Source organism: Vibrio chagasii (genome assembly GCF_002954585.1).
In the GTDB taxonomy this organism is placed as follows: Bacteria; Pseudomonadota; Gammaproteobacteria; order Enterobacterales; family Vibrionaceae; genus Vibrio; species Vibrio chagasii_A.
This window is the reverse complement of the sequence record NZ_MSCI01000002.1, coordinates 1569258-1684600: the sequence shown is the minus strand read 5'-3', so window position 1 is coordinate 1684600 and position 115343 is coordinate 1569258. Positions and strand designations below refer to the sequence as shown.

Annotated in this window: 102 protein-coding genes and 4 pseudogenes (1 of these 106 only partly in view); 46 read left to right on the top strand and 60 right to left on the bottom strand. The window is 42.2% G+C overall.

The genetic code is table 11. The annotated features are described in order from the left end of the window. Together BTO10_RS15925 and BTO10_RS15920 are read left to right on the top strand one after the other, a co-directional pair. Window positions 1–513, top strand: the 3' portion of a protein-coding gene (locus BTO10_RS15925; protein ID WP_105025197.1) for a YcbK family protein. Its footprint begins 36 nt before the window's first position; the window shows 513 of its 549 coding nt (coding positions 37–549); its start codon lies off the left edge, out of view; it ends in the stop codon at window positions 511–513. A 100-nt stretch (window positions 514–613) separates the two neighbouring features. After that, a complete protein-coding gene (locus BTO10_RS15920) occupies window positions 614–1267 on the top strand; it encodes an MBL fold metallo-hydrolase (protein ID WP_105025196.1) in 654 nt (217 codons plus the stop codon). Between the two features lie 120 nt (window positions 1268–1387). On the opposite strand, the gene BTO10_RS15915 is transcribed toward BTO10_RS15920, so the two are convergent. Further along, entirely contained in the window at window positions 1388–2188 is an 801-nt protein-coding gene (locus tag BTO10_RS15915) for a DUF2982 domain-containing protein (protein ID WP_105025195.1), read from the bottom strand. Window positions 2189–2408: 220 nt separating this feature from the next. Between BTO10_RS15915 and BTO10_RS15910 the strand changes: the two genes are divergently transcribed. The 8 genes from BTO10_RS15910 to BTO10_RS15870 all read left to right on the top strand — a co-directional run bounded on the left by BTO10_RS15910 (window position 2409) and on the right by BTO10_RS15870 (window position 12721). Beyond that, on the top strand, window positions 2409–2801 hold the full coding sequence (locus BTO10_RS15910) for a hypothetical protein (protein WP_004740184.1): 393 nt from the start codon (window positions 2409–2411) through the stop codon (window positions 2799–2801). Window positions 2802–3304: 503 nt separating this feature from the next. After that, window positions 3305–4399 carry a TRAP transporter substrate-binding protein gene (locus BTO10_RS15905; protein WP_004740182.1) on the top strand — a complete coding sequence of 365 codons (1095 nt, stop codon included), beginning with the start codon at window positions 3305–3307 and terminating at the stop codon, window positions 4397–4399. Window positions 4400–4596: 197 nt separating this feature from the next. Continuing rightward, complete coding sequence (locus BTO10_RS15900; protein ID WP_004740180.1) at window positions 4597–5127, top strand: TRAP transporter small permease subunit; 531 nt, start codon at window positions 4597–4599, stop codon at window positions 5125–5127. A 9-nt stretch (window positions 5128–5136) separates the two neighbouring features. Continuing rightward, complete coding sequence (locus BTO10_RS15895; RefSeq protein ID WP_008224281.1) at window positions 5137–6420, top strand: TRAP transporter large permease; 1284 nt, start codon at window positions 5137–5139, stop codon at window positions 6418–6420. A gap of 104 nt (window positions 6421–6524) precedes the next feature. Next, window positions 6525–7880 (top strand): cache domain-containing protein, encoded by a 1356-nt coding sequence (locus BTO10_RS15890; RefSeq protein WP_105025194.1) that lies wholly within the window; start codon window positions 6525–6527, stop codon window positions 7878–7880. After that, window positions 7873–8511, top strand: a complete 639-nt coding sequence (locus BTO10_RS15885; protein WP_105025193.1) for a response regulator transcription factor — start codon at window positions 7873–7875, stop codon at window positions 8509–8511. Before BTO10_RS15890 ends, BTO10_RS15885 begins: the two co-directional genes overlap by 8 nt. Window positions 8512–8920: 409 nt before the next feature. Continuing rightward, window positions 8921–10492 (top strand): BCCT family transporter, encoded by a 1572-nt coding sequence (locus BTO10_RS15880; protein ID WP_105025192.1) that lies wholly within the window; start codon window positions 8921–8923, stop codon window positions 10490–10492. Window positions 10493–10837: 345 nt separating this feature from the next. Continuing rightward, window positions 10838–12721, top strand: a complete 1884-nt coding sequence (locus BTO10_RS15870) for a methyl-accepting chemotaxis protein (protein WP_105025191.1) — start codon at window positions 10838–10840, stop codon at window positions 12719–12721. 84 nt (window positions 12722–12805) lie between these two features. Here BTO10_RS15870 and BTO10_RS15865 read toward each other — a convergent pair whose 3' ends face one another. The 3 genes from BTO10_RS15865 to BTO10_RS15855 form a co-directional block, all read right to left on the bottom strand. Next, the gene (locus BTO10_RS15865) at window positions 12806–14227 is read right to left on the bottom strand and encodes a hypothetical protein (RefSeq protein ID WP_105025190.1); all 1422 of its coding nucleotides are present in this window, start codon (window positions 14225–14227) and stop codon (window positions 12806–12808) included. Between the two features lie 241 nt (window positions 14228–14468). After that, a complete protein-coding gene (locus BTO10_RS15860; protein WP_061032769.1) occupies window positions 14469–15086 on the bottom strand; it encodes a peroxiredoxin in 618 nt (205 codons plus the stop codon). 154 nt (window positions 15087–15240) lie between these two features. Further along, complete coding sequence (locus tag BTO10_RS15855) at window positions 15241–16146, bottom strand: transcriptional regulator (RefSeq protein ID WP_105025189.1); 906 nt, start codon at window positions 16144–16146, stop codon at window positions 15241–15243. 259 nt (window positions 16147–16405) lie between these two features. Here BTO10_RS15855 and BTO10_RS15850 point away from each other — a divergent pair, with 259 nt between their 5' ends. Both BTO10_RS15850 and BTO10_RS15845 read left to right on the top strand, forming a co-directional pair. Then, the gene (locus tag BTO10_RS15850; RefSeq protein ID WP_105025188.1) at window positions 16406–16696 is read left to right on the top strand and encodes a hypothetical protein; all 291 of its coding nucleotides are present in this window, start codon (window positions 16406–16408) and stop codon (window positions 16694–16696) included. Between the two features lie 9 nt (window positions 16697–16705). Then, on the top strand, window positions 16706–17563 hold the full coding sequence (locus BTO10_RS15845; RefSeq protein WP_105025187.1) for an EAL domain-containing protein: 858 nt from the start codon (window positions 16706–16708) through the stop codon (window positions 17561–17563). 328 nt (window positions 17564–17891) lie between these two features. Here BTO10_RS15845 and BTO10_RS23790 read toward each other — a convergent pair whose 3' ends face one another. The 5 genes from BTO10_RS23790 to trxB form a co-directional block, all read right to left on the bottom strand. Beyond that, complete coding sequence (locus tag BTO10_RS23790) at window positions 17892–18116, bottom strand: hypothetical protein (RefSeq protein WP_258098974.1); 225 nt, start codon at window positions 18114–18116, stop codon at window positions 17892–17894. 85 nt (window positions 18117–18201) lie between these two features. After that, the gene (locus tag BTO10_RS15835; RefSeq protein ID WP_105025186.1) at window positions 18202–18777 is read right to left on the bottom strand and encodes a nucleoside 2-deoxyribosyltransferase; all 576 of its coding nucleotides are present in this window, start codon (window positions 18775–18777) and stop codon (window positions 18202–18204) included. A 335-nt stretch (window positions 18778–19112) separates the two neighbouring features. After that, window positions 19113–20834, bottom strand: a complete 1722-nt coding sequence (cydC, locus tag BTO10_RS15830) for a heme ABC transporter ATP-binding protein/permease CydC (RefSeq protein WP_105025185.1) — start codon at window positions 20832–20834, stop codon at window positions 19113–19115. Further along, window positions 20827–22611, bottom strand: a complete 1785-nt coding sequence (gene cydD / locus BTO10_RS15825; RefSeq protein WP_105025184.1) for a heme ABC transporter permease/ATP-binding protein CydD — start codon at window positions 22609–22611, stop codon at window positions 20827–20829. The genes cydC and cydD overlap by 8 nt, the downstream gene beginning before the upstream one ends. Before the next feature lie 161 nt (window positions 22612–22772). Then, a complete protein-coding gene (gene trxB / locus BTO10_RS15820; protein WP_008223323.1) occupies window positions 22773–23732 on the bottom strand; it encodes a thioredoxin-disulfide reductase in 960 nt (319 codons plus the stop codon). Between the two features lie 223 nt (window positions 23733–23955). Between trxB and BTO10_RS15815 the strand changes: the two genes are divergently transcribed. Together BTO10_RS15815 and BTO10_RS15810 are read left to right on the top strand one after the other, a co-directional pair. After that, on the top strand, window positions 23956–24372 hold the full coding sequence (locus tag BTO10_RS15815; RefSeq protein WP_105025183.1) for an SRPBCC family protein: 417 nt from the start codon (window positions 23956–23958) through the stop codon (window positions 24370–24372). 70 nt (window positions 24373–24442) lie between these two features. Next, entirely contained in the window at window positions 24443–24799 is a 357-nt protein-coding gene (locus tag BTO10_RS15810) for a MarR family winged helix-turn-helix transcriptional regulator (protein ID WP_258098966.1), read from the top strand. A 123-nt stretch (window positions 24800–24922) separates the two neighbouring features. On the opposite strand, the gene BTO10_RS15805 is transcribed toward BTO10_RS15810, so the two are convergent. Further along, on the bottom strand, window positions 24923–25852 hold the full coding sequence (locus tag BTO10_RS15805; protein WP_105025182.1) for a LysR family transcriptional regulator: 930 nt from the start codon (window positions 25850–25852) through the stop codon (window positions 24923–24925). Window positions 25853–25905: 53 nt separating this feature from the next. On the opposite strand from BTO10_RS15805, the gene BTO10_RS15800 reads away from it, so the two are divergent. After that, window positions 25906–26496 (top strand): LysE family translocator, encoded by a 591-nt coding sequence (locus BTO10_RS15800; RefSeq protein WP_105025181.1) that lies wholly within the window; start codon window positions 25906–25908, stop codon window positions 26494–26496. A 297-nt stretch (window positions 26497–26793) separates the two neighbouring features. Here BTO10_RS15800 and BTO10_RS15795 read toward each other — a convergent pair whose 3' ends face one another. Continuing rightward, window positions 26794–27312 (bottom strand): GNAT family N-acetyltransferase, encoded by a 519-nt coding sequence (locus BTO10_RS15795; RefSeq protein ID WP_105025180.1) that lies wholly within the window; start codon window positions 27310–27312, stop codon window positions 26794–26796. 365 nt (window positions 27313–27677) lie between these two features. Beyond that, a complete protein-coding gene (locus tag BTO10_RS15790) occupies window positions 27678–28124 on the bottom strand; it encodes a GNAT family N-acetyltransferase (RefSeq protein WP_105025179.1) in 447 nt (148 codons plus the stop codon). A gap of 207 nt (window positions 28125–28331) precedes the next feature. Between BTO10_RS15790 and BTO10_RS15785 the strand changes: the two genes are divergently transcribed. Beyond that, entirely contained in the window at window positions 28332–28598 is a 267-nt protein-coding gene (locus BTO10_RS15785; RefSeq protein WP_105025610.1) for a hypothetical protein, read from the top strand. 323 nt (window positions 28599–28921) lie between these two features. Here BTO10_RS15785 and BTO10_RS15780 read toward each other — a convergent pair whose 3' ends face one another. Next, window positions 28922–29383: an NUDIX hydrolase gene (locus BTO10_RS15780; protein ID WP_105025609.1), complete on the bottom strand. Its 462-nt coding sequence runs from the start codon at window positions 29381–29383 to the stop codon at window positions 28922–28924. A gap of 258 nt (window positions 29384–29641) precedes the next feature. Here BTO10_RS15780 and BTO10_RS15775 point away from each other — a divergent pair, with 258 nt between their 5' ends. Next, window positions 29642–30514, top strand: coding sequence for an alpha/beta fold hydrolase (locus BTO10_RS15775; RefSeq protein ID WP_105025178.1), 873 nt, complete (start codon window positions 29642–29644; stop codon window positions 30512–30514). A gap of 441 nt (window positions 30515–30955) precedes the next feature. On the opposite strand, the gene BTO10_RS15770 is transcribed toward BTO10_RS15775, so the two are convergent. Further along, a complete protein-coding gene (locus tag BTO10_RS15770) occupies window positions 30956–31909 on the bottom strand; it encodes a hypothetical protein (RefSeq protein ID WP_258098957.1) in 954 nt (317 codons plus the stop codon). A 308-nt stretch (window positions 31910–32217) separates the two neighbouring features. Here BTO10_RS15770 and BTO10_RS23360 point away from each other — a divergent pair. Then, window positions 32218–32343, top strand: a pseudogene (locus tag BTO10_RS23360) (alpha/beta fold hydrolase); the annotation flags it as partial. A 263-nt stretch (window positions 32344–32606) separates the two neighbouring features. Here the strand turns inward: BTO10_RS23360 and BTO10_RS15765 are convergent. Beyond that, on the bottom strand, window positions 32607–33542 hold the full coding sequence (locus BTO10_RS15765; RefSeq protein ID WP_105025176.1) for a hypothetical protein: 936 nt from the start codon (window positions 33540–33542) through the stop codon (window positions 32607–32609). A 646-nt stretch (window positions 33543–34188) separates the two neighbouring features. Between BTO10_RS15765 and BTO10_RS23355 the strand changes: the two are divergent. Continuing rightward, window positions 34189–34305, top strand: a pseudogene (locus BTO10_RS23355) (alpha/beta fold hydrolase); the annotation flags it as partial. Window positions 34306–34394: 89 nt separating this feature from the next. On the opposite strand, the gene BTO10_RS15760 reads toward BTO10_RS23355, so the two are convergent. The 3 genes from BTO10_RS15760 to BTO10_RS15750 are packed head-to-tail and all read right to left on the bottom strand — an operon-like array spanning window position 34395 to window position 38063. Beyond that, window positions 34395–35027, bottom strand: a complete 633-nt coding sequence (locus BTO10_RS15760; protein ID WP_105025175.1) for a glutathione S-transferase family protein — start codon at window positions 35025–35027, stop codon at window positions 34395–34397. Window positions 35028–35041: 14 nt separating this feature from the next. Continuing rightward, the gene (locus BTO10_RS15755) at window positions 35042–36244 is read right to left on the bottom strand and encodes a YbfB/YjiJ family MFS transporter (RefSeq protein ID WP_105025174.1); all 1203 of its coding nucleotides are present in this window, start codon (window positions 36242–36244) and stop codon (window positions 35042–35044) included. Next, entirely contained in the window at window positions 36234–38063 is a 1830-nt protein-coding gene (locus tag BTO10_RS15750) for an FAD/NAD(P)-binding protein (protein WP_105025173.1), read from the bottom strand. The genes BTO10_RS15755 and BTO10_RS15750 overlap by 11 nt, the downstream gene beginning before the upstream one ends. 232 nt (window positions 38064–38295) lie before the next feature. Between BTO10_RS15750 and BTO10_RS23785 the strand changes: the two are divergent. Continuing rightward, a pseudogene (locus BTO10_RS23785) lies at window positions 38296–38391 on the top strand (alpha/beta fold hydrolase); the annotation flags it as partial. Window positions 38392–38691: 300 nt separating this feature from the next. Here the strand turns inward: BTO10_RS23785 and BTO10_RS15745 are convergent. Then, window positions 38692–39939, bottom strand: coding sequence for an MFS transporter (locus tag BTO10_RS15745; RefSeq protein ID WP_105025172.1), 1248 nt, complete (start codon window positions 39937–39939; stop codon window positions 38692–38694). A gap of 123 nt (window positions 39940–40062) precedes the next feature. Between BTO10_RS15745 and BTO10_RS15740 the strand changes: the two genes are divergently transcribed. From BTO10_RS15740 to BTO10_RS15705, 8 genes are all read left to right on the top strand, one after another. Next, on the top strand, window positions 40063–40824 hold the full coding sequence (locus BTO10_RS15740; RefSeq protein WP_105025171.1) for a helix-turn-helix domain-containing protein: 762 nt from the start codon (window positions 40063–40065) through the stop codon (window positions 40822–40824). 240 nt (window positions 40825–41064) lie between these two features. Beyond that, window positions 41065–41616, top strand: a complete 552-nt coding sequence (gene idi / locus BTO10_RS15735) for an isopentenyl-diphosphate Delta-isomerase (protein WP_105025170.1) — start codon at window positions 41065–41067, stop codon at window positions 41614–41616. Between the two features lie 494 nt (window positions 41617–42110). After that, complete coding sequence (locus BTO10_RS15730) at window positions 42111–42923, top strand: bacteriorhodopsin-like (RefSeq protein WP_105025169.1); 813 nt, start codon at window positions 42111–42113, stop codon at window positions 42921–42923. A gap of 81 nt (window positions 42924–43004) precedes the next feature. Then, window positions 43005–43877 (top strand): polyprenyl synthetase family protein, encoded by an 873-nt coding sequence (locus tag BTO10_RS15725; RefSeq protein ID WP_105025168.1) that lies wholly within the window; start codon window positions 43005–43007, stop codon window positions 43875–43877. After that, window positions 43858–45465, top strand: coding sequence for a phytoene desaturase family protein (gene crtI / locus BTO10_RS15720; RefSeq protein ID WP_105025167.1), 1608 nt, complete (start codon window positions 43858–43860; stop codon window positions 45463–45465). The genes BTO10_RS15725 and crtI overlap by 20 nt, the downstream gene beginning before the upstream one ends. Before the next feature lie 2 nt (window positions 45466–45467). Beyond that, a complete protein-coding gene (locus tag BTO10_RS15715; RefSeq protein ID WP_105025166.1) occupies window positions 45468–46388 on the top strand; it encodes a phytoene/squalene synthase family protein in 921 nt (306 codons plus the stop codon). Further along, a complete protein-coding gene (locus BTO10_RS15710; protein ID WP_105025165.1) occupies window positions 46369–47604 on the top strand; it encodes a lycopene cyclase family protein in 1236 nt (411 codons plus the stop codon). Before BTO10_RS15715 ends, BTO10_RS15710 begins: the two co-directional genes overlap by 20 nt. Then, entirely contained in the window at window positions 47589–48491 is a 903-nt protein-coding gene (locus BTO10_RS15705; protein ID WP_105025164.1) for a Brp/Blh family beta-carotene 15,15'-dioxygenase, read from the top strand. The genes BTO10_RS15710 and BTO10_RS15705 overlap by 16 nt, the downstream gene beginning before the upstream one ends. Window positions 48492–48824: 333 nt before the next feature. Here the strand turns inward: BTO10_RS15705 and BTO10_RS15700 are convergent, their stop codons facing one another. The 3 genes from BTO10_RS15700 to BTO10_RS15690 form a co-directional block, all read right to left on the bottom strand. Further along, window positions 48825–49466, bottom strand: a complete 642-nt coding sequence (locus BTO10_RS15700; protein ID WP_258098944.1) for a hypothetical protein — start codon at window positions 49464–49466, stop codon at window positions 48825–48827. 888 nt (window positions 49467–50354) lie between these two features. Beyond that, complete coding sequence (locus tag BTO10_RS23520) at window positions 50355–50516, bottom strand: hypothetical protein (protein ID WP_170222476.1); 162 nt, start codon at window positions 50514–50516, stop codon at window positions 50355–50357. Window positions 50517–50783: 267 nt separating this feature from the next. Next, on the bottom strand, window positions 50784–52415 hold the full coding sequence (locus BTO10_RS15690; RefSeq protein ID WP_105025162.1) for a methyl-accepting chemotaxis protein: 1632 nt from the start codon (window positions 52413–52415) through the stop codon (window positions 50784–50786). A gap of 187 nt (window positions 52416–52602) precedes the next feature. On the opposite strand from BTO10_RS15690, the gene BTO10_RS15685 reads away from it, so the two are divergent. Next, window positions 52603–53514, top strand: a complete 912-nt coding sequence (locus BTO10_RS15685; RefSeq protein WP_258098938.1) for a LysR family transcriptional regulator — start codon at window positions 52603–52605, stop codon at window positions 53512–53514. Between the two features lie 428 nt (window positions 53515–53942). On the opposite strand, the gene BTO10_RS15680 is transcribed toward BTO10_RS15685, so the two are convergent. From BTO10_RS15680 to BTO10_RS15670, 3 genes are all read right to left on the bottom strand, one after another. Next, window positions 53943–54200: a hypothetical protein gene (locus BTO10_RS15680; RefSeq protein ID WP_105025161.1), complete on the bottom strand. Its 258-nt coding sequence runs from the start codon at window positions 54198–54200 to the stop codon at window positions 53943–53945. Between the two features lie 229 nt (window positions 54201–54429). Then, window positions 54430–54678, bottom strand: a complete 249-nt coding sequence (locus tag BTO10_RS15675; RefSeq protein WP_004741731.1) for a hypothetical protein — start codon at window positions 54676–54678, stop codon at window positions 54430–54432. 450 nt (window positions 54679–55128) lie between these two features. Next, complete coding sequence (locus tag BTO10_RS15670; RefSeq protein ID WP_105025607.1) at window positions 55129–55986, bottom strand: AraC family transcriptional regulator; 858 nt, start codon at window positions 55984–55986, stop codon at window positions 55129–55131. Between the two features lie 156 nt (window positions 55987–56142). Between BTO10_RS15670 and BTO10_RS15665 the strand changes: the two genes are divergently transcribed. Further along, entirely contained in the window at window positions 56143–56859 is a 717-nt protein-coding gene (locus BTO10_RS15665; protein ID WP_105025160.1) for a sugar isomerase domain-containing protein, read from the top strand. A gap of 231 nt (window positions 56860–57090) precedes the next feature. On the opposite strand, the gene BTO10_RS15660 is transcribed toward BTO10_RS15665, so the two are convergent. From BTO10_RS15660 to BTO10_RS15650, 3 genes are all read right to left on the bottom strand, one after another. Further along, a complete protein-coding gene (locus BTO10_RS15660; RefSeq protein ID WP_004741734.1) occupies window positions 57091–57492 on the bottom strand; it encodes a YunG family protein in 402 nt (133 codons plus the stop codon). Window positions 57493–57735: 243 nt separating this feature from the next. Further along, window positions 57736–59244: a DUF3360 domain-containing protein gene (locus BTO10_RS15655; protein ID WP_105025159.1), complete on the bottom strand. Its 1509-nt coding sequence runs from the start codon at window positions 59242–59244 to the stop codon at window positions 57736–57738. Window positions 59245–59655: 411 nt separating this feature from the next. Continuing rightward, window positions 59656–59943: a YciI family protein gene (locus tag BTO10_RS15650; RefSeq protein WP_004741736.1), complete on the bottom strand. Its 288-nt coding sequence runs from the start codon at window positions 59941–59943 to the stop codon at window positions 59656–59658. 89 nt (window positions 59944–60032) lie between these two features. Between BTO10_RS15650 and BTO10_RS15645 the strand changes: the two genes are divergently transcribed. Then, complete coding sequence (locus tag BTO10_RS15645) at window positions 60033–60365, top strand: winged helix-turn-helix transcriptional regulator (protein ID WP_004741737.1); 333 nt, start codon at window positions 60033–60035, stop codon at window positions 60363–60365. A 168-nt stretch (window positions 60366–60533) separates the two neighbouring features. Here the strand turns inward: BTO10_RS15645 and BTO10_RS15640 are convergent, their stop codons facing one another. After that, window positions 60534–61592 carry an aminotransferase class I/II-fold pyridoxal phosphate-dependent enzyme gene (locus BTO10_RS15640; protein WP_105025158.1) on the bottom strand — a complete coding sequence of 353 codons (1059 nt, stop codon included), beginning with the start codon at window positions 61590–61592 and terminating at the stop codon, window positions 60534–60536. Window positions 61593–62029: 437 nt separating this feature from the next. Here BTO10_RS15640 and BTO10_RS15635 point away from each other — a divergent pair. Continuing rightward, window positions 62030–62557: pseudogene (locus BTO10_RS15635) on the top strand (patatin-like phospholipase family protein); the annotation flags it as partial. Window positions 62558–62561: 4 nt separating this feature from the next. Next, window positions 62562–62894, top strand: coding sequence for a hypothetical protein (locus BTO10_RS15630; RefSeq protein WP_105025157.1), 333 nt, complete (start codon window positions 62562–62564; stop codon window positions 62892–62894). 395 nt (window positions 62895–63289) lie between these two features. Here BTO10_RS15630 and BTO10_RS15625 read toward each other — a convergent pair whose 3' ends face one another. Further along, window positions 63290–64147 (bottom strand): endo alpha-1,4 polygalactosaminidase, encoded by an 858-nt coding sequence (locus BTO10_RS15625; RefSeq protein ID WP_105025156.1) that lies wholly within the window; start codon window positions 64145–64147, stop codon window positions 63290–63292. Between the two features lie 438 nt (window positions 64148–64585). Here BTO10_RS15625 and BTO10_RS15615 point away from each other — a divergent pair, with 438 nt between their 5' ends. Continuing rightward, window positions 64586–65017, top strand: coding sequence for a hypothetical protein (locus tag BTO10_RS15615; RefSeq protein ID WP_100205989.1), 432 nt, complete (start codon window positions 64586–64588; stop codon window positions 65015–65017). 308 nt (window positions 65018–65325) lie between these two features. Beyond that, window positions 65326–65856, top strand: a complete 531-nt coding sequence (locus BTO10_RS15610; RefSeq protein WP_004741743.1) for a hypothetical protein — start codon at window positions 65326–65328, stop codon at window positions 65854–65856. A gap of 122 nt (window positions 65857–65978) precedes the next feature. Here the strand turns inward: BTO10_RS15610 and BTO10_RS15605 are convergent, their stop codons facing one another. Then, window positions 65979–68447, bottom strand: a complete 2469-nt coding sequence (locus BTO10_RS15605; RefSeq protein WP_105025153.1) for a PAS domain-containing hybrid sensor histidine kinase/response regulator — start codon at window positions 68445–68447, stop codon at window positions 65979–65981. 208 nt (window positions 68448–68655) lie between these two features. Between BTO10_RS15605 and BTO10_RS15600 the strand changes: the two genes are divergently transcribed. Then, complete coding sequence (locus BTO10_RS15600) at window positions 68656–69126, top strand: arsenate reductase/protein-tyrosine-phosphatase family protein (protein WP_105025152.1); 471 nt, start codon at window positions 68656–68658, stop codon at window positions 69124–69126. Between the two features lie 33 nt (window positions 69127–69159). On the opposite strand, the gene BTO10_RS15595 is transcribed toward BTO10_RS15600, so the two are convergent. Continuing rightward, window positions 69160–69615: an Lrp/AsnC family transcriptional regulator gene (locus BTO10_RS15595; protein ID WP_032548816.1), complete on the bottom strand. Its 456-nt coding sequence runs from the start codon at window positions 69613–69615 to the stop codon at window positions 69160–69162. A gap of 142 nt (window positions 69616–69757) precedes the next feature. On the opposite strand from BTO10_RS15595, the gene BTO10_RS15590 reads away from it, so the two are divergent. Next, complete coding sequence (locus BTO10_RS15590) at window positions 69758–71569, top strand: PLP-dependent transferase (RefSeq protein ID WP_105025151.1); 1812 nt, start codon at window positions 69758–69760, stop codon at window positions 71567–71569. A gap of 105 nt (window positions 71570–71674) precedes the next feature. Here BTO10_RS15590 and BTO10_RS15585 read toward each other — a convergent pair whose 3' ends face one another. The 5 genes from BTO10_RS15585 to BTO10_RS15565 form a co-directional block, all read right to left on the bottom strand. Then, window positions 71675–72778, bottom strand: coding sequence for a flavin monoamine oxidase family protein (locus BTO10_RS15585; protein ID WP_105025150.1), 1104 nt, complete (start codon window positions 72776–72778; stop codon window positions 71675–71677). A gap of 319 nt (window positions 72779–73097) precedes the next feature. After that, on the bottom strand, window positions 73098–74654 hold the full coding sequence (locus tag BTO10_RS15580) for a M85 family metallopeptidase (RefSeq protein ID WP_105025149.1): 1557 nt from the start codon (window positions 74652–74654) through the stop codon (window positions 73098–73100). A gap of 707 nt (window positions 74655–75361) precedes the next feature. Then, entirely contained in the window at window positions 75362–76456 is a 1095-nt protein-coding gene (locus BTO10_RS15575) for a methyl-accepting chemotaxis protein (RefSeq protein WP_105025148.1), read from the bottom strand. Between the two features lie 699 nt (window positions 76457–77155). Further along, complete coding sequence (locus tag BTO10_RS15570) at window positions 77156–77635, bottom strand: hypothetical protein (protein WP_105025147.1); 480 nt, start codon at window positions 77633–77635, stop codon at window positions 77156–77158. Window positions 77636–77647: 12 nt separating this feature from the next. Then, window positions 77648–79756, bottom strand: coding sequence for an LruC domain-containing protein (locus BTO10_RS15565; RefSeq protein WP_004741754.1), 2109 nt, complete (start codon window positions 79754–79756; stop codon window positions 77648–77650). A 588-nt stretch (window positions 79757–80344) separates the two neighbouring features. Here BTO10_RS15565 and BTO10_RS15560 point away from each other — a divergent pair. After that, window positions 80345–83776, top strand: a complete 3432-nt coding sequence (locus tag BTO10_RS15560) for a dual specificity protein phosphatase family protein (RefSeq protein ID WP_105025146.1) — start codon at window positions 80345–80347, stop codon at window positions 83774–83776. A gap of 152 nt (window positions 83777–83928) precedes the next feature. Here the strand turns inward: BTO10_RS15560 and accD are convergent, their stop codons facing one another. Continuing rightward, complete coding sequence (accD, locus tag BTO10_RS15555) at window positions 83929–84792, bottom strand: acetyl-CoA carboxylase, carboxyltransferase subunit beta (protein WP_105025145.1); 864 nt, start codon at window positions 84790–84792, stop codon at window positions 83929–83931. Between the two features lie 116 nt (window positions 84793–84908). Between accD and BTO10_RS15550 the strand changes: the two genes are divergently transcribed. Both BTO10_RS15550 and rcnR read left to right on the top strand, forming a co-directional pair. Beyond that, window positions 84909–85808 carry a LysR family transcriptional regulator gene (locus BTO10_RS15550; protein WP_105025144.1) on the top strand — a complete coding sequence of 300 codons (900 nt, stop codon included), beginning with the start codon at window positions 84909–84911 and terminating at the stop codon, window positions 85806–85808. A 125-nt stretch (window positions 85809–85933) separates the two neighbouring features. Beyond that, the gene (gene rcnR, locus BTO10_RS15545; protein WP_008223718.1) at window positions 85934–86209 is read left to right on the top strand and encodes a Ni(II)/Co(II)-binding transcriptional repressor RcnR; all 276 of its coding nucleotides are present in this window, start codon (window positions 85934–85936) and stop codon (window positions 86207–86209) included. A gap of 8 nt (window positions 86210–86217) precedes the next feature. On the opposite strand, the gene BTO10_RS15540 is transcribed toward rcnR, so the two are convergent. Together BTO10_RS15540 and BTO10_RS15535 are read right to left on the bottom strand one after the other, a co-directional pair. Next, window positions 86218–86394 carry a DUF1289 domain-containing protein gene (locus tag BTO10_RS15540; RefSeq protein ID WP_105025143.1) on the bottom strand — a complete coding sequence of 59 codons (177 nt, stop codon included), beginning with the start codon at window positions 86392–86394 and terminating at the stop codon, window positions 86218–86220. A gap of 1 nt (window position 86395) precedes the next feature. Beyond that, window positions 86396–86833, bottom strand: a complete 438-nt coding sequence (locus BTO10_RS15535) for a hypothetical protein (RefSeq protein ID WP_008223720.1) — start codon at window positions 86831–86833, stop codon at window positions 86396–86398. A gap of 388 nt (window positions 86834–87221) precedes the next feature. Between BTO10_RS15535 and BTO10_RS15530 the strand changes: the two genes are divergently transcribed. After that, the gene (locus BTO10_RS15530) at window positions 87222–88148 is read left to right on the top strand and encodes a hypothetical protein (protein WP_105025142.1); all 927 of its coding nucleotides are present in this window, start codon (window positions 87222–87224) and stop codon (window positions 88146–88148) included. 29 nt (window positions 88149–88177) lie between these two features. On the opposite strand, the gene BTO10_RS15525 is transcribed toward BTO10_RS15530, so the two are convergent. The 3 genes from BTO10_RS15525 to panB all read right to left on the bottom strand — a co-directional run bounded on the left by BTO10_RS15525 (window position 88178) and on the right by panB (window position 92691). Continuing rightward, on the bottom strand, window positions 88178–88900 hold the full coding sequence (locus BTO10_RS15525) for a metallophosphoesterase family protein (protein WP_105025141.1): 723 nt from the start codon (window positions 88898–88900) through the stop codon (window positions 88178–88180). A gap of 308 nt (window positions 88901–89208) precedes the next feature. Next, window positions 89209–90684: a hypothetical protein gene (locus tag BTO10_RS15515; protein ID WP_105025139.1), complete on the bottom strand. Its 1476-nt coding sequence runs from the start codon at window positions 90682–90684 to the stop codon at window positions 89209–89211. Between the two features lie 1194 nt (window positions 90685–91878). Further along, window positions 91879–92691: a 3-methyl-2-oxobutanoate hydroxymethyltransferase gene (panB, locus tag BTO10_RS15510; protein WP_032554402.1), complete on the bottom strand. Its 813-nt coding sequence runs from the start codon at window positions 92689–92691 to the stop codon at window positions 91879–91881. Between the two features lie 207 nt (window positions 92692–92898). Here panB and BTO10_RS15505 point away from each other — a divergent pair, with 207 nt between their 5' ends. Continuing rightward, complete coding sequence (locus BTO10_RS15505) at window positions 92899–93711, top strand: AraC family transcriptional regulator (RefSeq protein WP_105025138.1); 813 nt, start codon at window positions 92899–92901, stop codon at window positions 93709–93711. Window positions 93712–93773: 62 nt separating this feature from the next. Here BTO10_RS15505 and BTO10_RS15500 read toward each other — a convergent pair whose 3' ends face one another. The 4 genes from BTO10_RS15500 to BTO10_RS15485 all read right to left on the bottom strand — a co-directional run bounded on the left by BTO10_RS15500 (window position 93774) and on the right by BTO10_RS15485 (window position 98578). Then, entirely contained in the window at window positions 93774–95294 is a 1521-nt protein-coding gene (locus BTO10_RS15500) for an EAL domain-containing protein (RefSeq protein ID WP_105025137.1), read from the bottom strand. 578 nt (window positions 95295–95872) lie between these two features. Continuing rightward, window positions 95873–96367 (bottom strand): YcxB family protein, encoded by a 495-nt coding sequence (locus tag BTO10_RS15495; protein WP_105025136.1) that lies wholly within the window; start codon window positions 96365–96367, stop codon window positions 95873–95875. Between the two features lie 288 nt (window positions 96368–96655). Beyond that, window positions 96656–97753, bottom strand: a complete 1098-nt coding sequence (locus BTO10_RS15490; RefSeq protein WP_105025135.1) for a nickel/cobalt transporter — start codon at window positions 97751–97753, stop codon at window positions 96656–96658. A gap of 102 nt (window positions 97754–97855) precedes the next feature. Beyond that, a complete protein-coding gene (locus BTO10_RS15485) occupies window positions 97856–98578 on the bottom strand; it encodes a DUF1007 family protein (protein WP_146106822.1) in 723 nt (240 codons plus the stop codon). 248 nt (window positions 98579–98826) lie between these two features. Between BTO10_RS15485 and BTO10_RS15480 the strand changes: the two genes are divergently transcribed. Together BTO10_RS15480 and BTO10_RS15470 are read left to right on the top strand one after the other, a co-directional pair. Next, window positions 98827–100116 (top strand): sphingomyelin phosphodiesterase, encoded by a 1290-nt coding sequence (locus BTO10_RS15480; protein WP_004741770.1) that lies wholly within the window; start codon window positions 98827–98829, stop codon window positions 100114–100116. 248 nt (window positions 100117–100364) lie between these two features. Continuing rightward, complete coding sequence (locus BTO10_RS15470; protein ID WP_105025133.1) at window positions 100365–101456, top strand: transporter substrate-binding domain-containing protein; 1092 nt, start codon at window positions 100365–100367, stop codon at window positions 101454–101456. Between the two features lie 28 nt (window positions 101457–101484). Here the strand turns inward: BTO10_RS15470 and BTO10_RS15465 are convergent, their stop codons facing one another. The 11 genes from BTO10_RS15465 to BTO10_RS15425 all read right to left on the bottom strand — a co-directional run bounded on the left by BTO10_RS15465 (window position 101485) and on the right by BTO10_RS15425 (window position 110309). Next, a complete protein-coding gene (locus BTO10_RS15465; RefSeq protein ID WP_105025132.1) occupies window positions 101485–101700 on the bottom strand; it encodes a hypothetical protein in 216 nt (71 codons plus the stop codon). 205 nt (window positions 101701–101905) lie between these two features. Then, window positions 101906–103252, bottom strand: a complete 1347-nt coding sequence (locus BTO10_RS15460) for a hypothetical protein (protein WP_105025131.1) — start codon at window positions 103250–103252, stop codon at window positions 101906–101908. Continuing rightward, window positions 103249–103968, bottom strand: a complete 720-nt coding sequence (locus BTO10_RS15455) for a JmjC domain-containing protein (RefSeq protein WP_181143986.1) — start codon at window positions 103966–103968, stop codon at window positions 103249–103251. Before BTO10_RS15455 ends, BTO10_RS15460 begins: the two co-directional genes overlap by 4 nt. Window positions 103969–104042: 74 nt before the next feature. Then, window positions 104043–104888, bottom strand: a complete 846-nt coding sequence (locus BTO10_RS15450; RefSeq protein ID WP_105025129.1) for an aKG-HExxH-type peptide beta-hydroxylase — start codon at window positions 104886–104888, stop codon at window positions 104043–104045. Window positions 104889–104940: 52 nt separating this feature from the next. Then, window positions 104941–105078 (bottom strand): hypothetical protein, encoded by a 138-nt coding sequence (locus BTO10_RS23515; RefSeq protein ID WP_004741776.1) that lies wholly within the window; start codon window positions 105076–105078, stop codon window positions 104941–104943. A 374-nt stretch (window positions 105079–105452) separates the two neighbouring features. Then, entirely contained in the window at window positions 105453–106367 is a 915-nt protein-coding gene (locus BTO10_RS15445) for a VirK/YbjX family protein (RefSeq protein WP_105025128.1), read from the bottom strand. A 272-nt stretch (window positions 106368–106639) separates the two neighbouring features. After that, window positions 106640–106780 (bottom strand): hypothetical protein, encoded by a 141-nt coding sequence (locus BTO10_RS23510; protein WP_164880318.1) that lies wholly within the window; start codon window positions 106778–106780, stop codon window positions 106640–106642. A 39-nt stretch (window positions 106781–106819) separates the two neighbouring features. Continuing rightward, window positions 106820–107095: an HU family DNA-binding protein gene (locus tag BTO10_RS15440; protein WP_004741779.1), complete on the bottom strand. Its 276-nt coding sequence runs from the start codon at window positions 107093–107095 to the stop codon at window positions 106820–106822. A gap of 346 nt (window positions 107096–107441) precedes the next feature. Beyond that, window positions 107442–108140 (bottom strand): VC0807 family protein, encoded by a 699-nt coding sequence (locus BTO10_RS15435; protein WP_004741780.1) that lies wholly within the window; start codon window positions 108138–108140, stop codon window positions 107442–107444. A 155-nt stretch (window positions 108141–108295) separates the two neighbouring features. Next, window positions 108296–109540, bottom strand: a complete 1245-nt coding sequence (locus BTO10_RS15430) for an NADH:flavin oxidoreductase/NADH oxidase family protein (protein WP_105025127.1) — start codon at window positions 109538–109540, stop codon at window positions 108296–108298. A gap of 196 nt (window positions 109541–109736) precedes the next feature. After that, window positions 109737–110309, bottom strand: coding sequence for a YceI family protein (locus tag BTO10_RS15425; RefSeq protein ID WP_105025126.1), 573 nt, complete (start codon window positions 110307–110309; stop codon window positions 109737–109739). Window positions 110310–110584: 275 nt separating this feature from the next. Between BTO10_RS15425 and BTO10_RS15420 the strand changes: the two genes are divergently transcribed. Beyond that, a complete protein-coding gene (locus tag BTO10_RS15420; protein ID WP_105025125.1) occupies window positions 110585–111301 on the top strand; it encodes a DUF1826 domain-containing protein in 717 nt (238 codons plus the stop codon). Between the two features lie 81 nt (window positions 111302–111382). On the opposite strand, the gene BTO10_RS15415 is transcribed toward BTO10_RS15420, so the two are convergent. Continuing rightward, window positions 111383–111742 (bottom strand): VOC family protein, encoded by a 360-nt coding sequence (locus tag BTO10_RS15415; RefSeq protein WP_105025124.1) that lies wholly within the window; start codon window positions 111740–111742, stop codon window positions 111383–111385. 78 nt (window positions 111743–111820) lie between these two features. Continuing rightward, complete coding sequence (locus BTO10_RS15410; protein ID WP_105025123.1) at window positions 111821–112522, bottom strand: helix-turn-helix transcriptional regulator; 702 nt, start codon at window positions 112520–112522, stop codon at window positions 111821–111823. A gap of 315 nt (window positions 112523–112837) precedes the next feature. Between BTO10_RS15410 and BTO10_RS15405 the strand changes: the two genes are divergently transcribed. Then, window positions 112838–114724 carry a methyl-accepting chemotaxis protein gene (locus BTO10_RS15405; RefSeq protein WP_105025122.1) on the top strand — a complete coding sequence of 629 codons (1887 nt, stop codon included), beginning with the start codon at window positions 112838–112840 and terminating at the stop codon, window positions 114722–114724. Window positions 114725–115343 lie beyond the last annotated feature (619 nt).

Genomic DNA, 115343 nt, shown 5'->3' with positions numbered 1-115343 from the left:
ACTTACGCTGGTGGTACTGCTGTTGTTGCCTCACTTACTCCTTCTATTGCCTTTGCTTCATACCCTGATCAACCAAGAACGATTAGCATGAACAACCTCCACACCGGTGAAAGGTTAGAGACCTGTTATTTCGATGGGACTAACTATATTGGTGATGAGATGGCGCGCCTTAGCAAACTATGTCGCGACTTCCGCCGCAATGAGATCCACCCAATGGATAAGAACCTCTTTGATCAGATTACTCAGATCCAAAATATCTTGGGTATTCAAAAAGAAGTTCAGATCATCTCTGGTTACCGTTCACCGGCGACAAACGAAGCGTTACGCTCTAAGTCGAGTGGTGTTGCTAAAAAGAGCTACCACATGCTTGGTAAAGCGATCGATTTCCGTATCGATGGTGTTGATTTGAAAGAGTTGAGAGATGTAGCAAGAAGCCTACAAGCGGGTGGTGTTGGTTACTATGCTCGCAGCAATTTCATTCACATTGATACTGGCCCTGTGCGAACTTGGTAGAGCAAGACTCAATGGGTGAGCAAAGCGGTAGGTACTTGTCAAAGTAGACATCCAATGTCATAGTTTGCCCAAATTTCAGTTTGCCCTCTAAGGTTTGTATATGTCTCTTAAGTATCAAGTTGTACCTGTTACCTCTTTCGCTCAAAACTGCTCGATTGTGTGGTGTGATGAAACCATGGAAGGTATCGTTGTTGATCCAGGTGGTGACATTCAACAGCTAGCTGCAATCATCGAAGAGCTGGGCGTTAAGGTAGTGAACTTGGTGCTGACTCATGGTCACTTAGATCATGTGGGTGGTACGGTGCCACTTTCTGAGATGCTGAAGGTAGAGATTGTTGGCCCACATAAGGCAGATAACTTCTGGCTACAAGGCCTAGAGAATCAAAGCCAAATGTTCGGTTTCCCACTGTGTAAAGCGTTTGAACCAAACACTTGGTTAGAAGAGGGTGACAAAGTAACGTTTGGTAACCAAGTTATCGATGTGATTCATACTCCGGGCCACACACCCGGCCACGTGGTACTGTTTAGCGAGCAAGCTCGTTTAGCGTTTGTTGGTGATGTGTTGTTTAACGGTGCCATTGGTCGTACTGACTTCCCACAAGGCGATTTCAACACGCTTATCACATCGATCAAGACTAAGCTTTGGCCACTAGGCAGTGATGTAACTTTCATCCCTGGCCATGGCCCTGAATCAACATTCGGTCGTGAGCGTGCATCAAACCCATTCGTAGCCGATGAGATGCCTTTGTACTAAGTCTGTCATAGAGCATCAGAACGATTGAAAATGAAGCTTAGCTTTTCTTCTTAAAGCTAAGCTTTTTTTATGGTTCATCGCGGATTAGCGTATAGATTTACTTTCCAAGCCTATTAGGTGTTAATCAGAAACACGCTCGGCAGCGGCTAGGTAGCGCCGAGCCAAACCTACAAACTCCTCCCCACTAATATTTAGGTCATTGGTTGATATAAAAATATCGTAGCCGTGAAAACCTCTTTGATATTTCATTCTGTTAGCGAGCATCGCCTGTAGTCCAGAATAATCTTTAATGACGGCTTTCTCGTTACTTGATGCTTTAGAGGAGTCAGATGCAGCTTGTGTTTGGCTGTCACTAAAATAGCGCTCTTCAGTGTTTTCTGATTCTTTAAATTTACTCAGTTCTACACAGCCAGCTTCAGTACAGCGAGCGTGGTAATGCGAAGAGTCGAGAACCATGTCTTCAAAGCTCGACTCCTTACCCGCTTGTTTGGCTCCCAAGTACAAAAGTGCACGCTGGCTGAGCAGTAGTTCACAGGTGATTTTTGGGCAAATGGAATCCAAGTAGGGTGAGTAATCTTTGACCTTAATACCGATCCAAGGAAGAGGTTGATGCCAGCCATCTTGTTCATAAGTACACAAGCCGATTTTTTGGATATTACTCCATTTTAAAACCCATCCACCTTTATAAAAGTGCTGCTGGAAATGTGTCGGAGTGAGTGTGAACATCACTCGGCTGCGTAGCATTAAATAATAGCCTGTTCCAAGCAACGTAATAATGCAAAAAGCGCCTACGATCAGTAACTTTGGATTATCGCTATAAAGTGCAATGATGAAGCAAATAAAGCCCAAAATAACAGCTAGAATACGGTATGCTCGAGTGAACGAAGGCAAAGAGAAATTAGTGAGATGACGAGTGTCCATAGGCAACACCAAGTTTTCATATTTTTGTCTGGATGGATAACCAGTGTATATGACCCTGAATTGATAAGTCGATGTTTAAATAATAGACGTTAGTAGACAATATCGGTATTTTTCGTCGACTTTCGGCGCTTCACTCTACAAATAGCTCCTGTTTTTTGGTATAAATCGCGCTTCAAATTTTCACCACTGCGAAAAGAGCAGTGAACTGGAGAAATATTCAATGAGACTTGCTCATAAGCGTAAGGTGCAGGCTAAACTGCAGAAACGCACTAAAGCGGCTGTAGTTAAAGCAGTGGCAACGCCGAAAAAAGCGAAGCCTGTCGCAGAGAAAGTTGTAGCAGAAAAAACTGTAGCAGCAAAACCAGCGGTAGAGAAAACAGTAGCAGCAACTAAAGAAGTTGCAGTAGCACTGACTCCTAAGCAACAACAAGTTCTAGATATCGTTGTTAGCAATGCTGAAGGCATTAACCCTAAAGGTATCGGCCTAGCAGCTGGTCAAGAAGACGCGAAAGCAGCTTCATGGGCAACAGGCGCATTGAAAAAACTTCTTGAAGAAAACCTAGTAGCGAAAGAGCAGCTAGCAGGTAACAAGGTTATCTACAAAGCTATCTAATCCCATGGGATGATACTCGCTTCGTTAAGTTTTTAAGCCTCGATTATCGAGGCTTTTTTGTATCTGCAACAAAAGACTCACTCTCATATTCCCTCCAAACTTCTTGTTTGCTTATTCAGGCTAACGTCTGGCTTTGCCTCTCATCAGTAAGCACCAAATTAGGGCGATCCTGAATAAAAATACCGATAATTTCCCCCGAAACTAAAGCGATGAATAGAGCTTCATCACGAAATAGCAAACAATTGTTAATACGGCTTCATTGTAACTACTTAGGTATTTATCAATAAACATTGTTCGTGTGAATAGTCTTGAGTCTTTAAAACTGGCATCGTCCATTTATCTCCTACGTAGTTCTACTTAGTGCTTTGGTCTAATACGTATCTCTGTGCGGAGTATCCGTGCGTGCTCTCCCTGATATCTTGTTGCCTCATCGCGGTGCACTCTTATGTTGAATCATAAAAAATGCTCAAAGAAAGAGTGTTAACCCAACAAAGGACGTGAACATGAGTCTCATTTCTAACTCCCTCACACGAGTTTTTAAAAACGTAGCGGTGACTGCTGCGGCTTGTTTAGCTTTGGTCGCTACTGGTGCAACAGCTGCGGATAAGGTTTACCGTTTAAAACTTGCTGAAACATGGGGACCAAACTTCCCAGTCTTCGGTGACGCTACGAAGAACATGGCGGCGATGGCTGAGAAAATGTCGAATGGTCGACTGCAAATCAGAATTGATTCAGCGAACAAACACAAAGCCCCTCTCGGCGTTTTTGACATGGTTAAGTCTGGTCAATACGACATGGGTCACTCAGGCTCGTACTACTGGAAAGGTAAAGTTCCAAACACTCTTTACTTCACTTCTATGCCTTTCGGTATGACGCCAGCAGAACAATATGCATGGTTTTACCACGGTGGCGGTATGGAGTTGATGGAGCAGGTTTACTCTCCACATAACTTAATGTCTTTCCCAGGTGGTAATACGGATATTCAGATGGGGGGGTGGTTTCAAAAAGAGATCAACAGTGTTGAAGATCTACAAGGTCTGAAAATGCGAATCCCTGGTTTTGCGGGCGAAATCCTAGCAGAGCTTGGCGCTAAACCGACAAACATTGCCCCGGGTGAGCTATACACGTCTCTAGAGCGTCGCACGATTGATGCACTAGAGTGGGTAGGTCCTTCTCTGGATCTACGAATGGGCTTCCACAAAATCGCACCTTACTACTACACAGGTTGGCATGAGCCAGGTTCAGAGCTTCAATTCCTAGTGAACAAACGCACTTGGAACAAGCTTCCTGAAGATCTACAAGAAATCCTGCGTGTTGCAATGCGTACAGCAGCTTACGACATGTACACACAAGCAACGCACGAAAGTGGTAAGAACTGGGTTTCTATGAAGACTGAGTACCCAGATGTACAAGTGAAAGACTTCCCGCCAGAGGTTATGTCTGCAATGAAAGAAGCGAACGATCGCCTACTTGCTGCACATGCTGAGAAAGACGAGCTAGCAAAAGAGATTCAAGCTTCACAAGCTGCTTACCTAGAGCAAGTACGTTCATGGACGGATATTTCACACAGAGCTTACCTAAATAGCCAAGCGAAATAATCGTCCCTTGTTGAACTAAATCTAAATGAACCTAAAGCTTTTCTTATTAAGAATTTAAGAGTGAATAAGCTGAGGGTTCATTTAAAACATAATAATTAAGCAGGATAAACCCTGTATTACGCTCAAGAACCTTTTCTACGTCCTACAGCTTGTTAATTCAGCTGCACGATGTCTTTTCAAATTCCATGGAGTCGGGAATGCGAAGTCTAATTTATATTGAACGCATATTTAATCGTATCGGTGATGCACTGGGATGGCTTTCCAGTATGTTGTTTATTTTACTTATCGCCAACGTCGTGTATGACGTGGTCATGAGATATGCATTCAACGATGTCTCAATTGCCTTTCAAGAGATGGAGTGGCATCTGTTCTCTGCTGTTTTCCTATTAGGTGTGCCATATGCCATCAAAGCGGGTGGTCATGTTCGAGTTGACGTGTTCTACGAGCAACTGAGCTTTAAGGCGCAAGCCATTATTGACCTGCTAGGTACGCTTATATTTCTTCTTCCTTTTTGTTTACTCGTCGCTTGGTTTGGCATCGATGTCGCCAAAGAGAGTTATGAACTGGGTGAGACCTCAGGCGATCCGGGTGGCTTGCCATATCGATGGATCATCAAAGCCATGATCCCGTTGTCGTTCTTCTTGATGGCACTGAGTGGCGTAGGTTTGATCCTGCACTCACTCAACAAGATTTTTAATCCGCACCTTATCCATGCAAATCATAAGTAGAGGCTAAACATGATTGGAATAGTAATGTTTTTTGTAGCCTTGTTTGCACTATTACTTGGCTTCCCAGTTGCGTTTACCTTTGGTGGTATCGCCTTAATTTTTGGTGTGTGGGCAGAAGGCATAGAGATGTTTGCTTTCATGCCATATCGCATTCAATCGATCATGGAAAATACGGTACTGATGGCCGTTCCATTATTCGTTTTCATGGGGCTTGTTCTGCAAAAGACCAAGCTTGCTGAACAGCTACTTGAGTCTATGGGCCGCTTGTTTGGTGGTGTGCGTGGTGGTATCGCGATTTCTACTGTACTAGTAGGTTCGTTACTTGCTGCTTCAACCGGCGTGGTTGGTGCTTCTGTTGTTGCGATGGGCCTTATCTCTTTGCCAGTAATGCTTAAGTACAATTACGACAAAGGCTTAGCCTGCGGTACCATTTGTGCTTCTGGTACCTTAGGTCAAATCATCCCACCATCTATTGTTTTGATTCTACTCGGTGATGTACTTGGTGTACCGGTTGGTGACTTGTTTCAGGCAGCTATCTGGCCGGGTGTGATGCTGGTGGGGGCGTACATTGTTTACATTTTAATATACGCAAAACTGCACCCTGAAGCCGCTCAGCCAATTGAGCGTGACGATTCAATCAGCCGTAAACAAGAAGTGATTGATGCGCTTAAAGCGATTCTTCCGCCGCTCGCGCTAATCATAGTGGTACTGGGTTCTATCTTTGCGGGTGTGGCGACGCCAACAGAGTCAGCTGCATTAGGTGGCGCAGGTGCGATGATACTTGCACTGCTATATGGTCAGTTTAGTTGGTCAATGGTGTATGACGCCTCTAAAGAAACCGTAAAAGTAACAGCGATGGTGTTTGCTATCTTGCTGGGTGCGACCGCTTTCTCAATGGCGTTTACCTACACTGGCGGTGATTATTTGGTAGAAGAGTGGATGCTACAGCTTCCTGGTGAGAAGTGGGGCTTCCTGATCATAACCATGCTAGTGATTTTGATTTTGGGTTTCTTCATCGACTTCGTAGAGATCTGTTTCATTATCGTGCCAATCTTGGCGCCTGTTGCTGAGTTAATGGGCATCAATATGACGTGGTTCGCTATCTTGATTGCAATGAACCTACAAACCTCATTCTTGACGCCACCATTTGGCTTTAGCTTGTTCTACCTAAAAGGCGTGGCACCAAAAGGTGTAACGACCAAAGACATATACCGAGGTGTGATGCCTTTCATTGTGATTCAGATACTCGTACTTGGGTCACTTCTCGCGTTCCCCGCGTTTTATGGAATGTGAGTGATACCAAGAATGTGAACGATATGTTTCAACGGCTATCTATAAATTGCTAAAATAAAACGGCTTATTGATGTTCAATAAGCCGTTTTTAGTGAGGAAAAGGAATGCCTCTAAAAGCCAAGCTGATTCTGTTGACATTACTCCCGTTGCTGCTGGTTACGGCGAGCATTAGTTGGATCTCGTTACACCAGACTAAAACCCTGGGTGACAAAGAGGTCGAGATCTTCAGAGACAGCCTGATCAAATCCCGTGAAAATGCACTTAAGGACACTGTCGATCTCGCTTTCGACGCCATCGAACACATATACAACGATCCCGATATTCAAGAAGCCCAAGCTAAAACGGAAGTTCGAGCCATATTGTCTAAACTTAGATATGGCGCGGATGGCTATTTTTTCGCTTACGATCGTCACGGAACCAATCTTGTTCATCCGATACAGCCGGAATTGATCGGCCAGAATTTACTGCAACTTCAAGATGAAGATGGTGATTTCTTGATTGAAGCCTTATTACGAGAAGCACAAACCGGAGGAGGCTTTCATCAATATTTGTGGCAAAAGCCTTCGACAGGTGAGGTGGTGTCTAAACTGAGCTATGCCGCTTGGTTGGAACGCTGGGATTGGATGATTGGCACGGGCTTGTACATTGAAGATGTGCATCAAGAAGTCGCCTCAATGCAGTCTGCGATCAACAAGAACATTGAAACCACGTTTTTCTCTATTGTGGTGATCTTGAGTGTGACGGTAGCGGTAATCATCGTACTGACTTTAGCCATCAACATGCATGAACATCGTATTGCCGATAACAACCTGAAAGAACTGGCTCATAAGACGGTGATGTTTCAAGAAGACGAGAAGAAGCATCTAGCGCGCGAGCTGCACGATGGTATTAATCAATTATTAGTGTCGAGTCGTTGCCATTTGGAGCTACTTGGTAATAAGTTACAGAGTGAAGAGCTTAAAGCTCACCTCAATAAGTCGCAGCACTCGCTGATGAGAGCCATTGAGGAAGTGAGGCACATCTCGCATCAACTTCGTCCAAGCTCATTGGATGATATTGGCTTGGAAGCCGCGTTGTCGTCTTTGCTTTTAGACTTTCAAGCACACTCGGGTATTGAGGTGGAAACCTTGTTCGCGACTAAACCGGGTAAGTTAAAGTCGGAGGCGGCGACCACCTTGTATCGAGTGGTTCAGGAGTCGTTAACCAACATAGAGAAGCATGCACAAGCGACCAAAGTAACGGTTATCGCGCAGCAAATTGGCAACGTGTTGCAATTGCTAATTCAAGATAACGGTGTTGGGTTTAATACCTATAAGGCGATGGAAAAGCGAGGGATTGGCCTAAGAAACATGCGTGAGCGAGTGGAGTTTATCGGGGGCGACTTTGAACTGATGAGCGAGGTTGGCTTCGGAACGGAAATTACAGTGTTACTGACACTAGAGGGATTAATGAATGAGTGAAGTTATTCGAGTTGTGATTGCTGACGATCACCAAGTGGTACTTGATGGCTTTATGGCGAGATTGGAACTCGAGCCTGATATTAGCGTGATTGGTACCGCGAGCAACGGCTTAGAAGCGGTTGAGATGGTTAAGACCTTACGCCCAGATGTGGTCTTGATGGACATTAGCATGCCTATCATGAACGGTATTGATGCCACCCATCTAATCAAAGAAGAGAACCCGCAAGCTAAGGTGCTGATGCTGACCATGCATAATAACCGTGAATATATCATGAAGGTGATGCAGTCGGGTGCAGTCGGCTATATGTTGAAGGAAATTTCTGCTGAAAAAATGGTTCAAGCCATCAAAACGGTCAATCAAGGTTCGACGTATTTCTGCGAAAAAGTGACTCAAAATTTGTTCACTCAGCCAATTACTCCGACACCATCTGTGAAGAATCCACTGAGTCGACGTGAGGAAGCAGTGCTGAAATTAGTGGCGAAAGGGGAGAGCAGTAAAGAGGTGGCGAAGGCGTTGAATATTAGCTACCGAACTGTCGAAACCCATCGACAAAATATTAAGCATAAGCTCGATATTCATTCTACTGCAGAGCTTGCCAAGTACGCTGTCAATTGTGGGCTTGTGGATTGAGTTTTCCTTTGAAGTAAACAGTCAGCTCAAAGCAAGCCTATTAGTCTAAATGGTGCATAGGTTAAATGATTATGATTGCTTATGTGCCTAAGCTTATTGCTAGGTTTACGAACAGAAAATCAATTGGTTAAACACCAAAATGCTTTGAGCTAAAAGTAATATTAAATAAAAGGCCGACATATTCGGCTTTTTTTTCACCGGTAATTTGAGTATTTATATGAATATTGGGTGAAAACCAAACGAACCGATTCAGGTTTACTGAAAACAACAAGTTAACCTGCTAAACTTCAGACATCCAAGTATTTGAATTAATGTGACAACAGCTTGTACTACTTGGATTGTAGGGTCGAGTTTGTGATTGGGTCACAGGTAAGTAAGGGATATTAGTAGTATTCCGTAGAGAGGGATAATGACTAAAGGTATAGATAAATACAGTATCGACAGTACCGATTACACTGTTGGTCAGGATAACGTCCAAAAATGGGGTTTCGATGTCCACAACCCAGTATTTGGCATTAGTGCAGGTTTGATTGCTCTGTTTTTGATTGGTGTTCTGGTTACGGATACCGCATCTGCAAAGGCAGCACTGGATGGCGTTAAAGGGCAAATCATCAATTCATTCGATTGGCTGTTCATCTGGTCAGGCAATATTTTCGTACTCTTCTGCTTAGGCTTGATCGTGTCTCCGTTTGGTAAAATCCGCCTTGGTGGTGTTGATGCAACAGCAGACTACTCATTCATGTCTTGGTTATCCATGCTATTTGCAGCGGGTATGGGTATCGGCTTGATGTTCTGGAGTGTGGCAGAGCCTGCGGCTTACTACACCGGTTGGTTTGAGACACCACTTGGTGTTGAGCCAAACACACCAGAAGCCGCTAAATTAGCACTAGGCGCAACCATGTATCACTGGGGTCTACACCCTTGGGCGATTTATGGTGTGGTTGCTCTTTCGTTAGCATTCTTCTCATACAACAAGGGACTTCCGCTTTCGATTCGTTCTATCTTCTACCCAATTCTAGGTGATAGAGCATGGGGCTGGGCTGGTCACGTTGTTGATATTCTGGCGGTGCTTGCGACTCTATTTGGTCTGGCGACGTCGCTAGGTCTAGGCGCACAGCAGGCAGCAAGTGGTATTCAACACGTATTTGGCCTTGAAGCTGGCTTGGGCTTACAAGTTGTCGTGATTACAGTGGTAACTTTACTTGCGGTAGTATCGGTACTTCGTGGTATCGATGGCGGTGTAAAAGTTATTAGTAACATCAACATGCTGGTAGCTTTCTTACTGCTTATCTTAGTGGCATTAATTGGTTATGCAGTGACACTAGGCTCTATCCCAACAACCTTAATGGCGTACATCGAGAACATCATTCCACTGAGTAACCCTCACGGTCGTGAAGACCAAGCATGGTTGCACGGTTGGACGGTATTCTACTGGGCTTGGTGGATTTCATGGTCACCATTCGTAGGTATGTTCATCGCACGTGTATCTAAAGGTCGTACAGTTCGTGAGTTCATCACAGCAGTTCTAATTGTTCCAACGACTGTGACAGTGATTTGGATGTCAGTATTTGGTGGTATGGCGATTGATCAAATCGTAAATAACATCGGTACACTTGGCCGTGAAGGCTTAACCGACGTATCACTAGCGATGTTCCAAATGTTCGATGCACTGCCGTTTGGTACGTTGCTGTCAATCATTGCAGTGGTGTTGGTGCTAGTATTCTTCATTACATCGTCTGACTCAGGCTCTCTAGTTATCGATAGCATAACCGCTGGTGGTAAAGTGGATACACCGGTTCCTCAGCGTGTTTTCTGGGCGTTCCTTGAAGGTGCGATTGCAGTAGCGCTGTTGTGGGTTGGTGGTACTGAAGCCGTACAAGCTCTGCAAGCTGGTGCTATCTCGACGGCACTGCCATTCACCATCATTCTATTACTGATGTGTGTGAGCTTGCTAATGGGTATGCGTACAGAAAAACGCTAGCTCATAAATTGTGAATCGACCGTGCTTAAAGTGCGGTCGAAAGATAAATAATACGAAGGCAGGTGAGGAGACTCACCTGCCTTTTTTCTATCTATTTTCAAGCCTATTTCTATCTATTTTCATGACAATTCCTATACATATTCCAGCGTATCGGAGCTGAAATATTTTGTAATAACCATATCGTTAATAGCGCCTTGAATTTGGCGATATGCCAACTAATTGGCATAAGCTAAGGCTATGGTTTACATAAAAATATATTACGGTATTAAATTGTGAAATCGCTCGAATTTAATACTGATATTGGGTAGTATGCGCGGGACTTCCCACCACTCGTGAAACTTTGACATGAAACTAACACTAAAACAGAAGTTAATAGGTGCTAGCCTATCTGCTGTTATAGTTATGGCAACAGCGTTGACCTGGCTATCAGCAAACCAACTATTTGAACAGACTCGTAATGGCGTATACCTACGAGCTGAAAGCGTATCAGAAGCAGCATCTGAAGGTATTAAAAACTGGATTGGTATTCGCACGGATATCGCATCAGCATTTAATGACTTTTCACGAGAAAGCGATGTTGTTCCTTTCCTAAAGCAAGCTCGCGTAGCGGGTGGTTTTGACGATATCTTTTTAGGTACACCAGAAGGTGGCATGTACCGCTCACACCCTGAACGTAACCGTGCTGGTTACGATCCTCGTCAACGTCCTTGGTACCAAGAAGCGAACGCTGCAGGTAAGCAGATCATTACTACCGCTTACCAAGATGCAATCACTAAAGCACTACTCGTAACCATCGCAGAACCCGTTCGTCATAATGGTCAGCTTGTTGGTGTTGTCGGTGCGGACGTACTTATCGACCAATTGGTTAACGACGTAATCAGCCTAGATGTGGGTGACAATGCGCACGCGATGCTAATTGATGCGTCTGACGGCACATTCCTAGCACACCCAGATTCAGCATTAAGCTTGAAGCCAGTAAGCCAGCTTTCTAATGACATTTCTATGCCTATCATCGAGAACGCAGTGCGTACTGGTAGCATCGAGATCATCAAAGAACGTGGCGCTGAGAAGCTGCTTTACTTCACGAAAGTACCAAACACTAACTGGATCTTCGCGGTTCAGATGGACCGAGCGACTGAAGAAGCAAACCACTCAACACTACTTACTCAGCTTATTATGACTGCTGTAGTGATTACGCTTATCGTGATCGTACTGGTGTCTTGGTTGGTGAGCTTCCTATTCCGCGACCTAAACCGAGTTTCAGCTGCACTTGAAGAGATCGCTTCAGGTGAAGGTGACCTTACTCAGCGTCTTGAGCCAAAGAGCGACGACGAAATTGGTCAGCTTGCACAAAACTTCAATCGTTTCGTGGGCAACATGCACACAATGGTGATCAAGCTAAGTGAAGTGTCTGCTGCATTGGGTAACCAAGCGCGCCAAACTGCATCGCAAGCGGAAGAGCGTAGCGCTCGCATCCAGATGCAACAAGACGAAATCAACATGGTTGCAACGGCTGTTAATGAAATGGCAGCGGCGACACAAGAGATCGCGGGTAACGCAGACCACACGGCACAGAATTCATCTGAAGCGGTTGGTGCGTGTGAGCACGGTACTGGTCAGGTAACACAGACTCAAAGCTCAATCCAAAACCTTGCGCAAGAAGTTCAGGTTGCCACTAATGTCATCCTAGAGCTTGAAGAGCACGGTAATAGCATCAACGCTATCTTGTCTAACATTCAAGGCATCGCTGAACAGACAAACCTACTTGCACTTAACGCAGCGATTGAAGCGGCACGTGCAGGTGAGCAAGGTCGTGGCTTTGCGGTTGTTGCTGATGAAGTTCGTGTTCTGAGCCAACGTACACACGGTTCAACACAAGAGATTCAACAGACTATCGAATTGCTACAAGGTACAACAGGCAAAGCGGTTAGCATCATGAATGACAGCCGTACTTTGGCTGAAACCAGTGTTGATGATGCAAACTCAGCGGCTGCAAGCCTAACGCAAATTCATGCTGCTGTTGAACGTATCAGCGATATGGCGACACAGATTGCTTCGGCGGCAGAAGAGCAAGCGTCTGTAACGTCTGAGATTACTCGTAACACTGAGGGAATCCGTGACGTGTCTAACGAGCTAGCAGACGAAGCACACCAAGCGGCAGAGCAAGCAGCTCAGTTGTCTGAACTGTCTCACGAGCTAGAGAGCGAAATCAGTCGCTTCAAACTGTAAGCACTAAAGCGTAAATTTAAAGCCGAATGTTATTATTACATACGGCTTTTTTGTGCCTCTTATTTGGAGGCTTAGGCACTAGAATTAGTTGTTCGGGTAACCTGGGAACTTCGCTTTTAGATTGGCGTGAATAGGGAAGTATTTCTCCATAAACTTCACCATCGCAGGGTCGTTCTTTTGAAGCTCTGTGAATGTCGCGGAACTTAGCTCTTGAGCGCTGTAGCCTTTGTAGTTTACGTCGTAGTAAGCATACAGAGAGTAGGCTAGGTATTCTTGATCGTATGACTCAGCATCTAGGTCAGCTTCAACGATTGTCGAGTCTTTTCCATTTGGAAAGTAAGAGCCCGCAAGAATCGCTTTTTCATTCAGCTCATCGAGTTCTTTTTGCATCACACCCCACTTTGATGAAGGTGATTTTACCGCCAAATTCATCACACCGTAGTCGTGTACAAAGTGAATGATCTCTTCAAACGCAGCGTCTCTTTTTGTCACTAACCCCGGCTTGTTTTCGCCTGCTGTAGTATCTGTCGTTTCAGTCGCGAATAGATCTTGGAAGCGGTAATTCTCATCTAAATATTCACCTGCGTCTCTATTCGGTCCATCAGCCCAGTCTTCATCGTAAAAGAACGCCATCGCAGCTTTGCTGTCGTAGATAGCCTTGGTCACTTCAGCTGGGAAGTTATCAAGGTAGTACTGCATGATCTTCTTAACGTGCGCAACTTTGGCCGTGCCGTCATTCTGTGTTTTGTCTTCGATCAGTAAAGGGATCTTGTAACCATGAGCTTCCACGCAACTGCGTTGCTTGATGCCATTGTTAAGCAAGTCGCCTGTTGTGTCTGAAATAACAGAACAATCACCTGTTGGAACACGAGCGAACGTCTCTGAAGCACTTTGAGCAAAGCTTGGAACAAATTGGATAGCATTACTTAGGGTGTTACCCACGCGTACATAAAGGTTCATCGGTCTCATTTGGTCGATATTAAACTTGTCGCCAGTGCTATCGATGATGAATTGCTTGTTGATGGTTACGGTGTCGGCTTTTTTCCAGAGAATGATGTTCTTGATGTTGTTTTCGACTTTCGCAACAGCAAGTTTTTCTGGTGTTGTAGTTGAGTTGAAGTTTTCGTAGTAAATATTAAAGTTTTCAACGTCATACGTTTTACCAGACGAGTTTGTTGCGGTTACTTTGAACGTAATGTCTGCGTCATTTTGAGTTTTATAGTTGCGCTCAGGGATACCATGAACTTGAGCAAAACTGCCGCTTGATTTTAGATTATTACCGTACTGAGTAATATCAACGTTCACGTTTTTGTCTGCGCCATTTTTAATCGACTTTACGCTGAATTGCAGCGAGAAATTGTTGCCAAGGCTAACCACTGAGTTGGCGCTAGATGCGTCAATGACATTTTTTGAAGCACTGTTATTGTTACCGCCACCGCTTCCGCCGCCACACGCAGTAAGCATTGTTGTAACAACAAGAGTAGGAATAATGAGTTTATTTATCATAGAGAACCAAATTATCTGCAAGCAATAAAGCTCGCATGTTACAAGAAATGGTATTTTCTCTGAGTAAGCTTTTGTAAGTTATGCATTGATATTACTTACAAATGACGCATTAATGATTTGCTCGGGCGATTGGTTTAGACGGTTGGTTTAGACGATGGATTGGCTTGGTGAGATAAGCTAGGGCGGGGAAACCGGGTGGGAGAGTAGTGGGCGACAGAATGGCCCACTACTGAAGTCTGGATTAGAAGTATTTTTTCGCTACTTCAACAGCTTTGTCCAAATCTGGAATCATAGTCAGCTCTGGAACTCGCTGAATATGAACGATTTTGTTGTCTTTATCGACAACGAATGTGCTACGAGCAAGTAAACCAAGCTCGTTGATTTGTGTGCCTGATTCAAAACCAAAAACGTGGTCTTTGGCATCTGAAAGCAAAGTTAGGTTGTCTGTAATACCTTTCTCATTCTTGAATCGATCCAGTGCGAAAGTCGTGTCTGCACTTAGGCCGATGAATTCAATGTTATCTGTCAGTTCAGGGTTTGCTTTTACAAAGTTAGAAAGATCCTGAGCTTGTTGGTTACATACTGGTGTGTCAATCGAAGCCAGTACACTAAAGATACGCACTTTGTCTGTTTTTGCTGTGGTATCGTACGGCTGGTTTTTGTTTGTCATCAATGTTACTGAAGGCAGGTAATCACCAACAGCCAAGCTATTACCGACAAGGTTGAACGTTGTCTCGTAGTATAAAGTCAGCGTATTATCTTTCCCTGTTGGAGCTGTTTCACTGGTTGTTAAGTAGTCCGCAGCACCAGCCGTTGTAGTTAAAATCAGTGCCGCTAGCGTGATTAGCGTTTTTTTCATGTTGAGTCTCTTGAATTATATTAGTTAAGCTCAGTTTCAAGCGCAGCGAACTCTAGCTAAATAAGATGTGGTTTGTTCAAACCAACAGATAATGAAAATCACACCGTTCGATTTTATTATAAAAATATCAACGACTAAGAGAATAAGGCCCTATTTAAAATGAGAGTTTACATAAGCTGAGTATCTTGGATATTTGTAATATTCTAACTTCAGAACTGTCATTTTTTATTTTGAATGAATGCAAGTAGTTAAGGGCTTTATTCTTATAAACTATCGAAAAGTCGGTCTCAAAAACACCTTCGCCATTTTTAGTTACTGTTATATCAATATTCCTAGCTCTACAGTCCTTATATGAGCTTACTCGGATTATTCCCTCCATACTATCAAGGTCTAACATCCCCGTATGATCAACAAGGTTATATGAGATGTTTTCTGTAGACACCAAACGCTGGGTCATATTTTTGTTGATATTATTTGTGTTATAGCAACCTCTAATGAGTGACAAGGAGGAAATAGCCAGCATTAACATGAATAGCTTTTTAAGATAAACCAAAGTTTCGCGAGGTTTATTCGACGGCTCTTGGTTGTCGATTACTTCGACAGGTACTGAAACTTCGCTCATTGCTCCATCCATTGCAGCAGCGGCTACTGTCTCACCCTCCTGGATTTCGGAAGTTATATTGGTTTCAGTTGGTGAATGGCTTTCAGTAGATAGATGGGGTTCTGGTAGCTCTTCATTGGATATTTTCTCAAGCAAATAGCCTGCTTTACTCACCGTGGTGAGCTTTGTATTTTTAATACCAATCGTTTTGAGCGACTTTCTTAACGTACTGATCGTATTGGTTAGAGATTGATCAGAGACAATGGCACCATTCCAGCATTCACTAAAAAGCTCATCTTTACTTACACATCGACCATTGTGGTTATGCAAATAGAGTAAAACACGGAATGGTTTTGGCCTTAATTTGATTAAGGTTTTATTTTCGATATTCATTATCGAACGATCGCTCAGGTTTATATGTAACTCATCATTAATTACAAGTGAATTATCATTAATCATTCTACTTCTTTCTAATTAATTATTTTTATTGTTATCACGCCTAGACCAACTTGTCGTCGATTCTATTTTTTTTCATCGCTTTGGCTATCAAAAATCAAGTTCGTTTGAAAAATGTGTGGAATGTATATTTGGTGTGTTTTTAGTGAATTTTGAATGATGTGGTTTAGATTGGGCGCAAGTACGATAGACGCATAATTCACGGATAGAACATCAACAGATATAGGGATTATTAATAACGTTGTTTGTTTTTGGAGTGAAGATGAAATTCGTATCAAAAGAAAGTGTTACACGTGTTTTAGGCAGCATTGAAAAATATAAACAGGTAGCTTGTGTTGAATCCAAAGGCTTAGATGTCATTAGCTTATTGGTTCGCTTATGCCACCTTCAGAGCAAGAAGATCTCAGAAGACGATCGCCAAGTCTTAGTGGACCACATCAAGGATTTGATATCCGAAGAGCTAGTCTTTGCCCAAAAAATGGAACTGGAAGAAGCTGAAGCGATATTAATGGATTCTGTTAGCCCTCTATGTAATCCAGCACAATCCAAGTGAGGCTAACTGATGCTTGAGTGGAACTCTGAACACCGTCGATACGAGATGTCGGTTCTTGGATTTAAAGTGCACAGTGTCTTTCAGTCGATTAATGAGGCTGACCAAAATGTGTTTGGCTATGAGGCGATATGCCGAGTAGAGATGCAAGGTGCGAAGGTAAACGTTAAACGCTTCTATAAAATTCTTGAGGACTTCGGTGAGAAGTCTGAGTTTAGATTTAAGTTTTTCTTGAACATTATGCACTTGAGAAACTTTCGGAACTCGAGAATCTACGGTCGTGATCTGAAGCTGTTTCTCAATGTTACCCCATGCTTTTTTAAGTACTTTTCATATGGGAACGACTTAAACAGCTTATACCTCCCGCTAATTAAGGAGGAGCAGGTAGACTTAAGTCAAATTGTCGTTGAAATTGTCGAGGACTATTGCCCTCTAGCTGACATAGAGAGCTTACATCGAGGTACTGAATATCTCAGAAACATAGGTATTTCGTTCGCACTGGATGACTTTGGCTCTGGCTGGGCGGGTTATAGCCGAATGGCAGTCGTGAAGCCTGACTACCTCAAAGTGAGGCGTGATATGTTGATTGAATTTGCTATGAGCGGCTCTCAAGACGACAACCTTTTGGAAGAACTGAACACCATTACGACGATACAAGGTATCAAGGTGATTTTTGAGGGGATTGAAAACGTGGATAACTTGCGTGCTGCGGCTCAGTATGGGGCTGATTATTATCAGGGTTACCACATAGATTTCCCTAAATCTTATCCAGTAAACATGCTAGATCAAGGTGTTGTGACGCCAGATGAAAAATTCAGGTTAAACACCTACCTCAATAAGAAAACCAGAATAACGAGTAAAAGCGCTTAACTCACCGAGTGACTGGTACCGCGCTCAAAATAACCAATCTGTCGATTTCCCTTATCTGAACTACTACTCTTCGGTTCACTAACCTCTCGTGTGGGAGGTTAGCTTTTTGGCTAGTGACATCGATATGAGTGAGTTGTATTTGAATTACTTCGGATTGAACGCTGGGGGAGGGCTAACATTATTCTAATAGAGGATTACAGTTCGTTTTCTGAATTTCTTTTTGATTTTGTTTCTGAATTGCTTTCTTGGATTAACTGAATCAATTCGCTTTTGCTGTAGGTGCAATAGGCATGGAGAAACCTCTCAACCTCTTCAATTTCAACTTGGTTCACTCTGCACGATACATATCCTTCCTTCTGATCCACACCAAGCTTGATGTTGTAGAGCTGCTGTTCTCTATCCACAAAAAGACAATGGTACAAACACTAACGTTGGCGTTTTCGTTTGAGTTAATCGAAGACCATAAATCATCAAATGACACTTTGATCGCATCATAGTCTTTACGTTCTGCTACTTCGTCTCTTGTAAGAGACATCATGCAAATCTCGCTCATAGTTTTCCTCTCTATATTTACAAAAAATTCTCCCAGCATTGTGAGGATGCTGGGAGAATCAATGTCATTCAATTTAGATAGCGATTTACGCAGCCTTAGCTTCGTTCTTTAGCTGTTCTAGACAACGGATGAACGCACGTAGGTTACGATACACGTCTGTTTGATCATAAAACACGCCAACATTCTCTAATTCTATCGGGCCTGATACTGCGTTATCTAGCATTAGGTTATCAATTAAACCAAAGTTTTCTAGCGTCATGCCGATGCCATCCACATAGGTTTGCTCATCGACTTGCTTAGCATTTGGCAGTTGGTCTAGGTTTCGTTTTAAGAAAAGATCAGAGTTGTTGCTGTAGGCAAGTACCGTTTTACCTAGCGCTTTACCAAAGCCCATCTCATAGGCTGTACCCACATCGCAGCTCGCGCCTCTGAAAGGTGTCATGTTGGCGATGACGATATCACAGCTCTCAATAAGCTCTTCATTAGCGCGGCCAATTTTTAAGCCATTTTGCTGAGGGCTAGGTTCATTCAACTCTAGAATATTGTCGAGTGGGAAAATACCCTCGAAGCCATAAGCTTCACAAATCTTCTTCTTTTGATCACCGATAGAGACAGCGTCAGTTAGAAATACTTCTGGTCCTGCTAGATAAATGCGTTTCAACGTTTAACTCCTGATTAGCAACAGTGCTCGGGTTTGTGCTGATATTTTTATCTATTGGATTGTTTAAGTAATAACCGAAAGTACACGGTTTGCTAATGTGTGGTTTTAGTGTGTTTTTAGCTTTATGGTTTAAAAAACGACTCTTTAGTGCAGTTTTGCTTAAGCTCATGATTTGAATATCACTTTGAGGCTGTTTTGTGTTCGTTTCAGGCGAGAATATGGCTGAGAGTTGAAGGAGAATGTGACCTGCTTGAGACGCAGAAAAATCGATAGGTAATAAAAAAGCCCGAGCATAAACTCGGGCTTTGGAAGTTTCTTTGTCATCAATGAAGCGACTAGATTGCCTGACGAAGTTGGAAATAGCGTCCTTGTTCGTTCAACAGTGTGTCGTGGGAGCCATGCTCTACAATCTCACCTTGTTCAATCAGAACGATAGAATCCATCGCTTCCAAACCAATCAAACGGTGTGTAATGAAGATAACCGTCTTGCCCTCAAAGTGCTTCTCAAACAGCGCCATGATGCTCTGTTCAGTTTGCTTATCTAAGCCTTCGGTAGGCTCATCTAGAAGCAGGATAGGGGCATCATGAAGAATGGCACGTGCAATACCAACACGGCGCTTCTCACCACCAGACAGTTGACGACCACCGTCACCTAACCAGCTATCAAGACCATCATTCTCAAGCAGCTTTTCTAGGCCAACGTCTTTAAGGATGTTGGCTAGGTGCTCATCGTTGGCATCTGGTTTCGCAATCAACAGGTTGTCGCGTAGGCTGCCATTTAAGATGTCGACACGCTGGCTTACCACACTGATCGATTCACGCAGTTGTGACTCGTTCCATTGTGTTAGCTCAATGCCCGCGATAGAGATATAACCTTTCTTCGGATCCCAGTAGCGAGTTAGCAGCTGAATCAGTGTCGATTTACCAGAACCCGTTTGACCCACAATCGCAACCTTGTTCGTTGCCGGAATCGTTAGGTCGACAGCGTTCAGAACACTGCGCTCTGAGTCAGGGTAGTTGAACGTCACGTTTGAGAACGTAATATCAAGCGACTTGTTGATGTCGAGTTTCTCGTCCGCGAATTGAACTTCAGGTTCTGAAAGAATCACTTCATTCAAGCGACGTGCAGAAGACAGAGTCTGACCTAAATGCTGGAATGCGCCTGCGATTGGCATTAACAGTTCAAAACTTGCCATGGTTGCGAACGCCATTAGCGCAATAAACGGATCAGGTGCATTACCACCCACGCCGTCAGCCGCTAGCCAAAGCATAAGAACCAGTGTCAAACCGTTGAACAGCATCAGCGCTGCTGAAGCCATACCGGTTAGGTTGGCGTTCACAAACTGGTTCGCCATCAGCTTCTGTTGAGTTTCTAGAATCGCATTACGGTAACGCTCTTCGGCACCAAACAGAGTCAGTTCGCTGTAGCCTTCAATCCAATCCAGAGTGGTAACACGCAGCTCCGCTTTGTTTTGAGTAAGCTCGCCACCGTTACGTTTACCCAGCTTGTAGAACAAGACAGGCCAAATCAACAGCATGATAAGCAGGATAGAACCTAAGATCAGGCCTAGCGAGGTATCAAACCACATCAAGAACAGAGTCAGGAAGAAGATACCAAACACACCAACCGTTACGGGGCTTACTAAGCGCAAGTAAACGTGGTCCATGGCGTCGACATCAGCAACCAAGCGGTTGAGTAGGTCAGCGTCACGCAGGTTTGAAATACGACCAGGGATCAGCGGAGCCAGCTTCTTGAAGAAGAAGATACGTAGATCAGTCAGTAGTTTGAATGTCGCATTGTGGCTTACAACACGTTCACCCCAACGACCCGCAGTACGGCTCATAGCCAAACCACGTACACCACCACCCGGTAGCATGTAGTTGAAGGTTTCACGTGCAATCGTTAGGCCAGCAACCGCAGAAGCGGAAATGAACCAACCCGATAGCGTTAACAAGCCAATAGAAGCTGACAGAGTAGCAAAAGCCAGTAGCATGCCTAGCGATAGGCCAAACCAATGCTTTTTATAGAGTTTCAGGTAAGGCAGTAAATCACGCATCTAAATTACCCTTATTGTCTTGTTGAGCTAAGTTCGCGTTTAGCATCTCTTCGAATAAACCACCCGCAGTCGAAAGCTGAGCGTAATGACCTTGTTCCACAAGACCACCATCGCGCATAACCAGAATGTTATCGACCGATTGAAGAGGAGCCAGTTGGTGCGTCACAAGCAGGGCAGTGCGACTTTCGATGTTGCTGTTGATGCCTTTCATCACTAGCTGCTCACTACGAGTATCTAGGCTAGCAGTAGGTTCATCAAGCAACCAGAATTGGCCGTCTTGAATCATTGCACGAGCCAGTGCCAAACGTTGAGATTGACCAACAGATAGGCCACAAGAACGATCAGAAATCATGTAGTCCAAGCCATGCTCATTAACAAACTCACTAGCGAAAGATTGGTCTAGTGCGTTTTGAACCGTTTGGTCGGTGATATCTTGCTTACCTAGAGTGACGTTGTCATGAATTCTGCCGTGAAGCAACAGTGGGTTTTGGCCAACCCAGCTGATAGTCTTACGCCAAGATGCCAAGTCTAAATCACGCAGTTCAATACCATTGATTTTCAAGCTTCCTTCATAAGGCATGAAACCAAGAATGGCATTGATCAAACTTGTCTTACCCGCACCGCTTGGACCAACTAATGCCGTTGATTGGCGAGTATTCAGTGCGAACGAAATAGGGCCAACCAGTTGAACACCTTCAGGGCTCAATACTTTCAGATCTTGAGCTTCAATATTGATGCCTTGAGCTGGGTCTAGCTGAGTGTCACCTGATTTCACCTTTGTGATGTCGGTTTCTAGGAACTCAACAAGACTCTCGGCTGCGCCCACCGCTTGTTGCTTCGCATGGTAGAAAGTACCTAAGTCACGCAGAGGTTGGTAAAACTCTGGCGCCAAGATAAGGATAAACAGACCTGCGAACAGTGTAATGCCAACACCGTAGTGGCCGAAGTTAAGCTCACCGATGTAAGTGAAACCAAAGTAAACTGCCGTCATCGCAATCGAGATAGACGTGAAGAACTCAAGCACAGCAGACGACAAGAAAGCGATCTTCAATACATCCATAGTGCGCGTTCTGAACACTTCAGATGCACCTTTCAATACTTCGGTTTCAGAGCTCGTGCGGTCGAAAAGACGAATGGTTGTCATTGATTGCAAACGATCGTAAAAGTGACCCGAAAGGCGTTGAAGCGCTTTGAAGTTTTTACGGTTTGCGTCTGCGGCTTTCATACCCACCAATGCCATGAACATTGGTACCAGTGGCGCAGTCAGCAAGAAGATAAGGCCGGCAGCCCAGTTTACTGGGAATACCACAACCAAAATAATGAATGGAATCAGTACCGACAAAGACATCTGTGGCAAGTAACGTGAGAAGAAGTCTTGCATGTCTTCAACTTGTTCTAGCAGCAGCGTTGCCCACGTGCCGGCAGGCTTACCTTTGATGTAAGCAGGGCCCAATTCGCGTAGCTTGTCTAGAATGAGCTGCCTAATGTAGACACGGATCTGTTCACCACAGCGATAACCTGCGATTTCACGACCCCATGTACAGCCCGCACGGCCAAAGACCGAGAATGCCAAGCCAGCAAAATGACCCACCAGTTCAGATTTATCGACATTCTCGATGATCAGCTGGTGAAGAATAGAGGCGAGAAGCGCTGCTTGAGCAATTAAAAACACACTTGAAAGTACGCCAAGGCTAATCGCAATCATAAGCCAGCGTTTTGCTAACTTACTTTGTTGCTTAAGCCACTTATTCAAGCTGCGTTGTTTTTTCTTATCCATTATGAAGGCTTAATGATAATTATTATTCGTTGAGGGCGGCTAGTATACAAAAGAAAGCCCAGTGGATATACCACTGGGCTTTAGGGATTTACAACAAAATGTGATGACGCCCTGCATCTACTAAGGCGAGAGCGTTGATAATCAAATCTGCAATCTCAGATTTACTTATCGTTAAGGCCATCTAGGAAGCGTTCAGCATCCAGAGCAGCCATACAACCAGTACCTGCAGAAGTGATCGCTTGGCGGTAGTTGTGGTCCATAACATCACCCGCAGCGAACACGCCTGGGATGCTTGTTTGTGTCGCGTTACCTTCAAGACCAGACTGAACGATGATGTAGTCATCTTTCATATCTACTTGGCCTTTGAAGATTTCAGTGTTCGGTTGGTGACCGATAGCGATGAACGCGCCCATTACGTCGATATCTTCTGTCTTGTCAGACTGAGTATCTTTAATTCGAACGCCTGTTACGCCCATATCGTCGCCAAGAACTTCGTCTAGCGTGCGGTCAGTGTGAAGAACAATGTTGCCGTTCTCTACTTTGTCCATTAAACGCTTAACCAGAATCTTTTCAGCGCGGAACGTGTCACGGCGGTGAATCAGGTGAACTTCAGACGCGATGTTAGATAGGTAAAGTGCTTCTTCCACCGCTGTGTTACCACCACCAACAACCGCTACTTTCTGGTTGCGGTAGAAGAAACCATCACATGTTGCACAAGCAGAAACGCCGCGGCCTTTGAATGCTTCTTCAGACTCTAAACCTAGGTACTTAGCTGATGCACCTGTTGAGATGATCAACGCATCACAAGTGTACTCGCCAGAATCGCCTTTAAGACGGAAAGGGCGGTTTGATAGGTCTACTTCGTTAATGTGGTCGAACAGGATCTCTGTTTCAAAGCGCTCTGCGTGCTCTTTCATGCGATCCATCAGTGCTGGGCCTGTTAAACCTTCTGCATCACCCGGCCAGTTTTCCACTTCTGTTGTGGTTGTAAGCTGACCACCTTGCTGCATACCAGTAACCAAAACTGGGTTTAGGTTTGCACGAGCAGCGTAAACTGCAGCTGTATAGCCAGCAGGGCCAGAACCAAGAATCAATAAATTACAGTGCTTTACGTCGCTCATGAGGACTCCGAAATTGAATTTGTTTTAATTTATAATCGCTTAGGATTGTATGGAAAATATGGAGGCAATAAAAGTGTAAACAAGGGCTGAAGTGTAATTAATCGTTATAGTTTAGAACTTAATCGAGACAAACGTTTTCTGGCTGGGAGTGATGTTGCAAATATACCTATCATCAAGTATTGTAAACTAGTTTACTAATTTACAATCAGCCAGGACGGTAAAAGTGATTTTTGAAAAACGTATTTGTATTGAAGCATCACCTCAAGACATATATTCGCTATATGTCGATGTAGAAAATTGGAATCAATGGGATAAAGAAGTGGTCTACTCTCGTCTACTGGGTGCATTCGAGGTTGGTGTGAAAGGCGTTATAAAGCCGGCTAATGGACCTAAATCAAAGATAGTCATTACGGATGCTACACCGAATAAGAGCTTTACTGTCATGAGCAAACTGCCATTCTGCCTTCTATCATTTGAGCACCAGTTACAGGCTAAAGGAGAAATAACGGAGGTAACTCATAGAGTTAAGTTTTCGGGGTTAACCAGTTTTTTATTTGGGAAAGTCGTGGGTAAGAAAATTTATGATGGACTACCGTCTACTCTTGAAGGACTAAAAAAAAGGGCCGAGAACAATGTTTAAGCATGATCTCCCATCGGACAGCGTAGGGCTACAGCTCTGGGTCGCTTACAATAAATGGCACTCGGAGGTAATGAAACTCCTTAAGCCGCTAAACATCAACCATACTCAGTTCGTTATACTGGCTTCAGTACTATGGTGTAACAAGAACAAAAACGAAACCACGCAAACAGAAGTAGTCAATATTACAGGCTTGGATAAGATGACATTATCAAAGTCGATGAAAGCGCTGGTTGCGAATGATCTTATCACTAAAGATAAAGGTGACAGAGACTCACGAAGCTATTCTCTGAGACTCACGAAAACTGGGGAAGCTCTAGCAATAAACGCAATAGCTCAGGTGGAAGAGTTAGACCAACTATATTTCGAAAGCTTAAAGGGCGAAAGAGGACGATTTATTTCTCTGTTAGCAGGCCTTCAAGTTCCTTGAATTAAACCTCACTATTGGACATTTTTGATTTAGAGTATTAACTCCAAAATGGGTAGCTGCACAATCAAATGTGTAATGGGAGCACTCAATGAAATGTCTTATTTTACCCAAAATAGTTTAGATCTAGAAACTCTGCTCGTTAGTAGCTAAGAAATTAATTAACTTTTTGGTTTTACTTTTAGGGGTAAGGTTGTTTGGCCACAGAGCATACAGAGGAATAGGCTCAACTTTCCAATCTGGCATGATATGAATAAGTTCTCCAATCTCTATCGATTCGGATACTTGGGATTTAGTCAGTGTCGCCAAACCTAAGCCAAGCAGACAATAATGATGCATGGCTTCTACACTATTTACGCTAATTTGATATTGATACTTAACTACTTTTTTTACCTTCCCCAAGCAAAAATTACGCTCATTAGTAAGTTGTTCGAGCTTAATCCAATTCCACTTTGATAACTCATCTATCTCTTGGGGGAGCTCACGCTGTTCTAAGTATGAGGGAGCGCATACTAACACTCTTTCCAAATAGCCAATTTTACGTGCTTTTAGATTGCTCGAATCAGGCTCTCCCGCCCTCAAAATCAAATCAAAGCCATCTTCAATAATATCGCTATGAGTATCGGTAAATATTAACTTAAGCGAGATTTTAGGAAATTGATTGGCAAACATTGCGATTAGGTTGTTTATATATGATCCGCTAAGAGCGGTAGGCAGAGAAACTTTAATTTCACCTGATGGTTCTTCATCTTGACCTGAAAGCAGCTCCAACCCTTGATTGGCTGCATGAATCATCTGCTCTACATATTCGTAGAACTGCTCTCCTTCATCACTCAAAGTGAGCTTGCGAGTCGAACGATATACCAACGCTGCCCCGACCTTCTTTTCAAGCTGCGTAATGTGGTAACTGACCACTGATGGAGATAAGGATAACGATTTGGCAGCCTCTCTGAACGAACCTTTTTTAACCACTTCCGCAAAAATTGCCATTGATTTTAAATTGTTAAACACACTTATTAAACTATTTAATCGAATTATAAATTTAAATTGAACCATATAGTAACGCAAAGCTCAATGACGTAGCATGAAGTCTTTATAAGGAGACCCTTATGTCGGTACTAATTGCTATGAGTGTATTTTCTTTTTCGATGTCTATATCACCAGGACCTGTAAATTTGATTGCGCTTACAAGCGGACTCAATTATGGCTTCTGGCGATCAGTCCCTTTTGTGTCTGGTGCAACCATAGGGTTTACACTTTTATTATTTCTAATTGGGTTAGGAATTGGAACACTGCCTAGTAACTACACCCAATCATTAGAGTATTTAAGTTACTTTGGGTGCGGGTTTATCCTCTATATGGGGGTGAAGATTTTCAGCGTTAATCCGCAAGGAATTAAAGGTGCTGAGTTCAACGATATTCCATCTTTCACGCAAGGCATTTTTATGCAGTGGCTCAATCCCAAAGCGTGGATGGCTTGCCTAGCGGGTTGCTCGGCTTTTAATGTCCACTCTTCCAATGAAGTTCTCGCTACCTTCGTGGGTATTTATTTCCTTATTTGCTATTTATGCATAGGTTGCTGGTCATTTTTAGGCGAGAAAATGAGTGTTTATTTAAAAAGCAAATTTCGTATATCAATATTCAATAAGGTTATGGGTGGAATGCTATGTCTAATTGCAATTTACCTTTTCATTATCTGAAGTCGGGTATAAAGTAACTGCAATGCTTATCTGTAGGCTTTAAATGGAGCGTAAAAATTATTGCTGCACAACTTTTTATGCTCCATTACCCAAGTTTGTCCAATCAGCACTCTCCGACATCATAATGAGGCTCCTAAGTCATCAAAATCGCTCACTGAGGTGAGCTTTTTGCACTAAAAAACTAGTTTATAAATCGTTTTGGGGCACTTCTGAGTTTCGAAGTGCCATCTATTAAGATTCTGGATATCTCTTACTGACAAGGCTTACCATCTAATCACACTGAGGATTGTAACGCTTTTACGAGTATCCGTTCCCGATAGAATCTTCGACTTCACTGACTAGTGTTTTATGCATTATAAAACTATCAACATAACCAAGCTTTCGGTGAAGATAGGCTAAGGGGATCGTGCCTATTATGGTAAAACCTAGTTTCTTCCACAAATTAACCGCCACTTCATTAGAGGACACTACTGAATTAAATTGCATAGCCCTAAAACCCAAATCAATGGCAGTTTCCAGCGAGTGCTCACACAACTTTTTTGCAATTCCTTTGCCACGAGACTGGCTTTGCACCATGAAACCACAGTTGCAGATATGACTACTAGGCCCTTCTGCATTTCGTTTTATGTAGTAACTCCCTAGAACTTGGTCACCTTCTACATAAACAAATGTCTTTAATGGGGACTTACACCACAGTTCGAAGGCTTCCTTGTAGTTCATTGTAGGGTCGAATGCATACGTTTCTTGCTCTTCGATTATCTGTTTGAAACATGGCCAGAATATTTCAAAGTCGTCATCTTTTATCTCTCTTATCACTTTGCGTCTCCTCTAAAAAATTTTATACAAGTTATATCTGATTAGAGATAACGTTCAATAACATAAGTTAAGATATTGATTATTTTTATACTACACAGGGTCACAACTTCAATATTTCGCTGAAAAGTAGTGAGTAAAAATGTAATCACCAAGTCAAATGAGCTATTCATATGTAGACCGTTTTTGAACGAATTATTTAAATGATATTTATAGGTAGTCTAAACACACTTTGGGGCATTTTCGAGCTAGAAAATGCCACGGGTAAAAATTCAACCTGTGAAGGTTTTGGACAAAACCTTGTTAGCTTAAATGACTTAGTTTCATCAAGATCAGGTATGAAAAAGTATTTTGAAACCATAGTCTTGTTAGGTGCTTTCTACCGCGCTTATGAAGTTATAAAAAAACTCATCCTCAGAGTCGATCACAAACTCCAATCGTTTGTACATGCGCGCAGCAGGTTCATTATTTTTAAAACAACTCAATGTTAAATCCAATTGCTGTAAATTTGCCTGTTGTTTGAGTTTTTGAATCACAGTTGATCCGAAACCTTTCCTTTGACTATCCGTGTAGATAATGAGCAGGTGGATGTGGATACTACTCGATTTAAAGCGAGTGCATACATAACCAACTTTTTCACCATTACAGATAATCCAACTAAACCACTCTGGCTCTAACTTAGATTCAAACGAAGTTCTTTGAAAACCTTCATCCCAACCAACTGCACTCTCAACGATTGGCTTCATATACAATTTGAAATCATCGAATGCCGACGAGTGTTCGTGTTTTTTAAATTTTGAAAGAATAATTTCCATATATCAACGCCCAATTAAGGTGAACAACGCCTCCACTCAACCTAATATATTGTGCCATAAACACTAAAATTGAATTAGAAGCAAAAATGCCAAGCATTGGGAATCCCTCTTAAATTGTTTGTTATGCTACTCGTTTTCAAGCGCCCCATCAAAATGTATGATATTCTGATTAACTTCTATTTATATGAGTTTCCCGGAGATGAACTTATGACCAACATTTATAAAACAATCTTTCCTGATGGATCAATTTACATCGCAGCCAAGAAATCCCCACCTGGAAATGCTTCAGAAAGCCTATCTTGGGCGCAAAACCATAGTAATCCACAAAGACCTCTTGTAGCTGCATACTTGAAATCAAATGGGGTCGCTTCTACTAAAATACTTCATAAAAACCTTGATGCGGAAAAAGCTAAAGAACTTAAAGCGCAGTATGTAGAGCAAGCACTGGGCAAGAAATTAAACGTTATCTATTGATTTCTAAACCACTCTAGGAGTGCTTCCACTCCTACTTTCTCTAAGAACAGCATAACAGCTATATTAGACAGAATTATTATGTCTAGCATCTTAATGATGTAAACGAGATGTCAATTTTAGCATAAATAACAATAGCTTAAGGTCTGCATTTCTATACCTGCATCACTAAATACAGATTTTTTCTGTATAGCATGAGTTGAACGGCAAAATATGTTCCAGCCTGATGCACGAATAAGTTTAGACAATTTGTGAACACTCTGTTGACTAAATAGTTCTCATGATAGCTTCATGCGCTCTAAACACACTTTGGGGCAGATTCGATTTTAATTCTTCACTTGATGGGTCTTCATTTGATGGGCTTTAAGTCGTTCGCTTAACTCCCATAAAGCTATTCGATTTGAATCATACTTGAGAAGTTCGCTCGCCTCAGTTGCGTTACACCAACGGAATTCAGTGTGTTCCGAAGATAACTGTGGCTCCCCCGAAACCTGCACTGAGAATGAGTATTCTGGTATCACATAAGGGTGATCGCTCCATTTTTCATGACCAGAGTAAAACACTCTAGGTAACATGCACATAGAATCAAGTTGAACCCAGTCACTACCTGTTAACGACGTCTCTTCATACAATTCTCTTTTTGCGGCATCGAACAAAGACTCTTGATCTTCTCCACCACCAGAAATTGCCTGCCATTCACCATTGTCTGTACGGCAAGCAATCAAGAAGATAGGTTCTGAAATTTTAAATTTATATGGAAATATCAGAACCTGAAATGGTGCTCTCACTGCGTTGATTCCACTGTTGTTGCGAATCAATAGATACTACAACCATTAGGAAAAGTTAGGCAATTCTCAGATTACATTATTCTCGGTTTTATTGCGCAAACGCGGAAAGGGGCAGAAATGAGTTGTTCTAGTCGGCACAGTAGAGGAGTTATTTATCTAAATCACCCTTGACCCGTCTACAACTTCAGACTTTATAGTGACTATATTGATTGAGAGGGGCGCTTGCTGTGTTCCCTCTAAAGTAAGTAGAGAGACACTATGAAACGTTTAATTCTAAACATCACACTCTTGGTATTCATGGCGCTTGGTAGCTTTAATGCCATGGCTCATGATTCAAAGGTTAAGAACGGTATCGCGATATCTCACGATGGTGAGCAAATTGCGTATGGCAAAAGTGGGAGTGGGGATACGGCGCTGATCTTTATTCACGGTTGGAGCTTAGACAGCAGGCTGTGGCAAAAGCAAGTGAGTGAGTTTTCAAAACACTACCGAGTAATCACTATGGACTTAGCAGGGCATGGTAACTCGTCATTCAACCGTGAAGAATACACCATGGTTGCGTTTGCTGAAGACATCAAAGCCGTAATCGACAAAGAACAACTTGATTCAGTCGTCTTAGTTGGTCATTCAATGGCTGGTGGTGTTATTGCAGAAGCCGCTAAACTGATGCCGGAAAGAGTGAAGGGTATTATTGGTGTCGATACATCGCAAAACGTCGCACTAGCGGTTTCACAAAGCGATCTAGATGCAATGATCAAACCTTTTGAAGCCGACTTCCAAGCGGGCATCACTATGTTCGTGAAAGACTCGCTACCAAAAGACGTAGACGCAGATTTACTTTACTGGGTAACGCAAGACATGGCATCAGCACCGCCAACTATCGCGATAAACCAGTTCCGCCATTATCTAGGCCAATATGTGACAGGCGAAGCTCACCGCGTCTATGAGAACGTGAATGTGCCAGTAATATTGGTTAACGCTCGCCTATGGCCAACGGATTCAGAAGCGAACAAGAAACACATTAGAGATTACAGCATTTACTACATTGAGGACTCAGGCCACTTCCCAATGCTAGAGCAACCAAAGCAGTTCAACACAACGTTGATGAAAGCGTTGAAATCAGTGAAGTAGGGCGGTTGTAATTGTTCGATATAACTAAGGCCTCGTGTGTGCGAGGCCTTTTTGTATTCTGTAACGCAAACAAAACAAAGTGGCAGATACATCTCAGATACGACTTACAATCCCCTCCTAACCTTCCCTTGGTTTACATCTCCAATCTCTTGTTGATAGCGGAAAAGGGGAGGAACTGTATACCTATCGCTACGTGTGCTGAGATACATTGAGCGACAAAGAATGTTCTCCCCCTCGATCGTATATCTAAAGAGACCGGTGAACTCCATTTGAGGGGGAGCTAGAGGGGGAGGTTTTGGTTTAATAGAGCTGGTCAGACACTACCTTGATGAAAGCGGTCAAGTCAGTGAAGTAGGGTGGTTGTAATCATTCTATAGATAAAACTAAGGCCTCGCGCGTGAGAGGCCTTTTCGTTTTTTGGGGGACCTTAACCTGAAAAGATTATATGGTCGCATCTGTCTTAAACAGTAATACCTTGTTATCCGAGTAGCGGTAAAGATATGGGTAAGGCGATGTATTCATTGCCTCTACATCGGCCTTGAATTTTTCAGGGTTAGTTTCATATGTTTTCTGTTTGGTTGAATCCATCCAACCAAAATAAGGTACGTAGCGATAGAAGTGGCTTTGGTCTTCATATGTCGCCATCATTTCATCAGAAATAGAATACACGAGGTAACGTTTTGCTTTCGGCACGCCCTCAATGAAATCAATCTCACCTTCTACAATTTTCTTGAAATAGCCCGGACTACGCGTCGAAACAAAGCAATGGTCTAACTCTTCTTCAACAAACACGGTATCAGGCGTAAATTCATCAGATTGTCTAAACTCGGCACATTCTGGTTTGGTAATATCCATTGCGCTGACACTTGTGTTTCGAACATTGAGAAAATCTTGCTCAAACTCAAAAATTTCCGCATTCGGATATTTTTGCTTCATCATTTGTTTTAAGCGTTCTAAGTCTTCACGATAGATTGAGTCGTAGGTGACATCATCGCCAATAGGCTCGATAGCAATATTGTGTTGATATTTGAAGGTATAAGGCAGTTTGTCTGTTGTTTGTGTGCCGAAAAAGAACGTTGCTATATTAAGGTTTGAGGCCAGGTTGCCAATTAACATGGCTGCGGTTGCGGCGGTGCTGACCGTGTTTTTGATTGCTACTTTATCGTAGTAGTCCTTCGCCAGAACATCGACATTACCCAACTTAGTCGGTTCACGCTCTGTGTAAACATACATGATTTGCATTGCTTGGCTGTACTGCTCGTAATTGTCATGCTGATAAATATCGAGATCTGAAGCCTGTTCAGTGTTGTCTACCATTGCTTCTCTATCGTGTCTCACCGTACAACCAGAGAGTAATAATGCAGCCACTGATGCTGCGAGTATCGTTTTATTCATTTTCTAGAACCACTAACTATATAAATAAGACAATCATTTGGTGTCAATTATTTGTTTGAATTATTGAATGTTAGATAATTCTATTGAAAATAGATACTTAGCAAGTGGTATAAATGTGACTTGGCACGTTGTTATTGAAAATTGAACAATGTCTAAAGCGAATGCTATTGGATATTCCATTGGAGAACTTACTACTTCTTAAGAGGGTTGCGGTAACTTCTTTATTTCGTGTGCTGCTATGTATGTATCTGACCGAATGCGAAGCTTTTGATCTACTTGCTACAAAAAGGCGTAACACGGACTCATGAGCGCACAAGAAACACATCAAGGATTACAGGATTTACTGCATTGAAGACTCAGGCCACTTCCCAATGCTAGAACAACCACAGCAGTTCAACGCAACCTTGATGAAAGCGGTTAAGTCAGTGAAGTAGAGCGGTTGTAATCACTCTATAGATAAAACCAAGGCCTCGCGATTGCGAGGCCTTTTTGTATTCTGTAACGCAAACAAAACAAAGTGGCAGATACATCTCAGATACGACTTACAATCCCCTCCTAACCTCCCCTTGGTTTACATCTCCAATCTCTTGTTGATAGCGGCAAAGGGGAGGAACTGAATACCTATCGTTATGTGTGCAGAGATACATTCAGCGCCAAAGAATATTCTCCCCCTCGATCGTATATCTCAGGACATCGGTTAGTCGTTTCGAGTCATATTCGGCATTTGTCCTAACATGCCAGCTTCACCGAAATGAAATGTTTCAAGTTGGGCTCTGGGTGTGGTACTCGACTTTATCGAGCTAGTATGGAGCGCTTCATCCTTTGTGCTAGCGGCGTAAAGTTGTCCAGAGAACGGAATGCTGGTGTCGTAATTTTCAAACCATACAGCCATTGCTTCCGTTAACAAATTATCAGATTTGTCGACATGCGCTAAGTAAGACTTGTGGTTGGCAAATATTCTCAAGTCATGAACCAAGTTAGGCGTGTTGTCATCCGGAAAAACCGCCGCCATCAAAATACCAGGAATTTTCTGGTGCCAAATGTCACAGACGGTCTTGAATGACGTACCTAAATTCTGTGTTTGTCCAGGCTTCACATAACGCGTCGTGAACCCAAACAACGGAGGGCCTTCTTCCCGACCGCCATCAGGCTTCATGAAGCCGGCAAGGCTTGTCTTGAGTTCGTACTTTACACCCGAAGCTGCTTTCGCTCGGTTTTCTGTTTCTTCGTTCCATCCACCAAACACGGTTAACGTATCTGGGTTCTCAGGCGAGTAATCGTAAGTATCCCACAGAGGTTCTGTCTGAGTACAGCGAGACAAGTAATCGTTAAACGCACTGGCACTTCGGACCCATAAAATATGCCAATATGCTAAAGGGTTTTCTGTATCAGGAAAGGCAAAGATTGCTTTAATGTCTGGGTTTTCTTCGTAAGCTGACTTTGAATGTGCTTGGTACGCATGCTTAAACTCAGAAAGTTTCTCTTTTTTAATATGACGCTTACCGTAAACAAGAATCGGGGTTACTTGTGACGAGCCAGAGATAACAGCAGTTTCGTCAAACTGCGATAATACGGGACTAGCTTGTTCTTTATCATTTTTCTGTTGCATCTCTTCTCCTAACTGAGTGTCCATTTCTATCTACTTTGATAGTTAAAGTTTAGTTTTAAATCGCCTAGAACGAGCATCTCTTATCTTAGATTTTGATAAAAGCTATGCTGCCAAATGTTCTAAGGACTTCTTATTCACTGTTATCTCTTGTCTGTTCTGATGCCAACAGATCATCCCTGGTTTTAGTGGTGCGAAGCGTAATAAGTTGCTGGGTGATTTCTCGTTGTGTCTTCATATTTATCTCCAGTTAATTCTGAGTGAAATACAAAGCCTAGATACAAAAAGACCTCTGGCGATGAATCACTCAGAGGTCTTTTATTGACGCAAAAAACTACCTCCTGAGTGGCCCCATGGTGGTTGTGGTGGTTTTTGCGTTTAGGTAAATTTTGTTCATGGAGATAATTATTAACAGCTTGTAGATACCCGCACAAGGTAAAGTAAGATTCCACAACAGAAGAAATGAGCCTGATGTGCTGTTGACCTCACATCAGCACTTAATCTTATTTCCCCCCTTGTTTAGGGAAAGTGTTCTAGAAGCAAGTCGATAAAATGATGGATTCTGTCACTCTATGGATACCTGGCGTTCTACTTTCTTTATTTCCTTCTCAAGGAACTTTTTTACCTTTTTAGGCGGAAGTTTTTGACATTGATGGACTAAGAAGCGAACTAGAAACACATCAAGGATTACAGCCTTTACTTCATTGAAGACTCAGGCCATTTCCCAATGCTTGAGCAACCACAGCAGTTCAACGCAACCTTGATGCAAGCGATTAAGGCAGGGAAGTAGGGCGGTTGTAATCACTCTATAGATAAAACCAAGGCCTCGCGATTGCGGGGCCTTGTTAGATTTGCTCGACCTAACGCTGGTCAAATTGATCAGGAATTTTTGTATTCGCAATAGTTAAGCTTTTTTGAAAGCGACTCTAGGCTAAGTGTTGCCAATGTGTCTTTAAAAGGCGAACTGTGTAAGGCAGTCGTGAGGATGTCGCACTCTTCTGCTGAAAGCAAATTAGCATGCCTGAATAAGACATAATCTAATGCGATGTGTAGGTACAATGTTGAGAAGTCAGGCTTGAGCAAATCATCATTGTTTTTCAACTGCCCGATAAGTCCTTTAACGCTTCTTTCAATACCTTCCTTTCCCCTAATCGTTAGCACGTTTTGCTCAGCTTCGAAGCGGCTCAATGCAGCGCATCGAAATGCTACTTCCATCAACGTTTTACTTACTCCCAATAATGACATGCGTTGAGTGTCGCTAGCCTTGGTCGCTGCTAGTTTTTCTGTTGGGTATGCTTGCATGAGGAACTCGCAGATCGTTAAGCTCTCGGTCAGTGCAACCCCATCACTGGTTTCTAGAACCGGAATGGTACTAAATGGATTAACTGCGACTAATGTGCTCGGTGTTTGCCACGGGTCAACCCATTCAAGAACCATTGGAGCATCACACAAATAGGCCGTTGCCAGCACTGCCCTGGAGAATGGCGAGGTGTCGTTTAAATACAGTTTCATGAGCGATTCCTTTGCTAAGAACTTGTTTGAGCAGTGTTTAATGTCTGCTGTTTGGTTGATGTAAATGCGATGCAGAATATCGACAAAATCAGTGCACTCGCGCTGATCATAAATAACAGGTTATAACTGGTGAGTTGAGGGGCGTAGTGAGCCATAACGAAGCCGACTATTCCTTGCGATATAGCAAACGCCATTGTCATTGCTCCCCAAGATTTCGTATGGAGTTGTGTCCCAACGATTTCTAAGGTGTAGGTTGATACCAGTGTTACGGTGCCAGGCGTAAACATACCGACCAACAAAGATGAAGCAAAAAGTGCTGTTTCACTGGTGCTTAAGAGTGGAAGAGCAACCCCGGTAGCTTTGCAAGTAAACGCCGCTAATAGTGCTTTTTTAAGTCCAAACTTATCACCTAATATACCGGTTACTATTGGTCCAATCGCTGCTCCTATACCAAAAACAGCCCAATAAAACCCACCGCTCGCAAAACTCATTTTTAGCTCTCGAACAATATAGTCGACCCAAAAAAGAGTATGAGGTAGATAGCCAATAGCGTTGAAGGTATAGGCTAACAGTACACAGCTAACACTGATACGCTCATTCTTAGATAAGGCATCAAACGTCGATGGACTTTTATCACAATGGTTTGGCTTAACCTCAAGAGACCAAGCGTTCCACGTCAGGACAGTTGCAACGAAAGCGATCGCTCCCATACCTAACCATGCACTCTCAACGCTTTGGTAGATAAGTAAAGGTATGATGGTTCCTGAAATCATCGCGCCAATACCGATGCCTGAAAACACGACGCCACTGATTCTTGCTTTCATTTCTTGCGGGTGAAGGCTGGTGATAACAGGGGGAGCGAGTACCATGAGTATCGCTCCGGATACACCAGCAATAGTTCTAAGTGTTAAAAACCATTCAAAGGGGGCAGACTTTAAGGCGCAACCCAGATAACTAAAGCTACTTAGCAATAAAGAGACACGTATGAGTGTGCCTGTTGAATAGTATCTTTGTAAAAAGGTCGAAGCAGGTGCTCCGAAAATATAGCCAATCAGTGTTGCTGCGCCGAGTATGGAGGCATCTTCGCTTGAGAACCACCCACTTTGAATGAGTACAGGCATTAATGCTATATAGGCAAAGCGGCCAATACCATTCCCAACTAGTGTTGCTGCGAGCCCAGCGAAGGTGCTGCGGTTTAATAGTTTATTATGTGGCATATTCTTTACCTTCAGTTTGGGTTCCAGACAACTGTTTAAACAATGTATTGACAGCTCTACCAGCATCGACGATTGCCGTAGAATTAACACCAGGCCTGGGCACTATGAAGGTGTAAAATTTATTGCCTTCTGTAGGCATGCCTAATGCCCAAATGTTAATTTGCTCCATACCGTTGGCATTGATCACATTCATGTTCGGCGTTACATCAATGCCACCAGGGTGGTAGTCACCATTGAAGTACAGTCTTGCATATTGTTTAGCTAGAAGGTTTTCCCAGAGCTGTGTCCCATCGTCCTTTGGGCTGTGCATAGACACTTTTGCATGAATCTTTATGTCGGCTTGCTCTTGTAGTTCAGGCCATACCGTTGATTTGAGTGTGATCAAATGAGTACTTGAACAGCTAATCACTTCTGGCGAGGGGCCGAGATTTAGCTTGAGCACACCGCTTTTCAGCAAAGCAACCATCTCTTCAATTCTTTCCTTTGGTGGGCCTACAGCAATTCGGTTCATTAAAGGAATAAACACAGAGTCAACCCAACGATGTGACTCTTCGGTAAGGCCTTTAAAGTCGATAGCGTCTCGAATTATGTCTCTTAAGTCGCGTAACACATCGCTAGCAGACTTTATTGGGCTGCTTATGTTTCCTTTTTTTGCTTCTTTTATGTCGTCTTCAAGGTGATCTATCAGCCAAGCGATATAAACTTCTGGAGATTTAAGTGCGTAGCTGGGAATCGGTGCAGCGAGTTTTTCCCAACTGAATCTATCTTCAATAGGAATTGTTTTAGCAACTAAAATTTTTTGTTCATTCAGATTTGAATATAGGAATTGGTTGCAGAATTTTTGTGCGGCTATGAGTCCTTTCTTCTGGCTAAGGTAGCTCTCGTAGTAAGCATACTCCATGTCTTTTATCAGTAAAGGAAGTACATCCTTGATAAAGTTGATCGAGCCCATCTCTCTAAGTTTTGCGACCTTTGAAGGTGTTAGGAATCTAGCATGGTATTGTTTAGATGTTCCTTTTTGGTTTTCAGCTCTACCTGATAAAGGGAGGCCAGTACGCGAATACGCTATTATCTTTGGTTCATTTCCTGAAGGTGAATATTCTAGGTTACCTCTTTGAGTTCGGATGAACTTACCACCACGCCCAATAGATAGCTCTGCCAAAATATCGCAAGCTGTCAGCCCAAGGCCTTGGAGGGCAACTGTTTGCTCTGAAGATACATGCTTTAGCTTATCTTTCACTGGGTATGGATTGGTAATTTCTTGTGCAGTATCAAGCTTGAGATGTTTGGGTTTTGTATGCCCTGTTGTTAAGTAAATATATTCAACATTAGTGAGGACATCTCGGTCATCTCGTAAATACCAGGAATCGTCATCTAACTTATCGATATCAACAACTTCATGAGGTAAATAGTCTATCGTTATGTGAGGGGCTGAGATATCAACAAGATAGTGAAATACCCAGTTAAGATATTCACCAAAAAGAGAACGGGAGTAGTATTCGTTCGGTAATATTGCTTTTGGACTCAACTCATCTCGTGGTCTTTCACATAACCATTGGTAGAAAGTAGGCCCTGTAATCACATTTCTAGCTTCACTAACACTCTCGTCGGCGAACATTGTAATTTGAGAACTAACAGTATTGACAAGCAAATGATTCGGTTGTTTGACATCATGGCATCCCGAACCTGGAAGGTTTGGGTCAAAAATTTTTATCTCCAATGGTTGGTAGGGAGTGTCTATCGATAGAGCTACTATTCGCTCTAATACGCTTAGTCCGCGAGGACCAATGCCAATGATACCAATTGTTCGTTTTTTCATCGCAAGCCTTTATGGTTCGTTTGTTGCTCATTTGTTTGAATTGTTGCAACTACGTTAACATTGAGTGTTGGGAGCCCTCAATAGAGTATTTACTCTAGTTAGGGGGCGGTTTACATTTTCTGTAAGTGTTAGGATTGTTATTTACACTTTCAATATTTTGCATTGCATGACGTAGAGAGCTATTCAGAGTCGAAATTAGATTTATTAACGGTTATGTCGCGTAGCTGAGTTAATTTACTACATTGAAGATTCAGGTCATTTCTCAATGCTTGAGCAATCACAGCAGTTCAACGCAACGTTGATGAAAGCAGTGAAGTCACTGAAGTAGGGCGGTTGTATCATTCTACTGACAAATCTAAGGCCTCGCGTGTGCGAGGCCTTTCTGTGTTGTTTAGAGCGAATAAAACAAAGTGGCAGATACATGTGAGATTCGGCTCACAATCCCCTCCTAACCTCCCCTTGGTTTACATCTCCAATCTCTTGTTGGTATTGGGAAAGGGGAGGAACTGAATACCGGTAGTAATGTGTGCTGAGATACATTGAGCGCCAAAGAATGTTCTCCCCCTCGATCATATTTCTCAAGAGACCGATGAACTTGATTGGAGGGGGAGCGAAAGGGGGAGGCTTTTTATGCAGGTTTAGTTTTGACGGCTTCACGACAGCTCAGGAAATAAAGCGAAGAGACTAAGAGGACCGCCCCACATAATATCCAGCTTGTGGATATACTGTAATGCTCGGAAATGACTCCAAAAGCTAAAGAAGCAAGCACTCCACCAGCGGTAACGGCGAAAGAGCTGATAGACAAAATGGTTGAGCGCATCTCATTTGGAGTACTGTCATTAAGTAATACCTGCTCAGAATTGTTGCCCATTGTAAAAAGAAAGAAAAACGTCAAATACAGTAGAGCAAAGATCATGGTGTTGTGGGTGTTAGCAAGTATGATCAGCGACAGTCCGGCAAGTGCGCGAGTGACAAACATTAAAGCCTTGTGAGAGCCGCCAAACACTTTTAATAGTGGAACGGACACGATTGACGATAAAGCGGCCATCAAGAAGTACAGTGCCGATATGATGCCAAACAGAGTTAAGTCTCTGGAGTGAATTCCCATAAGTTCAGATAGGTAGGGTTGCCAGTGGTTTTCAACAGCACTCATTGCTGCGCCAAAGATAAGTGTTGCCTGAATCACTAACCTTAACGTCCAATGGTTTAAAGAGAAAGTAAGCGCCTTGACACTGGTTTGTACCGCGGTGGTGACGGTGTTTTTGTGGTGTTCTTTGATGCTTCTTTGCTCATTAGGAAGTAATAGCCATGTTAGCAACAGCAGGGCAAGACTTGATACGCTAGCGGTGAAAACATTGATGTCATACTCGTCAAATGACTCAAAATAAGAACTCACGATACTGTTAGGTAGAAATCCGCCGATAAGGGCTCCGGTCGCTAGCCCAGCAGTCACGAACACATTAACTTTTGCAATTGCAGTATGATACGAGCCTGCTCCAGTGCTATCAGTAAACGCATCATAAAACCATGCGTCGAGAGTACCTGAGTAAACGGCTCTAGAAGCTCCCAGCAATAAGGCGCTAATTAAAATACTGAACAAGCCATTTGCATAGAGTAGGTTTAGGCAGCCCAGTAGGGTGAGTATTAACGAGTACGAATATGTTTTTTTTCGTCCAATGGTGTCAGCAAGCCCACCGACCGGTATCTCTAATAGTGTTGTGCTTCCAATCCAAACAGCCATGACAATCCCAACTTGTGCTAGGTTGAGCCCCTTAGACTGAAAAATAAGAATGATGACAGGGATAAGCAGCCCGACTACTGTCCAGTGTAGGTATTGTTGTATGCCAAATCGCACAACTAACTCTTTTCGTTGCATCAATGCGTTCCTTTGTTTATTGAAAGTGGCATCATCCTTTATTGATACTTAGGTGCAACTTGTGATTTAAAAGGGTAGCATTGTGATACTTTTGGTATCTCTATTTGAGGCGGTTTGAACGAAATGGACGAACAACTATCATTCGAAATTTGTAAGTTACTCAAAAGAGAGCTTAAAAGGTGCAATATTTCATATCGTGCACTCGCGGCGGAACTGGATATATCGGAAATCAGTATTAAAAGGTTACTCAACAGTTCTCAACCACTTTCCATTCAGAGGCTAGTCGCGATAGCTAACCTCACGGACATGCCGCTATCAAAGCTTCTTGCGGAGGCTGAAGAAAACATTGCTTCTATTCCCGTGTTCTCTAAACAACAAGATGACGCGTTTTTTGAAACCCCAGCTCTTTTCTCGTTCTGGTCAGAATTAGCAGAAGACACTACCGTTCAATGTATTCAAGAAAAGCACAAGCTAAACGATGCTTCAGTGCACCTCTATATTCGACAATTAGAAAATCTCAACCTTATCGAGATAGGTTCTAACAATAAGTACAAACTGCTCTTACCCAAAGAAACCGCCTTTGTAAAAGGGGCGAGATATCCCATCTATTTCAAATCTCAGGTGTTAAATGGTTTACAAGAACGCGTCATTAACTTGCCTGAATCTGATGATGATGCCTTTCTCACCAGCTTCAAAGCTGAGTTGACGAAAGATGAGTTTATCGAGATTAATAACATGTTAGACAACTGGCTATTTAACAAGCTGCGAGAAAGACAAGCGTTTGATGGTCGAAGGTATGAAGAGGTGAAGCCTTATACATTTGGTTTTATGGGAGCTCAAGGGGAGTTCCATGGTCAGATGCCAGCAATAATGAATCTAGTTTAGCTAGCTTTGTTGATGAAGGGGCGGGAATCCATCATCCCATGTTTATCTTGGGTAAGTTTTGGTCTATCTGGTCAAAGGGAAGCAAAAATGTCTTATGTCGGCACCGTTATTCAAACATAGAGCCTTGATGCTTGGCATATATCGCTTCTCTTAGCGCCGACTGATCTTTCTTGGCACAAATTGGCTATAACTAAATGTTGCGGGTAAAGCCAAGGTTTGGTGAAGAGGTGGAGGAGCGAGATGAAAGATCAAGTCATACTAGTGACGGAAGATGATGTGGAAGTCGGTCACTGCGAAAAATTGAAAGCCCATATAGACGGAAAGTTGCATCGTGCTTTCTCATTGATGGTCGCAAAAAAAACGGCCGAGGGATATGAGTTTTTGCTTCAAAAGCGAGCATGTGGAAAGTACCACAGTGGCGGCAAATGGAGTAACAGCTGCTGCTCTCACCCCCGTCCAGGTGAAGCCTTAGAAGATGCGGTTCAGCGCCGTGTTGGCGAGGAGCTAGGCACCAGCAAACTATTACAATTTACCTCTCTCGGGTCATTCATCTATCAAGCCCAACTCGAAAACAACCTTACAGAGCATGAACTCGACCATATCTTCTTGAGCTTTACCAATCAGCTGTTGTTAGCCCCAAACGCATCTGAAGTGAGCGAGGTTGAATGGTTTTCAATCGAGTCCATCCAGGAGAAGCTTCACCAACAGCCTGAAGCGTTTACGGTGTGGTTCCCCGACGTTTTTTATAAAGTGGTCGAGCACCTTAAGGTAGAGTCAGAGAGCGCTGACTAACGCCAATCTACAAATGAGATTTAACGCTGCTTATCATCATTACTGTCCTTATTCGGTTCAGTCTCTTTAAGCACAGTTTCTTAAGACTCATCCATTTTTAGAGAGTAAGCATGTTGGGTTTGCGCTGGAATAATGTGTTGTGGGGCGACAGCACACACTTGGGCAAGAGTTGTGTTGAGAAAGTATTTACATTAGGAAAATACAGATAGCTATCATATGCGAATATTAACCAGCTAACAGCTCTAACTTGTCCATTGCGGCCACACAATCCTCTAGGTCCTATTCAATACCCGTTTCCACTCACATCGTTCAGTCATTTTCTTCAGCCCCTTCCAAGTATGTAAATTGTATTGTCAATAAATTTATGTTTGTAAATGTTTCTAATTTGCAGGAGGTTGTGATCATTTTGTAACAGTTGACCGTAAGGTCTTGTGAAAAGCGAGGAGTTCACGAGCAGTACTCGCGATAATCATAGCGAAAGAGAGACAAAAATTATGGACATTAAACTATCAGCAGCAAAGCTCGGCGTGCGGAAATCGACATCTTTCAAAATAAACCTAATCGCAGTAATCATGTTCACTGCATTTTTCTACTCAGGCAGTGCTAACGCTGCTGCAAACCTCCAACCAGATGACTTTGTAGGAATATCTTTTTGGTTAATCTCCATGGCGCTAATGGCGTCGACAGTGTTCTTCTTGTGGGAAACACAAGGGGTGACTGCAAAGTGGAAAACGTCATTGACAGTATCCGCTCTCGTGACTCTCATTGCCGCAGTACACTACTTCTACATGAGAGATGTGTGGGTTGCGACAGGAGAAACTCCAACCGTTTACCGATACATTGATTGGCTCCTTACCGTGCCGCTTCTGATGATCGAATTTTATCTCATCTTGAGAGCAATCGGTGCGGCTTCGCCGGGTATTTTCTGGCGCTTACTCATCGGTACGTTGGTCATGCTGATACCTGGTTACATGGGCGAGGCGGGTTATATCAACGTTGCTATCGGGTTTGTGATAGGCATGCTTGGTTGGGCCTACATCCTGTACGAAATATTCTTCGGTGAGGCGGGTAAAGCTGCCACTAATCAAGCTAGTGACTCTGTAAAATTTGCTTACAATCTAATGCGCTGGATAGTCACTGTTGGTTGGGCAATATATCCTATCGGCTATGTGCTGGGGTACATGATGGGGGCAGTAGATGACGCCTCTTTGAACCTAGTCTATAACCTTGCTGATGTAATCAACAAAATCGCTTTTGGTCTGCTCATTTGGTACGCAGCAACTTCTGAAAGTCAAAAGGAAGCTTAGCCAGTTAGAGAGCCGACCTTGTTCGGCTCTCTTTAACTTCGCAGAGTTACACTCACTCACATCAGTACATAGGTGGCACACATGAATAGTCCACTGAGATTGTCATTAGCAGATAAAACCAAAAGCGTGCAAAGACAGTGCGAGCGCTTCCTGAACACCCAAGTAGCCGGTCATCAACCTGCAGACTATCATTTGAAAACCGGTGGTAGCCGTACGAGAATGAATATTTGTATCGATGCTTCCCTCTCTTTGGGATTATCTGACAGCGATGCTGTTAGGCTCTCAGCATCGATAGAGTTGATGCACAACGCATCCCTAGTGCATGACGACATACAAGACCATGATCCAATGCGTCGAGGTATGGAAACGGTGTGGTCCAAATTTGGGCACAATGTTGCTATATGTACAGGCGACTACCTCATCACTAAGGCCTTTGGCTCACTCGCGTCGGTGTCTTGTTCTGGAGCTTTGCCATTGCTGCTGGAAGAGATGCAACAAGCCGTTAGCGAAACGATCTATGGCCAGCTTGAAGACTTAATCACAAAGGAGGTGAAGTCAGCTAAGCAATATGAGCAGATTGCGGCGAAGAAAGCCGGTCCGCTACTTTATCTGCCGCTCGTTCTTCCACTCGTAGCATCCAATGAGACCGTTTCAGTTTCGATAGCTAAGCGTTCTGCAACCAACTTTGCCGTCGCTTACCAGATACTCGATGATTTGTCCGACAGCGTGGATGATGGCTCCAAGTCCCGACCAAACTTGCTCAACTTTTACAAGCAACACAACGATCCATCTACGGCGTATAAGCTGACAGTCCAGCGCGCTCGTTATCTTCTGAAAAGTTGTGAAAGAGACTTTGGAAAACTCCCTAATGATTGCGCTGCAGGATTTTTGAATAAAACGGTATATTTACTCGGCGAGCTTGAGAGGCATACGCATGAAAGCAGCAACCAATAAGCAGTCTACTCCAAGCGCTGTAGTTATCGGTGCGGGTTTCGGTGGAATCGCTTCAGCCCTAAGGCTAAGAGCCAAAGGCTATGAAGTTACGATTATCGACAAAGGCGATCAACTGGGAGGCCGGGCTCGGGTGTTTCGTCGTGGTGGCTTCGTTTTTGACGCTGGACCTACAGTAATCACAGCTCCTTTTCTCATCGATGAACTTTTTCAGCTTTTTGGAGAGAAGACGCAAGATTATGTGACTATTGTTCCTGTCTATCCTTGGTACCGTTTTCACTACCATGATGGCTCTACGTTTGACTATGGCGGCTCATTGAACCAAATCCTAGCGGAAATCGAGTCCATTTCACCCGAGGATGTGGACGGATATAAGCGGTTGCTAAGTACATCGAGAGGCATTTTTGACATCGGTTTCACCAAGCTTGCCGACGAGCCTTTCGACAAACCAATCTCCATGATCAAGCAGATTCCAAACCTAGTCAAACTTGGATGTTACAAAACAGTCTGGCAACTTGTCTCTGATCACCTGCAACATGAAAAGTTGAGACAAGCTTTCTCGATACAACCTCTATTAGTGGGTGGCAACCCATTTGACACAACCAGTATTTACAACTTAATACACTTTTTGGAACAAAAGTGGGGAGTGCATTTCGCCATCGGTGGTATGGGGGCTCTCGTCAAAGCGCTTGAACAGTTAATGCGAAGTAAAGGCATAAAGATCCGTTTAGGTGAAGAGGTTGAAGGTGTCATCGCTGAGGAAAAGAAAGTGACAGCCGTTGATCTTAAGGATGGCAAAAGGATCCGGTGCGACATCGTTGTTTCCAACGCGGATCCGGCATATCTCTATAAGAAGATGGTGCCAAGAGATCAACAACGCTGGTCAGCCAAGGTAAAAGCCAAATATTCGAAGTTTTCAATGGGTCTATACGTTCTCTATTTCGGTACGACTAAACGGTTCCCAAATATCGCGCATCACACCATATGGCTAGGAAAGCGTTATGAGAGCCTTCTTGACGATATATTCAATCGCCAAGTACTCGCGGATGACTTTTCTCTGTATGTCCACCGACCAACGGCGACTGACCCAAGTATGGCGCCAGAGGGCTGTGACAGCTTTTACGTATTGGCACCAGTGCCGAACTTACAGTCGGGCGTAGATTGGGAAAAAACCAAGAACAAATATGGCGACCAGATCATTGAGGCACTCAATAACAGTATGATGCCGGGGCTGTCAGATTGTATTGTTGAACGCTTCTGCATGACTCCGAAAGACTTTGAGTGCAACTATAATAGTGTCCATGGTGCGGGCTTTTCAATCGCTCCAACACTCACTCAGTCGGCCTATTTCCGTTTCCACAACCGTGGTGAAGGTCCGGAAAACCTATTTGTGGTTGGTGCGGGTAGTCACCCAGGTGCAGGGTTGCCCGGCGTACTTTGCTCGGCAAAAGTGTTGGATAAAATAGTTCCCTCTGTCGAACCGATAAATGCTAGCGACTCTAACATCATTTGGTTAAATAGCGATGGCCAGTTAACACAGGATGTTGCCTCTCCCAGCACTAAAGGGGCTGACCAGGGAAGTGGAGGTTAATTATGAAAAATCCAGCGCTCCATAGCTTGGCAACTCATGGTAAGACATTCAAATTCGCAAGTCTTCTACTTAGCAAGGGACAGGTAGAACAGGCAGCGAGGCTCTATCAGTTCTGCCGTTGGGTTGACGATATAGCAGATGAAACACAGGACAAAAGCTTTGCGAAAGAGATGCTAGACAACGTGAAGCAACAAATCATTACCGGCAAACCACGGCATAAGATAACCGAAGATTTCCTAATATTGTCCGGTGAATTAGGTATACCCATCAACCATGCTCTGACTCTCATTGATGGTGTTTCTAGTGATTTGAATGACGTCGCCTTTGTTACTGAAGATGAGCTCATCGAATACGCCTATAAAGTCGCTGGGGTTGTAGGGCTGATGATGTGTCCGATTCTCGATGCTAAGCCGCAAGGTACTGCGCATGCAATCGATCTTGGAATCGCTATGCAACTAACGAATATAGCGAGAGATGTGATGGAAGACGCTCAACTCGGGAGAAGGTACTTGCCTCTTGAATGGTGTGGAGTCAGTACACATCAAATCGTCGAGGACTCAGACACAACGGTTCGGCCACAGGTTATGCAAGCGATCAGACGTACACTCGCGCTGGCAGAGTGCTATTACCAAAGTGCGCGTCAAGGGTATCGTTACCTGCCACCGCAAAGCCGCAGAGCAATTGTTGTTGCAGAAGCTGTTTACCGAGAGATAGGAGTAAAACTTGAGCGGCAAGGTCTGCGCTATTGGCAAGGGAGAACCACAATTACGCTCGGGGGCAAATTATGGTTAGCGTCTTCCAATTTAATCTCTTTCAAAGTACGCGAGAAAGCACCTCACAATCACGACTTGCACAAACCGTTGAGCAAGATAGTCGGTTTTGACAGGCTTGGGCCTAAATCAAATGGTCTTCCACACCAATAACCGGCCAGTTGTGCCGTGTTCGTCAACAACCCCCCAGTCGGAATATAAAGCTGATCTCGTGATGGTGGGGGTAGGACTCTCCTCTTGCTCGTTAGTGCTTGCTCTGATTGAAGCCGGATATTCGGGCGAAATAGTTATGCTTGAGCAAGCCGATGTCGTGAATACTAATAAAACATGGTGTTATTGGAGTGACAAGCATATGCCCCGTTATCTATCTCCTCTTGTGAGTAAGCGGTGGCGTCACTGGCGTGTTGCAGAGACAAAGCAATCTGTTTCTAACAACGAACATGGCTACCATTGCATTAAAGCGGCAGATTTTTTTAATTACTGCTTTGAACGTTTTGCCAATCACGGAAAAGTCACCATGCTTTTCAATAAAGCGGTGGATGATATTGTTGTGGGTACCAGCACGGTCACGGTCCGTTCCGATGATTTCAGCATCACCGCAACACATGGTTTCGACAGTCGTCCTCCTCCGCCTACCAATGTTGATAGAGGTAGCTTGCTCCAGTGTTTCACGGGCGCTTGGGTGGAGAGTACAAAGCCCATATTTTGCCCTCAAACCGCCCATTTAATGGCGGATATAAAAACAGTGGGTGATGCCATTGAGTTTATTTACATCCTTCCTCTAAGTCGGAGAGAAGCGCTGATTGAAGTAACGCAATTCTCCCCGAAAGCCAAATCATTACAGCATCTCCAACAAATGACGCTCGAGGTGCTAGATACCTTTGGCTTGAGTAGCGAAGATGTGACTGGTTGGGAGGGAGGGATCTTGCCAATGACAACCCATATTGACCCAACTATTGTCAAGCAAAAAGGCAGTAATACGAGCAACCAATGCCGAAACATAGGTATCAGAGGTAACTGTATCAGAGCGGCTACAGGGTACGCTTTCTCTCAAATTCAACAAGACAGCCAACGCATAGCTCGCCAAATCACAGGGCAAAAAATTGCAACTTACGAAGAAAAGAAAATATCGTTGAACGCCGGGCTATACACATGGTTAGATTCTATCTTCCTAATGGCTCTCACTCAGCGTCCTGAATTGGCACCTGAGGTATTCAAAAGAATGGCGAGGGGAACAACAGGTGAGCAGTTTGCGAGATTCATGACTGAGCGCGCTTCGGTGCTTGACCTTCTCAAGGTTATTGGCTCTATGCCTAAACGAGCCTTTGTTCGAGCTGCTTGGGAGACCATGAGATGGAATCGGCGATGACTCATCCCCAATCTCGGCTTTGGCCATTGTTTTGTGTTTATGCCGCCACTTTGGCATTCCTTAGTTTATGGACATCTCATGGCGATATGGCAGTGCTTGTGCTGATTGCGGTTTTTGGTATACCACACGGGGCCTTAGACGTACTCATGATGATATGCCTTTCAAAAAATCTTAATGGTAGTGATGGCTTAAATAGACAAGTTCGACTTGGTCTGTATGCGTTGGCCTACTTGGTGGCCGTTATTTTTTGTTTGTTTTTGTGGATGAAGGTACCAACGATGTGTTTGGTGCTACTGCTGATTCTCGCCGCTGGACATTTTGGGGAAGACTGGACTCCAATGGCTCGAAAAAGCAGAGTTTTATTAGGAGTTGTAGTCGTGACACTACCTTCCATTTTCCACCCTAATGCCCTTAACAGTTACTTCGTTGTTCTGGGGGTAGATGAGTATCAAGTAAGCAACGTGGTAACGATGATGAATTTGGCATGTTTTCTATCGTGCATAGTACTAATTACTCAGTTTATTAAGCACTCGATGGAGTTTAATCTTTGGGTAATAAGCCTTTTCATTGCCGCAGCGCTCTTACCAGTTCTCCAATATTTTTGCCTATATTTCTGTGCGTTGCATGCGCCGCTTCATACTCTAGACGTCAAGCAGAGCAACCGATTGTCATGGAACCAAGTATTTAAAGCGGCGTTATTGCCGACTATTGGTGCGGCACTCATCATGATTGCTTTTTTTTACTGGCTTCCAGATAAAGGATTGTCTGCTCAACTTCTTAATACGGTTTTTATCACTTTGTTTGCGCTGACCGTACCTCACCTTTTTCTCACCCGAGTTTACAATGGACGTGTACGAACGCCCGAAATGATAGAACCAAACAAATAGTAATGAGAAGGCGTATCACTCTGCTGATCCCAGTTTAGTATTATAGGCAGGTACTTCACGATCGATTAGTCGTTTCTAGTCATATTAGGCATTTGCCCTAGCATCCCATCTTCGCCGAAATGAAATGTTTCAAGTTGGGCTCTGGGTGTAGAGCTCGACTTTATTGAGCTGGTATGGAGTGCTTCATATTTTGTGCTAGCGGCGTAAAGCTGCCCAGAAAAAGGGATGCTGGTGTCGTAATTTTCAAACCATACTGCCATCGCTTCCGTTAGCAAATTATCAGATTTGTCGACATGCGCTAAATAAGACTTGTGGTTGGCAAATATTCTTAGGTCATGGACTAAATTGGGCGTTGTCATCCTGGAAGACCGCAGCCATCAAAAAGCCTGGAATCTTCTGATGCCATATGTCACAGACGGTCTCGAATGACATAGCTAAACTTTGTATTTGACCAGGTTTTACATAACGCTTCGTAAATCCAAATAGCGGAGGCCCTTCTTCTCCACCGCCATCAGACTTCATGAAGCCAGCAAGATTGCTTTTAAATTCGTACTTTACACCCGAAGCTGATTTCGTGCGGATTTTTGTCTCTTCGTTCCATCCGCCAAACACGGTTAACGTATCTGGGTTTTTAGACGAATAATCATAGGCATCCCATACAGGCTCTTTTTCAGTAGATCGAGACAAGTAATCGTTAAACGCATCGGCACTTCGGACCCATAAAATATGCCAATATGTCAGAGGATCTTCTGTATCAGGAAAGGCAAAGATAGCCTTTATGTCAGGGTTTTCTTCGTAAGCTGACTTCGAATGCGTTTGGTACGCCTGCTTAAATTCAGCCAGTTTCTCTTTTTTGATATGACGCTTTCCATAAACAAGAATCGGGGTTACGTGTGCCGAGCCAGAGGGAACAGCAGTTTCTTCAAATAGGGGTAAAACGGGGTTTGCTTGTTCGTTATCATCTTTTTTTTGCATGTCTTCTCCTAACTGAGTGTTCACCTCTATTCTTGATAGTTAAAGTTTAGTTTTGATTCTTTTAGCACGAGCATCTTTTATCTTAGGTTTGATAAAAAAGTATGCTGCTTTACGTTCTAAGGACACCTTATACACTGTTGTCTCTTGTCTGTTCTGATGCCAACAGACCATCCCTGGTTTTGTGGTACGAAGTGTAATAAGTTGCTGGGTGATTTCTCGTTGTCTCTTCATATTTTTCTCCAGTTAATTCTGAGTGAAATATAAAGCCTAGATACAAAAAAACCTCTGGCGATGAATCACTCAGAGGTCTTTTATTGACGCAAACCACTACCTCCTGAGTCGCCTCATGGTGGTAGTGGTGGTTTTTACGTTTAGGTAAATTTTGTTCATGGAGATAATTATTAACACTTTGTAGCCACCCACACAAGGTAAATTAAGATTCCACTAAATAGTGCTCGTGATAGTCGTAACAGTATATTCAGCGAGAAATAGTTTCTCCTTCCTATCGTGAGGATTTTTCAAGAGCTCGGCCAACTTCATTCGAGATGGAATTATAGGGGAAGTCTGTTGAGCGCATTTTGACTAGCCTTCGTGGGACATTAGCAGTAAGTGCGTAATGGCATTAGCGCATTGAGCCCATTGATCTGTTGAAGAAAGCAGTAAAATCATTGGAGTAGGGCTGTCTATCTGTTTAACAAACCAAAGGCCTCCTGATACAGAGCCTTTGGTTAATGAGAGGTTTAAGCTTTTACTCTGGATTGAACAAAATCCGTTTTAGAAAAGTTAAACATAAGCGAGCAATGAATAAAAATCGTGATGGGAAGCCACTTATTATTGTGCTCAGTATTTACGAGTAAAGACAAATGGAGAATGTCATACAAGAGCAGATTAACTTAAGGGTTTAGTATCACTCAATTCTAATAATAAATATTTGCCCACTATTTGAGGAGATTGTTTATGTTGGTGTTCATCTGTCAGTTTACAGTCGCATAAATCATTAAATTCAGCGAAAGAAACTGGTGGACCTAATATATCCGAGTTCTCATCCATCTTCACGCTCCTTTAAAAAGTTTCACTGCGTGACCAATGCACAGATACTAAAAGCGGACTGCGAGGTAAAGCCTGAGATGGTATGCTTTCACAATAAATGCTGTTGGCTATTTTCTCATGCTATCGCTAATATCACATCTGTAAGTTAAATATGAATATTGTCACCTATTGAGTGTAGACTAAACTTTTCCTGTTATCCTAACTTCTAGGGTAAATATGCTTTCAATCTAGCAGGTATAACCCACGAGAGACGTTAGGAAAGGAATGTCAGCACTTTATAACTTTAAAGAAAGCAAGTTCGTTGTTTTGTTTTTTTGCAAACGTAACAAGTTTATCAGTGGCAGACTGACACTGCTGCACGGCACTTGCATTTTCATTGACGAGGTCGCGTGCTTTGATCGTAGTGACTGCAATACTTTCTGTAACAGAAAACTGCTGATGAGAAGCTGTAGCAACTAATGCATTCATATCTGAAATAGTCTTAACCGACGCATCAATTTCCTTAAATGCTGCCATCACTTTTTCCGATATATCAACAGATGCTTTTATCGACTCTACATCAGATATGATATTGTCATTCGCCTGCTTTGATTGGTTTTGCAAGCGCGTTATGATTTCTTGAATGCTGCGCGTAGATTCTTGTGTCTTACCCGCTAAACTTCGAACTTCATCTGCGACCACCGCGAAACCACGGCCTTGCTCTCCAGCCCTAGCAGCTTCAATTGCAGCATTCAGCGCCAGTAAGTTTGTTTGTTCTGATATAGAACTAATAATATTCGTCACTTCACTTATGTTTATTGCACTATTCTTTAGATCTTCAATCAACCCCGCCGTCACTTGAATAGATCCGCTCATTCGGGAAGTAAGTTCTGTTGACTCTTGCAGTAAATGACTCCCATTTTCAACACTCGACAAAGCAATTCTTGTTTGCTCTTCTGCTTGAGTCGCATTTGAGGAGACCTCACGAGCTGTACTCGACAGTTGGCTGATAGCTGTAGAAATTTCGTCAACCTGAGCTAATTCAGTCTGAGCATTATTCGCTGTACTTTCCATTACCGTTGATAGCTTGCCGGTTGCTAAATTAGATTGCTCTGAAGATAACGTTAGTTCATTAATTAATGAGGTCAATTGCGCCATTGAACGGTTAAAACACTGTCTAATCTTGTAAAACTCATTTTGGGAGGGTTCAGCATTTATTAGTTTAATCTCACCTTTAGCAAAGCAATCTATAGCTACTGAGATATCGTCTACATTTTTTAGAATTGTTTTGCTTGCGAGAAAAAGAATAAGTGCTGAGATAAGCCAACTGATGCCTAAAGTGATTAAAGTCCATAGCTGAAGATTTTCTAATGATACCCTCTGATCGATGGCGCGCTGAATAAGCAATGCCTCCTCTCTTCCAGATGCTTCATCAAGTATACTTCGTATCTTATCAACATACGCCTTTCCTGTCGCTTCGTTCACAAATTCAGAAGCTGCTTTATTCGACCCTATCTCCCTAATCGCGATACCAGCATCTAACACTTCACTTTGCCAATTGTTCACCTCGGCAAGAACCGAGTTAAACGCTATCGTTTGGGTGTTATTGTCTTTAGTTAGTTCAATCAAATCCTCAAGTGCTATATGAATCTTCTTTTTACCTTGGTAATAGGGCTCAAGAAAGTTCTTGTTTCCCGTAATCATATAACCCCTGTATCCAGTTTCCATATTAACAACTTGCTCGACTGCTTTATCGACCTCAAGCATCACTCGATATGTATGATTAACCCAGTGACTATTTTCACGAATAATTTTATTGGAAGAACTAATAACCAAAAACATTGTTAGGCATGACAATGATATTGCTGACATTATAATAATAAATAACCATTTTGTAGGTGTGTTTTCTAACCTTGACATATAAAATCCATTTTATGACGTTGACTGATTTGAGGTTTAGTATATGAAACAATACACCATGCGCTTGTTATACCCTAGACACATTATTAAATAGCAGTTATTCAAAAATGGTATAGATTAAAACCACTTTACTAATGTGGTTAATGGTGGGAGAATTCATTTAAAATTAGAACTATCAGTAGTAATCATGGATATAGAATCTTTAAAGATGTTTGTAGTTTTAGCCGAACACTTAAACTTTACCGAAGCTGCAAGCACACTAGAAACAAGCCAGCCTACCTTAAGTCGGAAAATTAGAAATTTAGAAAAAAAGCTCAATGTGACATTAGTTCATCGAATCGGAAATAAGATTAGCCTCACACCGCATGGTGAAAATTTTTTGGAGTCCACATTAGATATTTTAAGCTTAGTCGAATACAGCGTCGAAAAGCTCCAAGTCCAAAAGCAAGGTATAAACGGTCGGTTACGGATAGGGAGTTTATCTTCCATGTCGAGATTTTTAGTGCAAAACTTTCTACCTACATTCCACCAAAAATTTCCCAACATTGATATCCATTGGCGTACCTTATCTGTCGATAACTTAAAAGTGATGGATAATATAGACTTGGTTATTTCTCCCATAGAACCTAGTGACGATAGGATTGTTTGTCGTAAGTTATCTCAGTTCCAGCGTGCTTGTTACGCTTCACCTAAATACCTCAACGAAGCGAGTATGCCGACATCCGTTGATGAACTGAAACAACACCAGTGTATTACCCAGGTGAACAGGGTAGGAGTCGAACGCTATTGGCAATTGGAAAACTCAGATGGAGAAAGACGCGAGGTTAGTGTGGAAGGACAAATGACAACAGATTCCATCGACATTGCAACTTCTATGGCGCTAGAAGGCTTAGGTATTGCCTTACTTCCGATTACGCATGCTAGAGAGTATGTGTTAAGTGGTCAATTAATACCGTTGTTCCATAACTTATGGTTCGAAGTAAATCATCTCTATGCTTTCTATAAGCCAAGTCTACATACTCCTAATCGTTTTAAGTTATTTATTAATGAGCTTGAAGAGTTTCGAAAGCAGTGGCAAAACGGACTCAGCTACACTTAAATGATTGGACCCAAAATGGGGAGCGGGAAGTTGCTAGATAGGTAAAACTAAGGCCTCGTGATCACTTGGCCTTAGTTTTTGAGAATCGTAGAGCCTGCATTTCTAAAAACTCGACTATGTAGGTCGGTACTGATAATACCAATCTGTATTATCAGCGCTTGATACCATTTTCTCCTATGTTTGGTACAAGCAATTCTTACATCAAATCGGCAAAATAATGAATTCTTTCACTTTTATGAGAATCGATTATTTCTTGTTTTGAGAGTCTTGGATTTTTTTTGCAATCCACTGATGCAAATGAAGCCCCGTTTGACGCTTTAAGAGTAAATCTATCCCAACTAAAATTAACAGTCCAATTATTGTACCCATAATCATCTCCACACTTGTTATCGTTTGTAATTCAATTAAATCAATACTTGTTAGTATTTTTAATCCATCGATTTCATCATTTCATCTATATCAAATCCACCAAGTTCCTTTAGGTTATTCTTAATCTCCTCATCTATAGATAATTGACGTTCAACTTGTTTTAATTTTTTCTCAAGAAATTTTTCAACTTCTTGGGATACATTGAACATAAGCCCTTGTTCACGCGCTGCTTTTCTCGCTAGTTTAAGGCGAGCATCCAAGTCTGAAGGGATTTTGATGTTCAGTGATACTTTGGATTGTTTTTTTTGCAATGACATGTTGGTTCTCATTTTTAACTTGAGAATACTATAAAGTTTTCTACCTTTTTAGCAAGAAAATTTTAAAGTTTGCCTCTGTCTAAAGCAAAACAAACACCACATCAAGGCGAAAATACCTAATATTTATTGAGACTTAGTCCCATCTCAATGTTAGACGATATAGCCCAGCTTAGTGTGATCTACGTTAAATAAGTCGAGTCAGTGCAGCAAATTGACAGTAAAGATGATGTTACACACCGCCAGTTCCCGCTGTAAGAACCCCTACCAACAGTTGCGACTTCGCCAAGTTTTCTAATTCATGGTCACACATTGATTTAAACGTTTCATGCGCAATTTGGCTATTTTCTGCTTCTATAATGTCACCTATTGGCTCGAACTCTTGCTCAATAAGTTGAGCGTTTTCTCTCGCAAATGAGTCACTATGTACATCTAAATGTGTTGACGTTGTATCTTTCTTATAAAATTGAAATGAAGTCATATTTACGTCCTGTGTGGTCACTAAGTATTCGAATTATGGTAGTTAATGACATATTCAACATCAACAAGTTCTGTGAGTAAAAGTGTGTCCAGATATTTAGAGCTTTTTATCTATTAGATCAACTATGACATGAAGAAGTTGGGGCTAGGAGTGCTGAGGTAAGTCGAGGAAGATAAATTCGTAAGATGGCTTGGGATGTTCTTGGTAAGCATCTCTAGATTTAGCACGTTTCTCTTGTCATATAACGCATGCTGTAAACAAGAATCGGTGTTCTTTGTGCCTTGCCCGTGATGGCGGTAGTGACTGAGGAAAGCGCGTTTTCTACGCTAAAGTAAATTGGGTTCTCGGAGTTGATAAATAACTCTGTATGAACCCTTATGAGACGACTGAAGTGTCAAAATAGACAGGAATATATCGTGTAAATCAGACAAGACTTGAATAAACTATTGTTCATCTGAATTTCTGACGGTACATTGAAGGTGATATGCCTTTGTACTTTTTAAACAGGCGATTAAAGTTAGATCGATTAGTATAGCCTACTCTTTCTGCAATTAAGTTAATGGGCTGCGACGTTGTTGTGAGCAATTGAGAAGCATGATTCAACCTTAACTTTGTCAAATAGGTGATGTAACTTTCGTTAAAGTGTTGTGTGAACCAACGATGTACAGTGTTTTCACTTACATGTACGTAATTGGCAAGCTTTTTCAAAGTAATATCTGATGAATAGTGCTGATCTATGTACTGGCAAACCTTATCTATTTTGCTGAAATCATTACTAGCCTTTTCTTTTTCTCCTCGCGAATAATAGGGCAGTAGCTCGATAACATGTTGATCAGAGCACAGTTCTCCCAAAACCTGAATGAAGACTGCAAGCTGCGCAATTGGGGATAGTTCACTAAAGTTAATGAGGTGTTGGTAAACCTTCTCTGCTGTTTGTGTTGTAAATCTTATACCTTTGTTGGCATTGCGAATGATAGGAGCCAACTGTCGAAGCTCGGCACTGCTGTACATGAGTTGGCCGATCCACTCCTCTCTGAACCAGATGACATGAGTTTCACACGGATGTTTTTCATCTGAATCTCGTGATTCGAAGCTATGGGCAAGGCCTGGGCCAATTAGTAGTAGTTCGTTGTGTTTTATCTGTCCTTCAAAGGTTTCAATTCTCGATTTACCTTGAAAGTTGCGATGCAAAACCAGTTCAAATTCTTGATGAGCATGCCAACTTTCCGGTTTGAAGGTTTCTTCAAATTTTTTATAGCGCCAGGACCAGCCATGCCTTTGAGGTATTTTCTGTATTGTTGCTTTCATTCCAAGCCGTTTTAAATTATTGGTTATGTGAACGCATATTGACACGTATTGTTCAATGATCAATAAAAGTATCACTTTTTAGTGGAATAGTATCACTAATGTAAGATAGGGCTGATATGTTTGAATCATCGTCAAAGAGTACAGGAGAACACAAGCATGTCTGAATACTTGAATCGTTTAATACCAAAGCTTACCTCACTTGTGGAGGTCAACCAAAAGGCGTTATCTCAAGCAACGGAGTTATTTGCTCAAGCTATTGTTAACGACAATATGATACAAGTCTTAGGGACAGGTCACTCGCACATGGTTGGTCTAGAAGGGTTTATTCGAGCTGGTGGCCTTGGCAATGTCAATGCTATCTTAGACTCGGTGCTACTAACCAATGATGGTGCACTAAGAGGTTCGGCTATGGAAAAGTTACCAGGATTAGCCGAAGTTATTTGGAATGAACAGAATATTTTAGCTAATGATGTAGTGATGGTCATTTCTAATTCAGGGCGGAATGCTCTCCCAATAGAGTTCGCACAGATTGCTAAGTCTAAAGGACATCAAGTTATTGCGATAACGTCGATCGAACAGTCATCAAAATATCCAAGCCGCCATAGCTCTGGTCTAAAGCTGATGGATATCGCTGATGTTGTTATTGATAATCAGGTTCCGCCTGGTGATGGCCTATGTAATGTAAACGGAAAAGTGACGGGCGCTTTTTCAAGCATAGCGGGCATGATGATCATGAACATGTTAGTTGTGGAGTCCCAGAAAGCAGCATTAAACCAAGGTTCTACACCGCTGATTTTCTCGAGTCAGAATGTTGATGGTTTCGACAATGACTATGTATATCAGCATTTTGGATCTCGATTAAAATCTATGTAGATAGGCGCTAGACAATTAGCATTGAAGTAACAATGGGTAAGCGATATGTTTCGATTACACCCGGTAGGATGTTCCAAGCTAATCATTCGAGTGATACACATAAAATAAAGGATTGTTTTTAGATATAAATTGGTAATGGATTTTCCCTAAAATAGAGAACTTAAATTTATTCAAATTAATAAACTTGAGCCCACTTCGTAGTGGGCTTCTTTAAGTCATATACCTTGAGCCTTAGGTTGAGATGGACTTTTCTTCCTGCTCGCGTTCCAACTTACTACGTACCAAATCTGATAGTCTCAGATAACGGTCAGCTCCATTCTTTGGTAGTTCACTTGGCCTTTCGAACGATAGAGGTTCTTTTAACTCCTCTGTATCCCAAAACTGATCACCAGTCGAGTCGAATGGAGTGCCGTCTGGTAATTCGTTTGAATAATGTACGCCGTCTTGTTCTTCACCCACAAAAACTTTCCATAGCACTAACTTCCCACCAAAGTAGTCATTTATTATGAGTGAGGACATCCCGCACTGCCCACGGCTCGGGTTGGACGGGTTCCAATTTTCTGGGTCATCAGTGCTGTCTATAGACCAACTGTCCTGAAGAGCTTGCAATACTTCGCTGAGACTTGGATTCATATGTATTCCTGTTATTCCTTCGCGATATAAAACCCCAACCATTATTGAGGAATCAAGTTAACGATAGTGCTAATTAATTGTAATTGAGTAACTTTGACTAACTTGTGACTTTCGATTTTTGAGCAACGATAGCATTGTAACACTGTGTTGACGGAGTCGGCTGAGTTAGCCAAGCAATCATAGATAGATAAATTAAGGCTTCAAAGCCTTTGTATTATTATGGAAATTAGCTATCAGTCTAGCTTAACGAAAGCTTGAGATAAGAGCTGGAATCCCTGGTAGAAGGCCGACCAACGCCATCACGCTTGTCAGTACAACAAACATAATACCGGGAAGAACCCAGCGGCTCATCTTACTTAGTTCACTGCTACGCTCTTTACAGCCGACCAATCCTAAATTGTCTAGCAGCATAGTGATTGACCAACCAAATGCCGGATTGACGAGTGCTGATGAGAACACAACAATCGCTGCCGATTGCGTGGTTTTACCCTCACGCGTCATCTCCATTCCCGCCTCTAATAGTGGAACGAATACACCCACAATCAGGGCGACACAAAGTACAGGTTGCCAAATAGCTAAGTCCATTGGGTAGCCCCAAATAGCGGCGATGATACAGAACAGAGCCGTTAGTAAAGCACCCGCAGGGATAGGACGTTTCGCAATCGCCGCAGGTACGATGTAAGTACCCCATGAAGACGTAAAGTTAGTACCACCAAGTAGCGATCCGAATGTTTGACGAATAGACGCTGTAGTCATGGTGTCATCAATGTTCATATGTACTTTGCCAGTACGCTCTGGGTAGCTGATCTTTTGGAATACTTGATGCCCTAAGAAATCTGGCGACCACATCGCCACCGCAAGAATCGCGAACGGCAGTACTACCATGAAGTGTTCAATTGTCGGTAGGCCTAACATCCAACCTGTATTTTCTCCCCACCAATACATAGGGTTCATGTTAGGTAAGCCTGGCTCGGTGTGGAAAGCAAATGGCGCACCCAGAGCAAATGCAATCGTACCACCCAACAAGCAGCTAAGAGGCACTGCTAGCCAACGCTTGCGGAAATGCTCCAATAGCGCGTACAGAATAATGGTACAAAATATCACCACAAAAGCGATGTGGCTCATGCCGATGCCTTCGGCCCAAGCGAACAGTTTTTTCACCTGAGAAGCGGTGCCCACAAATCCAAGGTAGAGCAACAAGCCACCACACACGCCTTTACTGGTGAGGTTAGCCAACATACTGCCACCTTTACTGATGGCTAATAACAAGCCGAAAGCGCCAATTAACAAGCCGAATGCCATAGGGTGCCCTCCAGCTGCAACTACGATAGGGATCAATGGAATAAGTGGGCCGTGCGTACCTGCGAGGTTGGCCGTTGGTAGTAGAAAACCAGAAAAAAGGATGATAAAGACAGAGGCAATAAGGAGTTCGTATCGAACGTTTTCTAGAATAAAGTCTTCATTTAACCCAAGCGCTCCAGCAAAAGTGGCAGCAATTGCACCGACCATTACTACTTTACCAATGGTCGCAGCCATCGCAGGGATGGTGTCTTCTATCTCAAATCGATAGTCTTTAAACGGTAAATTTGGACGCCAGCGCTTCGGCGACATGATTTGTAATTCGTGCTCTAGATACTTTTCTCGGGATTCAAACTCTGAGCTTGGTTTGTGTTGTTGTTCATAGGAGAGTTCGTCCTCATGGGTCTGAGGCTCCTCTCTTGGTATATTTACGGACTCTAAAGTACTGCTCATTTTGATTCCTTTCTTTCACACTCTAAGGTGTGTTGTTCCAACAAACGTTATTGACTCATGCAGATGTGCAAACAATGCGTCAACTTATAATTAAAGATTCGTTAATATTTAGTTGTTGGTACCTTATACCAAACCCAAAAAAACAAATAGACTCAGGTAGTTAGACATTAGTCGTAGAGTGCCTTGGCTTGCGTGGAAGCCGCAAGATAGTTTGTTTTTTGTAGGAGGTTTAGCTTCAGGATTAATAAGGTATCGTTCAGTATGAAAGTGCTAGGTTAGAAAGACTCGAGAAAATCGATCGGTTCATGTTTTGTAGCGCACTTGTTGTGATTAGGGAGGGAAGAAACAGAGGCCGTTTAATGGGGGACAAGAATAGCGTCAGAAATCAATTATTGACGCCAAGCTCTTTTGTTAGGCTACGATACCTTGATAAGCTTTAGAAGCCATTACAGGAATAAATTCAGCAATTGAATACGTGACAGCTCCGCTTTTAATGAATGGATCTGAATTTAATACTTGCTCAAGCTCTCGTTTACTTGCATGTTGCGAAATAAGTATGCCCCCAGTTCTAGGTACTTTCCTCCCACCAAACAATAGATTGTTTGATTTATATTCTCCTTCAAGATAATTCTTATGCTTATCAGTTAGCTCTGGAGTTATTTTTGTCATGTCTGTAAAGGTCATATCTACTAGGTACATATAATTCTCGCTTTTCAAATAAATTGATATAAAATTGCTACTTATTTCGTAGCGAATTATATTGCTACTTTTTTAGAAGCGCAAGATTTATGACAACACCATTACCTAAAAAATTAGTAAGAGGATCTAGCTCGGGTATAGCCATCATGGCTTTATTCGATCTGTTGGGCCGAAAGTGGAATATGAGGATCATGTGGGAGCTGAACTCTGAACCTTTGAGCTTCAGAGGACTACAACAACGATGCGACAGCATGTCCCCTTCGGTTTTAAATACTAGGATTAAGCAGTTAACTGAAGCTGAGTTAGTTTTTACAACATCGGAAGGCTATAAACTAACAGAGTTAGGAGTGTCTTTAATGCAAACACTCGACCCTTTAAGAGATTGGGCGGCAGAGTGGGAAGATAAAATATCGAAGCAATAATAGCTTAACAGATAGACGTTAAATGGATTGAATTATTATCTGCGATAAAAGAAGCCGTCTGTGATAATCAACCACATTTCAAACCAAATAGACTGCATCCGCATATAGGAGTATGTAGATAGGTAAGAAAGTGGTTGGTTGAAATCCTACGAAAATGAGAATGCAAGGCTATTTTAGTCTGTAGATAAAGTGCTCAAGGTCGTGTGTGTTACCAACGATCCTTAGTCGACAATACTCTTTAGTTAATGTGCTGTCTGTTAGTGCAAAATGGTGAGCGGACTCGACCAATATTCCGCGGTCATCAAACCAGCTAGCTAAGCTTTCACCTCTTTTATAAGCCAAAAAAATCGGCGTCTCGTCATTTGTCGGCACGACTTCTATTCCGCATTGTTGTAGTTCGTCGATCATCGTCTTTTTGATTTCCCGGCAATCTGTTTTGCACTTCTCAAGAAAGCTGTCGATATTTGGTAACACATCACAAGCGATCTTGATTGACGTTAATGATGGTGTGAATGGGATAATGATTCTTGACAAATAATCTCGTAAATTAGGAGAGACTACAGCGTAGCCAAGACGACAAGATGCTAAGCCTAACCCCTTAGAAAAACTACGTGTTACCACTACATTATTAAATTCGTTGGCAAACTGAGCCATACTCTCACTCTTTTTTAAATAATCCCCATAAGCCTCATCGATTAAAAGTATTGAGTCAGAATCTTGACAAGCCTCGACTACTGGCTCTAATTCCTCGCGAGAGTATGCTCGACCGGTTGGATTGTTTGGGTTGTCAATATAAACAATTGATGGGGCAGTGGTTCTGATCTCTTCGCAGAAAATAGGAATAATGCCAGGGCTATATTTGAGGGCATTATAAGAGCCTCCGAGCTGTATAAACTCAGATACTGCATCCACAAATTGGGGTCCCAAGCCGAGCATCGTCATATTGTCGCCGAGTAACTTAGAGAAAATCGTCGAAAGCATGGGCATAGAGCCATTAGAGAAAAAAACGCGGTCCGGAGCGGTCCCGATATAGTTAGCCGTCAACACTGATAACTTCGCGATATGGTTAAAAGAGTAATAATCGCTTAGATCATCGAGTAGTGTCTCTTTTATTGCATCAGATAAGGGTGGAGCACCGTTGGGGTTCGTTCCAAGTCGGCAATCAATAGTGTATAAATTGCTAATGTAAGAGGCGTGATCGCCTCTAATTCTTTGATTAATATTCATGTTGTTTACTCAACGCTATCTAACTTTATAGAAGCTTAGTTACCCTAATGCTTCTTGAAACTACCTTTTAAAATTGCTTAGGTTTTACTGGAATTTTGTTTCAAATTCACTGGCTCTAATGCGGTTCTGACTGACCTAGCGATTGCTTTAACAGTAGTGTATGCCACACAAACAAGAGGAAAATTGAAAGCGTTTCTTGATTCCTTCAGTAAGCGTTTTATTGCATATTTTACAGTTGAGTTGAAGGACTCATTCATTAAGTTAGGGCTCTCCTACGCTTTTATTTCCAGTTCACGATAACGTAGTCAAAAAAATTAAACCCTAATTTGTTTCACCTATACCCCTTTAAATCAATGAACACATTGGCTTTTCGAATACTTTTGAGTCGAAAAGTGCCAAGGGTAAATGTGCACTTAATCTGGGGCCATTGTGGGACAGTTGCTGCCAACGTCGCGGCTGAGAAAGAGGTTTGGCTCAAGCCCGGATTTCTTTTTGATGCCATTCGTACCTCTATCTTCCTTCCGCTGTTCTTTACACCTCATGCCATCAATGGCGAAGTGCTTAATCCTGTACCGATTGCACCAACCTTCGGCGACAACACAGATGTCACGATAGCTGTGGTGAACTTAGGCGGCGAACCTGAACTGTTTAAACAAGAAGTGACACCAGTTTCCCTGCCGACGAAAGAGAGCAACCTGCACGATAAGGTTGCTAATTTTATCGATAACCTAGGCAATAACGTCAAAAGTAAAATGAGCTTCAACTTTGCAGCTTACGACATTGCCAACCAAGCGTTTGATGCGATGCAGTCGACCATTGCTCGCCAGAAATTAGCCGCTTATCCTGCCGATATTACCCTTGAAGTCCCATGTAATGCCTGTGGCACCTTAGAGTTTGAACGCTCAAAGAAGATGATAGATAGAGGCTATCATTTGGCACAGGCGACACTGGGTAGCAGACTTTAATTTGATGGTTACTGACTCGACGAAGAGAGTATTTATAGAAACGGAACTTAAACAACTTGAACTCAACGATCTGATGGCAACAAAAAATGTCATCGTGCTCACCAGCGTAGAAGAGCAGGCGATATCTTGGCTAACACGTTACTATCAAAAAAACGCTGATATTCAGATTATCGAGAACGCACACCAGCTAGATACTGAAGCGACTTTGACACAATGTCGAAGCGGCCTTAATGACGGTAAAAAGGTCATACTCACCGCGCAGTTTCGTAGTCAACTTCCTATCATCAATATCGCGTCACTGTGTAATGAGCCGCGCAAATTATTGATCAATATTTAGCCTCTCAGTGTTTGTCAGGAAGTTATGATGTGTCCGCTCGTTATGAGTTACCTTACTTTCCTTTTCAACCTACCAACCTTTGCCAAGGTAATTAATCGTTTACTACCTTGAGGAATGAGGCAATGTAACAATGCTAAACTGTACAAAACAGCATCAATGGAAGCGTTGAAGTAGGGGATCTGTAATTATTCGATTGATAAAACTTAAGCTTCGCACTTTCGAGGCCCTTGTTCTTGTGGCGAGTCAGGAATAAGGCAATACCTTTTGGTTCTGTGCTCAAGATTTTGGACAATAGCAAACTCTATAGTGCACACATTTTTTCTCTAGTCGCTATATATAATAGTTAAACCGCTCTAGATAGTTTCGGTACAGTTATTTTTAGGATTACGCGTGCTTTACAAACAGCTAAACCTAAAACTGTCGTTTAAATCCAAAGGTAAGATTAGGGTGCTAAATAGATTGTCCCTAGATTCTTGGCAGATTGTTGCTCTCTCATTTGGGTTGTTGACATACTTATCTAAGTACTCCGCTGTTAAAACGGGCTTACCGTGATTAATAAAGGGCAGCAGTGCGTCACATTCGTTGTACTCAAAACATTGTTCGTTAACAGCAAAGTCAAAGTACTCGACTAGTTCACCTATTTGGTCCAGGTCATTCTTTAATCCGACCGCAAGGCCTCTTTTATGCGCCTCATTTGCAATAAATCGATTGTACGCGAGCTGATCTTGAGACGTCAGATTGAAACCAGAGTTATTGGTGTACCCATCCATATTATCAGGTTCAACACCATCACAACCTTTGTTCTTGGCAATATCCAGACGTTTTTTCATGATTGAATGAACGTTCGCTGAACGAATATCAAGCCAGCGTTCGTTGTCCCAGCCATCAAGAGTGTTTCCAAGTGTGTTTGGCAAGAAGAGTTCTTTATCATCTCGATAATCCTCATAAGAGCCTGCTGAAAAATAACACACCACTTTTATTCCTGATTGTTGTAATTTTTTTATTGTCGTGTTTCTCGTATCAAAAAGGTCTACATCATAGAGAGCGACAGAGTAAGAGGTGTTTAAATTGCCTTCTAGCTGCCATTGCCACGTGACTGAAACAGGCGGGCGGTACCAAGAACCGGTCATAATAGGAGCGACGTTTATATCAAGAACGACCGGAGAGCTAGACTGCTCGGGTTGGGGTTTATTATCATTTGAATTGCAGCCAGAGCTGCTTACTAAAAACAGATAGATTAATAATTTTTTCATATGAGATCGTATTTTTTATGGTTCTTGTGAATGTACATCGTGTAAATCTTATTATCAATAATTGTTTGGTGTTGTTTGACTTGTCGCCAAATTACTTTCAATTGCTGTTTCATTAATGGGTATCTAATGTTAATAGGGGAGGATTGCGTATCTGGATTTTGGATCGATAGTTGATCATTAATCATGCAAGTGCAGGCTGTTATTATGGCGAGAGTCTTTACTTTTTAATTGTAAATATTATGTATTGGCGTCTCGTATGAAGAGATCGGCGTAGATTAATTACCTTTACCTGACCACTTTATCGTAAATTTAGATTTTAAAATAAATTAGGTTTTAATGATGGTTAATATTTTAAATAGAGTAAAGTGCTCAACAATCTTGTTATCTTTGTTATTTAATTCTGGCTTTGCTAGTGCAGAGTCGGTGATAGAACAAGATATGTCACCAACTCTAACAGTGCAGTTTGAAGACCAGTCGAATATTCAGGCGAACCAATTTTTGGAGGAAACATTTAAAGCGTTTATTGATCGTGATAAGTCTCACCTAAAATCGATGATATCTGAAAGTTTCGTTCAGAAATTTGGTGATGACAAAAACACACATGATGAATTTATTCAACATGCGTCAGTTTTAAGCGAACAGCTGACTAGAATGGATATTGTGTTTGAAGATGTAAACGTTGATGCTGATGGAACTGTCTCAGAAATACACACTGTCGAGGTGACCAAGAACGATGGTAGCCGAGCTAAATTCAAGCTCTACGCTTTTTACTATTTCGATCATATGGGAACGGTTAAGTTAATCGATGAACTATCGATTCAAATCGAAGGTGCAGTAGAGGATCAAGATATGGGGTCAAGAACACGATAAAGTTAAATTTTCACCTCAGGTAAAATGGAAGATAATTTCATTTATATCAGGTCATTAAATACTGTTATGACTTTATATTTTATGATTTATATCGTATCTCCATGCTATCTATGTTGTGTCATGATTCAAAGATTCAAAGATTCAAAGATTCAAAGCTGTTGTTGAAAGTGTTTATAGATAAAATTAAATTTAATTTCTTTGATTTACGGGCGGATAACTCCATTTTAGTGATTTGTTTTAATTATCTATTGAATAGCACGGAAATAAATTTTATATATTAACTTCGATTAAATTTTGAGTGAAATATTGTGTTGTCAAATAAGATAAAAAGTTCGTTTCTACCTTTAGTCATTTTTAGCTCGTGTGTTGCTGCAGAAAGCGAATTTGTCATTGAAGACATTTTAGGTGGGCAGCAAGTTTCGCATTTTGCCTTAGGTGATACTGATGGGGATGGCTCCGATGAAATAATTTTTATGGACCAATATGGAAACGTAAAAATAGCCAAAAATTTAACAAACCCAAATACGCTCAATATGTTAGTTAATACAAGGTGGAGTTTGTCGGAAAATTGGAAGTTACAATTTCTTGATCAAGCTTATCCGAGTACAGATATCCGCGTAGCCATGACTTATGAACATAATGGTAATGTATTTAAATCAGGTACAGGGCTCGCTTCTAAGAAAGATGGGAAAATAGAGGTGAACATCAATGGTTTTTCTGGAAATCCAGCAGTGACGATTAATTATGTCTCTGTTGCAAAAGGAACAATGAAGGGTAGTTATAAAGATATTCAGTATAGTGGTTCAAGAAGTTATCCGATGAATGCACGTAAAGAATAATCATTACCTAGGTTAGCGTAACTTATATGCGCTGATCCTGTTTAATTATTTCTATTATTGGTTTCTTTCAGACTAAACGTTAATCAAGGTAAAGCAAGCTCTGACCCAGCTTGTTTTACCTATTATTTTATTTGCTTGAGGTAACGAGAAAGTGCCTCCACTAAGTCTGACTTAATCAGTGGTTTCGTTAACACTTCATTTGCACCTGCCTCAATAAAAGCTAGAGTTGATGTTTGCATGATGTCGGCAGTCCAGCCAAAAATAACAAGGTCATCATGTCCTGCTTGTCGTATTTTTCGAACTGTTTCCAAACCATTCATTTTTGGCATATGGTTATCAATAATGAATAGGTTGAAATGACCGGTTTCTAAGTGCCTTAAAGCCTCAAAGCCACTATTACAGGTAACGCACTCTACGTTTAATTTATCCAAGAATCCTTTGGCGATGATAAGGTTCATTTTATTGTCATCTGTCACAAGAATCTTAAATGGAGACAGATCGACTTGCTCTGTTATTGGATGCTTATCATCTTCAGCCTCAATTGATGGTAGGTTTATGACAAAGCTGAACTTGCTTCCTGTACCAAGCTCGCTTTGTACAGTAAGTTTGCCGTTCATCAAGGTCACAAGTTTATGGCAAATTGCCAATCCAAGTCCGGTCCCACCATAGTGCCGAGTTGTTGAGACGTCTGCTTGTTCAAACTCATTAAAGATAGAGCTCAGTCTTTCTGCTGGGATGCCGATGCCTGTGTCTTCGACCATAAACCCCATCGCTGAGTGAGCCAGTGGATTGATGCTGACAGTAATTGAACCGCTCGCTGTAAACTTCAATGCGTTCCCAACTAAATTTAGAATGACTTGTCGTATCCGAACTGAATCGCCCCTGTAGACAGAGGACGTATTGCTGTTATCTAGTAAAGAAAACTCAATCCCTTTTTCTGAACATAAGGTTTGATAAGTGTTTAATACGGGATTAGTGACGTCGCACATTTTGAATGAATGCGGATCAATTTCTAAACTGTCATTCTCTATTTTGGCTAAGTCTAGAATATCGTTAAGAATGGCAATTAAGTGCTCGCCTGAGTCGAGGGCTAACTGAAGAACTTCCCTTTGCTCAGCTTTTTCCAAGTCTTCAACCAACATCTGTAGAATACCCAGTAAGCCATTCATTGGGGTTCGAATTTCATGGCTCATTGTCGCCAAGAACAGTGATTTTGCATCATTTGCTTGTCGTGCATTATTTGCTTGTTCTTCTAACTCCTTCTCAAGCTGCTTAAATTCTGTGATATCACGTTCAATGGCGATAAAACGTTCAACTTCACCTTTAACGTTGCGTAAAGGTACGATATCAATATCAATCCAGTAGGGCGTTTTATCGATCGCGTAATTCAATATTTCTGCTTTAACTTGATTTCCTTGTTGAATCGCAGAACCTATTCGATTTATTGTGCTAACAGAAGTCTCTTCACCTTGTAAAAATGAGCCTGGCCTTAACCCTTTGATGGAGTCTAAGCGGTAACCTGTCATTCGTTCAAAAGCACTGTTTACCCACTCAATACGTCCTTTATTATCGGTTATCACAACGCCATCTCTGGCTGTCTTGACTACGGTGGCAAGAAGGTGACTTTCACGTTCTTGCTCTGCTAGTCGTTTGTTGGATTCCTCTAGGAGCTTTTTGGAACCAGCCAATTCTTTGTGGGGATTAACGAATAATTTTTGCCCGATAAAAAACACTAAAATTGAACTGAGTGCTAATACAATCAAAAGCCCATTTATCAGCTCCTTCTGTAAGCTTAACAGCTGGTTGGTAACAAAAGAGCGGCTTACCCCTTGAGTCAATACTAAATCACCTCTTGTTAAAGCCGTTTGAGTCAATAGCCAGTCTTCTTCACTGTATTTATTTTTAATTGGTATGTGTGAATGATGGCCATGAGAGTGTGTATGCGAGTTATCTTCTTCAATAAGAGATGCGATCGGTGAGCTTATTTGACTGAGCTCGTACCAACGCTCTCGGTTCGTGACAAACGAGCCAAAGAAATCATCATAATCGACAGCGGTTTCACCATATAGCACGCCTACGAAATCGCTGCCTTGAAGTAACGGCATAAATAGCTTGATACAAATATGGTTAGCATCATCATGCAAAAGGTAAAGGATACGATCATCGACTTCCTGATTCGCTATCGCGTCAAAGATAGCTTGCTCTTGCTTTGATGCGGGGTGACGAAATGTATCTTCAAACAACAGCTGGCCGGTACGGTCTCGCACGGCAAATTGCATTGACTGGTTCTGCCCCTTGAATCGCTCAAGATGAAATGAGAGCCGTTCTATATTTGAGACCGACACTGCGTCGATGACCCCTTGGTATTGCGAAGCTAAAACAATGCGGTCTTCTGCAACCTCGAGATACTTCTCCATAAAAATTTTGGCAGACTCAAGCTCGAAGCTACTGTTACCGCTTTGCAGTTGTTTGACGGTCGATTGGCTGTGATTAGAGAGTACATAAAGTGAAATGCCGCCGTAGGTCAAAGACGTAAGCAAGAGAAAGAGTACAAGCAACACTTTGGGGCTAATAGAAGATAGCTTGGTCATGCTTAAATGACTTCCATGTTATTTTTCGGAGTTATATGAAAAATATAGGATAGATATCTTGTCTATGGGCTTGTTTATCCTTTTTGTCGAATAGAATGGGCGATGACTAATTCCATTCTCATTGCCCTTGATTCGCCGATTTATTGCAAAACTTCCTTAAATATCTATGTTTAATATAGAAAACCAATACAAAAAGGGTCGTTAAAGTATGGATGTCACCCCCGTCAAAGTTCTGTTTGTGTGCGTGAAGAAAGGTGTAAGAGCGGCTATCGCTAAAGCGATTGTCGAGCTGCAATCTAATGGGGTGATACACGCTAGCTGTTGTGGTTTTGAGCCAGGACCAACCCCCCAAGTTCTCTTAGATGAGTTGTCTAACATGCTTGACGTTGCAATAATTGGCGAGAGTAAAACAGTATTTGAATACAAAAAGACCAATGAAAAATTTGACTACGTGATTACGCTTTGCGACCAAGCAAGTAATGAGCAGTGTCACTTGTTTATTGGATGTGTCAACTTGGTTTGCTCTCACGTACCCCATCGGCTCCATTGGGCTATCCCCAATTTGGCTGGTGCAATAGATCTGCCAGAGAGAGAAAGGGCCCAGTTTGTAAGAGGGGTTGTAGAACAAATAGATCTTAAAGTGACGCAACTTGTGGCAATGGCACAAACAAACGGCTAAGTGGTCTCTCAGTTTGGTTTAACGCGGTTTTACTCACCTTACGGGTAACTTAGTTTTTGTTTTTACCTGTCCAAACGCGAAGCTTGATTCAATCGAAGCAATATTGGGCAGACGAGTTAGCTGCTTGCGAATAAACTGCTCGTAGCTTTTGAGAGATTCACTCACCACATGTAATAGGTAGTCGTGATTCCCCGTCATTAAAAAACACTCTAATACTTCATCAATCGCTTCAATGTGTTGCTCAAAGTCTCGCATGTTCTCTTCAGTCGGCTTTTCAAGTTTCACCAACACAAACACATTCACGGGCAGGCCACACGCTTCTTGGTCGACACTGGCGTGATAGCCACGAATGATCCCTTGCTTCTCTAATGCTCGAACTCGGCGTAAACAAGGGGAGGGAGAAAGCGCGACGCGGTCGGCTAACTCTTGGTTGGTGAGTCGTGCGTTGCTTTGCAGTTCAGCCAGTATCTTTTTGTCAATTTCATCCATTGGCATATTCCATCAATATTAAACCATAATCGGCAATATTATTGCTCAAAGTGTATGTATTACTTCGCAAATAGCAATATTTAACATCTATGTAACACTAAAATTAAAGGAGGTACAACAAGGATGGAATGACTCAGCAATTATGAATACTTCAACTCAACTTAGCCCATTGCGTAAAACCACCAAACACGAACAAGCAGAAGCCCTTGCCATTGAGCAAGCAAAACACTTTGGTATTGATCCAAGCAGCGATTACGGCACCACGCTGGTGGAATTAGCGACGACATTGTACAAAGCCAATACCAAAACACACGACCTTTGGGCTTTGACGGTTGATGGCCTTTCAGAGCTGGATAAGAGTGACCGTATCGCTTGGTTTAACGCCAAACGCTTTTTGTCGTTCCAGATTGCTAAGATCCTCGATAACCTGCAAAACCCAATGCGCGCGACTTACCAATCCATTGCGACTAACAATGGTAATTTTGCCTCAAAAGGCGCGTATCCGATTTTCGACAATGTGGCGGCTATATTTTCCGCAAGCCCGGTGATTACTCGTACCGCGACCTATTTGTTTGCCTGTACTGAATGGATTGAAGACGCATTCAACGGTAAAGAGCCATTGCATGATATCTATTCTCGACTTCTCAACCCGACATCGATTTCACTTGCGAACCACATGGTTGATCTAGAGGCAGGCTCAAGAGCCAATGAGTACCTCGCATGGAACTTTAATTCCGGTATGGCGGCTATTGATGGGCTGTTGAGCCATTTACTTGGTCATGAAGATATTGTGTTGGCTTCACGCAATATCTATGGTGGTTCGTACCAACTGTTGGAAGATTGGTTTGGTAAGCCGTCGAACTTGAATGTTGCGGTAGAGTGGGTGGACGGATACTCAGGAGATGAGTTTGCGACTCGCCTTGATGAGGTCGCACACAAGTATGCTGATCGCCTCGCTGTAGGAAAGAAAATCTACGTTTACCTTGAGTCACCGTGTAACCCGCACGGCTACGTGTTAGATGTCGCTAACATCAGTAAGGCGACTCATTCTCGCGGTTGGGATGTGATTGTGGATTCGACGGTAGGGACGCCACTGTTACACCCTGTACTCAAGCGTGATGATGTGATGGAAAGGCCAGATTATGTGATTCACTCATACACCAAAGAGCTGGCGGGCTCTGGCACCACCACAGCAGGTGTTGTGATTGGCCGCAACGAGACCATGTTTGTGCCAAAAGGAGAGGATGTCACTTTCATCAAGCCCAATGGCGATGAGGCGACGATCCCTTGGAACGAAACCCTGTTTTGGAATGTGTATTACATTAAAGGTGCCTTCTTAGATGCAGACAAGGCGTTTGAAGTACTTAACGGCATGAAAACCTATGAGATGCGTGTGGTGCAGAAAACCATTAATACGCTGACTCTGGCGAAGATCTTTGATTCTCATCCAGACATTAATGTGTCGTGTCCTGCTTTGCCAGATAATGATAACTATGAACACTGTCAGCACAACATGTACTTAGGGCTGCCAGCCGCACTGTTTACTATCGATATGGAAGGGAACGGCAATCGCGCACCAATCAATCGAGATGGATTCAAACAGTTCTTCGATATGCTTGAACCCGCTATCGGTATGCAAGTAAGCCTTGGGCAAACTAATACGGTGGCGCTGTGTCCTGCATTGACCACTCACTCAGAACTGAGCGACGAGGCACTCAATGAGGCAGGTATCAAGCGAACGACGATGCGTATCTCGATTGGATTGGAAGATCCACGCATGTTCATTGCACACATTATTGAAGCCGCAAAGTTGTCGATTGATCGCAAACATGTTGATTTCTCATCGAGCTTCCCAAGTAACGAGCACATCGACGAGATCTATATGCAAACCTATATGGACGTACACCAAAGGTTTGTGAAGAGTCTGCCTAAGTTCCGACAGCTTAGTCAGTAAAGGCGGTTAGAATTCCGCGAAAGCGACTCAAAGTGATGAGAAAGCGCCCTCTTTATTTAATAAAATGAGGGCGCTTTAGATTTATCAAATATTTATATCAGTAATCTAGTTTTTCCGTGTAGCAATCTCTTGAATTACACGCTCTGCCGCTTCTAAGGCACCTTCGATAAATCCTCCAAACTCTTTTGCAGATTCAGTACCTGCAAAATAAATGCCCTGTTTTTCTAGTCGTTCTAACGAAGTATGCAACCCATATTGAGGATGAGTGGAAGGGGGCAATTGATCCTCTTCAACGGCTGTGTAAATTTCTTTTGACCAGTCTAACAGCTTCACTTCGGTGGTGTTGTAAGCTTCTGGACCATAGATCCTTGAAAGCTGTTCAACCGCCATGGTTTTTAATTGTGCAGTACCTAGCTTCATTCGTGTTTCGGCATTGAAACCTATAAACCCGAATAGAGCAGCATGCCCATTTTCAGCACTCGCATCATGAATTTCCACCAGTGGGCCAATTTGACTATTTGCGTACCCTGATAATCCATTCTTCCGCCAGAACGGTTTATCATAAAGTGCGAAGAATTTCGCATGGGCGGCCATCCATGTGGGTGCTCTTTTCAGAGCTTCGAGTGCTTTTGTTGGAAGTGCAGGGGAAAAGCGAATGTTATTTGCAATTAAACGGTGAGGAAGCGCAAGAATAATGTTTTCACTTTCTAAGCGTATGGCCTTTTTTTGGTGGAGAACATCTAATGCAAATCCTTGGCTCTCAGTATGATTAACTCCTTGTAATTGATGCCCACACTTAATGTTATCTTGGTTAAGAAGTGCAGCAACGCCCATGGTTAATTGTGCTATACCCCCAGAAACTCTCATGGACTGAGGTGCGGAAAAGAATTGATTAGGTACTTTGCGAACCCCCTTACCTCCCGCCTGCTCTAGCATCATGTCGCCCGTTTCGTATTGTTCTATGATTGGTAGTGATAGGCTATCGACAAGTCTCATAACTCGCTGATTTATTTGGGGCCAAAACCAAGAAGGGCCAAGATCAAATTGGTCACTTGGACTTGTTGCAGTCAAGCTCGAAGATGATAAGACTCTACCGCCGAGCCTTTCTCTAGCTTCGAGTAATAAGTAGCTATAACCAGTTTTTTCTAGGTATGCTGCTGTGTAGAGGCCGCTTAATCCGCCTCCTATTATAATAAAATCGTATTTCATTGCTTGCCTTGTATTTACCTACCTACTGATAGGTAGTTTAGGCTTTTTTAAATTCGATGGCAATACCTATCAGTAGGTAGGTAAAAGTGAAGTTTTCTATTTGAAATATTCTTGATATGAACTTCTTATGAAAGGACACATTTCGACGGCTTTAAAGTGTCGAAATGAGATTCTATGTAGCTTATGCGCTAGCTATTGCAAAAGCTACCGAGCGTTAATCATTACGTTTAAGCTAGCTTGTTATTTTAAGGAGTGTTGGAAGCTTTAAGGCAGCAGAAAGTGATTCTGCTGCTTTTGTCTTTGTTTCATCTGAAGGAATTTATAAAGAAAATTGGGGGGCATCACTATCCATTGATAACACCGAGTGATTGAGCAGGCGTTCATCCCAATCATCTTGTGACTCGTACTGCCACTGTCCGTTGGTGTAGACGAATGACCAACCAGAACCAAGTCCTCCAGTTAAAGGGTCCGTTATAACGAGTGCGACGGGTCTGCCATTTAGATCAAAAAACATCTGACCAGCGTATCTAATTGTGTGCCAGTTAGTGCCCGCGAGAGTGGTAAAATTATCACTCCTGGTACTGTTGTTTATATCTCTTCCTACGACGCCAATGGAAAATGAACCATCGTTAAATCGGATTCCATATGGATTGTAAATGTCATTACCCTGAGCTTGTTCCTGACCGTATCCATACAAACCAAATCCCAATAGATGCTTCCAAGCGGACGCTTTATACCACGACTTCCAAGACGCCCAGTTTTTATTATAAAAGCCGCCGCCATTTTTAGCTCTTAAAAATGCAAGTTTTGCGACAGACAAATTCAGGTTGATCAGATCCCTCTTAATAAGAAACTGTCCTCCTTCAAAGTGAATAGAATCACTTATCGGCTTAGCTCGATCCTTCACATCAAAACTGCATTGGCCTGAGTTACTTGCGCTAGCGCCTGTAAAGAAAGCAGCCCCCATACTAAAGTCGTCGTCATCAAAGTTAGGGCGATCGGGTAAGTCGACATTCATTGATGAGCAGAACGAAGTGAGTAAACTAAAACTCGTAGAAGCCTTTGAGCCTCTTGCGATAATCGATATTCTTTGCAGTAATGCAGATGCCTCTGAAGGGTGTCTATTAATGGTTTGAATTAAAGCAGAAAAGTTTCTTTCTTTTAATGCTTGTATTCTGGAAGGATCTCCATATCCTGAGAAAGTGGGGATTGGCCAATTAAGCTCATTTGCCACATTTTGAGCTAAAGTCTCGGTAGGACCATGTCTGTTCAGACTATCGGTGTCAGATGAACCTGTAATATGATGAATTACCTCATGAATTAATGCTTCTTGCCACCATGGGTAGTCGCTTGAATGGATGCTAGGTGCGACGCCTATATTCACGACAGGTGTACCGTAGTCGTTCTCGCGAGCTTCATGGCTTGCAATAATTGGCACTTGTTCAGCATCAGAATCTTCGATATCGTCAATTTCTACGTCATCAACATCGGAAAAATCTCCTTCGCGCTCTTCATTAACCTCGTATTCATTGGTAAAGAGAATTTGCCCTACATTTTCTTCGTTATTATGTAGACCAAAAGAAATAGCATGTTGAAATGTTGGCGAATTAAATAGCGCATCTATTAATGTGTATTCTATTGAAGCTGCTGTATGGCGATCGATAATACTTCCATAGCTAGAAACGACCGATTGTGTTATTGCTGAAGAAATAGCTGCTCTTTGAGTACGTGTTAGAGGTTGCTGCATACCAGTGTTGACGACATAGTTAGCATAATCATCACTGTCACGCTCGGGCTTTTCACTTTCAGCAAATGCATCTCTTGGAGTAACAACAGTTAATATCAGGGTTGCAAGTAATACTGGATACTTAAACATGTGAAACTTAACTTATATTGGGTGGGGTTGTATTATTTACTTACCGAAAGCTAAATCAAGTGTTGAAGTACAAAAATGGGCTTACACTACGAGTTAATCAAACTTAAAAGATTGGAAAGGAATATTCACTTAATTCTCGTATATTCCGAAACGGGAAATGTTCGGTTGAGTACAAACATACAGAGTTCTCATTGAGCTTTCTGAATGGTTGCGGTATCGCCGAAATCTATAATTTGGCTAGACATGCCAGGCGACTCTAAAGGGAGCCATTGATTGCAGCGCTTGCAAGTAAAGCAACTCAGGAGCCAAAGGTAACTAAAAAAGTTAACCCACTGATAAGTAGCAGAGAGCTGACAGCTTGAGTTAAACCCCATGCGGTCGCGGCAATAGCAAAACGAGTTCAATGCTTTGGGTTCGAAGAATCAAGTCTAAAGATTAAAGCGGCTGACATTGTCATCAGTACGGTAATTACAGCAGTTGTTTGATTAAATAAAGCTACTAAACCAAGAAACAACACAATGCCGCTAGTGGTGCAAAGTAGAAGGTTGATCGTAGGGGAATACCAACTTTTACTCACAAATCCAATTATTTAGCGGCACTCTACAACTATAGGGTGCCACGAATAAAATTTGAAGATATCAAGATGCTTGGTATTTATCTACTAGTTCAATCTCTGGTCTAAACGGTATCTATGAGCTCGACAAAAACTACATTGATTCAGTTTCTATAATTTCATTCATTAAACGATCAATTTGAAACACAACTTGGATACTCGCCTCTTCCATTGCTTGAACCGCTGTGATCACGCCTTTTGTATCCCCTGAGGCAGCTTGACTCATGGCTTTTCGACCGTTGTCATGTACCTGTTTGTGTGGCTCTTCAAGCAATTGATAGCTTCTCAAGTGATTGTAAGCCTTACCATCACCGCGATAATACCATTGGCCTAAGCGACACTCTGAGTGAGTGTTGATGGTTTCAGTGAATGAACCACTTTGGAGTAGGCGATAGGTATTATTTTTCCAGATAGCGTGGTCGAGTTTGACCGAATCCAAGAACGCACGAGTAGAAGCAATATGAATCACTTGCTTCATGTTTTCCGACTTCACAACCACTTCGTTAACAATAGAGCTTATTTGCGCGGAAGATGCTGACACTTCTTCAGCGCAAACTTGGTTCTCCCCAATAGAGGTCTTTATCGCGTTTACTTGCCCCAAAACTTGCTTGACTAATGAGTCAATTTTTTCGCTAGCTTCACTAGCCTTACCCGCAAGGGTTCTTACTTCGTCAGCGACGACTGCAAATCCGCGTCCAGCCTCACCTGCGCGCGCAGCTTCAATAGCAGCGTTTAATGCTAAGAGGTTAGTTTGGTCTGAAATCTCTTGGATAGTCGATACCAGGTTAGAAATAGCGCCAGCGGTATGATCCAAAATATCGACAGATTGAATGCTTTGAGACGCCTGATCGCTGATCTTAATTGCTCGGTTGTCTAGGCGCACCAATGCTTGATGTGTTTGTTTAAACATATCATCCAGCTGTTGAAGCTCTTGGTTTTCATGGGCCATCGATTTAGCACTTTCAACCATCTCTTTTTGAATGGTTTTGAGCATATCTCCACCTTTCAAGCAATTAGACATCATTTCACTACTGTTACGATGTTGTTGATGTGCCGATTGAGCAAGGTTTTGCGACTTATTTAATTTTATTTCGAGAGCATTAATATCAGAATGATGCTTCTTTGTTAGTTCGGCGAGTTGTTTTTTAAGTGATTGGTTTTCTAGTTTTATTGTTTTTATTCCAAACATAAAATACCTGTATGTATAAATTGAAAATTTATTGTCGATGCTGATAATATTGGTTTTGTTGATAACTTACTGTTTTTAAAGATAATAAAAATCTGCGAGATTGTAACAAAATAATACTATGTTGTTAGTCTAAATAGCTTGATTAGGTGATCTGATTAGTAGAAATTATTTACAGTCACTTGTACTAATATTGATCCCGATTTACTTGGAATCCAACTTAAAGACTTAGACTTCATACTAGTTACCATTAGGGCTTCCGCTCTGCGAGTTGTTATTTTACGATAACTTGCTCAAAGACATGAGCATACATAGAGTTAAGTTTTCACTTTGACTCAATGCTTATTTTGAAAGCTTAATAGTGAGCAGATTGATAGAGAACAGCTTTGTTCGTTTCTTGGAATAAAAGGAGTGTTGAGCATTCTTTCTCCCTTGATGTTAATCATATCTGTTTATTATCATGACAACGGTTTTGTTGTTTGAGTGTGATACAAAACATCCAATACAGTTGGAGATCGCCTCCCATGGCCAGGTGGGACACAATGAAGCCTTTAAATCGATGAAAGTACTGTGCTATTTCTATTGTATTTTGGTTAGTGTTGGCTTTTTTGTACTTCTAGTGCTTGTATAAAGAAAGTCGCATATTCGAAGGAACAATGCGACTTTCAAGGACAAAAGGGCGCTATTGACTATCGTGGAGCGTCAATATGTAAAGGTCTGCTCGTTTGGTGAAATAACGCGTCTTATAGGAGCGGTTCCATCGTAAAACCAAATTTCAACCAGTAAACTCTTCTGGCTATCAGACATGTTAAAGTCAAACTTCGCCTTACCACTATCTAGAGGAACAGAGACCACTTTGCTTTGATAATCCGCTTTATAGTGTCCTGAACTTTCTTCTTGGTATTGCTTATACAAGCTCAAATGCGCACGTTGTGAAGAAAAACCACTAATATCGACATCCAGTGAACCGGTCTTTACTGGATCGTAGTTAAACCCATCTGGAATCACTAAATCCTGCATGGTTGGATTGTGTTCTTGTGATACTAATATTGGCTTCGCTGTTGGGGGTTGACTAACATCACTGCTCGCATCTGGAGCATTAGCGCCAGAGCTATCACCTCCAGAACCACCCCCACATGCAGTAAGCAAAACTCCTGTCAGAACTATTAATAAGTATTTCATAATATTTTCTCTCTATGGAAGATTATAGGTTTTGCCGGCTGCTGGTGATTGGTGCCAATTTTCATCTGTGACACCCCCTGATTCAGCCCAAGCTTGGAACTCTGGATAAGCGTCAACGATATCAATGTATTCAAGTGGCCACTCCCAATCTTCCATTATTAGTAGCGCCCACGGAAGGTATGTTGCAGTTTTAAAGTAGTTGTTTGAACCGTTTAAGCTGGCATCGACACCAATACCATACAAGCTTGTATCAAATTGCTCTGTAGGTGCTTGTCCAGGGAGGTGAACCTCCCAAGTTCTGCCTGGGTGGAATGGGAGCCCTTCGCCGTGATAAGTGTTTGGTGTCGCAAATATGAATGGGTCGTACGGCATGTCGGTAATTGATGAGCGATCAGAGCCTTCGGTAAAATAGACCTCTAAGGTAAAGCTAAACAAAGAGGCACTCGTATCACAGCCCGTTTCGGTTCTAAAGAAAGTACAGCCGCTACTATTGTTTGCGTGCACACCCATGTCTTCACCGATGATAAATATTGCTTCATCGGATATGCTTTCTAAGCCGTTAGAGGGTTGTTCAACACCATCAAACTTCAACGTAGTCAACGTTGATTCAATGCTGCTTCGTGTGATGCCTGGCAGTCGAATAGCAAAGCCATTTTGATACGTTGCCCCATAGGACACCAGCTTCCCTGAAATTTTTATAATTTCAACATGAGTGGCCAATGTGGTTTCAGTAATTTGGAGATCAACTATGACGTCGTTCATGTCATAATCTGCCGTGTACGGCCAGTTGTCCTCAAAGGCGACGGAAGCATAGTCGTCAACACTTGGGAAATACTCAACGGCGTAGCCATTTGCAGTGATGGTAATGGGGTGGTCTTCTACCTCACCAGACGTTGAACCACCGTTGTAGCTAAGCCCTGTTTGCTGACTGAAACGAAAACGGCTCCAGCTTGTCCCTGCTGTAGCAGACTGAGAGACGATGAATGGTAGAGAGTTGCTACCAGCATTGAGCAGCGTGTCAGTGAAGACTTGCTCTCCCGCATCCTCAAAGTCACCGTCTCGGTTCCAATCAAACCAAGCAGATAAGTAACCAGATGAGGACGCCGTTACCTCAATAACTGAACTTAATCCAGGATCTAGGGCTGCGACGAAACCGATGCCATCTTCATCGGCTGTACCAACGGCATTATCGTCTGTAAGAGCCCCAGAATCGCCATCAGGAGAGATGCTACCCAGATAAGTCACACCATCTATGTCATGTCGGGGACCATTTGACGCCAACGTAGTACTGTAAGTGTCAGGGGCATCACCAAAATCAATGTTAGAGTTAGTTGGAACCGCGTCTGCACTAGCGCATCGTGCACCATCATTTGAACCGGATGCCGGACCATTTGCAAAAAAAACACCGTTAACATTCGTTATGTTTGTCGGGTCAGTTAAATCGACTCTGTAGATATTACCGGAACTATTACTGGCGGCGTAAAGGTAGCCGGCACCGTCAAAATAAAGTGCACCAAAGCTATTTCCTCCCAACCCGGTATCACCTAAATTCGTTCTAGCTCCGTCCGAGCGAAGGTATTCGAACAAATCACCGGTATTATTGTCGATACCGTAAATTTTTCCGTTATTTGGGTGGATTGCGATATCTGCGTGGTTGGCTTTGGTGCTGTTGTAAGTTTTGACGGTTTGCATGGTTAAGCTTGCAGAGGAGTTTGACGCTAAGGGGGCTAAGTTAATTTTGAAGATACCTTTCGTTTTGTTGTAGAAATAGAGATAGTCGTCATAGACATCACCAGCGATGAAACTGTAATTAGGCAAATTTGAAACAGTTACCTCTGATGCTAGAAAATCACTGCCCATCCTCAAAACCCTAGAGCCAGTGCTGTCGTAGCCATATAGGTATCCGTCATTCTCACTGAAACCTGCCGCATTAAAGCCAGACTGTCCCAAGCCAATACTTGCTGTCTCTAGGTTGTTGTTACCTGTCACTAAGTCAACGGAATACACTGAGGCTGGCTTACCTTGTATTAGGTAAGCATCACTTGGGCAAGACGTAAATGGTCCTGCCATACTCACTGAGCTCGCTGTCAGTCCTGCTGCTATAACCGATAGTCGTTTCATGCTAAGTCCCTTTTGTTTGTCTAAGCATCTATGGGGTTGTCTAAGTGAGTATGAAACTTCTATGCCAGTTATTACTTCATGTTTTATATACTGTTTTTTTCAGGGCTATCATAATTGTCATAATGACAGGCAAAAAAGGAGTGGATTAAAGTATGCTACGTTTCCTCAACACTTGAGCTAAAGCCCATGTTCGTTCATTAATAACGATGGTTAGATTAGTGAAGGATAAATGGTGTCTTTTGAAATCATTCAACTGTTCCGTTTCCACTATTAATTTAGATAAATTAAAAGACTAGAAGTATTATTCATGTAGACGTTACTCAATGTGAAAACGGTATATCTGAGAATTGATTTCTCAAACCAGTTGAGATGATAAATATGAATGAGATTTAGCCTTTTATCACGGTGGCGAATATGAAATTTTGTTAATTGATTGGTATTATAATTTTCGGGAATAAAAATTAGTAAATTAGTAAATTAGTAAATTAGTAAATTAGTAACTATTGATATAATTAAAGGTATTTAAAAATATATATAATGTAAGTTATCATCAATATCCCAATTAAAATATCAATAAGGAAATAGCTTGTGTTGTTAAATGGTTCACATAGAGATGTGGATATTAAAGAAATTGAAGTTATATGCTCAAATAGTGATAGCAACCTAGAAAAAATACAAAAAATGTCTCAAATTCTAGAAGTTGTTAACAAGGAGCTTGCTGAGTATAAATCTCTTTCTTTAAAGGATTACAAGGCTATCGATGATAAGTACTACGTAAGGCACTATATAGTCAGCAAGATTAATGATTTAAATAGCTTGATTTTCATACAAAACTTGAAAGTAAGTGTGATGAACACGATTAGCTATCGATATAAAAGTGATGAAAAATCTAGAAATCTCGCTGTTAAATCAAGCATTGCGAGAACAATGATTTATATCGAAAACCTTCTCGAGCGTCGCGATGAAGGCCTGTTAGGGGAACCATTGAACAGTGCAATCACGAGTTTAAAGCACAGCGAAAGTAGTTTGTACTTTAGGTTAGAAAGCGCTCTTATTTATACGTTTTTTAAAGCAGAGAAGCGCCGAGTATTGTTTGCACTCAGCAATTCAGGTTTCAAAGAAGAGATTAAGCTTATTCCCGAGTCGGGTGCTAAAATCTCACAGAAAAAAGTAGACGCTATCGTACAAAGAGCATTGAGTGGGAATATTCACGACAGCTTAGATGAATTTAATATAGCTAAAGTACTTAGTGATGCTACGAGAGAGGTAGAGATCTATCATGATTGTTCTCAAGGTGATGATAAAGCTGCTTTTCGTTTAGCTTTGGTGAAAATGACAGCAATATCTGATGAGATGAGCGCTTCATTGGATTATTTGGATGAAACCTTCGACCAAATATTATTAAAAAATAATATACCTAAGAAGGTTCTGATCCGAGATGAGTCTAAGGATGGTCTAGAGTTTCAGGTAATGGATACCATGGCGTTATTTTACAGTGACACTATCAAGCTAGACGACATTATTGTTTATGAAAAACCTCAAGTAGTAGAACGATTTAATGATGTTATTAATTTAATTAGTGTACTTTCTGAAGTCATGGAGCTGGAGGGGGATGAAAGCCAATCAACTCTCGCTATTGAAAAGATAGTAGGTAGAGAAAATTTCAACTCGGACAGTCAATATTATGCGCAGTTTGTCGAATATAAAAACTCTGATTTCGAGCAGGATTTGGACACTCTGATTCGTGACCAATCAATCTATCAAAGTGACTTGAATAGCAATGTCAGCATTATTTCATCCGCAGATATAATACTGCCTTTCTACAGTAAGAATGCGATTAAAAATATTCTTGATGACTACGTGGTTGGTAAAGCAGAGGGTATTGCTGAAGCGTATCGATTGGTCGAAGAGAAATTTCCGAACTGTGATGATTCAGTGAAGGCTTTCATTGCTCTGTTTGCTAATTTGTTTATGTCTGCTCCGACGACAGAGGCTATATCTTTAGCGATAAAACCAGCGGTGCTGATGCTGCAAACTCATCTAGGTATGAGCGGCAGAATTGTTCTCGCTAAAGATAGCAACCATCGCCACTTCTTAGTCAGCACATTTGCATTCCATCACCGAGTGACTTACCTAGGTGGGGCCGATAATGAGCTTGTTACTCAGTTGATTGAAGTGTTGCCTAAACCGGATGAGAACTGGAAAGATGTATCATACGAAGCGTTAAACGCTATCTTCTTTAAATTGAACATTCCAACAGGTTTTGACGACACTCAGGAGCAACCTAAACCTTTCTTACTGCGCAATCATAGATTTGATAACTTTATGTGGGACGCAGTACAAGAGACGACGCTCCTTAAATTTAACCTGATTGCTCAGTCGTTTAAAAAGGTAGGTACCAAAAAACAGTTCCAAGAGAATTATCTTTTGAAAGATTTGGTTGCCAATGAGTTTAAGTTATCTCTGAGCGACAAATTGGTCGAAATGAAGGAAGTTCTGTTTACTGAAAGCTCAATGGAAGCTGCATTAAACAACAAGGTTCCGTTCTTACAAGTCGCGCAGAAGATGATAAACGATCCTGATTATGAAGTAGATATTCAAGATGTTGAGTCGATTTTTCTTGATTCAATTGTACTTCTAGCAGACATCATTCCCATTTTTTCCCCGATTGCTAAGGCGTTGAACGTTAACCTCTCTGTTGTTGTAAATGCTTGTGTAGTGAAAAATATTAGAGTGATTCGTTTATCTAAAACGGCCTTCATGAGAAGCGTTGTAAACGATATCTCTGACGAATTTATACGCCGTTCTAAATTTATATCGAGCGATGCCATCGGCGATCTAAAAAGTAAGATAAGAGCGATTAAAAAGTACAAGTTCCTGAAAGAAACCAGTGAACGTTTAGAAACCATCAAAACGATGGGTTTAAGTGGTGGTGCGGGCAGCTTTAAAGTGAATAGTGCTTACGGTGCCTCTTCTGGAAACGTTGTACTTGAGACGTTTGACTGGTGTTTTAATGGAAAAGGACCCGTTGGAAAAGTCGTATCGGATAATCAGATTCCATTGCCAGCTCAGCCTGAAGTTTTTCAATCTATTATCGATGAAAAGGTCTCTATAGTAAGGCAGGCGGATGAACCGATTCTGATTTCTGGTTGGCGTTCTCCACAAACTGGCCGCATTCATATTCTGGATGGACAGCACAGGTTTATTGCCGCAGCGAAGCTGGGGATTCCCGTTGAAGTAAAAATCAAAAAGTTCGGTACTGTACCAACCCAGGTAGATTGGAGTGGCACTAAGTTTAGCCAATCTACCCCTGCAAAGTACAAGATAAAAGGTGTTCAGAAGCCGATATTCAAAAAAGCTATCGCTCAAAAGGCTACTAACACTAAGGGGAAAGTTGAGAACATACACATTCACCCCGAGCTTAGGATTGGTTCGATTGGTCGACCTAATAAAAACTATTCTACTGGCGCGCAGCTGATGACGTTTTGTGAAAACCTAAAACAAAACAATGTCTCGGCATTGATCTCCCTTGATTCTGGGATGTCGGCAAGAGAGATCGTATCACTAACTAAGCAACTAGCGAGTCACAATATCGAGTATATCTCTAACAAGACGACGTATATTAAGGACTTCTTTTCAATCAAAGCCCTTACACAGCCTTTAAGTGAAGATATCGATGGTCTAGCGAATCGGGTACTGGACTTATTGAGTACACGCGAAGGGAATGTGTTAGTCCATTGTGCGTTAGGTGATGGTCGCTCTGGTATGGTTAAGTCGGCAGTGATAATGAAACAAATGTTCAACGAGAGCCGTTTAGACTTGAGTAATGTGCTCGAGGGTACTAAGGCTTACGTCAAACCTTCCATCGAATCCGAACAAGCCGTTTTATCATATTTGGATGTGAAAAATAGCATTGATACGATTCGTAAAACTCATCCAAAAGCACTCGAACGTTCTGATGATATAGAGGTTTTAAATCAATACCTTGAATATCTTCAAAACAAGAGTGTCACGGTATAATTGACCTTGTACTCGTCTCCGCAGTGATGCTGAGCTGTTAGGTTACACTGCCTCCTCGAATAAGTAATCGAGTGGGGCAGTGGTAAAATCAATCGTGGAAAAATAAATAGGGCTTAGAGCTGCTCTATATTAAGTGCCTTCGCTCTTTCAGCTCACGCTTTTTGATGGGTGGTGTTGGTCATCATGGCGATAAGTCTTGCCACTTTTTTACGCATGTTGCGCCTATCTACAATCATGTCTAAAGCACCATGTTCGAGTAAGAATTCACTCTGTTGAAAACCTTCAGGTAGCTTTTCCCGTACCGTTTGTTCAATGACTCTTCGACCCGCGAACCCGATTCTCGCTCTAGGCTCACCGATATTTATATCGCCCAGCATGGCTAAACTGGCTGAGACACCGCCAAAGGTTTGGTCGGTGAGTACCGAGATATAGGGCAGTTTAGCTTCAGACAATCGTTTGAGCGCAGCGCTGGTTTTCGCCATTTGCATCAACGCCATGAGTGATTCTTGCATGCGCGCCCCCCCGCAGGCTGAAAAACATACCAGTGCACAGTTTGATTCAATTGCTTCATTGACTGCATCCACAAATCGAGCGCCTACAACGGATCCCATTGACCCAGCCATAAAAGCAAATTCGAAAGCACATGCGACAACTGGCATTCCAAGTAGCTCGCCCTTCATCACGACCAGTGCATCTTTTTCTCCTGTACTTTTTTGTGCAGAGGCCAGTCGCTCGGTATAGCGTTTGTTGTCTTTAAAGCTGAGCAGATCTATTGGTAGATATTCAGTACCTAACTCCGCTCGCTCGCTGTTATCTAGAAATGTGTCTAAACGAAGACGTGCTGTCATGCGCATGTGATGCCCACATTTTGGACACACCTGTAGGTTTTCCTTGAGTGCGATATGGTACAAGGTTTGGGTACAAGAAGGGCAGCTGATCCAGACACCTTCTGGGATTGACGCTTTACGATTACTTTTTAAGTTATTCTTATTCAATAGTTTTTCTAGCCAGCTCATGGATAACCTTTATTACCATTGTTCGAGTGATGAATATTGTATAAGCCTGACTTTGGTAATAAAGTGGCAATATTTGGCTTTATAATCCAATAATATGGGATTATCTGTGAGGGGATATGCTGAATAAAATTGATCAGCAATGGCTAAAGAGTTTTCATTGTGTTTATGAGAATAATAGCTTCAAAAGAGCGGCAGAGTTTCTGTGTTTACCGACTTCAAATGTTAGCCGACATATTGCGTTGTTAGAGCAACAACTAGACGTAAGACTGTTTGTGAGAAGCACGCGTCGTATTGCTCCAACGGAAGCTGGAGAGCATCTTTATCAGCGCACGCAGCCCTTGTTGGATAAACTCAACCAGGCGATAGAAGAGGTCACACAACACTCTCAAGAGGTGCAGGGGCAGTTAAACATCTTAATGCCTGACTCTGCCGAATTAGCTCAAGCTGTCATTGCCTTTTGCAACCAGTACCCATCCATATCACTGTGTTGTGATACCAGCATCAGTCCAAAAGAGGACTTGATCGACGGCTTTGACGTTATTGTCAGTTTTCATCGAGGAAAGTTAGAAGACAACAGTTGGATCGCTAAAGAAATCCAACGTTGGCCGAGTGTCGTCGTTGCTTCACCTAAACTTCTTCAAACCTGCTCAAAACCGTTTCAGATTACAGATCTAAAACACGTGCCCTGTATCAGTAGCTTTACCGCATTGGACGGAACGCCTTGGGTATTTATAGACGATCATGGTGAATGGGTAACACAGCGAGTCAAATCATCATTTAAGGTCAACAGTGGTCAGCTTGCTAAGGCTGGAGCCTTGGCCGGCTTAGGCTTTGCTATCCTGCCAGCTGAACTCTGTTGTGAAGAGGTTGAAGCTGGTGAACTAGAAATCGTAGAACTCGAATATCAGCCTGCAGACTTAGTTCTATATGCATTTTATGCTTCCCGAAAACATATAGCGAAAAAGGTTCCCGCCTTTATAAAGCATTTGCAGCAGCGTGCGAAAACAAAGCAGTAGGCCATTAGAACCTTACTCTTGCCTAGAAGGCGTATAGCGGGTACCGAAAAACTACCCCCCAGTATCGCTAAAGTGCTACATTACAGGTTAACCGCTTGTTTTTAATTACCTTGAGTACCTACGTTATGTCACATACCGCCAAAGATCAGAAAAAACTAAAGGCCCGAGTTAGTAAAATACAAGGCCAGGTCAATGGTTTAAAAAAGATGCTCGATAACGACGAGCAACAGTGCCAAGACGTACTGCAGCAAATCGCAGCGATTCGTGGCGCAGTGAATGGCTTGATGAGGGAGGTCATTAAAGGTCATCTTCTAGAACATGTGGTACTAGAAGATGACAAAGTTCAGCGTGAAGAAGATATGGAAGTGGTACTGAAAGTATTGGATTCATACATCAAATAGCGCTTGGTTTAGCGGTTCATTTGAGCCTTTCTTTTTACTAGCTCTTTCTTGAGAACATTAACAGCGTAAGGCTTCATTGATTTCCAAGCCTTACACTCTTCTCGTGTTCTACCGCAGCCTAAACACCACCCTTTATTGTGTGAAAAATCGCACATATCAATACAAGGGCTTTTCTGTTTTTTCATATCAGAGCCTATCTAGTACTTTCTCTACACTGGCTTCAAGTGAGCGCAGCCGGTTGAATTCCTCGAACAAGCGCTGTTCTAGGTTTTTGAAGTTTAGGGGTAAGGTTCTCTGGCAAATCCCGTAACTGTTGTCTTGGGTTTTATAGCCTTTCCAACTTTCAATGCGATCTTTTTCTAGTGCTTTAAACTGGCGTATAAATTCTGCTTGGGAAGGACAGTCTTCTTCCGCATGCATGCAAACAGGAAAGGCCTTTTGCTTAATTTGGGGCCCTTCGATAAAGGTCTCAAAGTGGATACCGCCCTGTTTTTGGTTGAACCATGTCTCTTTATATAACTGAAGGTACTCGCCACGGTTATAGATCTCCCAACCGTCCTCGAACCAGTTTGCTTTTCTTAGCATCTTCTCTAGGTTGCGGAAAACACCTTTAACATCTTTCATATGGAAACTCTTAAGCCGTGGTTTGTGAGATAGTGTGTTACAAAAAACTATACTCCCCCTGAGTATGAAATACTACCCCCTAGTATATGTGGTTATTGTACATAACCGAATCTTAGAGCCTATCTCAGTGTGTCAGAATAGGAATTGGCTTGTTTTGAAAGGACACTGATGCACCCTGACCCGGCAGTATTCCCCATGTGATTCAAGGCCCTCATGTATGGGGTATTTACGCATTAAAACTGACAAGTTGATGTTTAACGAGGGTACATTTCAGTTATGTAGGCCGCATAAAACAAGGGAAGCGAAATTAATCGGTTCTCTCCTCGTTAATTATCAGGAAAATAGCGGCCCGATGATTAATGTTGATAGTGAACATGGTTTTTAAGGTATGGCTAAGAAAATAATATTTATCCACGGTCGGGGACAAAAGCCTGATAGGGAATCTCTTCAATCACTCTGGTACGATGCCATCGAACATGGGTTACAGCGTGACTGTAACGGCTCTGATTCACTCCAAGCTTTCCAGAATATAGAGAAGCGCTTCGTGTATTTTGGTGACTTATCAAACGCCTTGTTGAACAAGCCAGCTGAAGACCCGATCTATCGACAACAGGCTTTAATCGACCTCAAAGGCTACAAGTCCCATCAGTTTAACAAGAAAACGTATGGTGAAGTTTCCAAGGCCGGGTTTCTGCAAGAGGCGCTTGCCGATACTTTTTCTTCTGTGCTCAGTCGCTTGAAAGTGGCAGAGCCACTTATAGCATTAGTTGCTCCCGATATGACTCATTATTGGTATGAAGAATCCTACTTTGGCAGCGACGTAAGGTATCGATTAATGGTGGAGTTGAGAGAGGCGTTAGATAACCAAGATGAGGTGATGATCGTAGCACATAGTCTTGGCACAATGATCAGTTATGACGTGTTATGGAAACTCTCTCATTACAGTGAGTACCGAAATGATTACGGCGCCAAAAAGAAGATTGATCTTCTGGTTACGTTAGGTTCACCTTTAGGTGATGAGAGTGTGAAAGAGCGCTTGAAAGGGAGCCGTTTAGAGGGCATGAAAAAGTACCCTTTGAATATTCATAGGTGGGTGAACTTGTCGGCTGAAGATGACTTTATCTCTCATGACAGCAAAATCAAAAATGACTTTCAAGAGATGCTTACACTGGGTTTGATTAATGGTGGAATGAAAGACATTTATCCAATTTACAATCTCAATGTGTGTGACGGGCAAAGCAACCCGCACGCTTCTACTGGTTATCTCATAAATCCTAAATTCATCTCCGTGTTAGATGAATGGCTTGTTGGTTAGTCGTAGCGCACTGGCCTAAATACGCATATTCAAAGGTAGATAGCCAGATAATCAAATGAGTGTTGTGATACGGAGATCTTGCTTAATCCAATCTTATCACTGCGATTGTACTCCTCAATAGAGTGGTCGAACCCGTAAGCTGTAGAAGGTGCCATATACTGGGTCATGCCGTGTTGTGTCGTTGTTATTTGATCATGCCCATGACCACAAATGACTTCTCTCACTCTATATTTCTGAAGCACTTTCATTATGGAAAAATCGTTCTCAAGGCGGATTGCTTTCATCCAATCGGCACCGACAGGGATGATGGGGTGGTGAATAACAATGATAGGATGGCTGGCTTTTCTCAGCTGTTTTTTTAATTTGGCCAGACCTCGATTATCGATACGTCCTGAACCGAGTGGGTGAACGCTGTCTTTGGGTTTGAAACTCGAATCGAGAAACACAAACTCTCGCCCACAAATGTTGGCTCTATCGGTTACGCAGATCGTCGAACCTTTAAGCTCTTCACGCATTAAGCGAGAGTCATCATGGTTGCCTGCAATCGCATAAATAGATTTGTCGGTAAGGTTTCGAACGAACGTTTCTAAGTGAACATAATCACCGGGTTGGGGGTTACAGCAAATGTCACCTGTTAGGAAAATAACTTCGCATTCTTGATCGTTATTGACGTATTCAAGAGCTCGACGTAGGTTTCTATAGCTGGATTCATCAGAGAGGTGGCAATCACTGATTTGGTAAATGGTGTTCATTATTGGCGTCCGGTTATTTCAATTCTTGAGTGAGATAATCAAGCAGGGCTTTTACCTTAGGTGTTTACCTTTTATGGCTTAGCCAGAGCGTGTTTCGCTTTATGGATCTAAATGCCCAATCATACAAGATACTAATTAGCTTACCATTTTCTACAAATTGTTCAGCTATGTTATCTGGTAACTCTTTGCTCCTAAGCTCCTGAATCACCATGCGCCCTAGTACAAAAATGCCTGCTGTATGAGCAGGCATTACATGATGTAGGTTTAGATCACCGCTCCAACTCACTAAAGGAAGAGGGAATTAAACCTTAATGACTTAAAGAAGCGAACCCCGTTGGAGAGATAAAGCCATCATTCGTTCTTTGCTCTACCGTCTTTAAAAATGGGTTGATGTAAAATTCTACAATTTCATTGCTATTTATTCGATTCATGTACAGCATGACCGTCTGGTCAGACTGTACCACAACGCCATCGTGAGCGGTTAATTTACCAACTTCTGGTGCGTAAAAATCCTTGTTAAGCTCTATGTCAGTATCAAAGTCATAGAATGTTTGAGTTTCAGTATCGAATGCCGATACTTTGACTGTCACATTCTCCTCCTGCCAAGATTCGATGTAATCAACGCAAAACAATGTATGTTGCGAGGCTCTCAACGCATCGAATGAAGAGTATGGGCGACTTTTGTCTATGAGTGCACTTTCCCCAACGTAATCGTAGCTATTGGTATTCAACTGATTCACGACGCATCCAACATTCATATCATAACCATTAATCTGTGGGCTGCGCTTACTTGTGCTGATGGTATTGCCTACAGAATTAGTAATGTCGTATTGGCTTTGCGTCGAGACTAGCTTGTCTCCGACTGGTCTAACAAACGAAAAGTAGTTTGGATCTGCACGGTCGATCCCTGCTAGTTTTCCATCAATTACCCTAAAAGACCTATAACGGCTATGTGTATCCGAATAATTGAGTTCCTGATATTCATCTGTATTTTTAATGTAGGCATAGTGATTATAATTTATTGAATGATTTGTAGATGTATGTGGATCTTGATAGTCGACAAGAATATTACCTTGTGCGTCAATCTGTATGTCTCGCTCATCGGCAAGCGCACGGCTTTTTAACGTCTTGAATACAAAAGCATTATTTTCTAGTACTGCCTTGAAGATTCCTTGTGTGTGCCAATGAACGTCGTCTGTAATGTCAAAGCTATATAGCGTCTCATTTGGTGCTAAGTCACCTTGTTTCTGTTGGCTAAGAAATGGGCTCTCGTTTTGTAACTCAGCATCAAATTCCGATACCTTACCGTCAATCACGATGGGATAAAGCTGACCACTTTCTTTGTCCATGATGACTGGGTAATTACCATAATACGTTTTACCTTTCCAAGCGACCGTTGAGTTGTTCATGTTGAACATGGTGTACTTCTGGTTGATATCGAATACACGTGTAACCGTTGGCATAACCGCTTCATCACACTGTTCACATGGCTGGAAGGCAACTTCGAATATGCGCTCGTCACCTTGTAGGTTTTTGTAAGCCATCTTATTTAATGCCGTATTGCTTGCGGGCTCAATGTCAAAATTAGAAGGCTCAATAGACTGAAAATTGGTTTGGGGATTACTCAATGATTTGAGGGCCGGAAGCTTAACGAGCGGTGCCGGATCAATTGAACCGTTACCGTTCGAGCCTCCACCGCTTGAGCCGCCGCCACATCCGGTAAGGGCTATAGATAGCATTGCTGCGATTGAAATAGTGTAACTGTTAATGTTCTTTTTTTGCATGAGCTGACTTGTGTTTTTGATTGTGGGATTGATATTTCTCTCTAACTTAACCGCCACTTTATTTTTTATCTGAAACCAACATTGGAATCAGGCGTTTGTTTACGAGCGGTCAATGATTCTGAGCTGAATCATTGCGTATTCAAATATTGGGATAAATACGAGTAAGTTAGGACGCTTTGTTTAAATGCCTTTGTCGGCTTGTTAAAGAGTTGCGCGATTATAGTTATTTTTATTGTGTTGCCAGCTGTGCAAACTAATATTTTACAAATGATTGGTTGAATGACTATTTATAAGGAACTAGCGGCATATATTGAGTGTATGGTTATATCGTTGATTAATTACTTGAAGATATTTAGTCAGCCAGTTGTCGCTTATTATTGTTTTTGACGCAACAAATGGTCGTACTTTTAATAAGCTCCTAAAATCTAGCGGTATGTTAAAATTAATATATTAGAGAGTAGGAATGTAATCTGGAGTTTAACACTATAAATACCATGGTACATATTGAAAGGGTAACAATTAAATTGCCTGCGATCTTATAGGATAGGTATACAGTGAGTAGGGAACAGGTAGTGATTCTTAAATGCTGCTATTTACGTGAAATTAGGACGAATACCATAATTACAATTTGTCGTTTTATTTTTCCGAAAGTTGTATGTGTTAGTGCAATAGACTTAACTAGTTAAGTGAGTCCTTGAATACTAAAGAATATTCCCATTACCTAATGGATCTAGTGAAGCCGCTGCGTAAGTTGTGCTGCTGAGTAGTAAAAAGAATATGATCCATTTTAACATGATAAGTCCTCACTTTTAGGTAGATGAATAGGATATTAGATAGCCTAAAGGTGTGTAAAGCATTAATAGATAAGAGTTTTTGTTGATAGTTTCGTAGATTTAGTTCGGTGTGAGTACTTGAGAAGACATAATAAAGATCTGAGGCTTTAATAAAAAAAGGCCACCCCGAAGGGTGGCAAATACAAACGAGAAGAATCATTACAAATGAAAAGCCCTTATTTCATAGTAAAGATATTCTACAAGGTTATGCAGACGGTTGAATATGAACATTATGTTGTGGATGTTGCAAATTTGTAATCGGTAAAGTGTGATGTTTGAACGAAAAACGGCCGATATATACACGTTTTGTTTGATCTAGCGCTGATATTTTCCGCATCCAGAGTTTTAATGAACAGGCCAACTAATCGAAGCAATGCTCACGAGTAGGGAATGCACCATTTCTTACTTCTTGTTCATATTCACTAAATGATGTTTTGATCAGCTGGCTTAGGTCGATGTATTTTTTGACAAACTTAGGTGTATATTCAGTGAATAAACCAAGCATGTCTTCGGTCACTAACACCTGACCATCACATTCGGGTGAAGCTCCGATACCAATAGTCGGGATCGATACAGAGCGGGTGATTTCTCGAGCTGTAAGCTCATCGACGCCTTCAACAAGTAATGAAAATGATCCAACTTTTTCGAATTTTCGTGCTGTTTCGATGAGGTAGTCCCTTTGGTGTTGTGTTTTTCCTTGAACCTTAAAGCCACCTAATACGTTGGCGTATTGAGGGCATAGACCAATATGAGGCATTACCGGTATACCTCTTTGAATTAGAAACTCCACTGTTTCGAGCATTTCGGGGCCACCTTCGATTTTGATACCTTGGGCACCTGTCTGAGCCATAACTTCAGCTGCATTTTTATAAGCTAATTGCTTCGATTCCTGGTAGCTTCCAAAGGGCATATCTACTATTACGCAAGATGTTTCGGCACCACGGACTACGGCTGAACCGTGGGAAATCATCATTTCTATGGTAACTGGCAATGTAGAGTCAAAGCCATAAGCCACCATGCCTAGCGAGTCACCAACAATAATAAGATCGACATAAGGATCCATTAGTTGCGTTATGTTTTTTGTATAGGCAGTAAGTGACACTATTCGCCCTTTTCCTTTCATGCTTTTTATCTTAGCGGTTGTGATTTTTGTTTTTGAGGTATGTGTACTCACCATATTTTCCTTTAAACGGTTTTTCGTTTTAGTGACAAAGAGTCCGGAACCACTCTGATTTAGGTGTTTTCCCGAATAAGATAGGAGTCAATGTGATTAGGTTGATTGGTTATCTTATTGTTATATATAGTAATGTAATGCAAGTTCGGTTCCGGTAGCGCCTAGATTAGTGGAGCAACTCATGGAGGCGGTATCGAATATGTGTCAATGAATAGAGAATATTTATCAATAATGATTTCAACCTACCCACCTTCGAAAGAGTCATTTGAAAACTTATGCAGCGAATGCAAAGTGGTCGCTCGTTCAATTCCCAAAGGGGTAAATGTTCAGGCACACAGCCATGCATGGGTTCAGTTGCTTTATGCGAAAGAAGGTGCGTTGTTTTTGTATTTAGACAGATCCAAGGAGAGGATGCTTGTGTCTCCTCAGCAGGGAGTACTGATTCCGGCTGGCGTTAGACATTCGGTGGGAACGTTGAGCAACGTAGAACTTGTTAGCCTTTACATGCCTTCAGAGATCTTTGATTTTTGCTCAGTCAAAGCGCAGCTTGTGGAGATCAATTCTTTCTTAAAATCGCTGTTAATTGAGATGGAAAGAATTCCAACAAGTAATGATGAGGGTGGCCAAAAGTTACTCGTTGATTTGGTCTTTCACCGTCTGAAAATCGCTAGACGGCTGTTTACTAGCGCTCCTATGCCTCATGATAGACGCGTGCTTCAATGCATATCTTCGGTAGGAATTAAGTCAATATGTAGTATGGAAAAGCGTGAGTTTGCATTGCTTTCAAACGTTTCAGAAAGCACATTGTCAAGAATTATACGTATTGACACTAACTTGAGTTATCGACAATGGAAAAGTCAGCTCGTCGTTCATGTCGCTATTGACGAAATGCTAAAGGGTAAAAGTGTTAGCGGGATTTCCTCTGAGCTGGGTTATGACTCCCCATCATCATTTATTCACATGTTTAAGATGATGACAGGAAGAAGCCCGGCGAGATTTATTGAGTTACTTAGAGGTTGATGCATCTTTTAGAAGCTGAGAGCAAAAGACAAATGCTCTCAGCTTGCTTTGTTTGCCTATTTTCAACGGCTTGTTTGGTTCTTCAAAAACTCTTCAAGTGGAATCGGTTTAGCGAACAAGAAGCCCTGTAGGTAGTTGACGCTTCGCTCTCTTAAATAATCTGCTTGTTGCTCTGTTTCAACGCCTTCAGCGATGACATCTAGAGATAAGTCGTGCGATAAGGTGATCATGTTTTGAAGTAGGTGGCCTGTGATTGTGTCAACGCCAATGTCTCGGACAAAAGTTTGGTCAATCTTTAGGTAGTCGAGGTCTACTTTTTGTAAATTGACCAATGAGGAGTGACCCGTGCCAAAATCATCTATTGCTATCTTGCATCCGAGTGCTTTGATCTTTCCGAAAATATCATCGGTTAAATCGCAGTAGTTTAGCGCTTCTCTTTCTGTGAGTTCTAGAACTAGAGTAACGTCGTCACAGTCAATAATATCGATAAATTCCTGACACGCCTCCAGCAATGTGCCTTTCGAACAGTGCTGGGGTGAGATGTTTATACCCACATGGAAACCTCTAGGTAGCTGGTCTATGAAAGGCTTAATTTGCATAGCTGTGAGCCGCATCAATTGGTGTGTCATAGGTACAATAAGACCCGAGGTTTCAGCCTTAGGAATGAACAGATCTGGTCTCACGATACCTTGTACTGGGTGTTTCCACCTCAATAGAATCTCTATGCCTTGTATTGCACGAGTTTCACTGTTCACAATCGGTTGAGCGTATGGGACAAACTCTTTTCTTTGCATTGCACGTTCGATTTCGAGGTACAGATTAGAGGGGCGTCTTGATAGCCAAATAAGATATAGGGTAAACAGAGTTTGCAGTAGTACGATGGCTACAATGTATTGCTTATCCTTGACCCAGAATGCCGCTAGCATATTAGGGTAAGCAAAACCTGCATGTGCGCTATAAGGAAACTGTTTTGATGACACTTGATGCCAAGAGATGAGTTGCTCTACCGGGTTTGTCTTTACGGTCAACTCTTTACTATCAAGCCATTTATCACCGACTGCAATAAATGACCGAAACTTGCTGTCTGAAGTGAGCGACTCTCTTAGGTAAAGGCTATCAATTCCACTTAATGCTGCGTGATCGTCCGACGTTGACCTTACCACGATAAGAGGGTGAGAAGTATCAACATTACTTCCATTAAGCAGCAGTAATTGTCCTGAAGTGTATGCGGTAGGATCATATTTGTAATCGCCTTCACCCCAAATAGAGGTGCAGAAGATAACATTGTCTTTTGCTAAATTAGCACTTCGTACGTAAGGTATGGTTGCTACCAGATGTCTAAGGGCTAGGGCCTCATCTTCACAGGCATTAGAGTTTTGCAATAGCTTTAAAGCACTCGTGTTGGCCTCCTTACCAAACTCAAGAATCTCATCTACTTCTTGAACAATATTCATTGCTTTTTGATTTGCTTGCTCATCCAGTGAACGGCCAAAACTGAGATACAAAATAGTCAGCGCCAAGACACAAGGAATAAAAGAAAGACATACTAGATATGTTGAACTAGTTTTTTTATTTGCAAACATAGAGAACCTAGTTTAGTTAATCATCTTATGATTGATCAGGTAGAGTATGTAGTTAGATGTCAGTGACTCCAGTATTATATGGAGACACAATACAGTATTGTCAGTATAAGATAGTATTTGCAAAAATTTACTGATGATTACAGTAGTTTTCGTTTGTCATTTTCACGTTGATAAAGTGATTATTCAATTATAAGCATAAGTTTTGAGTATGGTACGAGTATGCACCGCTTTAGTTGAGTTATCATGGTAAGTTATTTACATTAGTGGTTTTTCATCAAATATCAGCGTTGGGCTAAATTATTTCTCTTTCGAGTAATTGGACATTATATTTTAATTTAGTTCTTATAACGAAGAGGGATAATTGAATTCCACAATCAAGACAATACTCTCAATCGTCATTAAATTTTGTATTCATTGGGTAAGAGGTGGTACTAGTAACTCCAATGAGTCTTCGTTTAGGTATGGGGAAAAGGGTGGTCTGAGCTAGGTTAACGCGTAAAGTGCAGTACGATGTAAGTTATCTTCTCAAAGCCATATATTATAAAGACCTCAATTCTGGAGGTCTTTATACACTTACGTTAGTTAGCTTTTGATGCTCTGTGTTGCTCAACCATGAAAGTAATCGCGTCATCACTCAAGCACGATTTGCTCACATATTGGCGCTGCTTGCCAATATGAATGATAAAGCCAAGGTCAGTCTGCTCAAGCTCGTCGATCTGGCTCCACTTGATCGTGTTGGTAGTCTTATAGTTCTTGTAACTCACGCCATCTAAGTCACCTTTAAACACTACTTTGCTGCCAGCGCCTGAGCTGATTCTTTGTCGCCACAACCACCAGGTTCGTTTGCAATATACGCTGAACGCTTCAATAACACTCAATACAATGAAGAACCAACCAACGTAGCCGCTCGGTAATAGTTCAAACTCAAGTAGAACCCAACCAAACAGAAGAAACAAAAACGCTTTCAAATACGCTTTTGGAAATTGAGTTGGTACGCTCGTTTGATCATAACACTCAGCAAAGAAAGCTTTGTCGAGGGTGTACTCTGTGGTGAAACCGGGTTCTTTAGACATGTATGGCTACTTTAAGGTTCTCTGTAAATGGACTTTCAGTGGGTAGGTGTCCCACGCTGCAACTTCGCAACTTGATTATTGTATCGCTCCTCACTGCTTTTATTTAGAGATTTTGGCTCTGTTTTGTAAATCGATGATACTGAAAACGGTATTCATACTATTAGCGATGCAACGTTTGAATAAACTTAAAGGGTGTTTATGCAGCGAAGTAAAAAGACCTCTGGCTAAGAGGTCTTTTGTCTGTGGAAGTGTTACGTAGTTTCTAACAGTGTTAGAACGAACCTATAGCTACATAGTAAACACTGGCGACATACCGCTGTCTTGTCCACTCATTAGCAATAAGCCAATCAAAATAAGTAAAACACCGCCAAACAGTTGTAAATAATGACCTGCGACTTTCAGTGACGCACTGTTATTTTTGTTACCTGCTGCCAAATAGCGTTTTACCAAGTTCTTACCCGTTAGTGTCATTATGGCAATCGTCGAGGTTGTAAATGCGGTACCTACCGCCATGGCAAAGGCACTGACAACACCCATCCAATATAAGCCAACCATGTTTGCGAAAAGCAGAACCATAATCGCACCTGTACATGGCCTTACGCCAATTGTAACGATGATTCCTGCATATTCACGAAGTGTTGAAGCTTTGTTTATCGCGTCTGCATCGGCTACATGCTGGTGGCCGCATCCACAGTCTGCATGAGAATGATCTGCGTGAGCGTGTTCTACAGGTTGTAATGCGTTTGATGGGGTCAACATCATTGAACCAGCTGGTACTGATGAGCGAAGCGCCATTGGTGATTGGACTGAAATTGGCGAAGACGTATCGGCAGCTAATGTGGTGATCGCTTTTACTTTCAATTTTGGTTTGCGGAGTGAACGGTAGATGTTTCTAAGTGCTTTCCAGCAGATCAATGCACCAACCACTGCAACTAAAGCAAAGCTTAAAGAAACAAACATGTTTGCTTTGTCGTTCACCATTCGCATAGAAGCGCTAAAGCCCCATAGCAAGACGCTTACTAATAGGATCGCGACCAATGCTTGTAAAAATGCAGATACGATAGTAAGAACTAAACTGGCTTTTGCTTTTGTTGGGTGAGTAGCTAAGTATGTTGAGACGATGACTTTGCCGTGCCCAGGGCCAAGTGAGTGAAGCATACCGTAGATAAAACTGAACCCGATAAGGTAGCTGCCCGCGCCCCAAGGGTTGGACCTCGCCTCGTAGAGGAGGTCAGCAAGCTCTGAATTAACTTCTCTTTGCCATTGAATGCTGGATATGACTAGTGATGGCCACATAACCCACAGCTGGTATGCACCGACTGCAGCAAGCACTAAGGCTGCGATGCCCACAAGGTAGTACTTTGTTTGAATTTGATTTTTCTGCATTAAATGCACCTTTATCAGAAATCTTTTTCTCGATTATTAGATTGATTTAACGAGCGCAGACGCTTAATGGTCGAAACGCCTAATCGTAAAAAAACGCCTTGGTTAAGCACCAGGAACCGCTGCACAATGAAGCTCGACCGACTGAGTGAATAGCTGGCCTAACGTGTTGTCTGGATCGGCATCGGCTGGTAACGACATCGCATAACTCATTTGCTCAGGCGTTGGGTTCGGCTCGATAATTTCTAACTTACATTGCCTTGCGAGTTCTGGAGACAACGTCACGTCTTCATTAGCGATCCACGACATATCGACAAAGTAGCTCGGGTCAAAAATCAGCATACGTAAGGAGTCACGTGTTACAGGCTTAGGTTTTGAAAGAGGTAGATCGAATGTTAGTACCATTTTGGCTTTATCACGTTTGAACTTCGCATGTTCAGCAACCTGATATTTAATCGGCTCCTCACCGTCGTAGAAATAGGTGAAGTAGTGTTCGTACATCATGTTTTCGATCACTGAGGCCGCAAGGTTCTTGAACGTCTCTTCTTCTTTTTCTGGAGAAACGTCTTCGCCATCCAGCATGTACATAGAGGTCATGGCGTCAAAAGACCACTCCATTGAGAATCCGGTGATCATGCCATTCTCGCCCTCAATGTGAGTTTTCATTTCGATCCAAGAGTGGGGATGTGCATGTAGCTGAGGAGCAAAAGTCAGTATTGCTAACCAAAGTGGTAAATGCTTAACAGAGCGTAATTGCGTTGAGAAACGACATAGATATCTTGAGGAAAGGCAGTTGAGCACCTTGGTTAGATTAAATAGCTGTTTCATGAGACATAATAGTAAATTGACTTAATGTTATACTATAACAATTGCTAGTGCTGTTCACATCAAATTTGTGTCAATCATCAACTCACTTGTAACAATGTACAGCAAGTGTCGATAGTTGTTTTTATGAGATCCCCATACTCAAACTCATCAAATTACCCACTGTTGCGTTATCTCTATTTTGTATTCGCTATAAAACTAAGCTCTAATAATTTTTGGAGTGCGACATACAAAAGAGTAGCTTGGAAGTGATGATCAACAAATTGATACGTGCGACATCATTATGTTTGTTGTTTTTCTGTAGCGTTATCAAAGCAGAGACGAACATAAGTATTTTGAATAACACCCGTGAGGATATTCGGTTATTTATATCTGGAGATGAGCAAGTTATCACCTCAACTGGCGTGAACCATATTAGGCCTTATAACTATGCTGAGGTTGCTAACCTGAGTCGATATGGTGGTATAGAAGCAGGCAAAGACTACTACTTTTTTATATTTTTAGGCTACGAATATCTCACTCCATTAGTAAGGCTAAAAGGAACGGTGTGGGGGTCAGATATGTCTTTTACCCTTGTTGACCCTGAAACCACACATATCGGAGACTTATACAGTGATCGAGCAATTCACGGAACGAATAAAGGGAATTACCGTTATTATTATAAGGCTGATTACACCGGGGGATATGATGATATAACGTTTGTTATAAGTGAAGAACCAACGACTCCACCATCTGATGCGAATAGCATCAATATTCTGACTTATAACGTGTGGCTACTCCCTTATATCGCAGAGCATATGAATGATAGGGATATACGAATTGCTGAAGTGGTCAAGAATCATGACGTGGTTTTTATGCAGGAGGTGTTCAGGCGAGAAAATGAACTACGTTTAAACGCGGACATGCAGCGCCACTTTCAGTATGTTAGTCATAAACTCGATGGTGGTGGCAGTAATACCTACGATGGCGGTGTTATTACCTATAGTAAATATCCCATTGTTGAACAGGCACAACATGTCTTTGATAACTGTCGGGGAACCGATTGTGCGGCAGACAAAGGTGTGCTCTATACCAAGATAATAAAAGACAGTCGCCCATATCACTTGTTTAACCTGCATCTAGGGTCTTGGAATTCTCGCGAACATCGGAATATAAGAATGCTGCAGGTCGGTGAAATACTCGCCTTTGTGGAGCAGTTAGATTTACCAGAGAACGAACCTGTTATCTTCGGCGGTGACTTCAATATCGCCAAGCATAAGTTTCCGCTTGATTTCACTCAAATGCTTAGAGTATTGGATTTGCAAGAGCCGCCTTTAAAAGGTCCATTGGCCCACAGTTACGATCCGCTTGTGAATCAAAACCTATCCGATAGTGATCAATCTGCCCAAGAACGGCTGGACTATCTGTTGTATTCAAATAATGGCAGCGTGATGGCGAGTTCCAGCAAAATTGAAGTGTTACGCAGTTTTGACGTTGATATGTGGGGTGTGTGGGATTTATCTGACCACCTAGCGGTAAGTGCCCGTTTTGAAGTGCCCTAGGATAGTGTTTCTTCTATCTTAGCGGTCTGAAAGGTTCATCGATACAAAGTCAGTTTATGTATTATTCCGAGCTCCAATGTTTTGCAGAATAAATAGGGTTCTCTATAGTTAAAGTAATAACTATTAAAGCTAGGGCAGCATTGAACTCGTCATAAAATATCTTCACTTCTGATCTCACTTGTGCGTTTTCAGTTGATGAGCCTTCATCTTCGACTCCATTCATCGCTGCCCATTCTGGAGGGCTGCTGATGCAAAATTTCTTCAAATTGGCACTTAAATATTGTGCCGCTTTCTCTCTCTTACTTCTCCCTTTCTTTAGCTCAATGACTTCATCAGCACCACTTAAAGTCGGTGTTTACCCTTGTCCTCCTTTTGTTATTGGCTCGATGGATAATGAATGGGATGGCCTCAGTATTGAACTGTGGGAAAAGATCGCCAGGGATATGGATGTGGAATTTACGATAGAAAACCATCCACTCGGTGAGTTGCTCAATGCCATTGAATCAGAACAGATTGACATAGGCGTGTCTTGTATTTCAATCACTCCAGAGCGAGAAATTTTTGCTGATTTTTCCCATTCGTTTTACGAAACTCACCTTGCTATCGCAGTGAAAAAGAAAGGCTATCTTGAAACTTTACACTCGATATTCTTCAACCCAGCTTTGTGGTTAATCATTGGCGTGGTCGTGTTTATTGCAGGTGTCATTGGTGCATTTTTCTATTTGCTCGAACACGGTGAAAACCAGAAGCTCTATTCGATGAAAAGCCGAACTGGACGCTGGTTAGAGAGTTTTATTCTTGGTTTACTTTTCATTACTCGAGGTCCATTTAACTACTTTGAATTTAAGAGTCTAACGGGGCGGATTGCTACCGTGTTTATTGGTGTATTCAGTATGCTTTTCATTGCCAGTATTACTGCTGTGTTAGCTAGTAAACTTACGCTCAGCCAAGGATCTTCTCAGATCAAAGGTATTAACGATCTAGCGAATATCAAAGTAGGTGCCAAGGTCGCGACTACGTCCTCTCTACTATTGACTGGCTTTGGTATCAGACATGAGAATTATGTTGATATGCCAAGGCTTTTGGCTGCTTTAGAAGAAGGAGAAGTCGACGCCATTGTAGCCGACGATGTAGTGCTTAAATACATGATTGGTAATGGCCGAATGAGTGGCCAATTTGAAGATTTAGAGGTGTTACCATATCAGCTAGAGAAGCAAAACTACGGTTTTATCATTACAGAAAATAACCCTTACGAAGAAGAGATTAACCGCGCTCTGTTGCAGATTCGAGAGTCTCGTAAGTGGCGTAAAATCTTAGTCGAGTATTTTGCAGACAACTAACCGAGACAGCGATATATAGCGTGAGGTATTAGCTGTTAGTCTGCTCTGATTTCAACGCCGAGGTTTTACGTTTTTTGAAATGTTTAACACCGGTCCAAATGACATAAGCGGCTACAAAAACGATCAATGCTGAGCGAAGTAGGATAGGCGCGTCATGCTCTAACTGATTAACATGGGGCGCGATACTGGCGAATAATCGGCTGGTAAAAAGCATCCCCATTACTAACATAACAACTTTATTCATCTGACTCGCCACTCAATTAGATACGTAACACAGAGCACATTCTCTTTCGGTTTGCTCATGAAAACGGTTAAGAACGGCTCTGCTCGAAATAAAAGCATGCGCTTCTCAAACAGTATCGTCAACGCGATATCGGTCTAAAGCCAGTAAGCTAAAGTTTCGTTTTTGGAAGTGCTCTACTTTCATGTTATTCGTTACGAGGCTTAATTTACTGACGAACCTGGAGAATCAAACGAGTCTTTGAGTCAGATTCGATCCTCTCTTCAAATTCGGCTTTATTCTTTTTATCTAAAAAGGCGTCCCATTCATCAAGTAATAGCGTTTCTTGCGTATGGTTGAGTAACCAATCTAGGCACTTCTTGGTGTACTCTCCGTCGGAAATATCTTCTTTATTTAGCTCCGACTCCCAAGGCCAACATACTCGGTACGAGGGGTTGAAATACAGAGCGCCGGAACTTCGTTGATAGTCTTTAAGGTAAGTGGTTTTTCCAGAACCGTTCGAACCAATAACAGAGAGATAGCCGTTACGATAGCTCTGCAGTTCATTTGCGCTCACTGGTTTATTGGTTTGATTATCTTTGAGTTCAATAGTGTGCGTATCTATTTTAAAGGGGGCTTTGTTGTCATTAAATTTGGTGAGTAGCCTAAGCTGCCCTTTTATATTAGGTAGCAGGATGATTATCGATACTAATTCGTTGGCCGAAGCAAGCAAATGGTAGATACGAGTCAGGTTTACTACAATCCCCAGTTTAATCGCTGCGTCTATTTGAGGTGAAAATAGCAAAAATACGACCAAAGAAGTGGTGGGTAGGAGCGAGAATAAAGAAGTGAGCAGCATCGCAGCGTATTTACTGCGGGCCTCTCTCATTCGAGATGAAAGATACGTCTCGGCACTCAGACGTGTATCACTCTGAAAACTATCACGATTAATAGACGAGCCGTGATGATAGTTTTCATGGATGGCTGATAATTTCTTAGTAAGGATTGAGCCTTGAGTATTTCGAGTCTCTGATAGCCACTCCATTGTTTTGGATATGTAGACCTTGTAGGCAGCAATAAAGAGTGCGCTGACCAGGATTGAGAGAGCAAACCGATAATCTAAAACCACACTAATCACTAACAAGCTTAGGCTGAAATTCAGTAGTGCAGAGATAAAATGAAATGAATAACCAATAAAGCTAATGATGGTCTCTTTACCTTGAGAGACCAGAATACCTTTGATGTTATCGGTGTCGGTTTTGCTGGTGCACGAACCGTAGATCGTTGTGGCAGCAGACCAAAAGTCATTCAGTGCAGAGCACAACCACGCCTCCCGAGACATATCACTGAAATATGAGACACAGTAAGGCAGTACCATACACGTCAAGTAAACAACGGCCCATAGTTTGAAATCAACACTGTCGAAGCCAACACTGTTGACTTCGTAGATGATTTGAACGGATGCGTAAACAGAGATTGCGATAGAGAGTTGGTGTATGCTCGCAAAAGAGAGTGCCGACCAAGCGTGCTTATTGAACAGGCTTAGCGCAATAGACCTTACTGATTCAAACTTCATACAGGGAACATCCGTTTGGTGCTGTAATTTCGAAAGGCGTGTGCTTTGTTCTTTCTGTATTTAAGGAAACTAGCGTGTAACGACTCGATCTCCTCCTTAAGCGCTATATGGTCTTCTGCACTAATATTATCCAGCCTTGTCTGGTGTGCAGGTAAGCACGCCCACTTTAAGAAGTCCGATAGCGTAGGTGTAACAATACTGTAAGTTACATGGAACGATTTGTGTGATTCCGAAACAGGGTTATGAGCAACGCCTTTAGGAACAAAAAGGAGATCACCTTCGTTGAGCACGATATCGTCTTGGCTCTCGCCAAATTGCCAGCGCTTCTGACCAGCCAGTTGTTTAACCAACACATGGTGGTCGTCTTTATGGTATCCAAATCCGCTCACTGAACCGTAAGAAACATACAAGTTAGCTGATGATTCACAATGAAGAAGCTCGCTAAGTTGCCGAGTTGTTGATGAAAAGTAGCCTTTGAACTCATCAATAGAGTCCATAGCAAACGTACCTCCAACAAGAAACTGGTCGTGTAGCTTATCGTTTCTTATGTAGAGGTTGGTTTTCCCATGTTTATTCATGCCTTTGGTGGAGACTAATTCAGTTTGTTCGGTCCCATTGCGGAAAAATCTAGCCCTGTCACTAGTCATTCTTGCACCAGACAACAATGTCTCTATATGGTCGGTGATTGGGGAGCTATCGCCGTCTAGTGACCGCATCAGCTGGGTTTTGTTAGAAAGCCGATTGTTAACCAATAGGGAATCGATGAAGGCATGCTCCTTCTCAGAAAAACTCATATTTTCTCCAGTTTTGCGTTGCACACTTCTAATATCTCTTTTCCTCTTGGTTTCAATAAATGGGAGCCTAAACAAGATTGGATCGACGATAGTGTTTGCGCTAACAGTTGTTCTGTTGGCGGATGGGCACAATATTCTTCTGGTACGATCGATAACTCGTGTCGAAATAAAAGTAACTCGGTTCCTACAACTGCACTGTGATATGACTTATCGAGAGGGCGAGATTTATTTAATACTGCAGAACGAGTCCAGTTCTCTTCTTTATACATATTTTCATACGAATAAAGGCCTCTAATCAGTTCTTCGATAAATAAGAGGTTATGTGTTAATTCATGAACGAGGAACTCGACCCGGTTATTTATACACCAGTGCGTTTTAGGGTTTACCCAAATAACACCCGGCATACCAGAAGTGCTTCCGCCACTTGCTTGATCTGAGCGCATGAAAAATATGACATTAATAGCCAACTCGAAAACTTCATGGAGGTCAGGTGATAACTCTTTTAGATAGTCTAGAGAGAGTAAATAGTCGGCCATCTCTTCTGAAGTTACATTAAATGTTGAGTTAGATATAATGTCTGACTGAGATAAGTCGTCGAGCTTTGACAAGTTATAACCTGTAGATAGCTCACTGCATAGGTTTGGTTCGTTAACCCTAAGTATCTGATTTTTTTCTGTAATGTTATCCAGACCTATCGGGATGAATTGTGATATTGTTTGTATATACGAATCTTTAAGGCGTTGCTTAGCATTCTCTTGAGTTAAGCCATTGATATCGTTTTTTCTTGAATAGAGATCTAGGAAGTTCTTTTTAACCGTGTTTGAACCAAGTGAAAAATACATATTATCCTCCTGTAACCTGCTAGCTTATATAAAGCTAGCAGGTTAGTTTTAATTACTCTTGGTCTTCAAAAGCGATCATGTTTCGACGATCATTACTGTTGTTTGCTTCACCCCAGTTTAATTCACATAGGTTTAGTTCTTCGCTTTCTGGACCATTAAAATCAGCCATGACGTTTTCAAAATTAATCATTTTATAATCTCCGTTATTGGTTTTAATTAATGAGCCTGTTTTCGGCTCGGCGCTATTAATTGTATAAATAAGATCTTCTTGCAATATGAATTGTACTTAGATTTATATATATGCAACGCAATGCTCAAAAGTTGTAGTTTTGTTAATATAATGTTATCAGTATAATTTCTGTTTGTGGTTAAAAAACCACCACCTTTGAACCTGCTTCTTATCCTGTTTTTCGCTCTAGATTTAAGATACAGGGGGGAAATGCGTTAATTAGTGCGGAGGAGGGGATGGGGACACGTTAAAAAGCCCCGTGAATACGAGGCTTTTTTGTGTCACAAGTTACTTTATTTGCAGATGTTAAGAAGATGTGGCGAGTTTACACTCTCTCAACTTGCTTTTGCTAAATCTACGTTTAAAGTGACAGGAGCTTGCAGGTGAGGGTTAATAGCGGCTCTGAGATCTTCTTCATATTGGTCTAGCCAAGCGTAACGTTGACGGTATAGCTTTCGTTTTTGGCGTTTAAGCGGCTCAAGATCCTTTCTTGTTGCGCGCAAAGGCAATACGTAAAAGCACTTGCTGTGTTGCTCTCCGTTGTGCTCTTCCCAAAGCTCATCGTATTTTAGAGTGATGTCTTTGCTCTTCTTTCCATAGCGGAATGAGTTTGACACATGGCTCGCTTCGTTGACTGCGTAAATGTGCGTGATACCTAGGTCTGCAGCCATCAGTCTTAGTGTTTCGACGATGAATGATTTAGGTCTTAAGCCGTAAAAGGCTTTGGTGAACGCACGGCTGAACCCGTTATCATTTGCACCACCTTGAACACCGCCGATGTAGATATCATTGTTGAAGACAGAGAATGATAGGGTGTACATTTTATTCAATTGAGAGTCAGTCAGCGACAGGGTGAGCTCACCTTCTTTTCTTGAATTACGCTCAAAGCTGAGGTTGAGTAAGTAAGTTTGCTCACCAATTTCTAGCTCTAAAAGGTTGATTCTTTCGTTGTAAATATTGTGTCGAGCTGGAGTGTTGAAGGTATTTTCAAACCAATCGTAATGCTTTGATAAAATTTCGATTTTCTGCTTTTTGCTAAAGCCATTACATAGGTAGGGAGTGACAAACTTAGATAGGAAATTTGGTTGTTTTTTAAATAAGAGTTTTCTCTCATCAGAGTTGAAATTTTCATTCATTTTTTTCGTATCTGAGTAATAAAACAATGCTCGAATTGTAAACTTAGCTATCGCCTTGTACTTGCCCTTGTTTTTATGGACATTAGCGTCAATTCCCATACGAACTACATTCATAATCACCTCAAAAGAAGAAGCATCCCCCAACACATTCGCGTGGGTTTTACGTTCTTTACACTCATAAACATCAAGGCTGCGATGATAATGAAAAGTGAAATTTAGGTATGTATGGGTATGTATGACAATGTAATGGGAACAATTACTTAGTGTGTGGATTTTGCTCAGTTCGAAACGACTAGTTCACGGGGACTTGATGGTTAAACAAAAATGCCACTGCAAAGATGCAGTGGCATTGTTTATCTATCGCTTGTTATCAACGCAGGGCTAAATTAAAGCTCTAACAGTTTGGCCAGTTCACGCTCTTCTAGAAGCTCTTCAATACGTTGTCGAGTTTTAGGTGCTTGGTTTTCTGTTGATTTACCTGCTTTTTTAACGCGACTGCTCTTGGTTTTTTCCTTTGGCGTAGTCATCGTTATTTTCCTTATCGTTCTGCGTTTTAAGGCGCTAGTCTAAAGGTTGCACGCCTCTTTTAACGCTTTACCCGCTTTGAATGCTGGTGTTTTAGATGCAGCAATTTGAATTTCTTCACCTGTGCGTGGGTTACGACCTGTGCGAGCGGCACGAGTGTTTACTTTGAAGCTACCAAATCCAAGGATCGCTACTTCATCACCGTTAGCAAGTGTTGTTGAAATACCTTCTACAAGTGCATTTAGCGCGTTACCCGCTTGTTCTTTTGAAATGTCTGCAGATGTAGCGATGTGTTCAACTAATTGAGATTTGTTCATATTCTTGATTCCTTAGTGAGTAAGGCTGGTGTCTACTTTTGGCACCTAGCTTGAGTGATCTTATCAACACCAAGTACGATATTGTCAGTGATTGGGTAGGGCTTTGTTAAGTAACCAACAAGATCGTTTAGAAAACCATCAATTGATAGCCTAATACAAGTTGTTGATTTTTAGCGTTTTAAATACGAATAGTAAAAAGAGCTATCAGGAATTTTAGAGTTTGAGGGATTGGATGAGTCGTCATCGTGCTAATTATCTGCAACCTGAGTTATTCGTTTTTACTCGGTGATAGATATAGAAAAGCCCAGCGAAAGGCTGGGCTTTGGGATAGGCTGCTCGAGCGATATTATTTATTAGTGACGAAAATCTGCTCTGTCTCTAGTGAGGTCATGTCACGAACTTGGCGCCAGATGTAGTAAAAAATACCTAGCATCATAAGCAGGCTTGGAATCGCAATCGCAGGGTAGCTATATAGAGTCAATTTACCGAGCTCTTCATTGAACGCAGCAGTACCCGCAGGGCTAGTAACAATCCAAGTCGCCAGGAAATAGTTCATCGCAGAAGAGAATGCGAACGTGCTAGCGAACATGTAGTTTGATGTCATTAGGCAACGATCAAATTTAGCTTGGTTTCCGAATTGCTTTAAACGCTCTTCAATTAGAGCAATGTTCAACAATGCAGGCGTGAAAATCACTTTTTGGATGAATGGATAGCGAGTAAAGGTAGAGCCGAGTACCGCTAGACCGATTAAGCCAGGGATTAAGGCTTCTTTTAGAGCTAACCAACGCGTGTCTAGTTCGAAGAAACCAATGCCACCAGTTAGTAACACGCTGACAAAGCCAAGCGCTGCGATGAAGTTAAACTTCTTGTTGCGGATTAGCTCCATACCACCGTAAGCAATAGGGAAGGCGAGTGCGACAAGCAGTGCTAAACCAGTTCCGAGGTGCTCTTCTCCGCTGAACTTCATAAGGATGAATGACGGAAGAAGGACGTTGAATACGACTTCAAAAAGAGGACTCGATTTTTTGTTTTCAGTGTTACTCATAATATCTAAATACATTGTGTTATGGATTTATTCTCAGGGATTGTTGTTTACCTCGCCCGAGATGTAAAGCCTAAAGGGGTCATGCTATGTAACGACATGTGACACCGACGACATCTTTTCAGGTGTTTTGCACGTATTTCCGGCTAATAAAAGCATTATGCGCGACGCTTTTTAAAGGCGTGCCAGCCAGCGGTTAGAAGGGTTTTGACCACGACTCCGAGTGCGCTGAGTTTTGGATCTGCGTCTTTTCCTGCGGCAATTCGCCACATTTGGTGTTCATACCAAACCAACCCGACCATTGCCATTCTATCCAGTGCTGGTTTTCCTGTTGTAGGTACGACTAATGGCATTCCGTGAGCTGGGTCTGCCAGTAACTTATTCGGGAAGTCAGGGTCTACTGCCATTGTTCGAGCAATCCCAACGAAGTCAGTGGTTGATGTCTGCAGAGCGTCATTCATTGCCGGTGCTGTTCTAAAGCCCCCAGTTACCACTGAAGGCGTATTAACTAACTTTCTGACCTTAACCATATAATCCAAAAAATACGCTTCACGCTTAGCTGTACTGGCTTTTACGGGTTCACCTTTGTTCTTCGAACCCATCATCGACGGACTCTCATAAGTACCTCCGGATATCTCAATAAGATCGATACCCTCATGGCTGAGTACTTGAACCACTTGCATCGATTCTTCTTCAGTAAAGCCGCCTTTCATGAAATCTGCGCTGTTAAGCTTGATTCCGACAGGGAAACTTTCTCCAACTTCTTTACGAATCGCGCGATACAGCTCGATCACAAAGCGAAGTCTGTTCTCCAGTGAACCTCCCCATTTATCGTCACGCTGGTTGTGTCTTGAAGATAAAAATTGGCTGACAAGGTAGCCATGTGCACCGTGTATTTGCACTCCAGTAAAGCCGGATTGCTTTGCTAGTTTGGCGCTTAAGGCAAACTTGTTAATGATGTCATGGATTTCAGAATCGGTTAGCGCTCGCGGTGTATTGAAGCCTTTTTCTAATCCACGCTCCAGACTAATAGCCGATGGAGCAACAGGTTTTTCACATAAGAACTTCGGGATTTGTTTTCCTGGGTGGTTTAGCTGCATCCAAATCTGCGAGCCATTTTGTTTGCCCGCACTTGCCCAAGCTTCGAATTGAGTCAGGTCACTGTGTTTATCTAGAACCACGTTGTTAGGCTCGCCGAGCGCGTTTCTATCAACCATTACGTTGCCTGTAATGGACAAACCAATGCCGCCTTGCGCCCAGCGTTGGTACAAGGTAGCTAGCCCAGGCTTAGGATTATGCTGTTTATCGCCAAGTTGTTCACTCATTGCCGATTTAAATAGGCGATTCTTAATGATTTGACCGTTGGGAAGAGAAAAGGAGTCGCTGAGGCTGATAGAGTTCATGATAGGTACTGGCTGTATTCTTTTGAGTGTTGGTATTAGTGCTTAGTATGTCCTATTTTAATGCCGCTTCCGAGTGGCTGATTGGACTTTCGTGGGGGAGTGTGTGGAGGTTTGGACTTTACGCACACTCATAGGGTAATGCTGTGATTACCCTATGAGTGTCTGGACTCGTGTTAACTCACTCTGTAATCGACCTTTATTTATCGAACATTAAGTTGAAGTTGAGTGGCACCTTATCGGAAAGCGCTAATCCGCCTACCGTTGCCGAAAGTTTGTTTAGATTGTCGGTTGAAATACCAAAATCTGCACCATTGACGATGATGGTCGAAGTTGAATTCACCATGACAAAACCGTCAGAGGGTACGACTATGACAGGGAAATCGATTGTTTTGGTTACACCATGCAGAGTCACTTCTGCTGCTATCGTCGTATTTTGGGGTTCACCTGTTAACAGCGAAGGCTCAACCGATCCCGAGATCTTAACCTCAGGAAAGTTCATTGATTCAAAATACAGTTCGTTTAGCCTTTGATCACGAATAGACACACCAGTGCTAATACTCTTCAAGTCCAATACGATTGAAAATTTCCCATCTTCGGTAAGCCCGCCGGACGAAGGCTTGATGGAAGCGGGTTCAACGACGAACTGCTTTTTAATGGTTGCGAATGTGACATTCGACAGCTTCGGATCTAATGTGTAGCCGCTTTCCGCAAAAGACTGCGCTGATATGACGGTGCAAAGAAGCCCGATTGTTGTAAGTAGTTTTTTCATAAGTTGTCACCACATAATGGATTGCCAGTTGAACCAAATAGCGCTGTTCGTATTTTGAATAACTTTGAGAAGTATAGGAGCAAGCTCAGCTCAACACCTTACTCATGCGCTAAATTCGGTAGGGGGCACACAGGTCATATTGGTACTTATGGAACCATGATCTCCTAAGTTGTTTGAATTCTTGTTGTTATGTTATAACATTTTTTGATTTGTTATTTTGGCAGGCAGAGATATTGCCTTTAGAGAATACGAGCACGCAGCAAGGAGATGAGATAATGAATGCCGTTTTAGCTGAACCTTTGACAACGAGTTGTAATCAATCGTCAAGTGTTGATGGAACGCTAGCTCACAAAGGGCAGGTGGGCCGAAATCCATCTTGTAGTACTGCTCTATTCCCGACAGTGTTGGCTGACATTTACCAAGATGATATCAATGTCGCGATATGGCAGCGTAACTTTGATGAGAGTTTTATGTCTGAAATCAATGAGTTCATTGCGGCTAACCCAAATTTTAGTAAGTCTGTTAGCGTGTCGCCTGAAAACGCTTTCGACAAATTGGAATTCGCTACAGACGGAACGGCTTCAAAAGCCCTGCTAGAAAATATGACTGAGTTGGTGGACATGTTCTGTTGCTTGTTTGAGCTTGAAGAAGTTGGTCTCCGTTTGGCTGTATTGAATCAGGCAATGTGTCCTCGCTTTCATTTTGACCAAGTACCTTGCCGATTAGTGACAACCTATCATGGCATTGCGACTCAGTGGCTAGAGAACGATGCGGTTGACCGTTCTAAACTTGGTCGTGGAAGTAATGGCCAACCAGACTCAGCATCTGGCCTTTACAATGACGAGTCTGACATCCAGCAAATGTCCGCTGGTGATGTGGCGTTATTGAAAGGGGAGCGTTGGAGCGGTAATGAAAACAGAGGCCTTGTCCACCGTTCGCCTGTCACTTCATCTGAAGAAGTTCGATTGTTACTGACCATAGACTTCGGTTAGTTCTTTTTGGCGGATGACCCTAGCTGAGATGAGCCTAGACAAGATGAGCAAGCAACTAGAGTGTCGCTTGCTCTTTTTCATTTAGGCGAAGATTCGAATGCGGTGGCCGTCTGGGTCAATCGCGACAAAGTTGATACCAAACACGGACTCTTCTGGTGCTTGTTCAAACTGGATTCCTTTCGCTCTCCATTCTTTATAGAGGTTTTCCAGAGCTTGTTTATCTGTCATTGCTATCGATAGCTCAGTGCCGCCACCAGTTATTTTGCTTGTTGGCGTTAGAGTGTCAGATTGCTTGAGAGTGATCTTCACGTTGCTTGCAAAAGTTATGGCAGCAAACGTTGGCGATAGCAGTGTTGGCTCACCATCAAAGGCTTTGGAATAAAAATCCATGCTGCGGTGAATGTCAGTGACATAAAGGACAAATGAATCGATGGTAAACATGACTGCTCCTAGTTAGGTTATCTGGTGTGGTGTTTCTTTGGACCACAGAAATATATCCCTCACTAGTGACAGTTTTTGTCAGTAGCGAATCACTTTGTTTGTAATTCCTTCCATGCTTTGCCATTCTTTGAGTAAGCTGTTCCGCGACTTCGGATACTTTTCTTTCAGTGTGGTCCATTGGTTAATTCTATCGAGCCTGAAGTTTCGATAGGCACTACGTGTTTCACACCAAGCGACCAATACATAACAGTTTTCAAATACGCCAATCAGCATTGGCCATACGACTCTAGAACTTACTTTTACCTTGGCGTCTGTATATTGAATTTGAGCTTTGTTTTGTTGCTTAATCGCTAACTTTATCTCCGACAGTTCAAAACCTAAATCTGCAACCCCAATGATTGAAGCAACACGAATGATACCTTCACTGCGTTTAGCTTGATGGTCTGAAGGGAGCACGGCCGAGATCTTGGCAATTGCATTTCTAGCCGATTCACTGAACTCTCCATTAGCTTGCTTAGCGACCCATTCGGCACCGAGCCGCAGAGCTTCTAGTTCGTCCGATGAAAACATCATGGGAGGCAGAGTAAAGGTGGGTTTAAGCAGGTAGCCCACACCAGCTTCGCCATCAATTTCCGCGCCTTGTGCTTGTAGCGTCGCAATATCACGATAGATGGTACGTGTACTGACATTCAGTTCGTGAGCAAGGTGATCGGCAGGCACGGGATATTTGTGACAGCGCAATAATTGAAGCAAATCAAAGAGGCGTTGGCTTCGAGACATAAGAAAACTCTATGGACATAACGACTTATAAGATTAATCGAATGATAGGGTAAACGCTATTTTGATTGTGATAGATGAAGCAATAGGCGTGGCATTTACCAATCACATGATACTTATGAATTAATATTGACTCTTAGCGTATGATGTTCGACCTTTTGGTTTGATCTGGATCTATCTTTCGGCTTACATATACCTTAAATACAATAGTTTAGGGCATTTTATAATTTATTTTAATGTGTAAAATATATCAGCTTGCTTGCAGCGTGGGAACGGTCCTGTTTTCGGCGCTATTTATACAAAAATTATAGGTTTCCTATGTTAAAGAAACTCTCACTTAAGAATAAGCTGGCGATCTCTGCCAGTCTGGCCATCATCCTGGGGGGGATTTTGGTTGAAGCACTTTCATTTCGCGCTTCATTGCAGCGTTTGGATACAGAAGTTGAACAGCGTTTAGAAGGTGCATCGGCTTCATACAATCAATACGTATCGGATTGGATCTTATCCAAAGAGCGTGCGCTTACTTCTCTGTCTCAAGAGTCCCAAAAGGAGAGTTTGGTTACTCACCTGAAACAGGTTCGCGATTCTGGCTCTTTTGATAATGTCTTCTTAGCGTATCCAGATGGCTCACAAGAGAATGCCAACGGGGTAGTGCTACCACCGGGTAATGATGATCCTCGTTTGTGGGGCTGGTATACCAATGCGGTTGCAAACCCAACTAAGGTTTTCATGGACAACCCTACGGTTGCGGCGGCAACGGGAGCGAATGTTGTTTCACTGGGCACTGCAATGCAACTGCATGGCCAGCAGGTGGTACTGGGCGCGGATGTTGAAATTACCGACATTCTAAACAGCCTTGAGAAAGTCATTCTTCCTGGTGAAGGTTACATGTTCATCGCGACCAACAAGGGCACGGTTTACACACATGCAGACACTAAGCTACTGAACAAAGATATCAGTTCACTTGGTTTGAATTTTTCAGATGTGCAAAAGGCATTGGTAAGCGGTAAGGACATCTCTATTGAGTTGAACGGTACCGACTATGTGCTGTATGCGCGTGCAATTGATAGAACCAATCTAATTACGATTAGCGTAGTAAATCATGACTCTTTAGTGGCGCCACTCTTTGATGCTGTTATCGGTCAAGTGTTGGTGACATTGCTAGTGGTTGTGGTTTGTACGGTACTATTTAACTTACTTTGTACCATTTTATTCCGTCCACTAAATCATGTGTCTCAGGCTTTGGCGCAAATTGCGAACGGTAGTGGTGACTTAACTCAACGCATTCATGTTGACAATCAAGATGAAGTTGGCGAGCTTGCTCAGAACTTCAATACGTTTGTTGGTAGCTTACAGCAGCTAATCGGTCATATCCGTAGCCAATCGGAGCAGTTGAATAGCCAATCTGAACAGAGCGCACAACGTGCAAATCTTTCGGTGAATGAGCTGAACCATCAACAGCAAGAAATCACCATGGTTGCAACGGCAGTTACTGAAATGGCGAGCGCGACGCAAGAGATCGCATCGCATGCAGAGCAAACGGCAAAAGCTGCGCAAGACTCAGCTGCGAGTACCAACAGCGGTCATGCATTGGTTGTCGACACTAAAGGTTCGATTAATAACCTAGCGAATGAAGTGAACGAAGCGGGTAGTGTGATTAGCGATCTGAATAAACACGCTCAAGAAATTTCGACTGTATTAGCCACCATTCAAGGCATTGCGGAGCAAACGAACTTGCTTGCTTTGAATGCTGCAATTGAAGCAGCTCGTGCCGGTGAACAAGGCCGTGGCTTTGCCGTAGTAGCTGATGAAGTTCGTGTGCTTTCTCAACGTACTCACTCTTCAACGGAAGAGATCAAGGCAACGATCGATGTTCTACAGCGCACAACAGCCCAAGCCGTTGAACTGATGGAAACGAGCTCTAAGCTAGCACTACATTCTGTAGAAGATGCAGACCGAGCTTCTCTCGCGCTAGAAGAGATCAACACGTCTGTTGCCTTGATTAGCGACATGGCGACTCAAATTGCGACTGCAGCAGAAGAGCAAACCCATGTGACGGGTGAGATCACACAGAACATTACGACCATTAAAGATGTGACAGACCACTTGGTGGTAGATGCTCAGGACAGTTTAACTGAGTCGAATGAACTTAAGAGCCAAGCCGCTGGTTTAAGTGACAAAGTGGCGACTTTTAAGCTTGCTTAAGCGTCTAATGGACTGATGCCTGATCAGTCTGCCTGCGTTAAGCAATAAGCCAAAGCGACGTACATTGCGTCGCTTTTTTTGCATGGGAAATGAGCTATCGATTTGTTCTTTAGTTTAGTATGTAAAAGTACGCTATAACATCCAAATATCGGCGTTATTCCTCATAAAGTGTCAAGCACAGGTATGTCTAAAAGCGTGACTGACTTGCCCTGAAGGGAGATGGTTGAGTAATACTCGTCTTACGCGCGTCAAGCAGTTTGGCAACTGACATCGAATAGGTTAGCTCCACTTGCTGAGTTCCTAAAATTTTCTTCTTATAAAGTAGAAAAAATAGCAACTGATTAGCTCACTTTACCTTTCGTTTTAATCTAGGTTAGTTTACGCCTTTCTCATCGAACATATTATACTCTGAACGACCGAGTTGAATTAACGAGCGTCAGCTAGGCATGAATCTATCATGTAAATTTGGTTTTGAAGCAAACTATATGTTGCGGACACAGCGCCCTAACCAATCTTTACCACCTAATGATAAATAACGTAAATAGTGTAAATTAAATGCAAGTGATAATTCATCTCATTTATCATTGCTGGCCTATACATTTCAACTTTTCTAGAGGCT

Coding starts and splice junctions, on each gene's coding strand:
- BTO10_RS15920 (WP_105025196.1), top strand. CDS start 614: ATGTCTCTTAAGTATCAAGTTGTACCTGTTACCTCTTTCGCTCAAAAC.
- BTO10_RS15915 (WP_105025195.1), bottom strand. CDS start 2,188: ATGGACACTCGTCATCTCACTAATTTCTCTTTGCCTTCGTTCACTCGA.
- BTO10_RS15910 (WP_004740184.1), top strand. CDS start 2,409: ATGAGACTTGCTCATAAGCGTAAGGTGCAGGCTAAACTGCAGAAACGC.
- BTO10_RS15905 (WP_004740182.1), top strand. CDS start 3,305: ATGAGTCTCATTTCTAACTCCCTCACACGAGTTTTTAAAAACGTAGCG.
- BTO10_RS15900 (WP_004740180.1), top strand. CDS start 4,597: ATGCGAAGTCTAATTTATATTGAACGCATATTTAATCGTATCGGTGAT.
- BTO10_RS15895 (WP_008224281.1), top strand. CDS start 5,137: ATGATTGGAATAGTAATGTTTTTTGTAGCCTTGTTTGCACTATTACTT.
- BTO10_RS15890 (WP_105025194.1), top strand. CDS start 6,525: ATGCCTCTAAAAGCCAAGCTGATTCTGTTGACATTACTCCCGTTGCTG.
- BTO10_RS15885 (WP_105025193.1), top strand. CDS start 7,873: ATGAGTGAAGTTATTCGAGTTGTGATTGCTGACGATCACCAAGTGGTA.
- BTO10_RS15880 (WP_105025192.1), top strand. CDS start 8,921: ATGACTAAAGGTATAGATAAATACAGTATCGACAGTACCGATTACACT.
- BTO10_RS15870 (WP_105025191.1), top strand. CDS start 10,838: ATGAAACTAACACTAAAACAGAAGTTAATAGGTGCTAGCCTATCTGCT.
- BTO10_RS15865 (WP_105025190.1), bottom strand. CDS start 14,227: ATGATAAATAAACTCATTATTCCTACTCTTGTTGTTACAACAATGCTT.
- BTO10_RS15860 (WP_061032769.1), bottom strand. CDS start 15,086: ATGAAAAAAACGCTAATCACGCTAGCGGCACTGATTTTAACTACAACG.
- BTO10_RS15855 (WP_105025189.1), bottom strand. CDS start 16,146: ATGATTAATGATAATTCACTTGTAATTAATGATGAGTTACATATAAAC.
- BTO10_RS15850 (WP_105025188.1), top strand. CDS start 16,406: ATGAAATTCGTATCAAAAGAAAGTGTTACACGTGTTTTAGGCAGCATT.
- BTO10_RS15845 (WP_105025187.1), top strand. CDS start 16,706: ATGCTTGAGTGGAACTCTGAACACCGTCGATACGAGATGTCGGTTCTT.
- BTO10_RS23790 (WP_258098974.1), bottom strand. CDS start 18,116: ATGAGCGAGATTTGCATGATGTCTCTTACAAGAGACGAAGTAGCAGAA.
- cydC (WP_105025185.1), bottom strand. CDS start 20,834: ATGCGTGATTTACTGCCTTACCTGAAACTCTATAAAAAGCATTGGTTT.
- cydD (WP_105025184.1), bottom strand. CDS start 22,611: ATGGATAAGAAAAAACAACGCAGCTTGAATAAGTGGCTTAAGCAACAA.
- trxB (WP_008223323.1), bottom strand. CDS start 23,732: ATGAGCGACGTAAAGCACTGTAATTTATTGATTCTTGGTTCTGGCCCT.
- BTO10_RS15810 (WP_258098966.1), top strand. CDS start 24,443: ATGAAACTCCTTAAGCCGCTAAACATCAACCATACTCAGTTCGTTATA.
- BTO10_RS15805 (WP_105025182.1), bottom strand. CDS start 25,852: ATGGTTCAATTTAAATTTATAATTCGATTAAATAGTTTAATAAGTGTG.
- BTO10_RS15800 (WP_105025181.1), top strand. CDS start 25,906: ATGTCGGTACTAATTGCTATGAGTGTATTTTCTTTTTCGATGTCTATA.
- BTO10_RS15790 (WP_105025179.1), bottom strand. CDS start 28,124: ATGGAAATTATTCTTTCAAAATTTAAAAAACACGAACACTCGTCGGCA.
- BTO10_RS15785 (WP_105025610.1), top strand. CDS start 28,332: ATGACCAACATTTATAAAACAATCTTTCCTGATGGATCAATTTACATC.
- BTO10_RS15775 (WP_105025178.1), top strand. CDS start 29,642: ATGAAACGTTTAATTCTAAACATCACACTCTTGGTATTCATGGCGCTT.
- BTO10_RS15770 (WP_258098957.1), bottom strand. CDS start 31,909: ATGAATAAAACGATACTCGCAGCATCAGTGGCTGCATTATTACTCTCT.
- BTO10_RS15765 (WP_105025176.1), bottom strand. CDS start 33,542: ATGGACACTCAGTTAGGAGAAGAGATGCAACAGAAAAATGATAAAGAA.
- BTO10_RS15760 (WP_105025175.1), bottom strand. CDS start 35,027: ATGAAACTGTATTTAAACGACACCTCGCCATTCTCCAGGGCAGTGCTG.
- BTO10_RS15755 (WP_105025174.1), bottom strand. CDS start 36,244: ATGCCACATAATAAACTATTAAACCGCAGCACCTTCGCTGGGCTCGCA.
- BTO10_RS15750 (WP_105025173.1), bottom strand. CDS start 38,063: ATGAAAAAACGAACAATTGGTATCATTGGCATTGGTCCTCGCGGACTA.
- BTO10_RS15745 (WP_105025172.1), bottom strand. CDS start 39,939: ATGCAACGAAAAGAGTTAGTTGTGCGATTTGGCATACAACAATACCTA.
- BTO10_RS15740 (WP_105025171.1), top strand. CDS start 40,063: ATGGACGAACAACTATCATTCGAAATTTGTAAGTTACTCAAAAGAGAG.
- idi (WP_105025170.1), top strand. CDS start 41,065: ATGAAAGATCAAGTCATACTAGTGACGGAAGATGATGTGGAAGTCGGT.
- BTO10_RS15730 (WP_105025169.1), top strand. CDS start 42,111: ATGGACATTAAACTATCAGCAGCAAAGCTCGGCGTGCGGAAATCGACA.
- BTO10_RS15725 (WP_105025168.1), top strand. CDS start 43,005: ATGAATAGTCCACTGAGATTGTCATTAGCAGATAAAACCAAAAGCGTG.
- crtI (WP_105025167.1), top strand. CDS start 43,858: ATGAAAGCAGCAACCAATAAGCAGTCTACTCCAAGCGCTGTAGTTATC.
- BTO10_RS15715 (WP_105025166.1), top strand. CDS start 45,468: ATGAAAAATCCAGCGCTCCATAGCTTGGCAACTCATGGTAAGACATTC.
- BTO10_RS15710 (WP_105025165.1), top strand. CDS start 46,369: ATGGTCTTCCACACCAATAACCGGCCAGTTGTGCCGTGTTCGTCAACA.
- BTO10_RS15705 (WP_105025164.1), top strand. CDS start 47,589: ATGGAATCGGCGATGACTCATCCCCAATCTCGGCTTTGGCCATTGTTT.
- BTO10_RS15700 (WP_258098944.1), bottom strand. CDS start 49,466: ATGCAAAAAAAAGATGATAACGAACAAGCAAACCCCGTTTTACCCCTA.
- BTO10_RS23520 (WP_170222476.1), bottom strand. CDS start 50,516: ATGGATGAGAACTCGGATATATTAGGTCCACCAGTTTCTTTCGCTGAA.
- BTO10_RS15690 (WP_105025162.1), bottom strand. CDS start 52,415: ATGTCAAGGTTAGAAAACACACCTACAAAATGGTTATTTATTATTATA.
- BTO10_RS15685 (WP_258098938.1), top strand. CDS start 52,603: ATGGATATAGAATCTTTAAAGATGTTTGTAGTTTTAGCCGAACACTTA.
- BTO10_RS15680 (WP_105025161.1), bottom strand. CDS start 54,200: ATGTCATTGCAAAAAAAACAATCCAAAGTATCACTGAACATCAAAATC.
- BTO10_RS15675 (WP_004741731.1), bottom strand. CDS start 54,678: ATGACTTCATTTCAATTTTATAAGAAAGATACAACGTCAACACATTTA.
- BTO10_RS15670 (WP_105025607.1), bottom strand. CDS start 55,986: ATGAAAGCAACAATACAGAAAATACCTCAAAGGCATGGCTGGTCCTGG.
- BTO10_RS15665 (WP_105025160.1), top strand. CDS start 56,143: ATGTCTGAATACTTGAATCGTTTAATACCAAAGCTTACCTCACTTGTG.
- BTO10_RS15660 (WP_004741734.1), bottom strand. CDS start 57,492: ATGAATCCAAGTCTCAGCGAAGTATTGCAAGCTCTTCAGGACAGTTGG.
- BTO10_RS15655 (WP_105025159.1), bottom strand. CDS start 59,244: ATGAGCAGTACTTTAGAGTCCGTAAATATACCAAGAGAGGAGCCTCAG.
- BTO10_RS15650 (WP_004741736.1), bottom strand. CDS start 59,943: ATGTACCTAGTAGATATGACCTTTACAGACATGACAAAAATAACTCCA.
- BTO10_RS15645 (WP_004741737.1), top strand. CDS start 60,033: ATGACAACACCATTACCTAAAAAATTAGTAAGAGGATCTAGCTCGGGT.
- BTO10_RS15640 (WP_105025158.1), bottom strand. CDS start 61,592: ATGAATATTAATCAAAGAATTAGAGGCGATCACGCCTCTTACATTAGC.
- BTO10_RS15630 (WP_105025157.1), top strand. CDS start 62,562: ATGGTTACTGACTCGACGAAGAGAGTATTTATAGAAACGGAACTTAAA.
- BTO10_RS15625 (WP_105025156.1), bottom strand. CDS start 64,147: ATGAAAAAATTATTAATCTATCTGTTTTTAGTAAGCAGCTCTGGCTGC.
- BTO10_RS15615 (WP_100205989.1), top strand. CDS start 64,586: ATGTCACCAACTCTAACAGTGCAGTTTGAAGACCAGTCGAATATTCAG.
- BTO10_RS15605 (WP_105025153.1), bottom strand. CDS start 68,447: ATGACCAAGCTATCTTCTATTAGCCCCAAAGTGTTGCTTGTACTCTTT.
- BTO10_RS15600 (WP_105025152.1), top strand. CDS start 68,656: ATGGATGTCACCCCCGTCAAAGTTCTGTTTGTGTGCGTGAAGAAAGGT.
- BTO10_RS15595 (WP_032548816.1), bottom strand. CDS start 69,615: ATGGATGAAATTGACAAAAAGATACTGGCTGAACTGCAAAGCAACGCA.
- BTO10_RS15590 (WP_105025151.1), top strand. CDS start 69,758: ATGAATACTTCAACTCAACTTAGCCCATTGCGTAAAACCACCAAACAC.
- BTO10_RS15585 (WP_105025150.1), bottom strand. CDS start 72,778: ATGAAATACGATTTTATTATAATAGGAGGCGGATTAAGCGGCCTCTAC.
- BTO10_RS15580 (WP_105025149.1), bottom strand. CDS start 74,654: ATGTTTAAGTATCCAGTATTACTTGCAACCCTGATATTAACTGTTGTT.
- BTO10_RS15575 (WP_105025148.1), bottom strand. CDS start 76,456: ATGTTTGGAATAAAAACAATAAAACTAGAAAACCAATCACTTAAAAAA.
- BTO10_RS15570 (WP_105025147.1), bottom strand. CDS start 77,635: ATGAAATACTTATTAATAGTTCTGACAGGAGTTTTGCTTACTGCATGT.
- BTO10_RS15565 (WP_004741754.1), bottom strand. CDS start 79,756: ATGAAACGACTATCGGTTATAGCAGCAGGACTGACAGCGAGCTCAGTG.
- accD (WP_105025145.1), bottom strand. CDS start 84,792: ATGAGCTGGCTAGAAAAACTATTGAATAAGAATAACTTAAAAAGTAAT.
- BTO10_RS15550 (WP_105025144.1), top strand. CDS start 84,909: ATGCTGAATAAAATTGATCAGCAATGGCTAAAGAGTTTTCATTGTGTT.
- rcnR (WP_008223718.1), top strand. CDS start 85,934: ATGTCACATACCGCCAAAGATCAGAAAAAACTAAAGGCCCGAGTTAGT.
- BTO10_RS15540 (WP_105025143.1), bottom strand. CDS start 86,394: ATGAAAAAACAGAAAAGCCCTTGTATTGATATGTGCGATTTTTCACAC.
- BTO10_RS15535 (WP_008223720.1), bottom strand. CDS start 86,833: ATGAAAGATGTTAAAGGTGTTTTCCGCAACCTAGAGAAGATGCTAAGA.
- BTO10_RS15530 (WP_105025142.1), top strand. CDS start 87,222: ATGGCTAAGAAAATAATATTTATCCACGGTCGGGGACAAAAGCCTGAT.
- BTO10_RS15525 (WP_105025141.1), bottom strand. CDS start 88,900: ATGAACACCATTTACCAAATCAGTGATTGCCACCTCTCTGATGAATCC.
- BTO10_RS15515 (WP_105025139.1), bottom strand. CDS start 90,684: ATGCAAAAAAAGAACATTAACAGTTACACTATTTCAATCGCAGCAATG.
- BTO10_RS15505 (WP_105025138.1), top strand. CDS start 92,899: ATGAATAGAGAATATTTATCAATAATGATTTCAACCTACCCACCTTCG.
- BTO10_RS15500 (WP_105025137.1), bottom strand. CDS start 95,294: ATGTTTGCAAATAAAAAAACTAGTTCAACATATCTAGTATGTCTTTCT.
- BTO10_RS15495 (WP_105025136.1), bottom strand. CDS start 96,367: ATGTCTAAAGAACCCGGTTTCACCACAGAGTACACCCTCGACAAAGCT.
- BTO10_RS15490 (WP_105025135.1), bottom strand. CDS start 97,753: ATGCAGAAAAATCAAATTCAAACAAAGTACTACCTTGTGGGCATCGCA.
- BTO10_RS15485 (WP_146106822.1), bottom strand. CDS start 98,578: ATGAAACAGCTATTTAATCTAACCAAGGTGCTCAACTGCCTTTCCTCA.
- BTO10_RS15480 (WP_004741770.1), top strand. CDS start 98,827: ATGATCAACAAATTGATACGTGCGACATCATTATGTTTGTTGTTTTTC.
- BTO10_RS15470 (WP_105025133.1), top strand. CDS start 100,365: ATGCAAAATTTCTTCAAATTGGCACTTAAATATTGTGCCGCTTTCTCT.
- BTO10_RS15465 (WP_105025132.1), bottom strand. CDS start 101,700: ATGAATAAAGTTGTTATGTTAGTAATGGGGATGCTTTTTACCAGCCGA.
- BTO10_RS15460 (WP_105025131.1), bottom strand. CDS start 103,252: ATGAAGTTTGAATCAGTAAGGTCTATTGCGCTAAGCCTGTTCAATAAG.
- BTO10_RS15455 (WP_181143986.1), bottom strand. CDS start 103,968: ATGCGGTCACTAGACGGCGATAGCTCCCCAATCACCGACCATATAGAG.
- BTO10_RS15450 (WP_105025129.1), bottom strand. CDS start 104,888: ATGTATTTTTCACTTGGTTCAAACACGGTTAAAAAGAACTTCCTAGAT.
- BTO10_RS23515 (WP_004741776.1), bottom strand. CDS start 105,078: ATGATTAATTTTGAAAACGTCATGGCTGATTTTAATGGTCCAGAAAGC.
- BTO10_RS15445 (WP_105025128.1), bottom strand. CDS start 106,367: ATGAATGTAGTTCGTATGGGAATTGACGCTAATGTCCATAAAAACAAG.
- BTO10_RS23510 (WP_164880318.1), bottom strand. CDS start 106,780: ATGACTACGCCAAAGGAAAAAACCAAGAGCAGTCGCGTTAAAAAAGCA.
- BTO10_RS15440 (WP_004741779.1), bottom strand. CDS start 107,095: ATGAACAAATCTCAATTAGTTGAACACATCGCTACATCTGCAGACATT.
- BTO10_RS15435 (WP_004741780.1), bottom strand. CDS start 108,140: ATGAGTAACACTGAAAACAAAAAATCGAGTCCTCTTTTTGAAGTCGTA.
- BTO10_RS15430 (WP_105025127.1), bottom strand. CDS start 109,540: ATGAACTCTATCAGCCTCAGCGACTCCTTTTCTCTTCCCAACGGTCAA.
- BTO10_RS15425 (WP_105025126.1), bottom strand. CDS start 110,309: ATGAAAAAACTACTTACAACAATCGGGCTTCTTTGCACCGTCATATCA.
- BTO10_RS15420 (WP_105025125.1), top strand. CDS start 110,585: ATGAATGCCGTTTTAGCTGAACCTTTGACAACGAGTTGTAATCAATCG.
- BTO10_RS15415 (WP_105025124.1), bottom strand. CDS start 111,742: ATGTTTACCATCGATTCATTTGTCCTTTATGTCACTGACATTCACCGC.
- BTO10_RS15410 (WP_105025123.1), bottom strand. CDS start 112,522: ATGTCTCGAAGCCAACGCCTCTTTGATTTGCTTCAATTATTGCGCTGT.
- BTO10_RS15405 (WP_105025122.1), top strand. CDS start 112,838: ATGTTAAAGAAACTCTCACTTAAGAATAAGCTGGCGATCTCTGCCAGT.